Source organism: Thioalbus denitrificans (genome assembly GCF_003337735.1).
Lineage (GTDB): Bacteria > Pseudomonadota > Gammaproteobacteria > DSM-26407 > DSM-26407 > Thioalbus > Thioalbus denitrificans.
Genome location: NZ_QPJY01000004.1, coordinates 1 through 113,451, shown reverse-complemented (window position 1 = coordinate 113,451; position 113,451 = coordinate 1). Strand labels below are relative to the sequence as shown.

The 113,451-nt window shown below is 67.7% G+C and carries 103 protein-coding genes (1 of these 103 only partly in view); 59 read left to right on the top strand and 44 right to left on the bottom strand.

Annotation, left to right across the window (positions count from 1 at the left end):
* On the bottom strand, positions 1-1,588 hold the 5' portion of the coding sequence (gene rne / locus DFQ59_RS10460; protein WP_114279654.1) for a ribonuclease E. It extends 1,340 nt beyond the left edge of the window; 1,588 of the gene's 2,928 nt are visible here — the first part of the coding sequence; the start codon lies at positions 1,586-1,588; its stop codon lies off the left edge, out of view.
* Between the two features lie 562 nt (positions 1,589-2,150).
* Here rne and rluC point away from each other — a divergent pair.
* Genes rluC through DFQ59_RS10445 form a run of 3 tightly spaced genes read left to right on the top strand, consistent with a single transcriptional unit; the run spans position 2,151 to position 4,778 of the window.
* Positions 2,151-3,107: a 23S rRNA pseudouridine(955/2504/2580) synthase RluC gene (gene rluC / locus DFQ59_RS10455; RefSeq protein ID WP_114279653.1), complete on the top strand. Its 957-nt coding sequence runs from the start codon at positions 2,151-2,153 to the stop codon at positions 3,105-3,107.
* Positions 3,104-3,814, top strand: a complete 711-nt coding sequence (locus tag DFQ59_RS10450; RefSeq protein WP_114279652.1) for an HAD-IA family hydrolase — start codon at positions 3,104-3,106, stop codon at positions 3,812-3,814. Before rluC ends, DFQ59_RS10450 begins: the two co-directional genes overlap by 4 nt.
* Entirely contained in the window at positions 3,807-4,778 is a 972-nt protein-coding gene (locus DFQ59_RS10445) for a S49 family peptidase (protein WP_114279651.1), read from the top strand. Before DFQ59_RS10450 ends, DFQ59_RS10445 begins: the two co-directional genes overlap by 8 nt.
* 254 nt (positions 4,779-5,032) lie before the next feature.
* Here DFQ59_RS10445 and DFQ59_RS10440 read toward each other — a convergent pair whose 3' ends face one another.
* Positions 5,033-5,611: a Maf family protein gene (locus tag DFQ59_RS10440; protein ID WP_114279650.1), complete on the bottom strand. Its 579-nt coding sequence runs from the start codon at positions 5,609-5,611 to the stop codon at positions 5,033-5,035.
* Between the two features lie 358 nt (positions 5,612-5,969).
* On the opposite strand from DFQ59_RS10440, the gene mtnA reads away from it, so the two are divergent.
* From mtnA to galU, 15 genes are all read left to right on the top strand, one after another.
* Positions 5,970-7,022 carry an S-methyl-5-thioribose-1-phosphate isomerase gene (mtnA, locus tag DFQ59_RS10435; protein WP_114279649.1) on the top strand — a complete coding sequence of 351 codons (1,053 nt, stop codon included), beginning with the start codon at positions 5,970-5,972 and terminating at the stop codon, positions 7,020-7,022.
* A gap of 93 nt (positions 7,023-7,115) precedes the next feature.
* The gene (gene gyrA, locus DFQ59_RS10430) at positions 7,116-9,737 is read left to right on the top strand and encodes a DNA gyrase subunit A (protein ID WP_114279648.1); all 2,622 of its coding nucleotides are present in this window, start codon (positions 7,116-7,118) and stop codon (positions 9,735-9,737) included.
* A 92-nt stretch (positions 9,738-9,829) separates the two neighbouring features.
* Entirely contained in the window at positions 9,830-10,912 is a 1,083-nt protein-coding gene (gene serC / locus DFQ59_RS10425; protein WP_114279647.1) for a 3-phosphoserine/phosphohydroxythreonine transaminase, read from the top strand.
* A 138-nt stretch (positions 10,913-11,050) separates the two neighbouring features.
* Positions 11,051-12,250 (top strand): phosphoglycerate dehydrogenase, encoded by a 1,200-nt coding sequence (locus tag DFQ59_RS10420; RefSeq protein WP_114279646.1) that lies wholly within the window; start codon positions 11,051-11,053, stop codon positions 12,248-12,250.
* Positions 12,247-13,344, top strand: coding sequence for a prephenate dehydratase (pheA, locus tag DFQ59_RS10415; RefSeq protein WP_114279645.1), 1,098 nt, complete (start codon positions 12,247-12,249; stop codon positions 13,342-13,344). Before DFQ59_RS10420 ends, pheA begins: the two co-directional genes overlap by 4 nt.
* 338 nt (positions 13,345-13,682) lie before the next feature.
* A complete protein-coding gene (gene hisC, locus DFQ59_RS10410) occupies positions 13,683-14,783 on the top strand; it encodes a histidinol-phosphate transaminase (RefSeq protein WP_114279644.1) in 1,101 nt (366 codons plus the stop codon).
* Positions 14,784-15,041: 258 nt separating this feature from the next.
* Complete coding sequence (locus tag DFQ59_RS10405) at positions 15,042-15,914, top strand: prephenate dehydrogenase/arogenate dehydrogenase family protein (RefSeq protein ID WP_114279643.1); 873 nt, start codon at positions 15,042-15,044, stop codon at positions 15,912-15,914.
* The gene (gene aroA / locus DFQ59_RS10400) at positions 15,911-17,239 is read left to right on the top strand and encodes a 3-phosphoshikimate 1-carboxyvinyltransferase (protein WP_114279642.1); all 1,329 of its coding nucleotides are present in this window, start codon (positions 15,911-15,913) and stop codon (positions 17,237-17,239) included. Before DFQ59_RS10405 ends, aroA begins: the two co-directional genes overlap by 4 nt.
* The gene (cmk, locus tag DFQ59_RS10395) at positions 17,236-17,934 is read left to right on the top strand and encodes a (d)CMP kinase (protein ID WP_114279641.1); all 699 of its coding nucleotides are present in this window, start codon (positions 17,236-17,238) and stop codon (positions 17,932-17,934) included. The genes aroA and cmk overlap by 4 nt, the downstream gene beginning before the upstream one ends.
* A gap of 131 nt (positions 17,935-18,065) precedes the next feature.
* A complete protein-coding gene (rpsA, locus tag DFQ59_RS10390; RefSeq protein WP_114279640.1) occupies positions 18,066-19,748 on the top strand; it encodes a 30S ribosomal protein S1 in 1,683 nt (560 codons plus the stop codon).
* A 90-nt stretch (positions 19,749-19,838) separates the two neighbouring features.
* Positions 19,839-20,129, top strand: a complete 291-nt coding sequence (locus DFQ59_RS10385) for an integration host factor subunit beta (RefSeq protein WP_114279639.1) — start codon at positions 19,839-19,841, stop codon at positions 20,127-20,129.
* A gap of 308 nt (positions 20,130-20,437) precedes the next feature.
* Complete coding sequence (lapB, locus tag DFQ59_RS10380; protein WP_114279638.1) at positions 20,438-21,607, top strand: lipopolysaccharide assembly protein LapB; 1,170 nt, start codon at positions 20,438-20,440, stop codon at positions 21,605-21,607.
* A gap of 306 nt (positions 21,608-21,913) precedes the next feature.
* Positions 21,914-22,630: an orotidine-5'-phosphate decarboxylase gene (gene pyrF / locus DFQ59_RS10375; RefSeq protein WP_114279637.1), complete on the top strand. Its 717-nt coding sequence runs from the start codon at positions 21,914-21,916 to the stop codon at positions 22,628-22,630.
* 52 nt (positions 22,631-22,682) lie between these two features.
* A complete protein-coding gene (locus DFQ59_RS10370; RefSeq protein ID WP_114279636.1) occupies positions 22,683-22,985 on the top strand; it encodes a ComEA family DNA-binding protein in 303 nt (100 codons plus the stop codon).
* Between the two features lie 168 nt (positions 22,986-23,153).
* Positions 23,154-24,035, top strand: a complete 882-nt coding sequence (gene galU / locus DFQ59_RS10365) for a UTP--glucose-1-phosphate uridylyltransferase GalU (protein ID WP_114279635.1) — start codon at positions 23,154-23,156, stop codon at positions 24,033-24,035.
* Between the two features lie 106 nt (positions 24,036-24,141).
* On the opposite strand, the gene DFQ59_RS10360 is transcribed toward galU, so the two are convergent.
* Both DFQ59_RS10360 and DFQ59_RS10355 read right to left on the bottom strand, forming a co-directional pair.
* Positions 24,142-27,051, bottom strand: a complete 2,910-nt coding sequence (locus DFQ59_RS10360) for an insulinase family protein (protein ID WP_114279634.1) — start codon at positions 27,049-27,051, stop codon at positions 24,142-24,144.
* Positions 27,052-27,201: 150 nt separating this feature from the next.
* The gene (locus DFQ59_RS10355) at positions 27,202-27,882 is read right to left on the bottom strand and encodes an alpha/beta hydrolase family protein (protein ID WP_245937259.1); all 681 of its coding nucleotides are present in this window, start codon (positions 27,880-27,882) and stop codon (positions 27,202-27,204) included.
* Between the two features lie 263 nt (positions 27,883-28,145).
* On the opposite strand from DFQ59_RS10355, the gene DFQ59_RS10350 reads away from it, so the two are divergent.
* Both DFQ59_RS10350 and DFQ59_RS10345 read left to right on the top strand, forming a co-directional pair.
* On the top strand, positions 28,146-28,727 hold the full coding sequence (locus DFQ59_RS10350) for a thioredoxin family protein (protein WP_114279632.1): 582 nt from the start codon (positions 28,146-28,148) through the stop codon (positions 28,725-28,727).
* Between the two features lie 119 nt (positions 28,728-28,846).
* Positions 28,847-29,200: a gamma-butyrobetaine hydroxylase family protein gene (locus DFQ59_RS10345; RefSeq protein WP_114279631.1), complete on the top strand. Its 354-nt coding sequence runs from the start codon at positions 28,847-28,849 to the stop codon at positions 29,198-29,200.
* 4 nt (positions 29,201-29,204) lie between these two features.
* Here the strand turns inward: DFQ59_RS10345 and corA are convergent, their stop codons facing one another.
* The 20 genes from corA to DFQ59_RS10245 form a co-directional block, all read right to left on the bottom strand.
* Positions 29,205-30,272, bottom strand: a complete 1,068-nt coding sequence (gene corA, locus DFQ59_RS10340; RefSeq protein ID WP_114279630.1) for a magnesium/cobalt transporter CorA — start codon at positions 30,270-30,272, stop codon at positions 29,205-29,207.
* A 40-nt stretch (positions 30,273-30,312) separates the two neighbouring features.
* Positions 30,313-30,876 carry a DedA family protein gene (locus DFQ59_RS20270; protein WP_114279629.1) on the bottom strand — a complete coding sequence of 188 codons (564 nt, stop codon included), beginning with the start codon at positions 30,874-30,876 and terminating at the stop codon, positions 30,313-30,315.
* A gap of 228 nt (positions 30,877-31,104) precedes the next feature.
* Positions 31,105-32,610 (bottom strand): NAD-dependent succinate-semialdehyde dehydrogenase, encoded by a 1,506-nt coding sequence (locus DFQ59_RS10330; protein WP_425451013.1) that lies wholly within the window; start codon positions 32,608-32,610, stop codon positions 31,105-31,107.
* Positions 32,611-32,781: 171 nt separating this feature from the next.
* A complete protein-coding gene (locus tag DFQ59_RS10325) occupies positions 32,782-33,627 on the bottom strand; it encodes a serine hydrolase (RefSeq protein ID WP_170142122.1) in 846 nt (281 codons plus the stop codon).
* A 2-nt stretch (positions 33,628-33,629) separates the two neighbouring features.
* A complete protein-coding gene (locus DFQ59_RS10320) occupies positions 33,630-34,523 on the bottom strand; it encodes an NUDIX hydrolase (protein ID WP_114279627.1) in 894 nt (297 codons plus the stop codon).
* A gap of 362 nt (positions 34,524-34,885) precedes the next feature.
* The gene (locus DFQ59_RS10315) at positions 34,886-36,514 is read right to left on the bottom strand and encodes an ABC transporter ATP-binding protein (protein WP_114279626.1); all 1,629 of its coding nucleotides are present in this window, start codon (positions 36,512-36,514) and stop codon (positions 34,886-34,888) included.
* Between the two features lie 186 nt (positions 36,515-36,700).
* Positions 36,701-37,726, bottom strand: coding sequence for an ABC transporter permease (locus tag DFQ59_RS10310; RefSeq protein ID WP_114279625.1), 1,026 nt, complete (start codon positions 37,724-37,726; stop codon positions 36,701-36,703).
* Between the two features lie 147 nt (positions 37,727-37,873).
* Positions 37,874-38,971 carry a microcin C ABC transporter permease YejB gene (locus DFQ59_RS10305; protein WP_114279624.1) on the bottom strand — a complete coding sequence of 366 codons (1,098 nt, stop codon included), beginning with the start codon at positions 38,969-38,971 and terminating at the stop codon, positions 37,874-37,876.
* Positions 38,972-39,184: 213 nt separating this feature from the next.
* Positions 39,185-41,017, bottom strand: coding sequence for an extracellular solute-binding protein (locus DFQ59_RS10300; protein ID WP_114279623.1), 1,833 nt, complete (start codon positions 41,015-41,017; stop codon positions 39,185-39,187).
* Positions 41,018-41,139: 122 nt separating this feature from the next.
* Complete coding sequence (locus DFQ59_RS10295) at positions 41,140-41,367, bottom strand: hypothetical protein (protein ID WP_114279622.1); 228 nt, start codon at positions 41,365-41,367, stop codon at positions 41,140-41,142.
* A gap of 54 nt (positions 41,368-41,421) precedes the next feature.
* Complete coding sequence (locus DFQ59_RS10290; protein ID WP_114279621.1) at positions 41,422-43,446, bottom strand: sodium-translocating pyrophosphatase; 2,025 nt, start codon at positions 43,444-43,446, stop codon at positions 41,422-41,424.
* 542 nt (positions 43,447-43,988) lie between these two features.
* Positions 43,989-44,186, bottom strand: coding sequence for an acetyltransferase (locus tag DFQ59_RS10285; protein ID WP_114279620.1), 198 nt, complete (start codon positions 44,184-44,186; stop codon positions 43,989-43,991).
* A gap of 30 nt (positions 44,187-44,216) precedes the next feature.
* Positions 44,217-44,915 (bottom strand): type 1 glutamine amidotransferase, encoded by a 699-nt coding sequence (locus DFQ59_RS10280; protein WP_114279619.1) that lies wholly within the window; start codon positions 44,913-44,915, stop codon positions 44,217-44,219.
* A 119-nt stretch (positions 44,916-45,034) separates the two neighbouring features.
* Positions 45,035-45,406 (bottom strand): TusE/DsrC/DsvC family sulfur relay protein, encoded by a 372-nt coding sequence (locus tag DFQ59_RS10275; RefSeq protein WP_211314877.1) that lies wholly within the window; start codon positions 45,404-45,406, stop codon positions 45,035-45,037.
* A gap of 249 nt (positions 45,407-45,655) precedes the next feature.
* Positions 45,656-46,351, bottom strand: coding sequence for a respiratory nitrate reductase subunit gamma (gene narI / locus DFQ59_RS10270; RefSeq protein ID WP_114279618.1), 696 nt, complete (start codon positions 46,349-46,351; stop codon positions 45,656-45,658).
* 11 nt (positions 46,352-46,362) lie between these two features.
* Positions 46,363-46,881 carry a nitrate reductase molybdenum cofactor assembly chaperone gene (gene narJ / locus DFQ59_RS10265; protein ID WP_114279617.1) on the bottom strand — a complete coding sequence of 173 codons (519 nt, stop codon included), beginning with the start codon at positions 46,879-46,881 and terminating at the stop codon, positions 46,363-46,365.
* A 12-nt stretch (positions 46,882-46,893) separates the two neighbouring features.
* Positions 46,894-48,462, bottom strand: coding sequence for a nitrate reductase subunit beta (gene narH / locus DFQ59_RS10260; RefSeq protein ID WP_114279616.1), 1,569 nt, complete (start codon positions 48,460-48,462; stop codon positions 46,894-46,896).
* A gap of 125 nt (positions 48,463-48,587) precedes the next feature.
* Positions 48,588-52,334, bottom strand: a complete 3,747-nt coding sequence (locus tag DFQ59_RS10255) for a nitrate reductase subunit alpha (RefSeq protein WP_114279615.1) — start codon at positions 52,332-52,334, stop codon at positions 48,588-48,590.
* Between the two features lie 99 nt (positions 52,335-52,433).
* A complete protein-coding gene (locus tag DFQ59_RS10250) occupies positions 52,434-54,041 on the bottom strand; it encodes an MFS transporter (protein ID WP_114279614.1) in 1,608 nt (535 codons plus the stop codon).
* Between the two features lie 49 nt (positions 54,042-54,090).
* Positions 54,091-55,353: an MFS transporter gene (locus tag DFQ59_RS10245; protein WP_114279613.1), complete on the bottom strand. Its 1,263-nt coding sequence runs from the start codon at positions 55,351-55,353 to the stop codon at positions 54,091-54,093.
* Positions 55,354-55,645: 292 nt separating this feature from the next.
* On the opposite strand from DFQ59_RS10245, the gene DFQ59_RS10240 reads away from it, so the two are divergent.
* The gene (locus DFQ59_RS10240; RefSeq protein WP_114279612.1) at positions 55,646-57,604 is read left to right on the top strand and encodes an ATP-binding protein; all 1,959 of its coding nucleotides are present in this window, start codon (positions 55,646-55,648) and stop codon (positions 57,602-57,604) included.
* A 12-nt stretch (positions 57,605-57,616) separates the two neighbouring features.
* A complete protein-coding gene (gene narL / locus DFQ59_RS10235; RefSeq protein WP_114279611.1) occupies positions 57,617-58,267 on the top strand; it encodes a two-component system response regulator NarL in 651 nt (216 codons plus the stop codon).
* Between the two features lie 197 nt (positions 58,268-58,464).
* Here narL and DFQ59_RS20530 read toward each other — a convergent pair whose 3' ends face one another.
* The 3 genes from DFQ59_RS20530 to pdhA all read right to left on the bottom strand — a co-directional run bounded on the left by DFQ59_RS20530 (position 58,465) and on the right by pdhA (position 61,875).
* Complete coding sequence (locus DFQ59_RS20530) at positions 58,465-59,619, bottom strand: dihydrolipoamide acetyltransferase family protein (RefSeq protein ID WP_281268247.1); 1,155 nt, start codon at positions 59,617-59,619, stop codon at positions 58,465-58,467.
* Positions 59,620-59,816: 197 nt separating this feature from the next.
* Positions 59,817-60,806 (bottom strand): alpha-ketoacid dehydrogenase subunit beta, encoded by a 990-nt coding sequence (locus tag DFQ59_RS10225; protein WP_114279610.1) that lies wholly within the window; start codon positions 60,804-60,806, stop codon positions 59,817-59,819.
* Positions 60,799-61,875 carry a pyruvate dehydrogenase (acetyl-transferring) E1 component subunit alpha gene (pdhA, locus tag DFQ59_RS10220; protein WP_114279609.1) on the bottom strand — a complete coding sequence of 359 codons (1,077 nt, stop codon included), beginning with the start codon at positions 61,873-61,875 and terminating at the stop codon, positions 60,799-60,801. Before pdhA ends, DFQ59_RS10225 begins: the two co-directional genes overlap by 8 nt.
* A gap of 162 nt (positions 61,876-62,037) precedes the next feature.
* Between pdhA and maiA the strand changes: the two genes are divergently transcribed.
* The 8 genes from maiA (at position 62,038) to DFQ59_RS10180 (ending at position 69,402) form a co-directional block, all read left to right on the top strand.
* Positions 62,038-62,661: a maleylacetoacetate isomerase gene (gene maiA / locus DFQ59_RS20525; RefSeq protein WP_114279608.1), complete on the top strand. Its 624-nt coding sequence runs from the start codon at positions 62,038-62,040 to the stop codon at positions 62,659-62,661.
* A gap of 257 nt (positions 62,662-62,918) precedes the next feature.
* Complete coding sequence (sufB, locus tag DFQ59_RS10210) at positions 62,919-64,367, top strand: Fe-S cluster assembly protein SufB (RefSeq protein WP_114279607.1); 1,449 nt, start codon at positions 62,919-62,921, stop codon at positions 64,365-64,367.
* A 56-nt stretch (positions 64,368-64,423) separates the two neighbouring features.
* Positions 64,424-65,197 carry a Fe-S cluster assembly ATPase SufC gene (gene sufC / locus DFQ59_RS10205; protein WP_114279606.1) on the top strand — a complete coding sequence of 258 codons (774 nt, stop codon included), beginning with the start codon at positions 64,424-64,426 and terminating at the stop codon, positions 65,195-65,197.
* Positions 65,198-65,199: 2 nt separating this feature from the next.
* The gene (sufD, locus tag DFQ59_RS10200) at positions 65,200-66,525 is read left to right on the top strand and encodes a Fe-S cluster assembly protein SufD (protein WP_114279605.1); all 1,326 of its coding nucleotides are present in this window, start codon (positions 65,200-65,202) and stop codon (positions 66,523-66,525) included.
* Between the two features lie 23 nt (positions 66,526-66,548).
* The gene (locus tag DFQ59_RS10195; protein WP_114279775.1) at positions 66,549-67,802 is read left to right on the top strand and encodes a cysteine desulfurase; all 1,254 of its coding nucleotides are present in this window, start codon (positions 66,549-66,551) and stop codon (positions 67,800-67,802) included.
* A gap of 255 nt (positions 67,803-68,057) precedes the next feature.
* Positions 68,058-68,555, top strand: a complete 498-nt coding sequence (gene sufU / locus DFQ59_RS10190) for a Fe-S cluster assembly sulfur transfer protein SufU (protein ID WP_114279604.1) — start codon at positions 68,058-68,060, stop codon at positions 68,553-68,555.
* 63 nt (positions 68,556-68,618) lie between these two features.
* Positions 68,619-68,930, top strand: coding sequence for an SUF system Fe-S cluster assembly protein (locus DFQ59_RS10185; protein ID WP_245937250.1), 312 nt, complete (start codon positions 68,619-68,621; stop codon positions 68,928-68,930).
* A 151-nt stretch (positions 68,931-69,081) separates the two neighbouring features.
* Positions 69,082-69,402, top strand: a complete 321-nt coding sequence (locus tag DFQ59_RS10180; RefSeq protein ID WP_114279603.1) for a non-heme iron oxygenase ferredoxin subunit — start codon at positions 69,082-69,084, stop codon at positions 69,400-69,402.
* 166 nt (positions 69,403-69,568) lie between these two features.
* Here the strand turns inward: DFQ59_RS10180 and DFQ59_RS10175 are convergent, their stop codons facing one another.
* From DFQ59_RS10175 to DFQ59_RS10160, 4 genes are all read right to left on the bottom strand, one after another.
* Positions 69,569-70,684, bottom strand: coding sequence for a PilT/PilU family type 4a pilus ATPase (locus DFQ59_RS10175; protein WP_114279602.1), 1,116 nt, complete (start codon positions 70,682-70,684; stop codon positions 69,569-69,571).
* Positions 70,685-70,799: 115 nt separating this feature from the next.
* Positions 70,800-72,389, bottom strand: a complete 1,590-nt coding sequence (locus DFQ59_RS10170) for a gamma-glutamyltransferase family protein (RefSeq protein WP_245937249.1) — start codon at positions 72,387-72,389, stop codon at positions 70,800-70,802.
* Positions 72,390-72,449: 60 nt separating this feature from the next.
* A complete protein-coding gene (locus tag DFQ59_RS10165; protein ID WP_114279601.1) occupies positions 72,450-73,259 on the bottom strand; it encodes an endonuclease/exonuclease/phosphatase family protein in 810 nt (269 codons plus the stop codon).
* 56 nt (positions 73,260-73,315) lie between these two features.
* Positions 73,316-74,065 (bottom strand): pentapeptide repeat-containing protein, encoded by a 750-nt coding sequence (locus DFQ59_RS10160; protein ID WP_114279600.1) that lies wholly within the window; start codon positions 74,063-74,065, stop codon positions 73,316-73,318.
* Between the two features lie 222 nt (positions 74,066-74,287).
* Between DFQ59_RS10160 and adk the strand changes: the two genes are divergently transcribed.
* From adk to DFQ59_RS10125, 7 genes are all read left to right on the top strand, one after another.
* Positions 74,288-74,941 carry an adenylate kinase gene (gene adk, locus DFQ59_RS10155; RefSeq protein WP_114279599.1) on the top strand — a complete coding sequence of 218 codons (654 nt, stop codon included), beginning with the start codon at positions 74,288-74,290 and terminating at the stop codon, positions 74,939-74,941.
* 195 nt (positions 74,942-75,136) lie between these two features.
* A complete protein-coding gene (gene trxA / locus DFQ59_RS10150) occupies positions 75,137-75,511 on the top strand; it encodes a thioredoxin (protein ID WP_114279598.1) in 375 nt (124 codons plus the stop codon).
* A 10-nt stretch (positions 75,512-75,521) separates the two neighbouring features.
* Positions 75,522-76,634 carry a ferrochelatase gene (hemH, locus tag DFQ59_RS10145; RefSeq protein WP_114279597.1) on the top strand — a complete coding sequence of 371 codons (1,113 nt, stop codon included), beginning with the start codon at positions 75,522-75,524 and terminating at the stop codon, positions 76,632-76,634.
* Between the two features lie 253 nt (positions 76,635-76,887).
* Positions 76,888-77,613 (top strand): ABC transporter ATP-binding protein, encoded by a 726-nt coding sequence (locus DFQ59_RS10140; protein ID WP_114279596.1) that lies wholly within the window; start codon positions 76,888-76,890, stop codon positions 77,611-77,613.
* Positions 77,614-77,826: 213 nt separating this feature from the next.
* Positions 77,827-80,376, top strand: a complete 2,550-nt coding sequence (locus DFQ59_RS10135) for an FtsX-like permease family protein (protein ID WP_114279595.1) — start codon at positions 77,827-77,829, stop codon at positions 80,374-80,376.
* A gap of 163 nt (positions 80,377-80,539) precedes the next feature.
* Positions 80,540-81,661: a lipocalin-like domain-containing protein gene (locus DFQ59_RS10130; protein WP_245937257.1), complete on the top strand. Its 1,122-nt coding sequence runs from the start codon at positions 80,540-80,542 to the stop codon at positions 81,659-81,661.
* 326 nt (positions 81,662-81,987) lie between these two features.
* Positions 81,988-82,797: a carboxypeptidase-like regulatory domain-containing protein gene (locus DFQ59_RS10125; protein WP_147275223.1), complete on the top strand. Its 810-nt coding sequence runs from the start codon at positions 81,988-81,990 to the stop codon at positions 82,795-82,797.
* Positions 82,798-82,891: 94 nt separating this feature from the next.
* On the opposite strand, the gene DFQ59_RS10120 is transcribed toward DFQ59_RS10125, so the two are convergent.
* Positions 82,892-83,629 carry a lytic transglycosylase domain-containing protein gene (locus DFQ59_RS10120; RefSeq protein WP_245937248.1) on the bottom strand — a complete coding sequence of 246 codons (738 nt, stop codon included), beginning with the start codon at positions 83,627-83,629 and terminating at the stop codon, positions 82,892-82,894.
* Between the two features lie 118 nt (positions 83,630-83,747).
* Here DFQ59_RS10120 and DFQ59_RS19835 point away from each other — a divergent pair, with 118 nt between their 5' ends.
* The 15 genes from DFQ59_RS19835 (at position 83,748) to DFQ59_RS10050 (ending at position 95,251) form a co-directional block, all read left to right on the top strand.
* A complete protein-coding gene (locus DFQ59_RS19835; RefSeq protein ID WP_170142121.1) occupies positions 83,748-83,897 on the top strand; it encodes an LbetaH domain-containing protein in 150 nt (49 codons plus the stop codon).
* Positions 83,898-83,995: 98 nt separating this feature from the next.
* On the top strand, positions 83,996-84,262 hold the full coding sequence (locus DFQ59_RS10115) for a TraR/DksA C4-type zinc finger protein (RefSeq protein ID WP_114279592.1): 267 nt from the start codon (positions 83,996-83,998) through the stop codon (positions 84,260-84,262).
* Positions 84,246-85,106 carry a phosphonate ABC transporter ATP-binding protein gene (gene phnC, locus DFQ59_RS10110; RefSeq protein WP_114279591.1) on the top strand — a complete coding sequence of 287 codons (861 nt, stop codon included), beginning with the start codon at positions 84,246-84,248 and terminating at the stop codon, positions 85,104-85,106. Before DFQ59_RS10115 ends, phnC begins: the two co-directional genes overlap by 17 nt.
* 165 nt (positions 85,107-85,271) lie before the next feature.
* Positions 85,272-86,276, top strand: coding sequence for a phosphonate ABC transporter substrate-binding protein (gene phnD, locus DFQ59_RS10105; protein WP_114279590.1), 1,005 nt, complete (start codon positions 85,272-85,274; stop codon positions 86,274-86,276).
* 69 nt (positions 86,277-86,345) lie between these two features.
* Positions 86,346-87,149 (top strand): phosphonate ABC transporter, permease protein PhnE, encoded by an 804-nt coding sequence (phnE, locus tag DFQ59_RS10100; RefSeq protein WP_114279589.1) that lies wholly within the window; start codon positions 86,346-86,348, stop codon positions 87,147-87,149.
* Between the two features lie 41 nt (positions 87,150-87,190).
* Positions 87,191-87,664 carry a phosphonate C-P lyase system protein PhnG gene (phnG, locus tag DFQ59_RS10095; protein WP_114279771.1) on the top strand — a complete coding sequence of 158 codons (474 nt, stop codon included), beginning with the start codon at positions 87,191-87,193 and terminating at the stop codon, positions 87,662-87,664.
* Positions 87,665-87,688: 24 nt separating this feature from the next.
* Positions 87,689-88,294: a phosphonate C-P lyase system protein PhnH gene (gene phnH, locus DFQ59_RS10090; RefSeq protein ID WP_114279588.1), complete on the top strand. Its 606-nt coding sequence runs from the start codon at positions 87,689-87,691 to the stop codon at positions 88,292-88,294.
* 3 nt (positions 88,295-88,297) lie between these two features.
* A complete protein-coding gene (locus tag DFQ59_RS10085; protein WP_114279587.1) occupies positions 88,298-89,389 on the top strand; it encodes a carbon-phosphorus lyase complex subunit in 1,092 nt (363 codons plus the stop codon).
* A 20-nt stretch (positions 89,390-89,409) separates the two neighbouring features.
* A complete protein-coding gene (locus DFQ59_RS10080) occupies positions 89,410-90,294 on the top strand; it encodes an alpha-D-ribose 1-methylphosphonate 5-phosphate C-P-lyase PhnJ (protein ID WP_114279586.1) in 885 nt (294 codons plus the stop codon).
* Between the two features lie 46 nt (positions 90,295-90,340).
* Positions 90,341-91,123, top strand: a complete 783-nt coding sequence (gene phnK, locus DFQ59_RS10075; protein WP_114279770.1) for a phosphonate C-P lyase system protein PhnK — start codon at positions 90,341-90,343, stop codon at positions 91,121-91,123.
* Between the two features lie 10 nt (positions 91,124-91,133).
* Positions 91,134-91,841, top strand: coding sequence for a phosphonate C-P lyase system protein PhnL (phnL, locus tag DFQ59_RS10070; RefSeq protein WP_114279585.1), 708 nt, complete (start codon positions 91,134-91,136; stop codon positions 91,839-91,841).
* Between the two features lie 69 nt (positions 91,842-91,910).
* Positions 91,911-93,056, top strand: a complete 1,146-nt coding sequence (locus DFQ59_RS10065) for an alpha-D-ribose 1-methylphosphonate 5-triphosphate diphosphatase (protein WP_114279584.1) — start codon at positions 91,911-91,913, stop codon at positions 93,054-93,056.
* Positions 93,056-93,784: a DUF1045 domain-containing protein gene (locus DFQ59_RS10060; protein ID WP_114279583.1), complete on the top strand. Its 729-nt coding sequence runs from the start codon at positions 93,056-93,058 to the stop codon at positions 93,782-93,784. The genes DFQ59_RS10065 and DFQ59_RS10060 overlap by 1 nt, the downstream gene beginning before the upstream one ends.
* An 85-nt stretch (positions 93,785-93,869) precedes the next feature.
* Positions 93,870-94,457, top strand: a complete 588-nt coding sequence (gene phnN, locus DFQ59_RS10055) for a phosphonate metabolism protein/1,5-bisphosphokinase (PRPP-forming) PhnN (RefSeq protein WP_114279769.1) — start codon at positions 93,870-93,872, stop codon at positions 94,455-94,457.
* Entirely contained in the window at positions 94,448-95,251 is an 804-nt protein-coding gene (locus tag DFQ59_RS10050) for an MBL fold metallo-hydrolase (RefSeq protein WP_114279582.1), read from the top strand. The genes phnN and DFQ59_RS10050 overlap by 10 nt, the downstream gene beginning before the upstream one ends.
* Here the strand turns inward: DFQ59_RS10050 and DFQ59_RS10045 are convergent.
* The 8 genes from DFQ59_RS10045 to gloB form a co-directional block, all read right to left on the bottom strand.
* Complete coding sequence (locus tag DFQ59_RS10045; RefSeq protein ID WP_114279581.1) at positions 95,211-96,584, bottom strand: ATP-binding protein; 1,374 nt, start codon at positions 96,582-96,584, stop codon at positions 95,211-95,213. The two genes, DFQ59_RS10050 and DFQ59_RS10045, sit on opposite strands and share 41 nt — an antisense overlap.
* Positions 96,575-97,264 carry a response regulator transcription factor gene (locus tag DFQ59_RS10040; RefSeq protein WP_114279580.1) on the bottom strand — a complete coding sequence of 230 codons (690 nt, stop codon included), beginning with the start codon at positions 97,262-97,264 and terminating at the stop codon, positions 96,575-96,577. The genes DFQ59_RS10045 and DFQ59_RS10040 overlap by 10 nt, the downstream gene beginning before the upstream one ends.
* Before the next feature lie 88 nt (positions 97,265-97,352).
* Positions 97,353-97,670, bottom strand: coding sequence for a PepSY domain-containing protein (locus DFQ59_RS10035; RefSeq protein ID WP_114279579.1), 318 nt, complete (start codon positions 97,668-97,670; stop codon positions 97,353-97,355).
* Between the two features lie 29 nt (positions 97,671-97,699).
* The gene (locus DFQ59_RS10030; protein ID WP_114279578.1) at positions 97,700-98,281 is read right to left on the bottom strand and encodes a glycine zipper 2TM domain-containing protein; all 582 of its coding nucleotides are present in this window, start codon (positions 98,279-98,281) and stop codon (positions 97,700-97,702) included.
* Between the two features lie 198 nt (positions 98,282-98,479).
* On the bottom strand, positions 98,480-98,944 hold the full coding sequence (locus DFQ59_RS10025; RefSeq protein ID WP_114279577.1) for a bacteriohemerythrin: 465 nt from the start codon (positions 98,942-98,944) through the stop codon (positions 98,480-98,482).
* A 130-nt stretch (positions 98,945-99,074) separates the two neighbouring features.
* Positions 99,075-101,510 carry an endopeptidase La gene (lon, locus tag DFQ59_RS10020; protein ID WP_114279576.1) on the bottom strand — a complete coding sequence of 812 codons (2,436 nt, stop codon included), beginning with the start codon at positions 101,508-101,510 and terminating at the stop codon, positions 99,075-99,077.
* 165 nt (positions 101,511-101,675) lie between these two features.
* A complete protein-coding gene (locus tag DFQ59_RS10015; protein ID WP_114279575.1) occupies positions 101,676-103,310 on the bottom strand; it encodes a LysM peptidoglycan-binding domain-containing protein in 1,635 nt (544 codons plus the stop codon).
* Between the two features lie 208 nt (positions 103,311-103,518).
* Positions 103,519-104,301 (bottom strand): hydroxyacylglutathione hydrolase, encoded by a 783-nt coding sequence (gene gloB, locus DFQ59_RS10010; protein ID WP_211314875.1) that lies wholly within the window; start codon positions 104,299-104,301, stop codon positions 103,519-103,521.
* 216 nt (positions 104,302-104,517) lie between these two features.
* Between gloB and DFQ59_RS10005 the strand changes: the two genes are divergently transcribed.
* Genes DFQ59_RS10005 through dnaQ form a run of 3 tightly spaced genes read left to right on the top strand, consistent with a single transcriptional unit; the run spans position 104,518 to position 106,401 of the window.
* Positions 104,518-105,249: a class I SAM-dependent methyltransferase gene (locus DFQ59_RS10005; protein ID WP_245937247.1), complete on the top strand. Its 732-nt coding sequence runs from the start codon at positions 104,518-104,520 to the stop codon at positions 105,247-105,249.
* Complete coding sequence (gene rnhA, locus DFQ59_RS10000) at positions 105,233-105,685, top strand: ribonuclease HI (RefSeq protein ID WP_114279572.1); 453 nt, start codon at positions 105,233-105,235, stop codon at positions 105,683-105,685. The genes DFQ59_RS10005 and rnhA overlap by 17 nt, the downstream gene beginning before the upstream one ends.
* The gene (gene dnaQ, locus DFQ59_RS09995; RefSeq protein WP_114279571.1) at positions 105,685-106,401 is read left to right on the top strand and encodes a DNA polymerase III subunit epsilon; all 717 of its coding nucleotides are present in this window, start codon (positions 105,685-105,687) and stop codon (positions 106,399-106,401) included. The genes rnhA and dnaQ overlap by 1 nt, the downstream gene beginning before the upstream one ends.
* Before the next feature lie 175 nt (positions 106,402-106,576).
* Here dnaQ and nhaD read toward each other — a convergent pair whose 3' ends face one another.
* Complete coding sequence (gene nhaD, locus DFQ59_RS09990; protein ID WP_211314874.1) at positions 106,577-108,010, bottom strand: sodium:proton antiporter NhaD; 1,434 nt, start codon at positions 108,008-108,010, stop codon at positions 106,577-106,579.
* A 469-nt stretch (positions 108,011-108,479) separates the two neighbouring features.
* Here nhaD and DFQ59_RS09985 point away from each other — a divergent pair, with 469 nt between their 5' ends.
* Positions 108,480-108,977, top strand: coding sequence for a universal stress protein (locus DFQ59_RS09985; protein WP_114279570.1), 498 nt, complete (start codon positions 108,480-108,482; stop codon positions 108,975-108,977).
* 144 nt (positions 108,978-109,121) lie between these two features.
* Here the strand turns inward: DFQ59_RS09985 and DFQ59_RS09980 are convergent, their stop codons facing one another.
* The 3 genes from DFQ59_RS09980 to DFQ59_RS09970 all read right to left on the bottom strand — a co-directional run bounded on the left by DFQ59_RS09980 (position 109,122) and on the right by DFQ59_RS09970 (position 111,465).
* A complete protein-coding gene (locus DFQ59_RS09980) occupies positions 109,122-109,574 on the bottom strand; it encodes a YcgN family cysteine cluster protein (protein ID WP_114279569.1) in 453 nt (150 codons plus the stop codon).
* Between the two features lie 19 nt (positions 109,575-109,593).
* Positions 109,594-110,214, bottom strand: a complete 621-nt coding sequence (gene lexA / locus DFQ59_RS09975) for a transcriptional repressor LexA (protein ID WP_114279568.1) — start codon at positions 110,212-110,214, stop codon at positions 109,594-109,596.
* A 597-nt stretch (positions 110,215-110,811) separates the two neighbouring features.
* Positions 110,812-111,465, bottom strand: a complete 654-nt coding sequence (locus DFQ59_RS09970) for a phage integrase N-terminal SAM-like domain-containing protein (RefSeq protein WP_114279567.1) — start codon at positions 111,463-111,465, stop codon at positions 110,812-110,814.
* Between the two features lie 447 nt (positions 111,466-111,912).
* Here DFQ59_RS09970 and DFQ59_RS19545 point away from each other — a divergent pair, with 447 nt between their 5' ends.
* The 3 genes from DFQ59_RS19545 to DFQ59_RS19535 all read left to right on the top strand — a co-directional run bounded on the left by DFQ59_RS19545 (position 111,913) and on the right by DFQ59_RS19535 (position 113,297).
* Positions 111,913-112,152, top strand: coding sequence for a hypothetical protein (locus DFQ59_RS19545; RefSeq protein WP_147275222.1), 240 nt, complete (start codon positions 111,913-111,915; stop codon positions 112,150-112,152).
* Between the two features lie 103 nt (positions 112,153-112,255).
* The gene (locus tag DFQ59_RS19540; RefSeq protein WP_147275221.1) at positions 112,256-112,702 is read left to right on the top strand and encodes a hypothetical protein; all 447 of its coding nucleotides are present in this window, start codon (positions 112,256-112,258) and stop codon (positions 112,700-112,702) included.
* A gap of 73 nt (positions 112,703-112,775) precedes the next feature.
* Positions 112,776-113,297, top strand: a complete 522-nt coding sequence (locus DFQ59_RS19535) for a hypothetical protein (RefSeq protein WP_147275220.1) — start codon at positions 112,776-112,778, stop codon at positions 113,295-113,297.
* Positions 113,298-113,451: the final 154 nt, after the last annotated feature.

Sequence of the window (113,451 nt, the reverse complement as noted above, 5' to 3'; positions counted from 1 at the left end):
TCTTCACGGCGGGCTCATCGGCCGTCGCGCGGCTGCCGGCGGCGGCGGGGAGGCTTGGTGCCTCCGGCTCGCTGATCAGGCGGTGGCTCGGGGTGAGCGGTGCCTGGGCCTGGCTGTCGTCCCGGCGGGTACGCTCCAGTTCGAAGTGGGGCGTGTGCATGTGGGGGTTGGGCAGTATCAGGACGCGGATCCCGTTGTGCGCCTCGATCTGGGACACCGCGGCGCGCTTCTCGTTGAGGAGGAAGGTTCCCACCTCCACGGGCACCTGGACCACCACCTGACCGGTGTTGTCCTTCATCGCCTCTTCCTCGACCAGGCGGATGATGGACAGGGAGAGGGATTCGATGCTGCGGATGGTGCCCTGACCCTCGCAGCGGGGACAGACCACGTGGCTGGATTCGCCCAGCGACGGGCGCAGGCGCTGGCGTGACATCTCCAGCAGGCCGAAGCGGGAGATGCGGCCGACCTGCACGCGGGCGCGATCCACCTTCAGCGCATCGCGCAGCCGGTTCTCCACCTCGCGCTGGTTGCGGGCCGGGGTCATGTCGATAAAGTCGATGACCACCAGGCCGCCCACATCGCGCAGGCGCAGCTGGCGGGCGACCTCGTCCGCGGCTTCCAGGTTGGTGTTGAGCGCCGTCTCCTCGATATCGCCACCCTTGGTGGCCTTGGCGGAGTTGATATCGATGGATACCAGCGCCTCGGTGTGATCGATGACGATGGCGCCGCCCGAAGGCAGGCGCACCTCGCGCTGGAATGCCGACTCGATCTGGCTCTCGATCTGGAAGCGGGTGAACAGCGGGGTGGAGTCGGTGTAGCGCTTGACCTTGCTCAGGTTGTGGGGCATCACCTGCTGCATGAACTCCTGCGCCTGCCGGTAGACCCCGTCGTCGTCGATGAGGATCTCGCCGATGTCCTTGCGCAGGTAGTCACGGATGGCCCGGATGATGATGTTGCTTTCCTGGTAGACCAGGAACGGCGCCTTCTTGTCGCTGGCGGCCTGGCTGATGGCCTCCCACAGGTGCAGCAGGTAATCGAGGTCCCACTGCAGCTCCTCGGCGCTCTTGCCCACGCCGGCGGTGCGCAGGATGAGGCCCATGCCCGGAGGAATCTCCAGCGAGCTCATCGCCTCGCGCATCTCGGTGCGGTCCTCGCCCTCGATGCGGCGCGAGATGCCCCCGGCGCGGGGATTGTTGGGCATCAGGACCAGGTAGCGGCCAGCGAGGCTGATGAAGGTGGTGAGGGCCGCACCCTTGGTGCCGCGCTCCTCCTTGTCGATCTGGACCACCAGCTCCTGGCCTTCCTGGAGCACGTCCCGGATGTTGACGCGACCGCCGGATTCCGGGGTCTTGCGGAAGTAGCTGCGTTCCACTTCCTTGAGGGGAAGGAAGCCGTGACGTTCGGCCCCGTAGTCGACAAAGGCCGCCTCGAGGCTGGGCTCGACGCGGGTGATGCGTCCCTTGTAGATGTTGGCTTTTTTCTGCTCCCGGGAGCGGAGTTCGATGTCCAGGTCGTAGAGTTTCTGCCCGTCCACCAGGGCCACGCGCAACTCTTCCTGCTGAGTTGCGTTTATCAGCATTCTTTTCATTGAGTTATCTTTATGTCCGGTTGGCGCTCGACCGCTTGCGGCGGGATCGCCATTGAATGTGACCGCGTGCGGCAGGAATTCCACGGAACGGGTCGCCATCGCAATCCGACGGCAGCCACCACCCGGCGCCAGCCCTTGGGCCCGCCGGGGCGCGTAACAGCGAGCCGCGCAACGTCGGGAGGGGAGGCCGTGTGGTCAGCCGCTTCGCAACGGGAAGAGTGCTTCCGCGCGGCGGTTGTTCCGTTTCGTTCCTGGAGACGCACGCCTCCAAAGTCCGTGCCGGTCCGGTTCGCGTGCGCGCCGGCAACATGGCACAGGCTGCCGCCGACCACAGCCGCCGGCGGCAGGAAAAACCATTTTTGACATCCCGGCCCCTGCCGAATGCACTGCAGGGTTATGGCCCTGAAGGGAGCGGAAACCGCGGATGCACACCACGACTGCTCCGGGGCGGTAAGCCCGGCCTGGAAAGCGCGGATGGCGCATAAGATATCAGGCTTTGTCAAGGCCGTGCAATCTTGGCCGTGTTTAATGCCGGGGAGGGGAGTGCTGGTATCATGGGCGGATGATCCAGGAACGAGATACCAGAGCTCCCGGCGTGGAGTGGGTCGAGGTGGATGAGGGCGCGGAGGGCCAGCGCATCGACAACTTCCTCACCACCCGCCTCAAGGGTGTACCCCGCAGCCATCTCTATCGCCTGCTGCGCAAGGGCGAGGTGCGGGTCAACCGCAAGCGGATTCGACCGGAGTACCGCCTGCAGAGCGGCGATCTGGTCCGCATTCCGCCCGTACGCTCGGCCGCGCCCGCGGCCGCTGTCCGACCGGCGGAGGGAACCGTACAGCGGATCCGGGAGTCGCTTATCTACGAGGATGCCGCCCTGCTGGTGCTGGACAAGCCCTCCGGGCTCGCGGTGCACGGCGGCAGCGGGCTGAGCTTCGGCGCCATCGAGGCGCTGCGGTCCATCTATCCCGAGTACCGTTTCCTCGAACTGGTCCACCGCCTGGATCGGGAGACGTCCGGCTGCCTCATGGTGGCCAAGAAGCGCAGCGCCCTGCGGGCGCTGCACGAGGCGCTGCGCGAGGGGCGGGTGGAGAAAACCTATCTCGCCCTGGTGCGTGGCGCCTGGACGGGCGGGGCGCGGCGGATTGACGCCGCCCTGCGCAAGAATGTGCTGAAGTCGGGTGAGCGGGTGGTGCGGGTCGACGGGGAAGGAAAGTCGTCGGTGAGTCATTTCGAGCCTGTGGCCCGCTACAGCGAGGCGACCCTGGTCAGGGTGCGGCTCGAGACCGGGCGCACCCACCAGATCCGGGTGCACGCGGCCCACCTCGGGCATCCCCTGGCAGGGGACGAGAAATATGGTGACGAGGAATTCAACCGGCGCCTGCGGGAGCTGGGTCTCAAGCGGCTGTTCCTGCATGCCGCGGCGCTGCGGCTGCAGCACCCGCAGACGGGCGAGCCGCTGGAACTCGAGGCGCCGCTGCCGCCGGAACTGGAACGGGTGTTGGAGAAATTGAAGCGATGAATGGTCCCTATCAGTTGCTGGTCTTCGACTGGGACGGAACCCTGATGGATTCCGAGGCCCGCATCGTGGCCTGCATGGAGGCGGCCTTCGCCGACCTGGGGTTGCCCGCGCTGGGCGCCGAGGCGGTGCGCAACGTCATCGGCCTGGGACTGCGCGAGGCCATGGACCGGCTCTATCCCGGCGGCGACGAAGCGCTGCAGCAGCGGCTGGTGGAACGCTACCGGCATCACTACCTGGTGGCCGACACCACCCCCTCGGCGCTCTTCCCGGGAGCGCGGGAGGTGGTGGAGAGGCTGGCCGAGGCGGGCTATTTCCTGGCCGTGGCGACCGGCAAGGGCCGGGGAGGGCTCGACCGGGTGCTGCAGGAAACCGGCCTGGGCCCGTGCTTCCACGTCACCCGCTGCGCCGACGAGACCCGCTCCAAGCCCCATCCGCAGATGCTGCTGGAGATCATGCGGATCACGGGAGTCGATCCCCGGGACACGCTCATGATCGGCGACAGCGAGTACGACATGGAGATGGCGGTCAACGCGGGGGCGGCGTCCCTGGCGGTCAGCTACGGGGTGCACTCCTGCGACCGGCTGCGCCGCCACGCTCCGCTGCACTGCCTGGACTCGATCGGCGAGCTGCCCTCCTGGCTGGAAGGCGCAGGCGTGAAACACTCCACTGGCCCATCCGAGAGAACCGAGGACAGAAGGCATGGCTGACAGGAACTGGTTCCGGCGCAGGGCGGAGGGGCAGGAGAGCCGCGAGGATCTGCTCGAACGGTTGGCCTTCGCCTCCCTGGTGGAGGCGCGGCGGCGCCGGCGCTGGGGCAACTTCTTCAAGCTGCTGGGCTTTCTCTACCTGAGCGTGGTTCTCGTCGCCTGGTGGCCGCGGGACATGGAGGTGCCGACCATGCCCACCGGGCGCTACACGGCGCTGGTGGATGTGCGGGGTCTCATCGCCGAGGAGACCGACGCGAGCGCCGAGCGGGTGATGACCGCCCTGCGCGCCGCCTTCGAGGACAGCCATGCGGCCGGGGTCATCGTGCGCATCAACAGCCCGGGCGGCAGCGCGGTCCAGGCGGGGGAGATCTATGACGGGATCCGCCGCCTGCGGGAGCAGCACCCGGGCAAGAAGCTCTACGCGGTGATTACCGACATGGGCGCCTCCGGCGGCTATTACATCGCCAGTGCGGCCGATGCCATCTACGCCGACAAGGCCAGCCTTGTGGGCTCCATCGGCGTGGTCATGAACAGCTTCGGTTTCGTGGACGCCATGGAAAAGATCGGCGTGGAGCGGCGGCTGTTCACCGCCGGTGAGCACAAGGCCCTGCTGGATCCCTTCACCCCCCTCGATCCCGTCGAGGCGGACCATATCCGGACCATGCTCGAGGAGATCCACGCCCAGTTCATCGACAGCGTGAAGGCGGGGCGCGGCGACCGGCTCAAGGACGACCCGCAGCTGTTCAGCGGCCTGTTCTGGTCCGGCGAGCAGGCCCTGGCCCTGGGGCTGGTGGACGGCCTCGGCAGCGCCGGCTACGTGGCCCGCGAGGTCATCGGCGCGGAGAAGCTGGTGGACTTCACCGTGGAGAAGGATCTCATCGACCAGTTCCTGGAGCGCTTCGGTCTGGTCATGGCCAACCTGCTCTGGAGCCAGGGCGCCCCGGGAGCCCTCCTGGCCCGCTGAGCTTCTCCTCCACGCAGCGACGGGAAAAGAGTAAATATATCCGCAGATTACGCAGATTATTTCTTCCTGACAGGCGGCATCTTGGGGCGCATCACATCGCCCGGAGAGACAGATGACCTCTCGGCGAACAACCCTCCCGTTGCACCGAGTGGGATTTCTGGCAGGGAGCACGGAATCGGCTCCAATAAATCTGCGTAATCTGTGTAATCTGCGGATAAAGTCTTTTACTTTCCAATGTGTCTGCGTGGCGGATTTCAGACCACCTCCACGCCCTCGGCCTCCAGCATCCGCACCAGGCGGATGAGGGGCAGGCCGATGAGGGTGCTGGGGTCGTCCCCCTCCATGCGTTCGAACAGGGCGATGCCGAGGCCTTCCGACTTGAAGCTGCCGGCGCAGTTGTAGGGCTGCTCGCGCTCCAGGTAGTGGGTTATCTGTGCATCGGTCAGGTGGCGGAACACCACCCCGAAGGTCTCCAGGGTGACCTGGGCCCGGTTCGTGCGGGTGTTCAGCAGGCACAGCCCGGTCAGGAAGCCGACGCGCCGGCCCGAGGCCCGGCGCAGCTGTTCGGCCGCCCGCTCGAATCCCCCCGGCTTGCCCAGCACCTCGCCGCCGTTCACCGCCACCTGGTCCGATCCGATGACCAGCGCGTCGGGGAACTGTCCCGCCACCGCGCGGGCCTTGGCCTCGGCCAGGCGCCGGACCAGCGCCTCCGGGCTCTCGCCGCCATGGCGGGTTTCGTCCGCTTCCGGGGCGGCGGTGGTGAACGGCAGGCCGAGCCGTTCCAGCAGTTCGCGCCGATAGGGCGAGGTGGAGGCGAGTACCAGGGGTTGCATGGGTCTTGCTCCGCTATCCGGGTAGGGGGTGGCATGATACCAGCCCCGCCGGGTTCGAGGAAAAGACCTGGCTAACCGCAGATTACGTTGATTTGCGCGGATTATTCGGGTTGTGCACAAGGTCAGGGTGGTGCCTGATTCAGGTTCCCGGGGACTGGGTGTCGCGTGTCTGCGAGCCAGTGCCGCCCTGTGGTTCTGCTGATGCGCGCTTCCGGGGGCAAGGTGAAATCAGCGTCAATCAGCGAAATCTGCGGCTCATGGGATTTTCTGTGGCCGCGGCGAGTTGGTGCGGGTGGGGGGATGTGCGAAAATCACGCGGTTTTGCAGAGGATTCGGCATGAGGGGAGGAACCGGACGGATGCCCGCAGCGGAAAAGTTCCAGGAGACGATCCAGGCGGTACGCTGGACGGACGGGGCGGTGGAGATGCTGGACCAGCGCCTGCTGCCCCACACGGAGGCCTATCTGCACCTGGCCACGGCGGCGGAGGTGGCCGCCGGGATTCGCGACATGGCCGTGCGCGGGGCGCCGGCCATCGGCATCGCGGCGGCCTATGGCGTGGTGCTGGCCGCCCGGGCCCGGTACGCCGAGGACCCCGCCGGCTGGCGGGAGGCGGTGGCGGCGGACCTGGAGGTCCTGGCCGCCGCGCGGCCCACGGCGGTCAACCTGTTCTGGGCGCTGGAGCGCATGGGGCGGTGCCTGGCGGGGCTGGAGGGTGACCCGGTGCCGGCCCTGCTCGACGAGGCGCGGCGCATCCACGAGGAGGACATCGCCGCCAATCACCGCATGGGCGAACTGGGCGCCGCCCTCATCGAGGGCCCCTGCGGGGTCCTGACCCACTGCAACACCGGCTCGCTGGCCACCGGGGGGTTCGGCACCGCACTGGGCGTCATCCGCCAGGGTTTCGCCGAGGGTCGCATCACCGAGGTGTTCGCCGACGAGACCCGGCCTTGGCTGCAGGGGGCGCGGCTCACCGCCTGGGAGCTGGTCCACGACCATATCCCCGCCACCCTGATCGCCGACAGCGCGGCGGCGCTGGTGATGCGTTCCGGCAAGGTGGGCTGGGTGATCGTGGGCTCCGACCGCATCGCCGCCAACGGCGACGTGGCCAACAAGATCGGCACCTACCAGCTGGCGGTGGCGGCCCGCTACCACGGCGTGAAGTTCATGGTGGTGGCCCCCACCTCCACGGTGGACATGGCGGTGCCCGATGGCGCGGCCATACCCATCGAGACGCGCGCCGGGGAGGAGGTGGCCAGTCTCGGCGGCCAGCGGGTGGCCGCGCCTGGCGTGCAGGCCTGGAATCCGGTCTTCGATGTCACCCCCGCCGAGCTGGTGGATGCCATCGTCACCGAGCGGGGCGTGGTGCGCTCCCCCGACCGGGCCGGGATGGCCGCCATGATGGGGGTTTGAAGGCACCCGCCGGCAGCCTTGTGGTATCATTGAACGCTTTATTATGGGGGTGCGGGAACGCCGCGCCCCGGCATGCAAGGGAACACCGTCAGGATGGCTGAAATCGCCCGGGAAGTTCTGCCTGTCAACATCGAGGACGAGCTGAAACAGTCCTACCTCGACTACGCCATGAGCGTTATCGTAGGCCGCGCCCTGCCGGATGTGCGCGACGGCCTCAAGCCCGTGCACCGGCGGGTGCTGTTCGCCATGAGCGAGCTGGGCAACGACTGGAACAAGCCCTACAAGAAGTCGGCCCGCGTGGTGGGTGACGTCATCGGTAAGTACCATCCCCACGGCGACGCCGCGGTCTATGACACCATCGTGCGCATGGCCCAGCCCTTCAGCCTGCGCTACATGCTGGTGGACGGCCAGGGCAACTTCGGCTCGGTTGACGGCGACGCCCCGGCGGCGATGCGTTACACCGAGGTGCGCATGGCGCGCATCGCCCATGAGCTGCTGGCGGATCTCGACAAGGAGACCGTCGACTTCGTCCCCAACTACGACGAGACCGAGAAGGAGCCCTCGGTCTTTCCCACCCGGGTGCCGAACCTGCTGGTCAACGGCGCGGCGGGCATCGCGGTGGGCATGGCCACCAATATCCCGCCCCACAACCTGGGCGAGGTGGTGGACGCCTGCGTGGCGCTCATCGACGACCCGGACCTGACCGTGGACGACCTGATGGGCTACCTGCCGGGGCCCGATTTCCCCACCGGGGCCATCATCAACGGCCGCCGCGGCATCGTCGAGGCCTACCGCACCGGCCGGGGCCGCATCTACGTGCGCGGACGCGCCGCCATCGAGACCGACCCGGGGACCGGCCGCCAGACCATCATCATCACCGAGCTTCCCTACCAGGTGAACAAGGCCCGGCTGATCGAGAAGATCGCCGAACTGGTCAAGGAGAAGAAACTGGAGGGCATCTCGGAGCTGCGCGACGAGTCCGACAAGGACGGTATGCGCGTGGTCATCGAGCTCAAGCGCGGCGAGATGGGAGAGGTGGTGCTCAACAACCTCTTCGCCCATACCCAGCTGCAGACCGTGTTCGGCATCAACATCGTGGCCCTGGCCGACGGCCAGCCGCGGCTGCTCAACCTCAAGGACCTGCTGGAGGCGTTCCTGCGCCACCGCCGCGAGGTGGTGACCCGCCGCACCCTCTACGATCTGCGCAAGGCGCGGGATCGCGCCCACATCCTGGAAGGCCTGGCGGTGGCCCTGGCCAACATCGATCCCATCATCGCCCTGATCAAGGCCGCGCCCAGCCCGGCCGAGGCGAAGACGGGCCTGATGGCGCAGGCCTGGGCGCCGGGTCCGGTGCTGGCCATGCTGGAGCGCAGCGGCGCCGCGGCCTCCCGCCCCGAGGACCTGGCCGCGGAATTCGGTCTGCAGCCGGACGGCTACCGCCTCTCCGAGGCCCAGGCCCAGGCCATCCTGGACCTGCGCCTGCACCGCCTGACCGGGCTGGAGCAGGACAAGATCGTCAACGAGTACAAGGATCTGCTCGACGCCATCCAGGATCTGCTCGGCATCCTGGGCAGCACCGTGCGGCTGCTGGAGGTGATTCGCGGGGAGCTCACCCAGATCCGGGACCAGTACGCCGATACCCGCCGCACCGAGATCCTGGAATCCCAGCTCGACCTCACGCTGGAGGACCTGATCAGCGAGGAGGACGTGGTGGTGACCCTGTCCCACACCGGCTATGCCAAGGCGCAGCCGCTGGCCGACTACCGCGCCCAGCGCCGGGGCGGCCGGGGCAAGAGCGCGACGGCGGTGAAGGACGAGGATTTCGTCGACCGCCTGCTCATCGCCAACACCCACGACACCATCCTCTGCTTCTCCAGCGCGGGGAAGGTCTACTGGCTCAAGGTCTACCAGCTGCCCCAGGCCGGCCGCGGCGCCCGCGGCAAGCCGCTGGTCAACCTGCTGCCCCTCACCGAAGGGGAGCGCATCACCGCCATCCTGCCCGTGCGCGAGTACGAGGAGGGGCTCTGCGTGTTCATGGCCACCGCCGGCGGCACGGTCAAGAAGACCCCGCTGACCGATTTCTCCCGCCCGCGCAGCAGCGGCATCATCGCCCTGGACCTGAACGAGGGCGACGCACTGGTGGGCGTGGACATCACCGACGGCGAGCGCGACGTGATGCTGTTCAGCGACGCCGGCAAGGCGATCCGCTTCTCCGAGCGCGACGTGCGCGCCATGGGGCGGGTCGCCCGCGGCGTGCGCGGCATGCGCCTGCCCCCGGGGGCGCGGATCATCTCCCTCATCATCGCCCAGCCGGGCGGCTGTGTTCTCACCGCCACCGAGAACGGCTACGGCAAGCGCACGGCGGTGGAGGAGTATCCCACCTACGGCCGCGGCGGCCAGGGCGTCATCTCCATCCAGACCAGCGAGCGCAACGGCGCCGTGGTGGGCGCGGTGCAGGTGAACGACGATGACGAGATCATGCTCATCAGCGACCAGGGCACCCTGGTGCGCACGCCGGTGGCCGGGGTCTCCAGGCTGGGCCGCAATACCCAGGGCGTGACCCTCATCCGCCTGGCCGAGGAGGAGAATCTGGTGGGCCTGGAGCGCATCGCCGAGGCGGATATCGGCGATGCCGAGACGTCGGAAGAGGCGGATGCGGAGGATGCCGCGGCGGATACCGGCGCGGGCGGAGAGAGCGGCGCCGGGGACGATTGATCGCGACAGGGTTCATCGGGAGGGCCGGGCTGGAGCCGGCGGCAGTTGGCGGTCGGCACCCCGGCGTTGAGTCAACCACAGGGGAGAAGGCGATGGCACGGGTGTACAACTTCAGCGCGGGTCCGGCGATGCTGCCCGAGGCGGTTCTGGAGCGGGCGCGCACGGAGATGCTCGACTGGCAGGGAAGCGGCATGTCGGTGATGGAGATGAGCCATCGCGGCAAGGAGTTCATGTCCATCGCCACCAGGGCGGAGGCGGATCTGCGCGAGTTGATGGCCATTCCCGCCAACTACAAGGTGCTGTTCCTCCAGGGCGGCGCCTCCAGCCAGTTCGCGATGGTGCCCATGAATCTCCTCGGCGCTGCCGGACGGGCCGATTACGTGAATACGGGAGCCTGGTCGAAGAAGGCCATCGCCGAGGCCAGGCGCTACGGAACGGTCAACATCGCGGCCAGCTCCGAGGCGGAGAAGTTCAACACCGTTCCGGCATTCGACGCCTGGCAGCTGGACTCCGGCGCGGCCTACGTCCACTACACGCCCAACGAGACCATCGGCGGCGTGGAGTTCCACTGGGTGCCCGATACCGGCACGGTGCCGCTGGTGGCGGACATGTCCTCCACCATTCTTTCGCGGCCGGTGGACGTCTCCCGCTACGGCATCATCTATGCCGGGGCGCAGAAGAACATCGGTCCCGCCGGCCTGACGGTGGTCATCGTGCGCGAGGACCTGCTCGCCGAGCCGCTGGCCGGCACGCCCACCATGTTCGACTACCGGACCCATGCCGATAACGAGTCCATGTACAACACCCCGCCCACCTACGGCTGGTACCTCGCGGGGCTGGTGTTCGAGTGGATCAAGGATCTCGGCGGGCTGGAGGCGATGGGCGCCATCAACCAGCGCAAGGCCGGCAAGCTCTATGCCGCCATCGACGGCTCGGACTTCTATGCCAACCCGGTGGACCCGGCCTGCCGTTCGTGGATGAACGTGCCCTTCACCCTGGCCAACCCGGAGCTCGATGCCACCTTCCTCAGCGAAGCCAAGTCCGAGGGGCTGGTCACGCTCAAGGGCCATCGCTCCGTGGGCGGCATGCGCGCCAGCATCTACAACGCCATGCCGGAGGAGGGCGTGGACGCGCTGGTGGCCTTCATGGCCGAGTTCGAGCGCAAGCATGGGTGAAGAGCGTGAATGCGTGAATGCGTGAATGCGTGAATGCGGGGAAGCCTTTGCGCACTCACGCACTGACGCACTCACGAGGTAACACGGGCGCCCCCGCACAGAACGTGGGGCGCTGAATGCACGAAGGGGATATGCGCCGTGTACAAGATACTGACGCTGAACAATATTGCCCTGGCCGGGCTGGAGCGGCTGCCGCGCGACCGCTACGAGGTGGCCTCCGAGTTCCAGCATCCCGACGCCATCCTGGTGCGTTCACACGCCATGCACGGCATGGCGCTCCCGGATACGCTCAAGGCGGTGGGCCGGGCCGGCGCCGGGGTGAACAATATCCCCGTCGCGGAGCTCAGCCAGCGCGGAATCCCCGTCTTCAACGCGCCCGGCGCCAATGCCAACGCCGTCAAGGAGCTGGTGATCGCCGGGATGCTGCTGGGCGCCCGCAACATCGTCCAGTCCTGGGACTTCGCCCGCGGCCTGGAGGGCGACGACGAGACCCTGCACCGGCAGACCGAGGCCGGGAAGAAGAACTTCGCCGGCTTCGAGCTGCCGGGGCGGACCCTGGGCGTGGTGGGGCTGGGCGCCATCGGCGTGAAGGTGGCCAACGCGGCGCTGGCACTGGGCATGAACGTGGTGGGCTTCGACCCCGACATCACGGTGCAGCGGGCCTGGCAGCTCTCCTCCCAGGTCCAGCAGGCCACCAGCGTCGACGACCTGTTCGCCCGCAGCGATTTCATCACCCTGCATGTACCGCTGGTGGAGGGCACCCGCGGCCTCATCAGCGCCCAGCGGCTGCGGCGCATGCGCGAGGAGGTGGTGATCCTCAACTTCTCGCGCCAGGGCATCGTGGACGACGAGGCGATGGTGGAGGCCCTGGACAGCGGGCGGGCCTATGCCTATATCTGCGACTTTCCCACCAACCTGCTCAAGAACCACCCGCGGGTGGTGACCCTGCCGCACCTGGGCGCATCGACCCGGGAGGCGGAGGAGAACTGCGCGGTGATGGTGGTCGACCAGGTGCGCGACTACCTCGAGAACGGCAACATCCACAACTCGGTGAACTTCCCCGAGGTCTCCATGCCCCGCAACGGGGGCGTGCGGCTCGGCATCGCCAACGCCAATACCCCCAACATGGTGGGACAGATTTCCACGGCGCTGGCGGAGGCGGGGCTCAACATCATCGACATGCTGAACAAGTCCCGGGGGGAGGTAGCCTACACCCTGATCGACGTGGACAACGAAGTCTCCGCCGCGGTGCTGGAGCGCATCGGCGCCATCAGCGGGGTGCTCGCGGTCCGCCTCATACCCGGGACCGTTCCCGAGCACGAGTCCGAAGCCAGATGAACGACGAGCAGCAGCAGCTGGAGGACATCCGCCAGCGCATCGATGCGCTGGACCAGGAGCTCCAGACGCTCATCAACGAACGGGCCAGGTGCGCCCAGGCCGTGGCGCACATCAAGGAGCGCTCCGGCACCGGCGGCAAGGTGTTCTTCTACCGGCCCGAGCGCGAGGCCCAGGTGCTGCGCCGGATCCTGGACCGCAACGCCGGTCCGCTCTCGGCGGAGGAGGTGGCGCGGCTGTTCCGCGAGATCATGTCCGCCTGCCTGGCGCTCGAGCAGCCCATGAAGATCGCCTACCTGGGTCCCGAGGGAACCTTCACCCAGGCCGCGGCGCTCAAGCATTTCGGCCACTCCGTCATCAGCGTCCCGCTTGGCGCCATCGACGAGGTGTTCCGCGAGGTGGAATCGGGCAACGCCCACTACGGCGTGGTGCCGGTGGAGAACTCCACCGAGGGCGTGGTGAACCATACCCTCGACACCTTCATGAACTCGCCGCTGCAGATTTGCGGCGAGGTGGAGCAGCGCATCCACCACCACCTCCTCTCCCGGGAGCCGGATATCGATCGCATCCGCCGGGTCTATTCCCACCAGCAGTCCCTCGCCCAGTGCCGCGAGTGGCTCGATGCCCACCTGCCCCGGGTGGAGCGCATCGACGTGAGCAGCAACGCCGAAGCCGCCCGCCGCGCCGCGGTGGAGGAGGGGGGCGTGGCCGCCATTGCCGGCGACCTGGCCGCCGAGCGCTACGAGCTCCCCGCCCTGGTGCGCAATATCGAGGACGAACCGGACAACACCACCCGCTTCCTCATCATCGGCAAGCAGTCGCCCGGACCCAGCGGCAAGGACAAGACCAGCCTGCTCATCTCGGCGCCGAACAAGCCGGGCGCGCTCTACCGGCTGCTGGACCCCCTGTTCCGCCACCAGATCAGCATGACCCGCATCGAGTCGCGGCCCTCGCGCCGGGGCATGTGGGACTACGTCTTCTTCATCGACATCCTGGGGCATGCCGAGGACGCCCAGGTGGCCAAGGCGCTGGGCGAACTGGACGAGGTGTCCACGCTGCTGAAGGTGCTGGGCTCCTATCCGATGGCGGTGATGTGAGTCTGCGTGAGTGCGTGAGTGCGTGAGTGCGTGAATGCGTGAATGCGTGAATGCGTGAATGCGTGAATGCGTGAATGCGTGAATGCGTGAATGCGGGAGTGCGTGAATGCGGGAGTGCGGGAGTGCGGGAGTGCGGGAGTGCGGGAGTGCGGGAGTGCGGGAGTGCGGGAGTGCGGGAGTGCGGGAGCGGTAGCCGGGGGGGATGACGTGAAAGTCTTGATTGATCAGAGACAGGGCGAGTTGCGCAAAGCCGGGGCTTTTTCGCACTAACGCACTAACGCACTAACGCACTAACGCGCTAACGCACCCGATTCCCAACGACCAACGAGATTCCAGTAATGAGCTGCGACTTTCTGGCCCTGGCCGCACCCGGTGTGCGCGGCCTGCATCCCTACCAGCCGGGCAAGCCCATCGAGGAGCTGGAGCGGGAGCTGGGCATCCGCGATATCGTCAAGCTGGCCAGCAACGAGAACCCTCTGGGCGCCGGTCCGCTCGCGCGCGAGGCCGCAAGCCGGGCCCTGGCCGCCGGCCTGCAGTGGTACCCGGACGGCAACGGCTTCACGCTGAAGCAGAAGATCGCCGCCCGGCACGGACTGGAGATGGACCGCATCACCCTGGGCAACGGTTCCAACGACGTGCTGGAACTGCTCGCGCGGGCCTTTCTCACCCCCGAGCACGAATCGGTCTTCTCCGCCCACGCCTTCGCCGTCTATCCCATCGTGACCCAGGCCATCGGCGCGCGCGCGGTGGTGACCCCGGCGCTGGACTGGGGCCATGACCTGGAGGCCATGGCCGCGGCCATCACCCCGGCCACCCGGCTGGTGTTCATCGCCAATCCCAACAACCCCACCGGCACCTGGCTCGGGGCCGATGCCCTGGAACGGTTCGTGGCCGGCGTGCCGGAGCAGGTGATCGTGGTGGTCGACGAGGCCTACACCGAGTACCTGGAGGGCGGGGAGAGCGCCGCGGACTGGGTGGGCCGCTATCCCAACCTGGTGGTGACCCGGACCTTCTCCAAGGCCTACGGCCTGGCGGGCCTGCGGGTGGGTTATGCGCTGTCCCATCCGAAGGTGGCGGATCTTCTCAACCGGGTGCGCCAGCCGTTCAACGTCAACAGCGTGGCGCTGGCCGCCGCGGCGGCGGCCCTGGACGATCGCGAGCACATCGCCCGCAGCGTGGCGCTCAACCGCGACGGCATGGCCTGGCTCGAGGGCGAGTTCCGCCGCCTGGGGCTGGCATGGATTCCCTCGAAGGGCAACTTCATCAGCGTGGACACGGACCGCCCGGCGGGGCCGCTGTTCGAGGCGCTGCTGCGCGAGGGGGTCATCGTCCGGCCGGTGGGCGGCTACGGCATGCCCAACCACCTGCGCGTCACCATCGGCCTGCCGGAGGAGAACCGGCGCTTCATCCGGGCACTGGAAAAGGTGCTCGGCAGCTGATGTGGTGAGCACGAACACTGAAAAGAAGACTTCTTATCCACAGATTACGCAGATTACACAGATTCGATCAGCTGTCTTTAAGCGTCTTGCGTATGCCCGATGGGGGTCGCGAAACAGTGTGTGATTCCGAGGGGGTTCATGTTCGGTCACGGGTGTCCAGGTCAACCTTGGTTTCTGGTGGCCGCACGGGAAACGACGTGAATAAATCTGCGCAATCTGCGCAATCTGCGTAATCTGCGGAGAATAAAAAAGACCCCAATGGATAAACTCTGCATCATCGGCGTGGGTCTCATCGGCGGCTGCCTGGCGCTGGCGCAGCGGCAGGCCGGCTTCCGGGGCGAGATCGTGGGCTGCGACCGGGACGGGTCGGCGCTGGAGGAGGCGCTGGCGCTGGGGATCATCGATCGCGCCGAGGTCGAGCCCGCGCGGGCCGTGGCCGGGGCCGATACGGTGGTGGTGGCGGTGCCGGTGGGGGCCATGGAAGCGGTGTTCGCCGCCATCGCCCCGCACCTCGATCCCGGGGCGGTGATCACCGACGTGGGCAGCACCAAGGCCAGCGTGGTGACGGCGGCCCGGTCGGTGTGGTCCAGCCTCCCGCCCGGCTTCGTTCCCGCCCATCCCATCGCCGGAACCGAGAAGAGCGGGGTGGGGGCGGCATTTCCGACCCTGTTCCGGGGGCGCAAGGTGATCCTGACCCCCCTGCCCGAAACATCGCCGGCGGCGCTGGAACGGGTGCGCACCCTGTGGCGGGACACCGGCGCGGAGGTGGTGGTGATGCCGGTGGCCCATCACGACGAGGTGCTGGCCGCCACCAGCCATCTGCCGCACCTGCTGGCATTCACCCTGGTGGACACCCTGGCGCGCATGGACGACAGCTGGGAGATCTTCCGCTACGCTGCCGGCGGGTTCCGGGATTTCACCCGCATCGCCTCCTCCGACCCGGTGATGTGGCACGACATCTGTTTCGCCAACCGCGAGGCGATCCTCGGCGTGCTGACGCGCCTGGAGGAGGACCTCGATACCCTGCGCGCGGCCATCGATCGCGGCGACGGGGAGTACGTGAAAGCCGTGTTCCAGCGCGCCAAGCGGGCACGGGACCACTTCTCCACCATCTTCATCGAGCAGCCATGACCAATATACCTGCCACGATCCGTGTTCAGCCGGGCGGCGCCCTGACCGGACGGGTCCGCGTCCCCGGCGACAAGTCCATCTCCCACCGGGCCATCATGCTGGGCGCCCTGGCCGAGGGGATCACCACCGTGACCGGATTCCTCGAGGGCGAGGACTGCCTGGCCACCATCGCCGCCTTCCGCGCCATGGGCGTGGAGATCGAGGGGCCCCGGGAGGGGCTGGTGCGCATCCACGGGGTGGGCGTGCACGGCCTCATGCCCCCGCGCGAGCCGCTCGATCTGGGCAATTCAGGCACTTCCATGCGCCTGCTCTGCGGCCTGCTGGCCGGCCAGCCCTTCGACTCCGTCCTGACCGGCGACGCCTCGCTGCGCAAGCGGCCGATGGGTCGGGTGGCCGAGCCGCTGCGGCTGATGGGCGCCACGGTGGAGACCGCCGAGGGCGGCCGCCCGCCGCTGGCCATCCGCGGAACGCGCATGCTCCACGGCATCGACTACCGGCTCCCGGTGGCGAGCGCCCAGGTGAAATCGGCGCTGCTGCTGGCGGGCCTCTACGCCCACGGCTATACCTGCGTCACCGAGCCGGCCCCGACCCGCGATCATACCGAGCGCATGCTCGGCGGGCTGGGCTACAGCGTCGAGCGCGCCGGTCCGCAGGTCTGTCTCCATGGCGGCGGCCACCTGGTGGCGGCCGACATCGAGGTCCCGGCCGACATCTCCTCGGCGGCCTTCTTCCTGGTGGGCGCGAGCATCGCGCCCGGTTCCAACCTGCTGCTCGAGCACGTGGGCATGAACCCGACCCGTACCGGCATCATCCATATCCTGCGGGAGATGGGCGCCGACATCAGCCTCGAGAACGAGCGCGAGGTGGGCGGCGAGCCGGTGGTGGACATCCGCGTCCGCTCCTCGCGCCTGCACGGCATCCATATCCCGCCCGGCCAGGTGCCGCTCGCCATCGACGAGTTCCCGGCGCTGTTCGTGGCCGCCGCCGCCGCCGAGGGGCGGACCGTGCTCACCGGCGCCGAGGAGCTCCGGGTCAAGGAGAGCGACCGCATCCAGGTGATGGCCGACGGCCTGCAGGCGCTCGGCGTCGCCGCCACGCCCACCCCCGACGGAATGATCATCGAGGGCGGTGCCATGGGCGGCGGCGAGGTGGACAGCCACGGCGATCACCGCATCGCCATGGCCTTCGCCATGGCCGGGCTGCATGCCGGCGGGACCATCACCATACGCAACTGCGAGAACGTGGCCACCTCCTTTCCCGGGTTCGTCCGCATCGCCGCCGCCGCGGGGCTGGCGGTCACGGCCGAGGGGGGCGAGGGCGCATGACGGCACCGGTGATCACCATCGACGGGCCCGGCGGCGCCGGCAAGGGCACCATCAGCCAGCTGCTGGCCACCCGGCTGGGCTGGCACTTTCTCGACTCGGGCGCCCTGTACCGGCTGCTGGCGCTGGCCGCCAGGCACCACAGCGTCGCGCTCGACAACGAGGCGGCGCTGGAGGTGCTGGCCGCCCACCTGGACGTCCAGTTCGTGGCCGGCGGACCGGGCGAGCCCCCGCGGGTCATCCTCGAGGGCGAGGACGTGAGCGATCTGATCCGCACCGAAACGGCCGGCAACGACGCCTCCAGGGTGGCGTCCTTGCCGGCCGTTCGCGCCGCCCTGCTCCAGCGCCAGCGGGCTTTCCGCGAGATTCCGGGGCTGGTGGCGGACGGTCGGGACATGGGCACGGTGGTGTTTCCCGATGCCCAGGTGAAGATATTCCTCACCGCCAGTCCCGGGGAACGTGCGCAGAGGCGTTATAACCAGTTGAAGGAAAAAGGAATCGATGCTAATCTTTCCAGCCTTTTAGAGGAGATCGCCGCCCGGGACGCGCGTGACAGCGAGCGCGCCGTGGCGCCATTGCGGCCGGCCCCGGACGCGCTGGTGGTGGATACCACCGGCGTGGGTATCGAACAGGTGCTCGACAGGGTCCTGCTGGCGGTACGCGATGCGGGGCTCGAAGGCGGCGAAGCAGTGCAGTGAGGCGGTCCGGTTCCCGGGTGGGGGCCGGATTTACATCAACCATGCGCGCATGCGCACAACAACGTGAGCGACGGAAGAGCGGGTGTCGGTGAGCCGGAGCACGCGCCATTTTCCGTCAGGGGTTAATTTCAATGTCTGAAAGTTTTGCGGAACTGTTTGAAGAGAGCCTGGCCAAGACCGAGATGAAGCCCGGCACCATCGTGAAGGGCATCGTGGTGGCCATCAACAGCGAGGCCGTCACCGTCAACGCCGGTCTGAAGTCCGAGGGCGTCATTCCCACCGAGCAGTTCTACAACGAGCAGGGCGAGCTTGAAGTCCAGGTGGGTGACGAGGTCGACGTGGCCCTCGAGGCGGTCGAAGACGGCTTCGGCGCCACCCGCCTGTCCCGTGAAAAGGCCAAGCGCCACCACTCCTGGAACGTTCTCGAGAGCGCGTTCGACAAGGAGGAGACCGTCTCCGGTATGCTCACCGGCAAGGTCAAGGGCGGCTTCACGGTCGACGTCTCCGGCATCCGTGCCTTCCTCCCCGGCTCCCTGGTGGACGTCCGCCCCGTGCGCGACGTTGCCTACCTGGAAGGCAAGGATCTCGATTTCAAGGTCATCAAGCTGGACCGCAAGCGCAACAACGTGGTGGTCTCCCGCCGCGCGGTGCTCGAGGCCGAGACCAGCGCCGAGCGCGAGGCGCTGCTCGCCAACCTGCAGGAAGGCGAGGTCATCAAGGGCGTGGTCAAGAACCTCACCGACTACGGCGCGTTCGTGGACCTGGGCGGCATCGACGGCCTGCTGCACATCACCGACATGGCCTGGAAGCGCGTCAAGCATCCGAGCGAAGTGGTGAACGTGGGCGACGAGATCGAAGTCAAGGTGCTGAAGTTCGATCGCGAGCGCAACCGCGTCTCCCTCGGCCTCAAGCAGCTGGGCGAGGATCCGTGGGTGGATATCTCCCGCCGCTACCCCGAGAGCACCCGCCTGTTCGGCAAGGTCACCAACATCACCGATTACGGCTGCTTCGTGGAGATCGAGGAGGGCGTCGAGGGTCTGGTGCACGTCTCCGAGATGGACTGGACCAACAAGAACATCCACCCCTCCAAGGTTGTGCAGGTGGGCGACGAGGTGGAAGTGATGGTCCTCGACATCGACGAGGAGCGCCGCCGCATCTCGCTGGGCCTGAAGCAGTGCCAGGCCAACCCCTGGGAGACCTTCGCCGCCATCCACAACAAGAACGACCGCATCTCCGGCAAGATCAAGTCCATCACCGACTTCGGCATCTTCATCGGTCTGGACGGCGGTATCGACGGCCTGGTGCACCTCTCCGACATCTCCTGGAACATGCCCGGCGAGGAAGCCATCCGCGACTACAAGAAGGGCCAGGAGATCGACACCGTGGTCCTGTCCGTGGACCCGGAGCGCGAGCGCATTTCGCTGGGCATCAAGCAGCTGGAGCAGGATCCCTTCTCCCAGTACCTGGCTGATCACCCCAAGGGCACCTTCGTCAACGGCGTGGTCACCGAGGTGGACAACAAGGGTGCGGTGATTGACCTGGGCGACGGCGTCGAGGGTTATCTGCGCGCCTCCGAGCTCTCCCGCGAGCGCGTGGACGATGCCCGCGCCCTGCTCAAGGTGGGTGACGAGGTGGAGGCCAAGTTCGTCGGTCTCGACCGGAAGAACCGCTCCATTGCCCTGTCCATCAAGGCCAAGGACACCGACGAGGAGGCAGAGGCCCTCAGCGACTACAGCAGCCGCATGAACCAGGCCGCAGCCAACCCGACGCTCGGTGATCTGCTCAAGGAGCAGATGGAAAACAACAAGGACTGAGCCCGGACCGGAGGGGTGACGGACGCGAGCAACCGCGTCCGCCGCCCCGGCCGTTCCAGGTTCCAATTTACTGGTTGCTAGGCGAGCGTGATGACGAAGTCCGAACTGATTGAACGATTGGCACAGAAGCAGGCCCAGCTCTCCTACAAGGACGTGGAGCTGTCGGTGAAGAGTCTCCTCGATCAGATGGCCAACTCGCTGGCCACTGGGGAGCGCATCGAGATCCGCGGATTCGGCAGCTTCTCGCTGCATTACCGTCCGCCCCGTATCGGCCGCAATCCGAAGACCGGCGAGGCGGTGGCTTTGTCCGGGAAGTATGTCCCCCACTTCAAGCCGGGCAAGGAGTTGCGTGAGCGGGTCAACGGAGGATCCGACAGCTGATCCGACCGCGGCTCTCGGTGAGCACAACGGGCGGTATGGACCTTGTGTTCATACCGCCTTTTTTGTCAGCATTGCCGGATGACAGGGCGGCCCGTGCGAGGTGACCGCCGGTCGGGAGCGGCCCGCTTCGCGGTCTCCCGGCCACTGAAGTGATTAGCAGAAGACTGCGCCGCGGTGCCTCGACTGAGGCAACGCGAATGCACCCGGAATCCGGCTGAGCGGCTGCACGCGGTCATGCCGGGTCACAGGTCAGTGAGTTTCCGACTGGCGGATGGATGCCCCCGGTTCCCAGGGGGCCTGGACAGACAATGAACCCACTGTTGTTCCTGCTTCTGCCCCTGGCGGCCGCGGCTGGCTGGTTCGCGGCCGTCCACAGCCTGCGCAGGCGCGTGACCAGACGCCAGCCGGTGGGCTTCTCCTCGGACTATTTCCGCGGTCTGAACTACCTGCTCAACGAACAGCCCGACAAGGCCATCGAGGTGTTCGTGAAGATGCTGGAGGTGGACCCCGACACCGTCGAGATGCACCTGGCGCTCGGCAACCTGTTCCGCCAGCGGGGCGAAGTGGATCGGGCCATCCGCATCCACCAGAACCTGGTCGCGCGCAACAACCTGGACAGCGAGCAGCGCTCGATGGCCCTGCTCGAGCTGGCCCAGGACTACATGCGGGCCGGGCTGCTGGACCGGGCCGAGAGCCTGTTCCTGGAGCTGGTGGAGCTCAACGAGCATCCCGTGGCGGGGCTCCGGCACCTGCTGGTGATCTACCAGCAGGAGAAGGACTGGGAGCGAGCCATCTCCATCGCCCGGCGCCTCGAGAGCGCGACCGGCGAGCCCATGAATGCCGAGATCGCCCAGTTCTACTGCGAACTGGCCGAGTCGGCCTGGAATCGTGCCCGGCGCGGGGAGGCCGGAGAGCTGGCCGAACAGGCGCTCAGGACCGACCCGAAAGGCGTGCGCGGCAGTCTCATCGTGGGCCGCATCGCCGCCGCCGAGGGGCGCTGGCGCGAGGCCATCGAGGCGCTGACCGGGGTCGAGTCCCAGGATCCGGACTTCCTGCCCGAAACGCTGCCCCTGCTCAAGCAGTGCTATGGCCATACCGGCAGCCGCAGCGAGCTCATCGCCTTCCTCCACCACTGCCTCACCTCCCATGGCGGGATCTCGGTGATGCTGTCGCTGGCGGATCTCCTGAGCCAGGAGCACGGCGACGAGGAGGCGGCCGAGTTCATCATCGAGCAGCTGCGCCAGCGTCCCTCCGTGCGGGGCCTCGATCGGCTGATCCAGCTCCACCTCGCCCACACCGAGGGCGCCGCGCAGGAGAGCCTGACCATTCTCAAGGATCTCACCACCAAGCTGCTGGAGAATGAGCCCGTCTACCGCTGCCGCTCCTGCGGCTTCTCCGGCCGCTCCCTGCACTGGCAGTGCCCGAGCTGCAAGCAGTGGAACACCGTCAAGCCCATCCACGGCGTGGTGGGCGAGTAGTACAGTCGGAAAAAAACAATATTCACCACGAAGGCACGAAGGGCACGAAGAAAAGCAAAAGACCTGTTTAACCACAGATTGCGCAGATTTTTTTACGGTTTCGCCTCTGCCGCGGTTCTGCAACCGGTGTCGCCATAGAGTCGGCGAGAGCTGAGCTGGTGCCTGGCCGGGACCACCGGTGCCGCTGCACTCAGAAGCGGCCGGTTGTTGAAAACCAATCTGCGTAATCTGTGTCATCTGTAGAAAAAGTCCTTTCTTCGTGCCCTTCGTGCCTTCGTGGTGAATTCACATCCAACGGAGCCTGGAATGCAGAATACGAACGATCCCCGTGTCATCGTCGCCCTCGACTATCCTTCCGCTGACGCCGCGCTGGCGCTGGTGGAGCGCCTGGACCCGGCGCGCTGCCGGGTGAAGGTGGGCAAGGAGCTGTTCACCCGCGCCGGTCCCGAGCTGGTGCGGCGGCTGGTGGACGGCGGCTTCGACGTGTTCCTGGATCTCAAGTACCACGACATTCCCAACACCGTGGCCGGGGCCTGCGCCGCGGCCGCCGACCTGGGCGTGTGGATGGTGAACGTCCATGCCCTGGGCGGGCGGGCCATGATGGAGGCCGCGCGCGAGGCGCTGGAGGCCGGCGGCCGGCGGCCGCTGCTGATTGCCGTCACCGTCCTCACCAGCCACAGCGAAGCGGACCTCGCCGAGATCGGGCTGGCCGGCTCGCCCATGGAGAACGTCCAGCGTCTTGCGGCGCTGGCCCAGGGCTCGGGACTGGACGGCGTGGTCTGTTCACCGCGCGAGGTGGCCACGCTGCGCGCGGCCCATGGAGAAGGCTTCCGCCTGGTGACGCCCGGAATCCGGCCCAGCGGTGCGGCGCTCGGGGACCAGAAGCGGGTGATGACTCCGGGCGATGCGATCCGGAGCGGTTCCGATTACCTGGTCATCGGCCGGCCGGTTACCGGGGCTGACGACCCGATGGGCGTATTGCTGGCAGTGGAAGCGGAGATCGGCGCTGTGCTCGCCGGGTAGGAAGCCGGTAGCCTGATTCCTGCCTATAGAACGGAAATCCAAGGAGGAAATCATGCTGCAACGGATTGCACTGTTCCTGCTGATGGCGGCGCTGGCGCTGCCGCTCTGCGCGGCGGAACCGGCGGACGCCGGGACCGCCGCGCCGGCATCAGTCACCATGGTGGACATCAACCGCGCCGATGCGGATGCCCTGGCGTCCGGCCTGGTCGGCGTGGGTCCCAGCAAGGCCGAGGCCATCGTGGCCGACCGGCAGGCGAACGGCCCGTTCCAGTCGGTGGACGATCTGGCCCGGGTGCAGGGTATCGGCGTGAAGACCGTGGAACTGAACCGGGAGCGAATCACGCTCACGCCGTAGCGGGGGAGCCGAATCCGCAAACGGAGGCCCGGCATCGCCGGGCCTTTTTCTTTGCCGGAACGGCGAGGGCTGACGCGGGCGGCGCGGCTGATTACACTGTCGGTGGCGGTTCGGCGGAATTTCCGCCCGGCGTGTCAGTTGAATGACTCTGGATTGGGAGGCAAGTGAATGGAAGGCAAGACCCTCAGAAAGGCGGTGTTCCCGGTAGCGGGACTGGGTACCCGGTTCCTGCCCGCGACCAAGGCAAGCCCGAAGGAGATGCTTTCCATCGTCGACAAGCCCCTCATCCAGTACGCGGCCGAGGAGGCGGTGGCCGCCGGTATCGACACCCTCATCTTCGTCATCGGCCGGACCAAGCGCGCCATTGCCGATCACTTCGACAAGGCCTACGAACTGGAGGCGGAACTGGAGGCGCGGGGCAAGGAGAAGGCGCTGGAACTGGCGCGGGTGCTGCCCTCGCACGTGAACTGCGTCTACCTGCGCCAGGCCGAGGCGCTGGGTCTTGGCCACGCGGTCTCCCTGACCGGCCCGGTGGTGGGGGATGAGCCCTTCGCGGTCATCCTGGCCGACGACCTCATCGACGGGGGTGACGAACCCTGCATCTCCCAGATGCGCCGCGTCTACGAGCGCGAGGGTGTCAGCGTGCTGGCGGTGGAGGAGGTGGATCCGGACAAGACCGACCAGTACGGCATCGTCAAGGTCAGCGAGACCGAAGGTCGTTGCAGCCGGGTGGAGAAGATCGTGGAGAAGCCGAAGCCGGACGTGGCGCCTTCCAACCTCGGCGTAGTGGGCCGATACATCCTCACCCCCCGGATCTTCTCCATGCTCAGGCAGACCACGCCCGGAGCCGGCGGCGAGATTCAGCTCACCGACGCCATCAGCATGCTCCTGCAGAAGGAGGCTGTGCTGGCCTACCGGTTCGCGGGCAGGCGCTACGACTGCGGCTCCAAGCTGGGATTCCTGGAGGCGAACGTGGAGTATGCGCTGAAGCACCCGGAGCTGGGCGAGAAGTTCGCCGACTACCTGCGCCACCGGCTGGAGACCGTGTAGCTGCTCCTGCAGACCCCAGGTTGCCGGAGTGAAACGGGACAGGGCGGGTGGCCGACGGGCCACCCGCCCTTTCAATTGCTGCCTGGCGTGATTGCCGGGTCCCGGATCAGAGGCTGGTGACCTCGAGACCAAGGGCCTCGTTGCGGGCCAGCGACTTCGCGTCGGAGACGACCGCCACACTGGCGTTCGAACCGGTGAGGTAACGCTCCGCAACCTGCCGCAGATCGTCGAGTCCCACCTCCAGCACCCGCCGGCGGAAGCGCCGGCGTTGCTCCGCGGTGCGCCCGTGCAGGCGTCCGAAGAAGGCGTTCATCGCTTCCCGGGCCGGGGAGTCGGGCCGGTCGATGCTGCCGACGACGCCCAGCACCGCCTCCTCCAGCAGGCGCGGCTCGATCCGGTTCTCCAGCAGCCACTGGATTCCGCGATCGAAATCCTCCAGGGTTTCCGCCAGGCGGGGATCCCGGTAGGAGAAGAAGCGGAAGGCGGTGGTGTCCGGATCGTAGCTGGCGCCGGCGCCGTAGGCGCCGCCCTGCTCACGGATGGCCCGATGCAGGAAGCCGTTGCGGAGCAGGGGGCCGAGCACGGTCAGCGCGGCCGCGTCGGGATGCTCCGGCGCGACGGTGGGGAAGGCCTTGGCGCAGAAGTTCACCTGGGTATTGGTCGCCCAGCCCTGGCGGATGCTCCGGTTGACCGGTTCCAGGCGCAGCTTGCCGGAAGTGGCGGCCGGGTTTGCCTGCCAGTGCCGTTCCAATCCCTTCACGACGCCCTCGAGGGCGCTTTCCTCGGCCACCACCAGGAACTGGCGCGGGGCGGAGGCGATGGCCTCGCGGATGGCGATGAGCCGCCCGGAAAACGCCTCCAGCGCGGTGGTGTCGTCCAGGCTGTCATCCAGCGCCTTCAGCCGCTTGAGACCCTGCAGACCGCTCCAGCGGTGGCTCAGGGCGCCGCAGGGGGCCAAGCCGGCCGTCGCGGCCATCATGGCCAGACCGTGGCCGTTGTCGGTAATCGAGGATTCCCGGTGGGCGCGGACCTGGGCCACCAGCTCGCGCAGCCGCGACAGCTCGTCGAAGCGGGCCTGGAGGAAGGTCTCGTTGAGGAGAGCGGCGAGGGCATCCCGGTTGCGCTCCAGGGCCTTGCCGGAGAGGGTGAAGACCCCGTAGATGGACTGGGCGTCGTCGATGGCGCCCCGCACCGAGGTGCCCGCGCTGATCCCGCCGGTGACCGCCGACTGCAGCGCCTGGATATCCAGGTAGTCGCGCTCCCCGATGCCCACTTCGGTCAGGAGATCGCAGAACAGGGGCAGCTCGTCCAGCAGCTCGTCGGAGAATTCCGGCAGGTCCACCACCACTCGCTGGTAGACGAGACCGTTGGTACCCTGGGCATAGGCCGCCACCGGCGTGCCGGCGATGGTGGCGTCGGTGCCCTCGGCGATCTTCAGCTCGTCCGGCACGTCCGCCAGGGTCACCTTGGGCAGGATCTCGGGATCGTCGGACTGCTCCTGGCGCGCTTTCAGCTCGCGCGCCTGCTCCACGATCCGCAGCCGGTCGGCTTCGCCGAGCGTCTCCCTGAGTGCGGCCAGGCGCGCCCGCTCCTCGGCCGCGAGGCGATCGGCCAGCTCCGGGTCGGGGGCCATGGCCAGGCGAATCCGGTGGGGATTGTCGAGCAGCAGGCGCCGGGTCAGGTTCCTGATGTAGCCGGGATCCCGGATGGCCTCACGCAGCTCCTTGAGCACCGGGTCGATATCCAGGACCGCCACCGCGTCGCCGCCGTGCAGCACCGCGGGCAGGGCCTTGACCATCAGCTGCAGGCCATAGGGGAAGTGGCCGCCGCCGACCTCGCGCTGGTGCAGTTCCAGCTGGTGCAGCACCGCCTCCACCTGGTCCTGGGGAACTCCGTCGCGGGCCACCCGCTCGAGGGTCTCCAGCACCAGCCGCTCCACCGCCTCCGCCTGTTCCGGATCGGTTCCTTCCAGGCCGCAGGCGAAGATTGTCTCCCGGGTGGAGTCGTCCAGCCCGCAGAGCTCCGAGGGCGCGGTGCCCAGGCCGGTGGTCTCCAGGGCCTGGCGCAGGGGCGAGCCGCTGTGGTCGAGCAGGACGCCCGAGAGCAGGTTGGCCTCCATGACCTCCTTCAGGTCGGCGCTGTGGCCGAGCAGCCAGCCGAGCACCACGTGGGTCTTGCGCCGGGTCTCCGCCCCGCCCTCCAGCGGATAGCGGGTCTCGACCACCTGCGGGGCGTCGTAGCGCCGCTCGTCGGGAATGGCGAGGTCCAGGTCCAGCCGCTGAAAGCGCGACAGGGCCCAGGCTTCGATCCGTTCCTGGTGCTCCTCCACGGGGAAGCTGCCGTAGGTCATGATGACGGCGTTGGAGGGGTGGTAGTGGCGGGCGTGGAAGGCCTTGAGATCGGCGTGGGTGAGCTTCGGAATCTCCGCCGGTTCGCCGCCGCTGTTGTAGTGGTAGGTGGTGGTGGGGAACAGGGCGCTCTGCAGGTCGTCCCACAACCGTCGCACGGGGGAGCTCATGGCCCCCTTCATTTCGTTGTACACCACGCCCTTGTAGACCAGGTCGCTGGAGGGATCGTCGGGAACGGCGAACTCCACCCGGTGGCCCTCCTGGGCGAAGTCCATCGCGTCCAGGGTGGGGAAGAAGGCGGCGTCGAGGTAGACCTCGAGCAGGTTGTAGAAATCCTTGCGGTTCTGGCTGGCGAAGGGATAGGCGGTCCAGTCGCTGGCGGTGAAGGCGTTCATGAAGGTGTTCAGCGACCGGCGGATCATCATGAAGAAGGGATCCCGCACCGGGTACTTGCGGCTGCCGCACAGGCTCGTGTGCTCGAGGATGTGGGCCACTCCGGTCGAGTCCTGGGGCACGGTCAGGAAGGCCACCAGGAAGGCGTTGTTCGGGTCGCCGGAGGCGAGGTGCAGATGACGCGCGCCGGTGGCACGATGCCGGTACTCCTCCACGTCGATATTGAGGGAGGGAAGGTGGGCCGTGCGGATGTGCTCGAATGCCGGGTGTGTCATCGATACCTCGTCGGTGGTTCTGTGCGTCGGGTGTGTACGGGCCTGCCGGTCGGCTCACCTTACAGCAGATGGGGGCGGGGGCCCGGAAAGCAAGTGCTCAGCGTATGGTACGTGCCGCCATGACAGGGTGAAAACCCGATCCCGGTGGGGTCATTGCCGGGCCGCGATCCAGTCGGCGACGACCGCTTCGATTTCAGTCCACACCTCCTGCTCTGTGCGTCCGCTGCGCTGCGGTACCGCGAAGCCGTGATCGCCTTCCTCTATGACATGCAATCGCGCCCGCGGTTCGAGGGCGGCGACGAGCTGCCGCAGGCGGTCGAGGCCACAGAGCCGGTCGCGGCTGCCCTGGACGAACAGCATCGGACAGGGGATGGCCTGGAGATGGGCCGAGCGCTCCCGTTCCGGCCTCCCGGCCGGATGGAGGGGATAGCCTAGCAGCACCAGGCCATCCACCGCCGCGCCCGCGGCGGCGAGATGGGTGGCGATCCGCCCGCCCATGGAGCGTCCGCCGATGAATACCCGCCGCGGCGACAGGGGATCCCGCTCCAGCGCCTCGAGCACGGCCCGCCAGGCGGCCTCCAGCCGCGGCGCCCGATCCGGCGCCCGACGGCCCTGCTCACGGTAGGGAAAATTGAACTTCACCGCCAGCAGTCCCCGCCTGGCCAGTGCTTCATGCAGCGCGCTGAGGAAGGGGGCGTGCATGTCCGTGCCGGCGCCGTGGGCCAGCACCACGGCGTCGCCGCCGCCCGGCCGGTAATCCTCCGGCACCAGCCAGACCGAGGAGACCGCGGTGGCGTCGTCGATGGCAATGGTTCGCTCCAGTCGCTGCATGGCCGCCAAGGTTACACGCCTGCCCGGATGGGGGATAGGCACGGCGATGGGGGGAGGCGCCCGCGCAGGAACGCATGGCCGCCGGGCACACCGGTGGCGCGCCCGGTTGATCGCATCCCTTCCCGGCATCTCCGCGATGGATTCGCAATCCGCCGCCCGGTTGCAGCCGACCCCTGACGCGGCGCTGGTGCCTTGACTCGGGGCGCCGGCGGGGTTACCCATGCAGTCTGAACGTCGAGCCAGACCGCGAGGGAGGAATCCAGATGGCCCTGACCCCGTCCACGATGCTGGAGCTGGGCACCCCGGCTCCCGATTTCAGCCTGCCCGAGCCGCTGACCGGCAAGACGGTCGGACTCCGGGACTTCGCCGGCGCGCCGGCCCTGCTGGTGGTGTTCATGTGCAACCACTGCCCCTACGTGAAGCATGTGCAGCACGAGCTGGCCGCCTTCATCCGGGAGTACCAGGAGCGGGGACTGGCGGCGGTGGGGATCAGTTCCAACGATGTCACCACCCACCCCGACGACGGGCCGGAGTTCATGGCCGAAGAGGCCCGGCGGCAGGAATACACCTTCCCCTACCTCTATGACGGGAGCCAGGCGGTGGCCAAGGCCTACCGGGCCGCCTGCACCCCGGACTTCTTCCTCTTCGACGGCGAGCGGCGGCTGGTCTACCGCGGCCAGTTCGACGGCAGCCGCCCCGGCAACGACATCCCGGTCAGCGGGGAAGCGCTGCGCGCGGCGGTGGAAGCGGTGCTGGCGGGCCGGCCGGTAGCGGCGGAGCAGGTGCCAAGCATCGGCTGCAACATCAAGTGGCAGGCGGGCAACGAACCCGACTACTTCGGATGAATGCGGCGCTGGCGGGGATCCGGTTCGGCAATAACCCCTGAAACCCCGGCGTTGCCGCGGCTGCCGCAGCGGCCTAAGCTGTGCTCCACCGCCGAACGGGACGCGGAACCGAGGCTGCCATGACCGAACAGCATCACATACCCACCGATATCCGGCTGCACCAGCAGCGCCGGGTCCTGGAACTGGCCTATCCGGACGGGGCGGTCTTCGAACTCCCCTGCGAATACCTCCGGGTCCACTCCCCCTCGGTGGAGGTGAGCGGCCTCGGCGAGCTGGTGAGCGGCCGGGAGCGGGTCAACATCACCGACATAATCCCCATCGGCCGCTACGCCATCCGCCTGTTCTTCGACGACGGCCACAAGTCCGGCGTCTACTCCTGGGAGACCCTCCACGACCTCGCGGTCAACCGGGAACGCTACTGGCTGGCGTACCTCGCCCGGCTGGAGGCGGAAGGCGTCACCCGCGAGGCATGAAGGCTCAGAGCCAGCCCTTGCGCCGGAAGTAGACGAACATCCCTCCGGCGATGGCAATCATCAGGACCCACACCAGCAGGTAGCCGTAGGGCCACCCCAGCTCGGGCATGCTCCAGGGCCCGGCGTTGCGGTCGAAGTTCATGCCGTAGACGCCGACGATGAAGGTCAGGGGGATGAACAGGGTGGCGATGATGGTGAGCACCCGCATCACGTCATTGAGCCGGAAGCTGGCGCTGGAGAGGTAGATGTCCAGCATGCTGGCGGTCATGTCCCGGTAGCTCTCCAGCAGGTCCATGATCTGGATGCTGTGGTCGTAGCAGTCCCGCAGGTAGACCCGGGTGCCTTCCTCGAGCAGGGTGCAATCCTCGCGCACCATCATGTTCACCACCTCCCGGTGGGGCCAGACCATGCGCCGGAGCAGGAGCAGCTCGCGCTTGAGGGCCTGGATGCGGCCGAGGGTCTCCCGGGTCGGTGTCTCCAGCACTTCCTCCTCCAGCTCCTCGATGCGCAGGCCCAGGGTTTCCAGGACCGGGAAGCCCTCGTCGATGACCAGGTCCACCAGGGAGTAGAGCAGGTAGTCGGCCCCCCGGCGGCGGATGCGGCCCTGGTTGGCATGCAGGCGCGCGCGGATCGGCTCGAAGGGATCGTCGGGGCCGTCGTTGAAGCTGACGACGTAGCCCTGGCCGAGGAACAGGCTGACCTGTCCGCCGACATCCTGGGCCCCGGCGCCCCGGGGGCGGCTGAGGATCATGAACAGCTGGTTGTCGTAGAGCTCGGCCTTGGGCCGCTGCCCGGTGTTGTGCACGTCCTCCAGCGCCAGGGGATGGAGCCGGAACATCTCCCCCAGCTCACCGAGGACCTCGGGGGCGGCGTGGCCCTGGATGTGAATCCAGGTGACGCTGTCCCGATCCATGAAGGGGCGGCAGTCCTCGGGCCGGGCATCCAGGATCTCGGTGATGTCGGCCGCGTCGTAGTCCACCAGGGTGAAGACCAGCGGCGCCTCGGCGATGGCCGGTCGCAGGGTGCCGGGCAGGGTGCCCGGCGGGTGGTAGCGCTTGGTGAAGTAGCTCAAGAAAGGCCCTCCCTCTCCACTCTCCAGTGTAGCAGCCGCATCAGCGCGGCCGGTGTCGCCGGTGCAGCCGGCTCCCGAGCCAGACCAGGCCGCCGATGACGCCCGTGGCGGCCATCGCCTCCAGCTCGTAGCGGTGGAGATCGCCCAGGATGATCTCCAGCCCATGGCCGAACAGATAGCCCAGGCTGCCGATGACGACCGCCCAGCCCGCTGCGCCGATGGCGTTGAGGAGCAGAAAGCGCAGGCTGGAAATGTCGCTCATGCCGATGATGAACGGGGTGACGGTGCGCAGCCCGTAGAGAAACCGGAAACCGAGGATGACCACGTCCGGATGCCGGCCGAGCAGGGCCTGGACCTGCCCGGCCCGCGCCTGCCAGGCCGGTCGGCGTGCGAGCAGCGCGGGGCCGTGCCGGCGTCCCAGGTGGAAGTAGAGCTGATCGCCGGCCAGGGTGCCGGCAAAGGCCACGGCAATGACGCCGGGCAGTCGGAGGTAGCCGAGCTTGGCGGCCATGCCGCCCAGCACCAGGATGGTCTCGCCTTCGAGGAAGGTGCCGGTCAGGACGGCCAGGTAGCCATAGTTCTGTACCAGCTGCTCCAGCGACATGGCTGCACGGGGCTCCTTCTGCGTTCGGTTTCCGGCATGGTAGCCTGCTCCACGGACGAGCGGTATCCGTGATCCCGCGGAGGGTTACGTGCAGATGGCGCCCGGGGTTCGGGAGGTCGCGGTGGGTGCCGCGCCAGGCGCACGGCCGGAGGCGGGGAGAACTGGGCGGCGGGTCATCGCCACCGGTCATTCCGCGGTCCCGGCTGCGGGCCGGCTGGAGCGCTCCGCTCAGCGATCGATGCCACCCAGGCAGAGGTACTTGATCTCCAGGAACTCGTCGATGCCGTAACGGGAGCCCTCGCGGCCGATGCCCGACTCCTTCATGCCGCCGAAGGGAGCCACCTCGGTGGAGATGATGCCCTCGTTGATGCCCACGATGCCGTATTCGAGCCCCTCGGAAACGCGCCAGATCCGGCCGATGTCGCGGCTGTAGAAGTAGGCGGCCAGGCCGTAGCGGGTGTCGTTGGCCATCCGCAACGCCTCGGCCTCGGTGGAAAAGCGGTAGAGCGGCGCCACCGGGCCGAAGATCTCCTCCCGGGTCATGCGCATCTCGGGCGTTACGTCGCAGACCACCGTGGGCTCGAAGAAGGTGCCGCCGAGAGCGTGGCGGTGGCCGCCGGTGAGTACGCGGGCCCCCTTGTCCACGGCGTCGGCCAGCAGTCCCTCCACCTTCTCCAGCGCCGCGCTGTTGATGAGGGGGCCCTGCTGGCTGCCCGACTCGGTCCCCGGGCCCACCTGCAGTTCCCGCACCGCGGCGGCCAGCTTCTCGGCGAAGGCGTCGTAGATGCCCTCCTGCACCAGCATCCGGTTGGCGCACACGCAGGTCTGGCCGGAGTTGCGGTACTTGGAGGCCAGCGCACCCGCCACGGCGGCGTCCAGGTCGGCGTCGTCGAAGACGATGAAGGGGGCGTTGCCGCCCAGCTCCAGCGACAGCTTCTTCACGGTTCCGGCGCACTGGCGCATCAGCAGCTTTCCCACCTCGGTGGAGCCGGTGAAGGAGAGCTTGCGCACCGCCGGGTTGCCGGTGAGCTCGGCGCCGATGGCCTCGGCGTCGCCGGTGATGACGTTGAACACCCCGGCGGGGATGCCGGCCCGTTCGGCCAGTACCGCCAGGGCCAGTGCCGAGAAGGGCGTGTCCTCGGCGGGCTTGACCACCGCCGTGCAGCCGGCGGCCAGGGCCGGGGCCACCTTGCGGGTGATCATCGCCAGGGGGAAGTTCCAGGGGGTGATGGCCGCCACCACCCCGACCGGCTCCCTGAGCACCAGCAGGCGCTTGTCCGGCGCGTGGGCGGGGATGGTGTCCCCATAGACGCGCTTGCCCTCCTCGGCGAACCACTCCACGAAGGAGGCGCCGTAGGCCACCTCGCCCCGGGCCTCGGCCAGCGGCTTGCCCTGCTCGGTGGTCATCAGCAGCGCCAGGTCCTCCTGGTTGGCCATGATGAGTTCGAACCAGCGCCGCTGCAGGCCGGCGCGGGCCTTGGCGGTCAGCGCCCGCCAGGCGGGCCAGGCGGCCCCGGCGGCGGTCACGGCCCGGCGGGTCTCGGCGGCGCCCATGTCCGGGACCCGGCCGAGCATCGCGCCGTCGGCGGGGTTGGTGACCGGGAAGGTGGCACCGTCGTCGGCGCCGACCCACGCCCCGTCCAGGTAGGCACGGCTGCGGAAAAGGTCGGGATCGCGCAATTCCATGGTCAGCTCCTCGAAGTCATCGTCCAGGACGGACAGTGTCTTTGCCACAGAGGCCACGGGGGCCGCGGGGGTCACCGGGAATTTTCCGTGGAATGGCCCTGCGCGGGTACGGTTCGGGAGGATGTCACCGGCTCCTGGCACAGTGCCATACAGCTGCTTCTCCGCGTTCTCCGTGTCCTCTGTGGCAAGTCAGGTCATGGGTCACTCAAGTCGAAAGACTCAGGTATCCCGGTGGTGCTTCTCCATCCACTTGCGCACGCGGTTGGCGTCCCCCATGGGGCTCAGCTTGCCCCAGGAGTCGAGCAGCACCAGGATGACCGGTTCTCCGGCGATGCGCGCCTGCATGACCAGGCAGCGGCCCGAATCGGAAATGTAGCCGGTCTTGCTCAGGGCGATGTCCCAGCTCTCGTTGCGCAGCAGGCGGTTGGTGTTGCGGAAGCGGATGACCTGCCGGCTCTTGCCCCTGCCCACCGCCACCTCGTGCTCCCAGGTGGTGGTGTACTGGCGGATGAGGGGATAGTCCATGGCCGTGCGGACGAGGTTGGCCAGCTCGCGGGCCGTGGAGACATTGCCGCTGTCCAGGCCGGCGGGATCGGCGAACTTCGTCTGGTTCAGGCCCAGCCCCTGCGCCTTGCGGTTCATCGCCGCCACGAAGGCCGGGGTGCCGCCGGGATAGGTGCGTGCCAGGGCGTTTGCCGCGCGGTTCTCCGAGGCCATGAGCGCCAGCAGCAGGAGAACCCGGCGCGAGACGCTGGTGCCCGGCAGCAGCCGCGAGCTGCTGCCGCGGATGCGGTCGCGGTCAGCGCTGGTGACCACGACGGGCTCCTCCAGCTTGAGCCCGGCGTCGAGGATCACCATGGCGGTCATGAGCTTGGTCAGCGAGGCGATGGGCGTGGGCGTGTCCGCCTCCTTGGCGTAGAGCTCGCGGCCGTCGCTGAGGCCGAGGACCAGTCCCTTGGACGAGCGGAGCCAGGGGGCGTCGGCGGCGCCGGCGGGGGACGCCGCGGCCAGGAGGAGGGCCAGCAGGGGCAGCAGGAACAGGGTGTTGCGGAGAGACGGATTCATGGTCATGGTTCTGGCAGGGAACGATTCTCGTGCAGTGCGGCCAGGTTCAGCGGGCGCCGCAACCCGGTCACCAGTTCGAGGTAGTCCGGATCGTCGGCGCTGATTACACCGTGCCGGATCAGGAAGTCGATGATGACGAGGTTGCAGTTGGGCTTGAATGCGTTGCTGCCCTGGACCATTTCGGCCACCTGCTCAACCGGCCACAGCTCGAAGGACTCCACCTCGCCATCGGTACAGCGGGGAGTGTAACTCTCCGGCAGTTCCAGGTCATAGGTGAACATCACATCCGGCTTCAGCCCGGCGGGGGTTTCCCAGCAGTAGGAGATGGCACCGACCGGACGCGCCCTGGCGGCCAGGGTCGGGGGAATGGCCGCTTCCTCCCAGCACTCCTTGGCCAGGTTGTCGGCCAGGGCGATGCCGTAGGGCAGTCCGCCCGCCACCAGGTTGTCGAGCATCCCCGGGTAGGTGGGCTTGTCAACGGCCCGGCGGGCGACCCACAGCTTGAGTCCCGCGGGTGTGCGGACGAAGCCGTTGAGATGCTGGCCGAAGGATCGCACGCCGTAGGTGGAGGTTGCGGCGCGATCGATGAGCAGGAGTGGACGGAGCCGGTCCCGGGCGGTGACCGGGTAGCGCTCGCCATGCCGGCGCGCGATGGTGCCCCGCTTCACCAGGGTATGGGTGATCCGGTCGAGGACCGCGGTTCTCTGGTCGATGGTGTTGAAACGGTGTGCGAAATCCACGTGACCAGGCCGGATAATGAATACCTCGGGCCATTCGGCGAGGATGTCCCTTACCGCCGGACGGATCCAGCCCACCTGCTGACGATCGATACAGAAGGGGAGGTAATTGCTGAGGTCGAAGGTGTTGCAGGCGCGAATACGATCCAGAAAACTCATGAGCAGTGGGGCCTCGCGGTAAGGCGCCGTGCCGGCGCACTATCCCTGTCGCTGCTCCATCCGTTCAATCCCGGGCCCTGCGTGTCCGCTGCCAGTGGCCGGACATTCTTTCTGTGGCGGGAATCATAGCCGAACCTGACCCCGGCTCCTAGTGTACTGCGCCGCTCTTGGAGGCCCATTCAGCGAGTCGCCGGCCAGCGGCGCGCCCGCAGGGAGCCCCCCGAAAGTGCCATGACGGCGTTGCAGCGCTTGGCAAGGGAACAACCATTGCCTGCGCACTGCGCCTTGTCCTGGCACTTTCGGGGGGCTCTGAAAGTACCTCCAAGAGCGGCGCAGTACACTAGTCCCCACCAGCCCCCCCATCAGGTCGCCACTTCCGGCCCCTCGGTCGCATGCAGGTCGAAGGCCGCGGCGAGCAGGGCGCGGGTGTAGGGCGCTTCGGGGGCGTTGAAGATGCGCCGTGCGGGCCCCTGTTCAACCACTTCTCCGGCCCGCATCACCAGGATTTCGTCACTGAGGGCGCGCACCACCTTGAGATCGTGGCTGATGAAGAGGTAGGCGAGGCGGTGGCGCGCCTGGAGCGTCCGCAGCAGGTCCACGATCTGGGCCTGCACCGAGCGGTCCAGCGCGGAGGTGGGCTCGTCGAGCACCAGCAGTCGGGGTTTCAGCACCATGGCCCGGGCGATGGCGATGCGCTGGCGCTGGCCCCCGGAGAACTCGTGGGGGTAGCGGTGGCGGCTCCCGGGCTCCAGTCCCACCTCCTCCAGGGCCTGGCCGATCAGGCCATCGCGCTCGGCCGCCGTGCCGCCGAGTCCGTGGACCCGCAGGCCCTCCTCGATGATCTGTCCCACCGACATGCGCGGACTCAGGGAGCCGAAGGGATCCTGGAAGACGATCTGCATCTCCCGTCGCAGCGGGCGCAGGGTCCGGCTCTTGAGCCCCTGCAGCTCGCGGCCGTCGAAACGGATGCTGCCGCGGCTCGATTCCAGCCGCAGGAGGGCCAGCCCCAGGGTGGTCTTGCCCGAGCCGCTCTCGCCCACGATGCCCACGGTATGCCCCTCGCGCACGGTCAGCGAGATGCCGTCCACCGCCTTCACGTGGTCCACCGTGCGGCGCAGGAAGCCGCGCTTGATGGGGAACCAGACCTTGATCGCCTCGGCTTCCAGCAGCACGGGGGCGTCGGCCGGCGCCTCCACCGGGTGGCCGCCGGGCTCGGAGGCGAGCAGGCGCCGGGTGTAGGGGTGGGCGGGGGCCGCGAAGACCTGCGCCACCGGTCCGGATTCCACGATCTCCCCGCCCTGCATGACACACACCCGGTCCGCCACCTTGTGCACCACGCCCAGGTCGTGGGTGATGAGCAGCAGCGCCATGCCCAGCCGTTCGCGCAGGTCCTGCAGCAGCTCCAGGATCTGGGCCTGGATGGTCACGTCCAGGGCGGTGGTGGGCTCGTCGGCGATGAGCAGGTCGGGCTCGTTGGCCAGCGCCATGGCAATCATCACCCGCTGGCGCTGGCCGCCGGAGAGCTGGTGCGGATAGGCATTGAGGCGCTTTTCCGCCTCCGGCAGCCCCACCAGCCGCAGCAGGTCCAGGATGCGCTCCCGGGCCTGGGCGGGCCGCAGCCCCTTGTGCAGCTGGAGGGTCTCGCCGATCTGCTTCTCGATGGTGTGCAGCGGGTTCAGCGAGGTCATGGGCTCCTGGAAGATCATGCTGATGCGATCGCCGCGGATGGAGCGCAGGGTCCGCGGCGAGGCCCCCATCAACTCCTGGCCCAGGAAGCGGATGCTGCCGGAGGGGTGGCGGGCGCGGGGGTAGGGCAGCAGCTGCAGCAGGGACAGGGCCGTGACCGACTTGCCCGAGCCGCTTTCGCCCACCAGCGCCAGGGTCTCCCCGCGGCGGATGCCGAAGGAGGCCCCCTTGACCGCCTCCACCGTCCCCCCCGGCGTGTCGAAGCTCGCCGACAGGTCGTCCACCTCCAGCAGCAGCTCAGCCATGGTGCCCCCCGTTCCCGGTGGCGTCGGCATGATTTTCTCTCCACAGACCGCGCGGATTGGAACGGGCTGTGGGCGGATTGCGCCTGACGCCATGGGCGGCGGCGAAGGGATCCACCCGTCCCGTGGCCGCTGCACCAGCGGAAATCGGCGCGATCCGTGTCATCCGTGGATGGGCAGTCAGGGTTTTCATAGCGTGGTCTTGCGCGGATCGAAGGCGTCGCGGGCGGCTTCGCCGACGAAGATGAGCAGGCTCAGCATCAGCGCCAGCACGGTGAACGCGGTGATGCCCAGCCAGGGCGCCTGCAGGTTGGACTTGCCCTGGGCCAGCAACTCGCCCAGCGAGGCCGAGCCGGGGGGCAGACCGAAGCCGAGGAAGTCCAGCGAGGTCAGGGTGGTGATGGAGCCGTTGAGGATGAAGGGCAGGAAGGTGAAGGTGGCCACCATGGCATTGGGCAGGACGTGGCGGAACATGATGGTCAGCTTGTTCACCCCCAGCGCCCGGGCGGCGCGGACGTAGTCGAAGTTGCGCCCGCGCAGGAATTCCGCCCGCACCACTCCCACCAGGGTCATCCACGAGAACAGCAGCATCAGTCCCAGCAGCCACCAGAAGTTGGGCTCCACCACGCTGGCCAGGATGATGAGCAGGTAGAGCACCGGCAGTCCCGACCAGATCTCGATGAAGCGCTGGAACAGGAGATCGGTCCAGCCCCCCAGGTAGCCCTGCACGGCGCCGGCGGCCACGCCGATGACGGAGCTGGCCAGCGTCAGCGCCAGGCCGAACAGCACCGAGATGCGGAAGCCGTAGATGAGCCGCGCCAGCACGTCCCGTCCCTGGTCGTCGGTGCCGAGCCAGTTTTCCGCCGAGGGCGGGGACGGGGCGGGGACGGGGAGATCGTAGTTGATGGTCTGGTAGCTGTAGCGGATGGGCGGCCAGATCATCCAGCCCCTGGCGTCGATCAGGTCCTGCACGTAGGGATCGCGATAGTCCGCCTCGGTGGCGAACTCTCCGCCGAAGGTGATCTCGGCGTACTCCTGCACCACCGGGAAGTACCACCCGCCGTCATAGCGCACCAGCAGCGGCTTGTCGTTGGCGATGAACTCCGCGAATAGGCTCAGGGTGAACAGCAGCAGGAAAATCCACAGCGACCACCAGCCGCGGCGGTTGGCGCGGAAACTGTGGAGCCGGCGCTGGTTGAGGGGGCTCAGGGCCATTTGGAATTCTCCAGCGGCCGGTTGCCGGTCGCCTGCCCGCAGGATGGGAAAAGCACAGCGTGCCCATCGCGCGCAGCAGGATGGGCATGTCGCTCCGCTCCTTTGCCCATCCTGCGCCTCACCGAAGCCTCACCCCTCACATCCACATCACACCTCCCGGCTCTCGAAGTCGATGCGCGGGTCTATCACCACGTACATCAGGTCACCGGCCAGGTTCAGCAGCAGTCCGAGCAGGGTGAAGAAGTAGAGGGTGCCGAACATGACCGGGTAGTCGCGGTTGATGGCCGCCTCGAAGCCCAGCAGCCCCAGCCCGTCGAGGGAGAAGATCACCTCGATCAACAGCGAGCCGGTGAACAGGATGCTCACGAAGGCGCTGGGAAAGCCCGCCACAACGATCAGCATGGCGTTGCGGAAGACGTGGCCGTAGAGCACCCGGCGCTCGTCCAGCCCCTTGGCCTTGGCCGTGACCACGTACTGCTTGTTGATCTCCTCCAGGAAGGAGTTCTTGGTGAGCATGGTGAGTCCGGCGAAGCCGCCGATGGTCATGGCCAGCACCGGCAGGGTGATGTGCCAGAAGTAGTCGGCGATGCGCGCCGGCCAGGCGAGATCCTCCCAGTTCTCGGATACCAGCCCGCGCAGGGGGAACCAGTCCAGGAAGCTGCCGCCGGCGAAGAGCACCACCAGCAGCACGGCGAACAGGAATCCGGGAATGGAGTAGCCCACGATCACCACCGCCGAGGTCCACACGTCGAAGCGGCTGCCGTCGCGCACCGCCTTGGCGATGCCGAGCGGGATGGAGATGAGGTAGACCAGGATCGTGGTCCACAGCCCCAGCGAGATGGAAACGGGCATCTTGTCGATGACGAGATCCACCACCGACTGGTCACGGTAGAAGCTGTCGCCGAAGTCGAAGTGTACGTAGTTGCTGATCATCCCCCAGAAACGCTCCCAGGGCGGCTTGTCGAAGCCGTAGAGCTTCTCGATCTCCTTGATGAGCTCCGGGTCCAGCCCCTGCGCGCCGCGGTACTGGGAGGACTCCCCGGTGCTGGAGATGCGCCCTCCGGTCTCGCCCACGCTGCTGCCGCCCACCCGCGCCGTGGCCTCCACGCCGGTTCCCTTGAGCTCGGCGATGAGCCGTTCAACCGGTCCGCCGGGCGCCGCCTGCACGATGACGAAGTTCAGCACCATGATGCCGAACAGCGTCGGGATGATCAGCAGCAGGCGCCGGAGAATGTAGGCGAGCATGGTTGTTATTTTGAATAGACAGGATTTACAGGATTAACAGGATGTTCAAAGAGGTCCCATTGGAGGATGTCACTGGTTGTGGTGACTCCGCCCCGAATGGTTTTCGACCCGGGGCGGATGGTGACATGTGAAGTGTCATGGGACGTCTCGATAGGGATAGTGCCTCATAATCAAGCAATCCTGTGAATCCTGTAAATCCTGTCTATTAGAAAGTCACTTACCGCGCTTGGCGGTCAGGGCGGCGGCCTTGTCGGGGTCCACCCACCAGAAGCCGAAGCCGAGGTCGTACCTGGGGGTCACCGCGGGGCGGGAGAACTTGTCCCAGTAGGCGACGCGGTAGACGCGGGTGTGCCAGTTGGGGATGACGTAGAAGCCCCACTGCAGGACCCGGTCGAGCGCGCGGGTGCGATCGATGAGCTCCTGCCGGTCCGTGGCGCTGATGACCTTCTCCACCAGTGCGTCGACCACCGGGTCGCAGACGCCGGCGGTGTTGCGGCTGCCCGGGGTCCTGGCGGCCTCGCAGGACCAGAAGTCGCGCTGCTCGTTGCCCGGGGAGAGGGACTGGCCGAAGACATCCACGATCATGTCGAAATCGAAGTCGTTGAGACGGTTCTGGTACTGGGTGGTGTCAACGGTCCGCACCCGTGCCTCGATGCCGAGCCGCTCGAGATTGCGGACGAAGGGCAGCACGACCCGCTCGAAGGCGGGGTTCACGAGCAGGATCTCGAAGCTGAAGGGCCTGCCGGTGGCGCTGTCGACCAGCTGCCGTCCGCGGATCTCCCAGCCGGTTTGCCGGAGCAGTTCCGTGGCCTTGCGCAGGTTGCCGCGGATGTTGCCGCTGCCGTCGCTGGCGGGGGGCTCGTAGGCCGTGGTGAAGACCGCCTCGGGCACCTTGCCGCGGTAGGGCTCCAGCACCTTCAGCTCGCCGGGGGAGGGCAGGCCCCGGGCCGCCAGCTCCGAGTTGGAGAAGTAGCTGCGGGTGCGGGTGTAGGCGCCATAGAAGAGGTTCTTGTTGGTCCACTCGAAATCGAAGGCGTAGGCCAGGGCCTCGCGTACCCGCGGATCGCTGAACAGCTCGCGGCGGGTATTGTAGACGAAGGCCTGCATTCCGGTCGGCTGCTCGTTGGGGATCTCCTCCAGCTTGATGAATCCCTCGTTCACGGGAGGAACATCGTAGGCGGTGGCCCAGTTCTTGGCCGTGTTCTCCAGCCGGAAGTCGTACTCGCCGGCCTTGAAGGCCTCCAGCGCCACGGTGGCGTCGCGGTAGTAGTCGACGCGGATGGTGTCGAAGTTGTCCCGTCCGCGGTTGACCGGCAGGTCCCCGCCCCAGTAGTCCGCCACCCGCCGGTAGGTGATGGAACGCCCCGGGTCCGAGGCGGCCACCTCGTAGGGGCCGCTGCCGAGCGGCGCCTTCAGGGTGGTGGCGGCGAAGTCCTTGCCCTCCCAGTCGGCCCGTGAGAGGACCGGAAGCTGGCCGATGATGAGGGCCAACTCGCGGTTTTCGCCGGCGTCGAAGGTGAACTTCACCTTCCTGTCTCCCACCTTCTCCGCCCTGGCGACGCTGCCGTAGTAGGCGCGGTAGAAGGGGTGCCCCTTCTCCTTCAGGGTGTTGAAGGAGAAGATGACATCCTCGGGCGTGACCGGGGAACCGTCGTGAAAGCGCGCCTCGGGGCGCAGGGTGTAGGCGACCCAGGAGCGATCCTCCGGGATTTCGATGGTCTCCGCCAGCAGTCCGTACTCGGAGAACGCTTCATCGTCGGACCGGATCGTGAGGGTATCGAAGAGTCGGCCCAGGCCGGAGGCGGACACCCCCTTGAGGGTGAAGGGGTTGAGGGTGTCGTAGGTGCCCACGGCCGCAAGGCGCACGTCGCCGCCCTTGGGGGCCTCGGGACGGGCGTAGTCGAAGTGGGTGAAGCCGGGACCGTACTTGAGGTCCCCGTGCATCGCCAGTCCATGGCTGACGGTAGCCCCGATGGCCGGGGCGGCGGTGGTGAGCAGCGCCAGGATGCCGGCGCCCAGTGCGGCGATGGGGTTGAATCGGCCCATACCCTCTCCCGAATGATTGGTTTCGCAGCAGTGTACTGGATCTACTCCAGAGACTGCACGGGCGGGGGATGGTTCACCGGAACGGACGCCCCGCCACCGTCTTCGGTGGCGGGGCGGGGGATTCACTCTTCCTTCAGTTCATCGTGCCAGCCGCGATCGAGGCCGAACTCGAAGCTGTGGATCAGGAGACCTTCAGGGAAGGCCTCGTTCAGCCGGCGCTCGAATTCCGCGTAGACCTTGGTCTTGTGCTGCTGGACGTCGTAGTCCCGGGTGGTGGGGTCCACGCCCTCCACCTCCACTTCCATCTTGAACTCCACCTCGGGGGCGATCTGTACACGTACTTTTGCCATGGGCGTCTCTCCCTCGTTATTTATAAATACCGGTTATGGTTGCGCCATGCTCATTTATAGCAAAGGTACGATCAGCAGCGCCACGATGTTGATGATCTTGATGAGCGGGTTGATGGCGGGGCCCGCGGTGTCCTTGTAGGGGTCGCCCACGGTGTCGCCGGTGACCGCGGCCTTGTGGGCCTCGGAACCCTTGCCGCCGTGGTTGTCGTCCTCGATGTACTTCTTGGCGTTGTCCCAGGCGCCGCCGCCGGTGGTCATGGAGATGGCGACGAACAGGCCGGTGACGATGGAGCCGAGGAGGACGCCGCCCAGCGCCTGGGGGCCCAGCAGCAGGCCCACCAGCAGCGGGACCGCCACCGGCAGCAGGGAAGGAACGATCATCTCGCGGATGGCCGACTTGGTGAGCAGGTCGACGGCGCGTGAGTAGTCGGGTTCGGTGGTGCGCTCCATGATGCCGGGGATGTCCCGGAACTGCCGCCGCACCTCGCGTACCACCGCGCCGGCGGCGCGGCCCACGGACTCCATGGCCATGGCACCGAACAGGTAGGGAATGAGCCCGCCGATGAACAGGCCGATGATCACCTGGTGGTTGGAGAGGTCGAAGGTGGTCGGGGCGCCGGTGTGGACGCTCAGTTCGCGGGTGTAGTCGGCGAACAGCACCAGGGCCGCCAGGCCCGCCGAGCCGATGGCGTAGCCCTTGGTGACCGCCTTGGTGGTGTTGCCCACCGCGTCCAGTGCGTCGGTGGTGGCGCGGATCTCCTTGGGCAGCTCAGCCATCTCCGCGATGCCGCCGGCGTTGTCGGTGATGGGACCGTAGGCGTCGGTTGCCACCACGATGCCGGTCATGGAGAGCATGGCCGTGGCCGCCACCGCGATGCCGTAGAGGCCGGCCAGGGCGTAGGCGCCCCAGATGCCGGCGCAGATGACCAGCAGCGGGCCGGCGGTGGAGCGCATGGACAGCGCCAGTCCGGCGATGATGTTGGTGGCGTGGCCCGTGGTGGAAGCGGCGGCCAGGTGACGCACGGGCGGGAAGCCGGTGGCGGTGTAGTAGTCGGTGATGACCACGATGGCGGCGGTAACGGCCAGGCCCACCAGCGCCGAACCGTAGAGGTCGCCCACGGAGAACCCGGTGGCATCCCCCATCAGCCAGACGGTGACGGGGTAGAAGGCCGCCGCGGCGAGCAGGCCGGCCACGATCAGCCCGCGGTAGAGGGCGCGCATCACCTTGCCGTCGGGTCCGACGGAGACGAAAAACGTGCCGACGATGGAGGCGATGATGGAGACGCCGCCCAGGACCAGCGGGTAGAGGACGGCGTTCGGCCCGGCGTCGGCCATGGACAGCGCGCCCAGCATCATGGTGGCGATGAGGGTGACGGCGTAGGTCTCGAACAGGTCCGCGGCCATGCCGGCGCAGTCGCCCACGTTGTCGCCCACGTTGTCGGCGATGACGGCGGGGTTGCGCGGGTCGTCCTCGGGAATGCCGGCTTCCACCTTGCCCACCAGGTCCGCGCCCACGTCGGCGCCCTTGGTGAAGATGCCGCCGCCGAGGCGGGCGAAGATGGAGATGAGGGAGCCACCGAAGGCCAGCCCGACCAGGGGGGCGAGGCGCACCGTTTCCCCGGCGTCGGTGCCGGCGGCCAGCACACTGTAGTAGCCGCCCACGCCCAGCAGGGCCAGGCCCACCACCAGCAGGCCGGTGACCGCGCCGCCGCGGAAGGCGACCTGGTGGGCCGGGTTGAGCCCCTGCTTGGCCGCTTCGGTGGTGCGCACGTTGGCGCGCACCGACACGTTCATGCCGATGAAACCGGCGGCGCCGGAGAGCACGGCACCGATGGCGAAACCCCAGGCGGTGGGAGCACCCAGCAGCACGTAGAGAACGACGAACAGCAGCAGGCCGACCATGCCGATGGTGGTGTACTGGCGGCGGAGATAGGCGCTGGCACCGACCTCGATGGCATGGGCGATGCGGCGCATGGCCTCATCACCGGCGGGCTGGGCGTTGACCCAGCGTGCGGTAAACACTCCATAGGCCAGTGCCAGGATTGCACATCCAAGCACCAGCGACAGTCCGATGACCATTCGAATCCTCCCCCGAATAATGACCTGGCACCCTGACGTTGCTGAATCAGGGATCTGTTTTGTTCCCGGGAGTCGGCCAGATCATGGACCGTCCTGCGCCAAAACCGGACTGACTCCCAGTCGGTAAAACCATTGGCACCAGGCATCCTAGAGGGCATTTGAACAGCGTTGAAATCAAATATAATGTTTTTCGAAATAAGTATTTTGTATGTTGCAATGCATGAATCAAGAACTATCAGAACCCTAGAATGAAATAACGCCCCGGCCACGGCTCCCGGACATCACTTTTCATGGGGTCCGGCGGGGGGAGTGTTGGAAAGGCGACAAAACAGAAACTGATAATTGTCATTCCGCGGTGTATTCATTACAGGCGGGTGCGCGCGCCGGCTGGATGTCGTCCGGAAGACGCGGATAAATGGGCGGTACCGTTACTGGAAGTTGAATATAACGGGGGGCGGGCCGACACCGGACCCGGGGCGGTTCGAATGACGATAACGGGACCGGGACCTGATCCGGGGCGGATGGTCAATGACCTGGTCTATCTATGTCTGTGGTCGAACGTCCCGGTTCGACACCAACAGTTCGGAGAGATCCACCATGCGGATGGCGCTGATGGCGGCCTCCCAGGCGCCTTCGTGGCACAGCCCCGAGATGGAGGCGTTTTCATAGCCGGCGAGTGCCGCCTCGATGCAGGCGCTGCGCACCCGTTCGGCCAGTCTGCGGTCCGATTCCCGGCTCATGTCGTCTCCTCCGGGCTGTCCCTGGGGGTGTCAGTCGGTGATGGGGCGCAGCCACCGACGGTAGAGGCGATCAGCGGCGGCCTGCTGCCCGGCCACGCGGTTCTCGATAGCCGCGAGCATCTCTCCGGCATCCTGGACCGCGGGCGACGGATCGTCCAGTTCATCGCGGTAGAGCGCGGCCCACTCGCGCACCATCGGGGCGGTCATTTCCACGTGACACTGGAGCGCGAGGGTGTTGCCGATGGCGAAGGCCTGGTTTTCACAGTGCGCGCTGCGCAGCAGGGGCACGGCCCCGGCCGGGAGGGAAAAGGTTTCGCCGTGCCAGTGGAAGGCCGTGAAAGTGGCCGGCAGCCCCTCCAGCCAGGCGTCCGTGTCCGGCAGCCGCTCCACCGGGTGCCAGCCGATCTCCCGCACCGCGTTCGGCCCCACCGCGCCGCCCAGCGCCTTGGCGATCAGCTGGCCACCGAGACAGTGGCCGAGAACCGGAACGTCCGCCTCCGACGCCCGGCGGATCAGGGCCAGCTCGGCGCCGATCCAGGGCAGGGGATCGTTGACGCTCATGGGCCCGCCCATGAACACCAGCCCGGAGACGTCCGACAATGCGCCGGGAATGGCCTCGCCCGCGTCCACGGCCACCAGTTCCCAGGGGATTCCGGCCCGGTCGAGAAAGGTCGCGAGGTAGCCGGGACCCTCGCAGGCCACGTGGCGGAATATGCGTATCGGTTTCATGCGGTTGAGGATAAGGGTTAATGGACAAAGGTCAAAGGTCAAGGGTTTATCTTTAACCTTTTTCCCTTATCCATTGTCCCTTGTCCCTTATCCCTTTTCCATTGTCCATCGTGCCCCCGTCAGTGCTCGCCCTTGGTGCGGCGGATTCCGGCCAGGCGGTTGCCCTGCTTCTGCGGGCCGCCCCGGGGGAAGAGATCGTGCAGGTAGTGGTTGTTGCCGCGCCCGGGACCCCAAGCCTTGCGGAAATGCTGGATCATGTGGCGCACCTGGGCCTGGATGTGGTTCCGTTCATGGTAGTCGCGGATGAAGCGGATCACCTCCCAGTGCTCGTCGGTGAGCTCCAGGCCCTCCTCCTCGGCGAGGGCGACGGCGAAGGCCTCGGACCATTCGTCGAGATCCTGCAGGTAGCCTTCGGAATCGGTCTCCACGGGACGCCCGTCCACATTGATGGTCTTGATCCGGTGGGCATAGGGATTGGTCTGCATCGTCATGGTCGTGCTCTCCTTGTCCGTCTGCCGGGACGGGAATCCGCGCGCCGCAGGAGCGCCTTCTCCGTCCCCTGGCGACGGATATTAGTCCCGGAACATGAAAAGAAGTATATCCAATACAGGTTAAACGGCGCGGGTGACTACCACGAAAGGGGTAGCGGCGGGTCTGTCCTGCCTGTGCGGCGGGAGGTCAGGTGCGGGAAACCGACCTGAGCGCCCCGGCAGTGATTACCGCCGGGGCGCCGGATGGCATCAGCGTGCCGGCACCTGCTTGCGCCGTACGATCTGGTAGGCCCGCCCCAGGTAGCCCAGCGGCACGCTCCAGACATGGACCAGCCGGGTGAAAGGGAAGATGAGGAACACGGTCATGCCGAAGAAGAGGTGGATTCTGAAAATCAGGTCCACGCCCCGCAGCAGGTCCGGGTTGGCGTTCAGGGTGAACACGCTCTGGGCCCATTCGGCGAGCGCGACCATCACCGAAGCATCGCCATTGGCCGCATGGTGCAGGGAGAAGGGGATGGTCGAGAGCCCCAGCAGCAGGGTGACCAGGATCCAGCCAAGCACGAATATGTCGCGCCGGCGGGAGACGTGGCGCACCCGCGGATTGGTGAGCCGGCGCAGCCACAGCAGCACCCCCCCGATGAGGCACAGGGTACCGAAGACGCTGCCGGCGGTGATGGCCACGTACTGGTGCAGCATGTCGGATACGCCCAGGGCCAGGAACAGGCCGTGGGGGGTCAGCAGGCCCACCAGGTGACCGAGGAAGATGGCGATGATGCCCACGTGGAACAGGTTGCTCGCCAGGCGCATGTTGCGGTTGGAAAGGATCTGGCTCGAGTCGCTTTTCCAGGTGTACTGTTCGCGGTCGAAGCGAATCCAGTTGCCCAGCAGGAAGATGGTTCCCGCCAGGTAGGGGTAGGCCCCGTACAGGAAGTCGTGCAGGTTCATGGGGTATCTCCTCAGGCGGCGGTGCGGGCCAGGTGGCCGTGTTTCTCGATGACGCGCAGGACCGGGGCATAGGGGCTGCCGGCGCGCTCCAGGTTGGCGGCCAGGACCCGGATCACCTTGGCCGCGTCGCCCAGGAAGACCCGGGCGGCGAACGGCTCCAGGGTGGAGCAGTACTCCAGCACCAGGGGCAGGTAGTCGGGCAGTTCGCCGGCCACCGCCTCCAGCCCCGCGCCCTTGTAGTGCTCGGAGAGATCCACCAGCGCCGGGCCGCGGCCACGGTCGTCACCGAACAGGTGATGGGTCAGGTGCAGGCTGTGCTCCGGGGTCATGTCGAAGGTCTGCACGTAGTGTCCCTGGAGGGCCAGCAGCGGCTGCGAGCTCATCCAGGCCACCAGCTCGGAAACCGCGGCGCGGTCCTCTGCGGCGATATCGGGCTCGTCGTGGAGCCACTCCTGCAACGCGCCGAGATGGCCATGGAGGAGCTCGTCGGGATAGTCCAGCAGGCGGGCAATGACGGTATAGAGTTGCATGATCTCTCCTCCTCAGGCCTTCTCGGTTTCCTTGCTCGGCGGCGGCACGAAGGTGATGGGCACCTCCGAGCGGGTGCGGCGGGTGGGGAAGAGGCTGAAGCCCTCGCCCGCATCGATGCCGTAGGCGCTGCTGTTGCCGGGCCCGAACCCCATCTGGCCCTGGAAGGCGTAGGGATCCTCCTGGCGCATCTCCTCGTGAGAGGTGGGAATGACAAAGCGATCCTCATAGTTGGCGATGGCCAGGTAGCGGTACATCTCCTCGGCCTCCGCCTCGGTCAGCCCCACCCGTTCCAGCACCGCGGCGTTGCCGGAGCCCTCCACCCGCTTCGAACGCTGGTGGCTGCGCATGGCGATGAGCCGGTTGAGCGCGCTGATGATGGGGGCGGTGTCGCCGGCGGTGAGCAGGTTGGCCAGGTAGCGGGCGGGGAAGCGCAGCGCATCGGCGGTGGGGATGACGCCGTCCTCGCCGGTGGGCAGATTGCCCTGGTCCAGCTGGCTCTGCACGGGCGAGAGAGGCGGCACGTACCACATCATGGGCAGGGTGCGGAACTCCGGGTGGATGGGGAAGGCGATCTTCCACTCCATGGCCATCTTCCACACCGGGGAGTTCTGGGCCGCGGTAATCCAGCTCTCGGGAATGCCGTCGCGGCGCGCCTGCTCGATGATCTCCGGATCGTTGGGATCGCAGAATACCCCCTGGTGGGCCTCGTAGAGCCCCTTGGGATTTTCCGTGGCCGCGGCGGTGCCGATCCTGTCGGCGTCATAGAGGATGACGCCCATGTAGCGGATGCGCCCCACGCAGGACTCGGCGCAGGCGGTGGGCAGGCCCGACTCGATGCGCGGGTAGCAGAGGATGCACTTCTCCGACTTGCCCGACTCCCAGTTGTAGTAGACCTTCTTGTAGGGGCAGCCGCTGATGCACATGCGCCAGCCGCGGCACTTGTCCTGGTCCACCAGCACCACGCCGTCCTCCTCGCGCTTGTAGATGGAGCCGGCGGGGCAGGCGGCCACGCAGGCCGGGTTGAGGCAGTGGTTGCACAGCCGCGGCAGGTACATGTGGAAGGTGTTCTCGAACTGGCCGTACATCTGCTTCTCGATGTCGGCGAAGTTCGGATCGCGGGCGCGCTCGGCGAACTCGCCGGCGAGGTCATCCTCCCAGTTGGGGCCCCACTGGATCTTCTCCATCCGCGAGCCGTCGATCTGGGAGCGGGGCCGGGCGGTGGGCGTCGCCTCGGACAGCGGCGCGTTCTGCAGGTGGGCGTAGTCGTAGTCGAAGGGCGCGTAGTAGTCGTCGATCTCCGGCATGTCGGGGTTGGCGAAGATGTTGAGCAGCTTGGAGGCGCGACCGCCCGCCTTGAGCTCCAGCTCGCCGTTCTTCAGTTTCCAGCCGCCCCGCCACTTGTCCTGGTTCTCCCACTGCTTGGGATAGCCGATGCCGGGCTTGCTCTCCACGTTGTTGAACCAGGCGTACTCCACGCCCTTGCGGTTGGTCCAGATGTTCTTGCAGGTCACCGAGCAGGTGTGGCAACCGATACACTTGTCCAGGTTGAGGACCATCGCGATCTGTGCACGGATCTTCATGAAAATCTCCTCACGGAAAATCTCACCACAAAGTCACGAAGGACACGAAGAAAGCGTGAAGGCTGAGAACGAAACAAGAAGCAGTTCTTCGTGCTCTTCGTGCCTTCGTGGTGAATGATCTTTTGTCAGTTGTTCACACCGACCGGGTTGAGCTGTGCCTCGCGCTCGGGTGTGAGCGGGCGCTCCAGCCAGTCCACGTCGCGGTCCTCGATCTTGTGGATCACCACGTACTCGTCGCGCTGGGATCCCACGGTGCCGTAGTAGTTGAAGCCGTAGGAGAGCTGCGCGTAGCCGCCGATCATGTGGGTGGGCTTGACCACCACGCGGGTCACCGAGTTGAGGATGCCGCCGCGCTTGCCGGTGGTGTTGGAGCCCGGCACGTTCACGTTCTTCTCCTGGGCGTGGTACATGATGGCCATGCCCCGTGGCACCCGCTGGGAGACCACCACCCGGGCCACCGTGGCACCGTTGGCGTTCACCGCCTCCACCCAGTCGTTGTCCCTGAGGCCGATGCTCTTCGCGTCGTCCTCGGCCACCCACATGTAGGGGCCGCCGCGGAACAGGGTGAGCATGCGCAGGTTGTCCTGGTAGGTTGAGTGGATGCCCCACTTGGAGTGGGGGGTGATCCAGTTGAGCACCAGGTGCGGCTTGGCGCGCACCGCGTCGGGCACCGTCTCGTGGGCCTTCAGGTCCACCGGCGGGCGGTAGGCGCAGAAGCCCTCGCCGAAGTCGAGCATCCACTCGTGGTCCTGGTAGAACTGGGCCCGCCCGGTGAGGGTGCGGAACGGGATGTGCTCGTGGATGTTGGTCCAGCCGGCGTTGTAGCTCACCTCCTCGGACTCGATCCCGGACCAGGTGGGCGCGGTGATGATCTTGCGCGGCTGGGCCTGGATGTCGCGGTAGAGAATCTTCTCGTCCCGGCGCGGGTCGCACAGGTGGTTGTGGTCGATGCCGGTCTTCTTCCCCAGCGCCTTCCACGACTTGTGGGCCACCTCGCCGTTGGTCTCCGGGGCCATCAGCAGGACCGTGTCGCAAACCGCGATATCGTCCTCCAGCTGCGGCATGCCCTTGGAGACGCCGTCCTCCTGGATGGTGCGGTTGTGGTGCTTCAGGTGCTCGTACTCGTCCTGGGTATCCCAGTCGATGCCCTTGACGTTGTTGCCGAGCTTGGTCATCAGCGGGCCCAGCGAGGTGAACTTCTTGTAGGTGTTAGCGTAGTCGCGCTCCACCACCTTCAGCAGCGGCAGGCTCTTGCCGGGCACCGGCTCGCACTCGCCGCGCTTCCAGTCCTGCACGCCGAAGGGCTGGGCCAGCTCCATGGGGGTGTCATGGAGCATGGGCAGGGCCACCAGGTCCTTGCGGGTGCCCAGGTGCTTGCCGGCCAGCTCCGAGAACTCCCTGGCGATGGTCTTGAAGATCTGCCAGTCGGTCTTCGACTCCCAGGCCGGGTCCACCGCCTCGGAGAGGGGGTGCACGAAGGGGTGCATGTCGGTGGTGTTGAGGTCCGCCTTTTCGTACCAGGTGGCCGTGGGCAGGATGATGTCGGAGTAGGCACCGGTGGAGTTGAGGCGGAAGTTGATGTCCACCATCAGGTCGAGCTTGGCGATGGGCGCCTTCTCGTGCCACTTGATCTCCTTCGTCTCCGCGCCCTCGACGCCCTCGGACATGACGCCGTTCTGGGCGCCGAGCAGGTGCTTCAGGAAGTACTCGTGGCCCTTGGCCGAGCAGCCGATGAGGTTGGCGCGCCAGACGAAGAGGTTGCGCGGCCAGCTCTCCGGGGCGTCCACGTCCTCCGCGGCGAAGCGGAGGTCACCGGACTTGAGTTGCTCCACCACGTATTTCCCCACCCCCGCCTCGTCGGCCGCGCCCGCGGCCTCGGCATCGTTGACGATGTCGAGGGGGTTGCGGTTGAAGTGGGGCGCCGAGGGGAGCCAGCCGAGGCGCTGGGCCACCACGTTGTAGTCGGCCAGGGTGTAGCCGCGGTATTTCCCCTTGGCGGTGGGGGCGAGGAGCGAATCGGCGCTCACCCGCTCGTAGCGCCACTGGTCGGTGTGGAAGTACCAGAAGCTGGTGGAGTTCATCTGCCGCGGCGGCCGGTGCCAGTCGAGGCCGAAGGCCACCGGCGCCCAGCCCGCCTGCGGGCGCAGCTTCTCCTGTCCCACGTAGTGGGCCCAGCCGCCGCCCGACTGCCCCACGCACCCGCACATGTGCAGCAGGTTCATGATGGCGCGGTAGTTCATGTCATTGTGGTACCAGTGGTTGATGGCGGCACCGAGGATGACCATGGACTTGCCGCGGGTCTTGGCGGCGTTGTCGGCGAACTCCCGCCCGGTGCGGATGAGGTCGGCGCGCTTCACGCCGGTCACCTTCTCCGCCCAGGCGGGGGTGTAGGCCACCTCGTCGTCGTAGGAGGCGGCCACGTTGCCGCCGCCGAGTCCGCGGTCGAGCCCGTACTGGGCCAGCTGCAGGTCGAACACCGAGGTGACCAGGACCTCCTCGCCGGAGGCGAGGGTGAGCCGGCGCACCGGCACATTGCGCTCCAGCACCCGCTCCTCGCCCGGGTTGAAGTGGGGGAAGGCCACGGGAACCACCTCGTCGCGGCTGTCGATGCAGGTGATCTCCGCCTCGATGTCGCTGGCGTCGGCGGCGTTCTTCGGCAGCAGGTTCCACTTGCCGTTCTCGCCCCAGCGGAAGCCCATGGAGCCGTTGGGGACCACGAAGGCGCCGCTCCCGGCGTCGAAAACGATGGTCTTCCACTCGGGATTGTTCGTCTCCCCCAGGCCGCCGTCGAAGTCGGAGGCGCGCAGGTAGCGGTCGCTGACGTAGCTGTCCCCCTGCCGGCGCAGCAGCACCTGCATGGGGAAGTCGGTGTACTTGCGGGCATATTCCTGGAAGTAGGGATCCTGCCGTTCCAGGTAGAACTCCTTCAGCGCCACGTGGCCCATGGCCAGGAAGGCGGCGGCGTCGGTGCCCTGGCGCACGGGCATCCAGAGATCGGCGAACTTCACGTACTCGGCGTAGTCCGGCGCCATGGAGACCACCTTGGTGCCGTTGTAGCGGGCCTCGATGGCGAAGTGGGCGTCGGGAGTGCGGGTCATGGGCAGGTTGGCGCCGCAGACGATGAGGTAGCTCGAGTTGTACCAGTCGGCAGCCTCGGGCACGTCGGTCTGCTCGCCCCAGACCTGGGGGGACGCGGGCGGCAGATCGCAGTACCAGTCGTAGAAGCTGCCGCAGGAACCGCCGATGAGCGACAGGTAGCGGGATCCGGCCGCGTAGCTGATCATGGACATGGCCGGAATGGGGGAGAAGCCGTAGATGCGGTCCGGCCCCCATTTCCTGGCCGTGTGCACGTTGGCCGCGGCGATCATCTCCACCACCTCTTCCCAGCGGCCGCGGACGAACCCGCCCAGGCCCCGCACGTTCGTGTAGCGCCGGCGCTTTTCCGGGTCGGCCTGGATGGCGGCCCAGGCCTCCACCGGGTCCTTGCCGGAAGCGCGCTCGGCGCGGTAGAGCTCCAGCAGCCGACCGCGCACCAGCGGGTGCTTGATGCGGTGGGGGCTGTAGAGATACCAGGAGAAGCTGGCTCCGCGCTGGCAGCCCCGGGGCTCGTGGTTGGGCATGTCGGGGCGGGTGCGCGGGTAGTCGGTCTGCTGCATCTCGAAGGCCACCAGGCCGTTCTTGACGTGGATCTTCCAGCTGCAGCCGCCGGTGCAGTTCACCCCGTGGGTGGAACGCACCACCTTGTCGAAGCGCCAGCGGTTGCGGTAGGCGTCCTCCCACTGGCGGTCCTCGCGGGTGACGATGCCGTGCCCACCGGAGAAGGTTTCCTCGATGCGCTTGAAGAATTTAAGCCGGTCCAGAAAGTGACTCATGTCTGACTCCTATCGGGTGAGGAGAGAGGAGCGAGGTGCGAAATGGAGGCTTCCAGCGCCTGACCACTCACCCCTCGCACACCTCGCGCCTCACGCACATCACGGGTTCTTGTGTTCCGCCTTGGGGCCCAGGTAGTACCACCAGTTGAGCAGCAGGCAGATGAAGTAGAAGATCGCGAAGCCGTAGAGGGCGTACTCCGGGGTGGTGGCCTTGATCTGCTCGCCGAACACCTGCGGGATGATGAACGCGCCGTAGGCGGCGATGGCCGAGGTCCAGCCCAGGGCCGGGCCCGCCTGCTCCTTCGGGAACACCATGGCGATGGTGCGGAAGGTGGAGCCGTTGCCGATGCCGCTGGCGGCGAACAGCACCAGGAACAGCAGGAAGAAGGGCAGGAAGTACTCCTCCGGGGTGGCCGAGCGGTAGGCGGCGGCCATGAAGTAGGCCACGCCCAGGGCGCTGACGATCATGGCGATGGTGATGAACTGGGTGACCTTGGCGCCGCCCAGCTTGTCGGCGATCCAGCCGCCCACGGGGCGGATGAGGGCGCCGATGAAGGGGCCCATCCAGGCGTACATCAGCGCGCTGGGACCGTTGGGATTCACCGTGTCATGGGTCATCAGGCCGTCGGCGCCGGGAATGTGGCTGTAGCCAAAGATGACCTTGATGGCGAGCGCGAAGGCGGCGGAATAGCCGATGAAGCTGCCGAAGGTCATGGTGTAGATGACGCTCATCACCCAGGTGTGCTTGTTGCCGAAGATGCGGAACTGGCGCTGGAGGTTGGGCTTGATGTCGCCGGGGATCTGCTTGAGCAGGAATACCGTGGCGGCGATGATGCCCGCCAGCACGAACCACTTGGTCCAGCCGGGCAGGCCGATCCCGGTGGGGGCCGGGAGGATCAGGTACAGGCCGGCGGCCGCGGTGATGAAGCCGATGAGTAGCATCCCGGTGATCTTGGAGAATGCGCCTACCGGGGAACCCGGATGGGGCGAGACCTCCTCGGTGCGGATGTTGTTCATGCCGAACCAGCCGGCGAAGGCCAGCGGCACCAGCAGCAGCAGCCAGACGAAGCCGGCATTCTGGATCCAGGTCTCGGAGCCGGCGGGAATCTTGCCGATGAGGGTTCCCGAGGTGTTCTGCAGGATCATCGGCTCACCGCCGAACAGGCCGAAGGTCATCACCAGGGGCACCAGGATCTGCATGGTGGTCACCCCGGCGTTGCCGAGCCCGGCGTTGAGGCCGAGCGCCAGGCCCTGCATCCGCTTCGGGTAGAAGAAGCTGATGTTGGACATGCTGGAGGCGAAGTTGCCGCCGCCGAAGCCCGACAGGAAGGCCAGTGCCTGGAACACCCACAGCGGACTGTTCTGGTCCTGCAGCGCCAGGCCGGTGCCGATGGCGGGAATCATCAGCAGGGCGGTGGTGAAGAAGATGGTGTTGCGTCCCCCGGCGATGCGGATGAAGAAGCTCGAGGGGATGCGCAGCGTCGCGCCGGTAAGCCCGGCGATGGCCGAGAGGGTGAACAGCTCCGCGGGCTGGAACGGGAAGCCGAGGTTCAGCATCTGCACCGTGATGATGCCCCAGTAGAGCCACACCGCGAAGCCGCAGAGCAGGCTCGGGATGGAGATCCAGAGGTTGCGGTTGGCAATCTTCTTGCCGGTGGAGTCCCAGAAGCGCTGGTCCTCCACGTCCCAGGTCTTTATGTCTGACATGATCTTTTCCTCGAGTTGCTGGAACCGACGTTCCGTGCGATGGGCGCGCTCACTCCAGCACGTCCACCAGGTCCTGGTGACGCATCAGGCGGTCCTTCTCCCGTTCGCCGGAGAAGTGCATCCAGATGAGGGAGACGAGGGTGATGCCGAACAGCAGCATGAAGGCGGTGCTGTTCACCCCGGTGACATCCAGCAGCACGCCGAACAGGATGGGCAGCAGGAACCCGCCCATGCCGCCCGCCAGCCCCACGATGCCGGAGATGACGCCTATGTTCTTCGGGTACTCGTCGGAGAGGTACTTGAACACCGAGGCCTTGCCGAAGCCCCAGGCGATGCCCACCACGAACAGGAACACGGTGAAGCCCCACTCGGGCAGGTGCAGTCCGAGCCGTACCGTGCCGCCGTCCACGGTCGCGATGGCCAGCTCGGTGTTCGGGTAGGACATGAAGAACAGCGAGCCGAGCGATGCCCACATGACCCACCAGGTGACCGTGTGGGCGCCGAAGCGGTCCGACAGCCAGCCGCCGAGGGCGCGGATTACACCCGAGGGCAGCACGAAGATGGCGGCCATCAGCGCCGCATGGGTGAGATCGTGGCCGTACTCGGAGACGTAGTACTTGGTCATCCACAGGGAGAGGCCGACGAAGCCGCCGAACACCAGGGAGTAGTACTGGCAGTACTTCCAGACGTGCGGGTCCTTGAGGGCGCGCAGCTGGTCACGGATGGTGATGTGGGCCTCCACCCGGTGGTCGGGATCGGAGTGGGTGAACATCCAGAACACGACGGCCACCACGATCATCACCCCGGCGTAGGTCTTGGGCACCGCCGTCCAGCCCCAGGCGGCGACGATGCTCGGGGCGACGAACTTGGTGAGCGCGGCGCCGGCATTGCCGGCCCCGAAAATGCCCATGGCGAAGCCCTGGGTCTTCTTCTCGAACCAGCGGGCGGTGTAGGCGATGCCCACGGAGAAGGAGGCTCCGGCGGCACCGACGAACAGGCCCAGCACCAGGAACTGCCAGAATTCGGTGGCCCCGCCGATGAGCCACAGCGGCGGTATCACCGCCAGCAGCAGGCCGAACAGGACCGGCCGGCCACCGAACCGGTCGGTCATCATGCCGAGGGGCAGACGCAGCAGGGAGCCGGTCAGGATGGGAGTGGCCACCAGCAGGCCGAACTGGGTCTCGTTGAGAACCAGCGTCTCCTTGATGGGGATGCCGATGATGGAGAACATGACCCACACCGCGAAGCAGGCGGTGAAGGCCAGCGTGTTCATGGTGAGGACCGAGAGCTGTTTTGCGCGTTGGCTCGGCATGGCCGTTCCCTCCGTCAAGACACCGTCGTGCCGTTGAATCTCCGCTGCCCGATGGGGTTTTTCAGCGTTGCGGCCGAGTCTAGGCACGCCTCCAGGCGGGTCTCAATGGGGGGAGAAAGCGACTGTTTTCATCGGAATACCACCAAATGAGTAACTGGGGTACATGTAATAACAATATGAAAAACATCAGAAAAACAGGCGTCCAGGGGTGGGGCGGCGGAATGGGTCAAGCACGCTGGGGAATTGTGGGTATTCCCTAATAACAGCGCGGGTGGCGGGTTATCATCAGTCCATGGCGAAAATCTTCGAACGCTCCCTGCTGCTGCGCCTGGGGCTGGCCATGGCCACCATCACGGCGCTCGCCTTCCTGGGCATGCTGAGCTCGGTCTTCATTGCCGAGACCACCCAGGGCGTGGCCTCGGCGGTGAACCAGGCCGGCTCCCTGCGCATGCAGTCCTACCGCATCGCCACGGACCTTGTGTATGCGGGTGACATGGATCCGGAGGCCTACTGGCGGACCACCGAGGCCCTGGTGCGGGAGTTCGAATCCCGGCTCGACAGCCCGCGCCTGGTAAGCGTGATTCCCGACGATCCCGAACATAAGCTCAACGCCGCCTACCGGCTGGTGAGCCGGAAGTGGGAGCGGCTGATCAAACCCATCCTCAATGTCTATGTCGGCGTGGTCGCCCCCACCCCGCACCCGGGGTGGGCGGAAGGTCTGCACGGCGATATCAGTGCCGAGCTGGCCGACGCCACCCGCGGCAATATCCGGGCCCGCTATCTCAACCTTGTGGATGGCTTCGTCGCGGAGATCGACCGGCTGGTCGGCCTGCTCGAGGAGGACGCGGAAAACAAGATCCAGCGGCTGCGGCTGTTCCAGGTGGTGTCGCTGTTCCTCACGGTGGTGGTGGTGGTGGTCACCATGTACCTGATGCACACCGACGTGCTGCTGCCGCTGCGGGATCTGCTCGCCTGCGCCGAGCAGCTGCGGCGGGGTGACCTCAGCGCGCGGACCCGCTACGAGAGCGCCGACGAGCTGGGCCGGCTCGGCCGCGCCTTCAACGTCATGGCGCAGGACCTGTCGCGGATGTACGCGGGACTGGAGGAGCTGGTTCGGCGCAAGACCCGGGACCTGGAACGCAGCAACCGCTCCCTGGAACTGCTCTACATCACCAGCAAGCGCCTGGGTGAGCCGCCGCTGACCGAGGCCAGCTTCCGGGCGGTCCTGGAGGACCTGGAGACCCTGGCGGAGGTGGGGCCGGGGAGCATCTGCCTCCGCGACCACGCCGACGACAGCCGGGCGTTCAGGCTGACCACGACCCGTGCGGATGGGGCCGATGCGCTCTGCACCTGGCCCGACTGCGCCCTCTGCCTGGGCGACGGCACCACCCACACGGTGGACGTGCCGGGCGCTGACGGGCGGCGCCAGCGGCTGCTGTCGCTGCCCATCGGCGACCAGGAGCAGCGCTACGGCGCGCTGCTGGTGGAGCTGCCGGCCGGCGATGATCTCCAACCCTGGCAGAAGCGGCTCCTGACGACCGTGGCCGGACACATCGGCGCCGCCCTCACCACCCGCCAGCGGCTGCACGAAAGCCGGCGCCTGGCCCTCTACGAGGAGCGCGGCGTGATTGCCCGCGAGCTCCACGACTCCCTGGCCCAGTCCCTGTCCTACCTGAAGATCCAGGTCAGCCGGCTCGACATGGCCCTGCGCCAGCAGGACGACGGGGCAGTGGCCCGGGAGGTGGTCACCGAGCTGCGGGAGGGGGTGAGCAGCGCCTATCGGCAGCTGCGGGAGCTGCTCACCACCTTCCGCCTCAAGATGGACGGGCGCGGGCTCAGCCAGGCGCTGGAGGAGACCGTGGCGGAGTTCGGCGGGCGGGGAGCGGTCGCCATCGAGCTGGAGAACCGGCTGCAGGGGGTTCAGCTCTCGCCGAACGAGGAGATCCACGTCCTGCAGCTGGTGCGCGAAGCGCTTTCCAACGTCTCCCGCCATGCCGAGGCGACCCGGGCGCGGGTCAGCCTGGAGGCCGATGCCGGCGGCCGAATCACGGTGGTGGTGGAGGACAACGGCCGCGGCATTCCCCCCCGGCCGCAGCGTCGCCATCACTACGGCCTTGCTATCATGGAAGAGCGCGCCCGCAGTCTCGGGGGGGAGATCCGGATGCTTCCAGCGCCCGGGGGCGGTACCCGGGTGGAGCTCGTATTCAAGCCGGGCCGGGACATGGACCGGTTCCACAACCTGCACACCTGAGAGCGAGTCAACATGTCCGAAACGGAAACCACCAGCGTACTCGTGATTGACGATCACCCCCTGTTCCGCAAGGGGGTGGCCGATCTGATCGCCATGGATCCCGGCCTGCGCCTGGTGGGCGAGGCCCCGGACGGCGAGTCGGGCGTGAAGCTCGCACAGGCGCTGTCGCCGGACCTGGTGCTGCTCGATCTGAACATGAAGGGCATGGATGGCCTGCAGACCCTGAAGGTGCTGAAGAGCGGCGAGCTCGACGCCCGGGTGATCATGCTCACCGTCTCCGACAGCGAAGACGACGTGGTGGGCGCCCTGCGCGCAGGCGCCGACGGCTACCTGCTCAAGGACATGGAGCCGGAGGAGATCCTGGCGCAGCTGGAGGAGGCGCGGCAGGGGCGGGTGGTCATCAGTGATCGGCTCACCGAGCTCCTGGCCCGGGCCCTGCGCGAGGAGACCCGGCCCCGCAGCGTGGCGGAATCGGGGCTCACCGAGCGCGAGTCGGAGATCCTGAAGCTGCTGGCCCGCGGCTACAGCAACAAGGTCATCGCCCGCGAGCTGGACATCGCCGAGGGCACCATAAAGGTGCACGTCAAGCACATCCTCAAGAAGCTCAAGCTGCGCTCCCGCGTCGAGGCCGCCGTCTGGGCGGTGGAGCAGGGCCACCGCTGAAAGGATCGTTTTATTATCCGCAGATTACGCCGATTACGCAGATAAACAGGTATTGCAATCCCGTTGCGATGTGAGCGGGTGAGGCGTTCAAGCCGATGCGGCGGGTGTCTGCATGGACAGCCGTCACCTGACCGAATGGCGGGTTTATCTGCGTAATCTGCGGACAAACCGTCTTTTCGGTTTCAGACCGCAGCCCCTTACGCCGGCTTTTCGAGATCCTCCAGGACTGCGCCGAGGAAGCGGGCGGCTTCGCCGCCGGTGACGGCGCGGTGATCGAAGGTGAGCGACAGGGGCAGGATGCGGTGCACGGCGGGGGCCCCGTCGACGGCCACGACGGCATCATGGGCCTTGCCGGCGCCGAGGATGGCCACGGTGGGCGGCAGCACCACCGGGGTGGCGTAGCGGCCGGCGAAGGTGCCGAAGTTGGACAGCAGGATGGTATGGCCGCGCAGCTCCGCGGGCGGGATGCTGCGGGAGCGGACATCGGCCTTGATCCGATCCAGTGCCGCGCGGAGGTCATCCGGCGGGCGTCCGGCCACATCGCGCAGGATGGGCACGAACAGGCCGTCGGTGGTGTCCACGGCGATACCCACGTGGATGGGTTTCAGCACCCGGCGTCCCACCGCGTGGGCGTCGTACCAGGCATTGAGGGCCGGTTCCCGGGCGCAACCGGCCACCAGGGCGCGGATCAGCCGCAGGGTCACATCCGCATCGGATGCCCAGGCCTGGATGTCCGCATCATCGTGGATCGAGACGCCCACCACCTCCGCGTGGGCGCGGCTCAGGTTCACGGCCATGGCCCGGCGCACGCCGCGCAGGGGCTCGATGGGGCCCACCTCGGCCAGGATGCGGGCGACCCGCTGCACGTCCGCCGCGGTAACGAGCCCGTCCGGGCCGCTCGGGGTGACGATGGCGAGATCCACCTCCAGCCGCTGGGCCAGGGCACGCACGGCAGGGGTGGCCTTCGCGCCCAGGGACTGCTGCTGCCGGGCCGGCGCAGCGTGTTCGCGCCGCGTCTCCGCAGCCGGCTTCTCCGCGCTCTCACCGGCGCCCTTCACCTCGCCCACCACCGTTCCGGTATCCGGCCGCCGTGAACCCTCGACGTCGAACTCCACCAGCGGGTCGCCGGTGTGGACCATCTCGCCGGGCTCGCCGAACAGGCGGGCAATGGACCCGGCGCGCGGCGAGGGGATATCCACGATGGCCTTCGCCGTCTCCACCGACACCAGCGGCTGGTCCTGCACCACGCTGTCGCCCACGGCCACGTGCCACTCCCGGATCTCCGCCTCCGGCAGCCCCTCGCCCAGGTCGGGCAGGTAGAACAGGTTCCCGTTCATCACCAGGCGCTCCATTTTTTGGTTATCCGCAGATTACGCAGATTACGCAGATATGTTGTTCCGGCTAGACGCGGCAGACGACAAACGGGCGGATAGCCTGCTGTCCGGCTGTGCTCTGGAGTGGCTGTGAAGCTGGTCTGTGCTACAGAGCATGCAGCCTCCCGGAACGAATCTGCGTCATCTGCGTAATCTGCGGATAACAAAACAAAACTTCATGCGTACTCCATGACCCCGCGCACTGCGGCGAGGATGCGCGCCTCGTCCGGGAGGTAGAGGTGCTCGAGGCGGTAGAGGGGCATGATGGTGTCGTAGCCGGTCACGCGCACCACCGGGGCGAGCAGGGTGGTGAGGCCGCGCTCCGCCAGTACCGCGGCGATCTCGGCGCCGACGCCGCCGCTGCGGGCCGCCTCGTGGACGATGACGCAGCGGCCCGTGCGGGCCACCGAGGCCAGGATGGTCTCCGTGTCCAGGGGCTTGACCGTGGCCACGTCGATGACCTCCGCCTCCACGCCCTCGCCCGCCAGGGTGTCGGCGGCGGCCAGGGTCTCCCGCACCAGCGCGCCCCAGGTCACCAGGGTCACGTCACCGCCCTCCCGCAGCACGAAGCAGGCATCGAGCGGCAGGGCCTGGCCGTCGTCCGCCACCGGCTCCTTCACCGCGCGGTAGATGCGCTTGGGCTCCAGGAACACCACCGGGTCGGGGTCGCGGATGGCGGCCAGCAGCAGGCCGTAGGCGCGGGCCGGGGAGGAGGGGATGACCACCCGCAGGCCCGGGATGTGGGCGAACAGGGCCTCGGTGCTCTCGGAGTGGTGCTCCGGGGCATGGATGCCGCCGCCGAAGGGGGCGCGCAGCACCATGGGACAGGTCAGGCGGCCGCGGGTGCGGTTGCGCAGCCGCGCGGCGTGGTTGAGCATCTGGTCCAGGGTGGAGTGGATGAAGCCCATGAACTGGATCTCGGCCACCGGGCGGAAGCCCTGGGCCGCGAGCCCCACCGACATGCCGGCGATGAGCGTCTCGGCCAGCGGCGTGTCGAGAACCCGGGCTTCGCCGAAGCGCTGCTGCAGGCCGGCGGTGGCGCGGAACACCCCGCCGTTGACGCCCACGTCCTCTCCCAGCACCACCACCGAGGGATCCCGCTCCAGCTCCCGGGCGAGCGCCAGGTTGACCGCCTCCACCAGGGTGATGCCGCCGTTCTCACTCATCGCCGCCGCCTCCCCGGACCAGCGACTCGCGCTGTTCGCGCAGCGCCGCGGGCAGCTCGGCGTAGAGATAGTCGAACAGGGACGCCGGTTCCTGCGGCGGCAGGCTCTCGTATTCGGCGACGGCCGCCTCCACCGCCCGGGAGCACTCGTCGAGCAGCGCCTCCTCCTCGGCCTTGCGCCATACCCCAGCGGCCACCAGGTGGTTGCGCAGGCGGACGACGGGGTCCTCCGCCCAGTGGCCGCTCACCTCCTCGGCGGGCCGGTAGCGGCTGGCGTCATCGGCGGTGGTGTGGTCGCAGAGGCGATAGGTCAGCGCCTCCACCAGGGTGGGGCCGCCGCCCTCCCGGGCCCGTCCGATGGCCTCGTCCAGCACCGCGCGCAGGGCCACCGCGTCGTTGCCGTCCACCTGTTCGCCGCTGAACCCCGCGGCGACGGCCTTCTGGGCGATGGTCTCCGCGGCGCTCTGGCGCGAGCGGGGCACGGAGATGGCCCACTGGTTGTTGTTCACCAGGAACACCAGCGGCAGCCTCCACACCCCGGCGGCATTGAGCGATTCGTAGAAATCGCCCTTGGAGGTGGCGCCGTCGCCGCAGACCGAAACCGCGACCCGCGGCTCGCCCCGCAGCCGGAAGGCCAGGGCCACGCCCACCGCGTGGCAGCTCTGGCTGGCCACCGGGACACTGATGGGGAAATCCTCCCGCGGGCCGGTGAAGCAGCTGCCCCGCTCGTCGCCGCCCCAGTAGAGGAGCAGTTCGCTCATCTTCACCCCCCGCGCAATCTGGGCGCCGGTCTCGCGGTAGGAGGGCACCAGCACATCCTCCGGGGCCATCGCCTCGCCGAGGGCGGCGCCGATGGCCTCCTGACCGAGGGTGGAGGCATAGGTGCCCAGGCGCCCGGTGCGCTGCAGGGCCACGGCGCGGGTATCGAACACCCGGGTCAGGACCATCGCACGGTAGAGGGCGACCAGGCATTCCGTATCACGGGCGAAGTCGGGCAACTCGGCCACGGCCTTCCCGGAAGGATCCAGGAAGCGGGTGTAGTCCATGGTGAAGCGGGCGACGATAGTCATTCCCGGGCACTCCCTGTGTCACACGCAGTATTGGACGGTCGCGGTGCGGCCAAAGTTTCCACTCCGTCACGCCATGGGGCGCCGGAACGTGATATTGATTCCGAACGTCATGGGTTCCACATTAAGGTTAGAATGGAATCGGCAAACTCCAAGGAGCGCTGCATGGATCTCTACAGCCACCGCGACAGCCTGGCCGCCTCCCGCGTACGCATCGCCTTCCGCCTCAAGGGCATCCCCTTCCAGGCCCACGACCTGCAGACGCTGCGCGAGGAGTGGGGGGAGACCCGGATGCTCGCCGCCGGCCTGAGCCTCGACGCCCCCGGCCCCCTGGTGGTGATGGACGGGCAGCGGGTGATGACCCAGTCACTGGCGGCCATCGAGTACCTGGACGATCTCTACCCCGATCCGCCCCTGATGCCTGCCGATGCCCGCGGCCGGGCCCGGGTGCGCTCCCTGGCGCAGCTGGTGGCCTGCGACACCCAGCCGCTGGAGGAACCCCGGGTGCAGGGGTTCCTGGCCGGGGAGCTGGGTCTCGACGCGGCGGCCAGGCAGCGTTGGCGCGAATACTGGCTGCAGCGCGGACTCATGCCGCTCGAGCACATGCTGAGGGACAACCCGGTCACCGGCCTCTACTGCCACGGTGACAGTCCCACCCTGGCCGACATCTGCCTGGTTCCGCTCCTGCGCATGGCCCTGGCGGCGGGTCTGGATCCGGGCCGCTATCCCACCGTGGCGCGTATCCACGCCCACTGCATCGGCCAGCCCGCCTTCGCCGCGGACGACTGACCGCAGGCTCCCCCGGGGCGCGGCAGGATGCCCGTCCGGCCGCTCCGTCCGGGGCGTCTCGCCCGCCGCTCCAAAAGCCCACTTCCCGAGGGGTTGAAAAGTCCGACGGAAACAGTCAGGATTTGCTGCAACCAAACCCGAGCAAATTAGTCGGAATAAGGGCGGACGCCCACGGTTTCCGCGCCCTGCCGGTGAGCGCCGGGATGTGCCGCAGCGGTGCCCGGCATGCCGGGTGAAGACCCACGACGGAGGTTCGAATGAGCACTGCCAACCACGAGATCGACGCCCTCATCCAGCAGAAATACAAGCACGGCTTCGTGACCGAGTTGGAGTCCGAGTCGCTTCCTCCGGGGCTGAACGAGGATGTCATCCGCGCCATCTCGGCCAAGAAGGGCGAGCCGGAGTGGATGCTCGAGTGGCGGCTCGAGGCCTACCGCCACTGGCTGGAGATGCCCGCACCGGAGTGGGCCCATGTCCACTATCCGCGCATCGATTACCAGGACATCGTCTACTACGCGGCGCCGAAGTCGAAGAAGGACGCGCCCAAGAGCCTCGACGAGGTGGACCCGAAGCTGCTGGAGACCTACGAGAAGCTGGGCATCCCCCTGGAGGAGCGCGCGGCGCTGGCCGGCGTCGCGGTGGACGCGGTGTTCGACAGCGTGTCGGTCGCCACCACCTTCAAGGACAAGCTCGGCAAGCTCGGAATCATCTTCTGCTCCTTCTCCGAGGCGGTGCGCGAGCACCCCGAGCTGGTGCGCAAATACCTGGGTTCGGTGGTGCCGCAGCGGGACAACTTCTTCGCCGCCCTGAATTCCGCGGTATTTTCCGACGGCTCCTTCGTCTACGTGCCCAAGGGGGTGCGCTGCCCCATGGAGCTGTCCACCTATTTCCGCATCAACGCCAAGTCCACCGGACAGTTCGAACGCACCCTCATCGTCGCGGACGAGGGCAGCTACGTCAGCTACCTGGAGGGGTGCACCGCTCCCATGCGGGACGAGAACCAGCTGCATGCCGCGGTGGTGGAGCTGGTGGCGCTGGACGATGCCGAGATCAAGTACTCCACGGTGCAGAACTGGTACCCGGGCGACGAGGAGGGGCGCGGCGGCATCTACAACTTCGTCACCAAGCGCGGCGAGTGCCGCGGGCGCAACGCGAAGATCTCCTGGACCCAGGTGGAGACCGGATCGGCCATCACCTGGAAGTATCCCAGCTGCATCCTCACCGGGGACAACTCGGTGGGCGAGTTCTACTCCGTGGCGCTGACCAACAACCGCCAGCAGGCCGATACCGGGACCAAGATGGTGCATATCGGCAGGAACACCCGCAGCACCATCATCTCCAAGGGCATCTCCGCGGGACGGGGCCAGAACGCCTACCGCGGCCTGGTGAAGGTGACCAGGTCCGCCGAAGGGGCGCGCAACTACACCCAGTGCGACTCGCTGCTGATGGGCGACAAGTGCGGCGCCCATACCTTCCCCTACATCGAGGTGAAGAATCCCTCCGCCCAGGTGGAGCACGAGGCCACCACCTCCAAGATCAGCGAAGACCAGCTGTTCTACTGCCTGCAGCGGGGCATCTCCACCGAGGAGGCCGTGACCATGATCGTCAACGGCTTCTGCAAGGAGGTGCTCAAGGAGCTGCCCATGGAGTTCGCCGTGGAGGCCCAGAAGCTGCTGGGCGTGAGCCTGGAAGGGGCCGTGGGCTGACCCGCCCGCGCACGCATTAACGCACTCACGAACTCACGCACTCACGAGGTTTTACCATGCTTACCATCAAGAACCTGACCGCCAGCATCAACGACAAGCCGATCCTGCGCGGCATCGACCTCGAGGTGAAGCCCGGCGAGGTGCACGCCATCATGGGGCCCAACGGCTCCGGCAAGAGCACGCTCGCCAATGTCCTGGCCGGCCGCGAGGATTATGCCGTCACCGGGGGCGAAGTCTCCTGGCAGGGCCGGGATCTGCTGGCGCTGGCCCCCGAGGAGCGGGCCCGGGAAGGCATTTTCCTGGCCTTCCAGTACCCGGTGGAGATTCCCGGGGTCAGCAACGTCAACCTGCTCAAGGCCGCCCTCAATGCGAAGCTCAAGCACCTCGGGCGGGAAGAGCTCGACGCCTACGACTTTCTCGCCCTGGTGAAGGAGAGGATGAAGCTGGTGCAGATGCGCGAGGACTTCCTCTACCGGGCCGTTAACGAGGGGTTCTCCGGCGGCGAGAAGAAGCGCAACGAGATCCTGCAGATGGCGGTGCTGGAGCCGCTGCTCGGCATCCTCGACGAGACCGACTCGGGGCTCGACATCGACGCCCTGAAGATTGTCGCCGACGGCGTCAACACCCTGCGCGCACCGGATCGCTCCTTCATCGTGGTGACCCACTACCAGCGGCTGCTGGACTACATCGTGCCCGACCATGTCCACGTCCTGGCCCATGGCCGCATCGTGAAGTCCGGGGGCAAGGAGCTGGCACTGGACCTCGAGGAGCGCGGCTACGGCTGGATTGCCGAGCTCGAGCGCAGCACCGGCGACGACGCGAGGGCATGACCATGACCGCCACCAGCAAAGCCGCAATCCACTACCTGGAGCAGTTCCGCGAACGGCAGCCGGAGCTGTCCGGCCAGGGCCTGGTTTGGCTGGACGGTCTGCGCCGCAACGCGCTGGAACACCTGGCCGCGACCGGTTTCCCAACGCTTCGCGACGAGGCGTGGAAATACACCAATGTCTCCAGCATCACCGGGCAGGTGTTCACGCCGGCCGCGCCGGGGACGGCGGTTCCCGATCGCGCCCAGATCGAGTCGCTGCTGCAGCTGCGACTGGACGGTCCGCGCCTGGTCTTCGTGAACGGCCACTACCGGCCGGAGCTCTCCAACCTGCCGGGACTCGGCGCAAGCGTGCGGGTGCGTCCCCTGGCCGCGGTGCTGGCGGAGCAGGGCGAGTCCCTGCGTCCGCACCTCGCCTGGCTGCCCGAGGACGGCAGCGGCTTCACGGCCCTGAACACCGCCTTCATGTCCGACGGCGCCTGCATCGAGCTGGCCCCCGGGGCCCGGATCGAGGAGCCGCTGCACCTCGTCTTCGTGGGCGGAGAAGGCGCGCTGGCATCGCCGCGCAACCTGGTCATCGCCGGGGCGGAAAGCTCAGCCACGGTGGTGGAGGAGTACGTGGGCCCGGAGGGCAGCCGCTACCTCACCAACACCCATACCCGGATCAGCCTGGCGGAGAAGGCGCAGCTGGTGCACTACCGCCTCAACCGCGAAAGTCTGCGCGCCTTCCACGTGGGCGAGCTGCGCATCCGCCAGGCGGCGGGCAGCCGGCTCGTCTCCACCGCCGTGGCGCTGGGCGGGCTCATCTCCCGCGCCGAGGTCCGGGTCGATTTCAGCGGCGAGGGCGCCGAGACCCGCCTCAACGGCCTCTACGTCGCCAGCGGCCGGCAGCACACGGATCACCACCTGCACATCGACCACCGCCTCCCCGGCTGTACCAGTGAGCAGTTCTTCAAGGGGGTGCTCGACGGCGCCGCCCGCGGGGTGTTCAGCGGCCGGGTGGTGGTGCATCCCGATGCCCAGCACACCGATGCCCGGCAGTCGAACAAGAGCCTGCTGCTCTCCCGCAACGCCGAGATGGACGCACGTCCGCAGCTGGAGATCTACGCCGACGACGTGAAGTGCGCCCACGGCGCCACCGTGGGGCAGCTCGATCGCGACGCGCTGTTCTACCTGCGCGCCCGCGGCGTGGGCGAGGCCGAGGCTCGGCGCCTGCTCATCCACGCCTTCGTGGGCGACGTGCTGGCGCGGGTCCCGCTGGTGCCCCTGCGCCAGGCGCTGGAGCGGCTGCTGTGGTCGCGGCTGGACCGGCAGGAGGCGGCAGGGGCATGAATGCCGCCGGTGGACAGTCGGGCATGACGGCCGTCACGACCGGCGCAATGACCCTGCCCCTGGACGTGGAACCGATCCGGGCGCAGTTCCCGGTGCTGCACCAGGAGGTCAACGGGCAGCCGCTGGCCTACCTGGACAACGCGGCGACGACACAGAAGCCCCGCGCGGTCATCGACGCCGTGTCCGGCTTCTACGAGCGCGATTGCGCCAACGTCCACCGCGGGGTCCACGCCCTGAGTGCGCGGGCGACGGAGGCCTACGAGGCCGCGCGGGGTTCGGTTCAGCGCCGTCTCAACGCCCGTCGGCCCGGGGAGATAGTCTTCGTCCGCGGCGCCACCGAGGCCATCAACCTGGTGGCCTGGAGTTTTCTCCGCCCGCGCCTGCAGGCCGGTGACGAGATCCTGGTCACCGAGATGGAGCACCATGCCAACATCGTGCCCTGGCAGCTGCTGTGCCAGCAGATCGGGGCGCAGCTGCGGGTGGTGCCGGTGACCGACAGCGGTGAACTGCGGCTCGAGGCGCTCGACGGACTGCTGGGCGATCGGACCCGGCTGCTGGCGCTGACCCATGTATCCAATGCGCTCGGCACCATCAACCCGGTGGCGGAGATCGTGGCCCGGGCCCATGCGCGCGGCGTGCCCGTGCTGGTGGACGGCGCCCAGGCGCTGCCCCATGTGGCGATGGATGTGCAGGCCCTGGACGTGGATTTCTACGTTTTCTCCGGCCACAAGACCTATGGGCCCTCGGGCATCGGGGCGCTGTACGGAAAGCATGAGCATCTCCAGGCGATGCCGCCCTGGCAGGGTGGCGGCGAGATGATCCTGTCGGTGACCTTCGACCGGACCACCTTCGCCGCGCCGCCCCTGCGCTTCGAGGCCGGCACCCCCGACATGGAGGGTGCGATTGGGCTCGCCGCCGCGCTGGAGTGGCTGGAGTCCGTGGGGCTGGAGCGGGCCGCGGCTCATGAACGGGAGCTGCTGGATCATGCCACCCGGGCCCTGCGGTCGGTGCCCGGCGTGCGCATCATCGGCACGGCCGCGGAGAAGGCCGCCATCATCTCCTTCACGATGGAGGGCGCCCATCCCCACGATATCGGCACCATCCTCGATCACGAGGGTATCGCCGTGCGCACCGGTCACCACTGTGCCCAGCCGCTCATGCGCCGCTTCGGTGTGCCCGCCACCGCGCGTGCCTCCTTCGCGCTCTACAACACCCACGCGGAGGTGGAGCGCCTGGTGGAGGGGCTGCACCAGGTGCGCCGGGTGCTGGGCCGTTGACGCGGTTCGCCACGGAAACCTGAATTTTGAATAGACAGGATTTACAGGATTGACAGGATGTTACGGATGGGACGCTGCATGGCAATTGGCGTGTGTTGATCAATGCATACGACTCTGTGCAGCTAGAAAGAACTTGAATCGGCGTAATCGGCGTAATCGGCGGATTAATCTTCTCGGAATCCAGTTAATCCTGTGAATCCTGTCTATGAACAAGCGGTACACAGCGGCAGTACGGAATCAGGAGGTGTAGCAGTCATGTCGGATCTGAGGGCGTTGTACGAGGAGGTCATCCTCGAGCACAACCGCAAGCCGCGCAACTACATGAAGCGCCCGGAAGGCGCCAACCGCAGCGCCTATGGCTTCAACCCCATCTGCGGCGACGAGTTCACCATCCACATGACCGTGGAGGACGGGGTGGTGAAGGATGTGGGTTTCGAGGGCGCCGGCTGCGCCATCTCCACCGCCTCGGCATCCATGATGACCCAGGCGGTGATGGGCAAGACCGAGGCCGAGGCCGAGGCCCTGTTCGAGGCCGTGCGCGACCTGCTCACCCACGATCATCCCGATCCCGCCACCGCGGGCAGGGTGGGCAAGCTGCAGGTGCTGACGGGGGTGCGCGAGTTCCCCATGCGGGTCAAGTGCGCGACCCTGGCCTGGCACACCATGCATGCGGCCATGCACGGCGTCGACGGGACGGTCAACACCGAGGAGCCGGAGGAGCACCACCAGTGCGCCATCGGCGGCGGCCATTGATCGGACACGACCCGGGGGTCAAGGGCAGTGCTAGGCTGGTTGAAGAGAAAACCGGAGGAGAAGGTGGATATAGAGACGCTGTACAGTCAGGTGGAGGAGCGGCTGCGCACCATCTACGATCCGGAGATACCCGTCAACATCTATGACCTGGGGCTCATCTACCGGCTGGATATCGATCCCAGCGGCGTGGTCTCCATCGACATGACCCTGACGGCCCCCGGTTGTCCCGTGGCCCAGACCTTTCCCGGCAAGGTGGCCGAAGAGGTGCGCCAGGTGGAGGGAGTGAAGGACTGTGTACTCGAACTGGTCTGGGATCCGCCCTGGGACCGCAACCGCCTGAGCGAGGCCGCGCGCCTGCAGCTGGGGCTGCTTTAATTCGGGGACAGTTTACTTATTTCCCGGGCACCGCGGTTGCTGAGCGAGCATGCTCCTCCCGGAAATAAGTAAACTGTCCCCGAATTAAAGCGGGGAACAGGGAACAGGGCACTCGGCCAACCGGCAACTGAAAACTGAAAACTGAAAAACCATGTCCGACTGGATTAACGTCGCGCCGGCCGATGACATCGCGCCGGGGCAATACCGCACCGTGAATATCGATGGCGCCGAGATCGCGGTCTACAACCTCGACGGGGGGTTCTACGCCATCGAGGATGTCTGCACCCACGACGGCGGCTGCCTCGCCGGCGGCGACCTGGAAGGCGATGAGATCGTCTGTCCCCGTCACGCGGCGAAGTTCAACATCAAGACCGGGGAGGTGACCGCGCCGCCCGCCTACGAACCCGTCAGCACCTTCCCCGTCCAGGTGACGGACGGCATGGTCCAGGTCCGCGACGACCGCTGGGACTGACTGATCATCCACAGATTACGCAGATTACGCCGATTGGAATCTACCCGGGGTCCTGATAACGCGGAAATCATCCGGGGTGATCAGTAGCTGCCTGCACTGGCCCGGCCAGCCACGGGAAATCTGCGCAATCTGCGTAATCTGCGGATAAGAAAGACCGTGTCCGGAATCAGAGCCGGAACCGGTAGCGGCCCGATTCGTCCGGTTCCTCCTCCACCCCGCCGCTCTCGCCGCCCATGCGCATCTTGAGGGCCAGGTCGTTGCGGGAGTCGGCGTTCTTGAGCGCCTCCTCGCGGGTGATGAGGTTCTTCTCCCACAGGCTGTAGAGGGCCTGGTCGAAGGTCTGCATGCCGATGATGGTGTTCTCGGCGATGGTGTAGGGAATCTGGTCCACTTCGGCTTTCTGGATGCGGTCGGCGATATCCGGCGCGCCCAGCATCACTTCCACCGCGGGGACGCGCATCTCGTCCACGCCGGTCACCAGCCGCTGGGCGATGACCGCCCGCATCTGCAGCGACAGGTCGTGGAGCAGCTGGCTGTGCACCTGCAGCGGGAAGAAGTTGATGATGCGCTCGAGGGTCTGCTTGGCGTTGTTGGCGTGCAGGGTCGAGAGCACCAGGTGGCCGGTCTCGGCGTAGCTCATGGCGTACTGCATCGTCTCCATGTCGCGGATCTCGCCGATCAGGATGATGTTCGGCGCCTCGCGCATGGCGTTCTTGAGGGCGTGGCCGTAGGTGAGGGTGTCCACCCCCACCTCGCGCTGGTCGATCACGCACTTCTTGTGGTCATGCACGAACTCGATGGGGTCCTCGATGGTGAGGATGTGCCCCGACTTGTTCTGGTTGCGGTAGTCGATCATGGAGGCCAGGGTGGTGGACTTGCCCGAGCCGGTGGGTCCAACAACCAGGACCAGCCCGGTCTTCTCCATGATCAGATCCTTGAGGATCATGGGCAGGCGCAGGCTTTCCAGGGAGGGGATGACCGACTTGATCTGGCGCAGCACCATGCCCACCTCGCCCCGCTGCCGGAAGACGTTGGCGCGGAATCGCCCCACGCCCGGGAGCGCGATGGCGAAGTTGCACTCCATGGTCTCCTCGAACTCGTCGATCTGTTTCCGGTTCATTACCCCGTAGGCGATATCCTTGACCTTCCCGGGGGGAAGCGGGGTCTTGCCTACCGGCAGGGTCTCGCCCTCGATGTTGAGGTGGGGGACGGTACCGGTGCTGAAGAACAGGTCGGAGGCGTTCTTCTCCACCATCAGCTTGAGCAGGGGCGTGATGTCCATAGGCGCGGGTTCCGTGCATGGCCAGTGGGTTATGATGCCTTCAGCATAGACGCTCAGGGCGCGGCAGGGTAGCGGACCGGCCCCCGAGTGTGAACCCTTTCGCAGGCTCCCCGCTTCAGGCGACCCGAGCCACCCCCCCGCGCCGCGGATCGCCGGCGCCGGAGAGGCGTCCGCTGCCGGTGTCGCGGAGCACCGAGTGGGCACCGCCGAAGAACAGGTTGCGGCCCTGCCAGACCTCGCACTGACCGGCCAGACCGCGCAGCAGCTCCACCTGATCAGGCGCGAAACCGCCCTCCACGCTGAGCCGTTCGCCCTCCAGGTGCAGCCTGGGCGCGTGCACCGCGCCGCGCAGGTCCATGCCGGAGTCGGCCAGGTTCATGACCACCTGCAGCAGGGCGCTGCGGATGCGGTTGGAGCCACCCGAGCCCAGCGCCACGTGGCGGCCGTCCGGCAGCAGCAGCAGGCTCGGGGCCATCATGGAGGACATCCGGGTGCCGGGCTGCCAGCAGTGGAAGCCGTGGGGATTGAGGTCCTCCTCGCCGAGCATGTTGTTGAGCATGATGCCGGTCCCCGGCAGGACATAGCCGCAGCCCTCGCCGTTGGAGACGGTCATGGCGGCCATGTTGTCCCCGGCATCGATGACGCTGATGTGGGTTGTGCCGCGGCGTGCGGCGGGATGCCCCAGCACCCGTTCCCGGTAGTGTCTCAGGCAGCCCGGGTCGAGGAGGCTCGCGGCATCCAGGTGGGCGGTGGGCCGATCGGCGTGGTGGCGTACCCGGGCCTCGTTGGTCAGCGCCATGACCCGGACCAGTCCCTCCAGGTGGGCGTCGGTGCCGAAATCCAGCGTCCCGCGCGGCAGCGCTTCCAGGAGTTTCAGGGCGAAAGCCACCAGCAGGCCGCCGGAGGAGGGGGGCGGGTTGGTGTAGAGCCGGCTGCCGCGGTAGTCCACCCGCAGCGCACGGCGCTTGATGACCCGGTAGTCGCGCAGATCCGCGTCCACCAGGTGTCCCCCGCCCTCGGTGCTGTCGCGTATCAGCCGCCGTCCCATCTCGCCCCGGTAGAACAGCCGTTCCCCCTCGCGGGCAAGTGCCTCCAGCGCATCGGCCAGCTCCGGCTGGCGCAGCAGCTCCCGGTGGCCCACCAGCCGTGCCGGATCACGGCGGCTGCCATAGACCGCCAGCGCGCCGGGGGTGCTGCGGAAGATGATGCCGACGATATCGAAGATATAGGACTGGAAGGCATTCAGGCGCAGCCCTTCGCGCGCGAGCGCCACGGCCGGCGCCACCAGGTCGGTCATGGGCAGGCGGCCGAGCTCGCGGTGGACCCGGAACAGCCCCTTGACGGCGCCGGGTACCGCCATCGAGCCCATGCCGATGTGGAACTCCTGCTGGGCGGTGCCGAAATCGGCCACGATGGGGTGGAAATCGAGTTCCCGGGGCTGGCGCCGGTGGGCGGGAGTCTGGGTGAAGAAATCGTAGAGGAGCGGCGTCTTCCCCTGCGGGCGGGCCATGAGAAATCCGCCGCCGCCGAGGGACGCCAGCACCGGCTCGGCCACGCAGGCGGCCAGGAAGGCGGCCAGGCAGGCGTCGAAGGCGTTGCCACCCGCCTCCAGGACTTCCACCGCCGCGGCGGCGGTGCGTGGATGCCCGGCGGCCACCACGCCGCGCTGGGGCGCCCGCAGCGGGCGCCGTCCTGCTCTTCTCACCGGTCTACCCCCGACCGTGTTGTGTCATGAGTAGAGGATAGCGCGCCGGGACGCCCCTGATTAGCCCCCGGACGCCGGGGGGATTATCCCGGCGAGCACGCCGAAGTGATCGCTGGGCCAGGTGCCGTGGGGATCGGGGTGGTTCAGCACCACGCGCACGGCGCCGAAGCACGGTGCGGCCGCCTCCGGGCGGAAGAGGGCGTGGATGTGGTCCAGGGTCGCGGGCCGCTCCAGCGGCGCCGTGAGGGGATTGGCGGGGTCGAAGGTCGCCGCTGGCGTGGCGCCCGAGGCGTCCCAGCAGGAACGGGCCCTCCAGCCGTGGACGCCGTCCCCGAGGGCGCGCAGCTCGGGGCTGTCCGGCGCCGCGTTGATATCGCCCGCCAGCAGCCGCAGCCGCGCGGGTGCGCCCCACAGGGGGGCGGCAAGCACCGCCTCCAGCTGCTTCCGGCGCGTCCCGCCCGCGCCGGGCAGCCAGCTCAGATGCAGGCAGGCCGCGGTGATCGGGCCGCCGGGACGTTCCAGGCGCGCCAGGAGGGCGCGCCGCTCGCCGTCCCCGGCCAGCGAGGGCAGGGTCAGATCGGACTGTTCCAGGATGGGCCAGCGGGAGAGCAGGGCAAGCCCAGCCCAGCAGTCGAGCTGTCGATCGCCCACCCGGCGCACCTTCCGGCGCATGGGGAGGAGCGCATGGTGGAAGCCCAGGCGGGCGGCGAGCGCCGCGGCGGTATCGAGCCCCGCGGCCGGCGCCAGCAGGCACTCCTGCAGGGCCACCACGTCGGGGGCGAGTTGCGCCAGTCCCGTTCCCATGGCCTCCAGCCGCGCGGGGTAGTCGCCCTCGCCCTTCCAGGTGTTCAGGGTGACGATGCGCAGCATGGAGCCTTCGCGGGGGTTCCGAGCGGGACGGCGTCAGTGCGTCATGGCCGCCGGCCTCAGCGGCACTCGCCGACGGAGCCGGGGCGGCAGCGGCGGCGGTCGGTCCAGCTGGCGTTCCCGAGCTGGGCTCCCTCGAGCCGGATCCCGGTGATATCGGCGCCGCTGAGGTCCGCCTTCTCGAGATTCGCTTCACTCAGGTCGGTGTCGTAGAGCGAAGCGCCCACCAGCCGCGCCTTCACGAGTGTCGCGCCCGTGAGCCGGGCCGATTCCAGCGAGGCCCCCTCGAGGTTGGCCTGGGTGAGGTCGGCGCCGGCCAGGTCGGCGCCATCCAGCCGGGTCCGTTCCAGGTTGGCCCCGGTAAAGTCGGCACCGATCCCGGTCATGCCGCTCAGATCCGCATCGTAGAGGCGGGCGCCGGTCAGCCGGGCACCGCTGAGATCCGCCTGGTAGAGGCGGGCGCGTTCCAGCCGCGCGCCGTTGAGCCGGGCGTCGTTCAGGGCCACCGAGCCCAGGTTGGCCCCCACCAGCGTCGTGCGGCGCAGGCGGGCCCCGTTCATGCGGGCCTCGGTGAGGTCCGCGAAGCTGAGGTCGGCACCGTCCAGGTTGGCACCGTCCAGGTTGGCCCGGGTCAGATTGGTCCGCACCAGGACCGCGTTGCTGAGATCCTGGCCCTGCAGATCCGCGCCCACCTTGTCGCAGCGGGACCAGTTCACCTGGGGGCCCGGCGGATCGTCGCAACCGGCGTGGACGGGCGGGGCCAGGCACAGCATTGCCAGCAGCAGGAAAGTCTTGCGGTTGATTTCCATGGGTGTCCCGAATTCGTTCGCGGATTCAATCTACCATTCGACATCATAAGTGATTGCGCGTTGCAGCATTAACTGCGCTTGAGTGGCCGAGTGAGGCGCGTGTGCGCATAATAGCCCGCTCGTGACGTTGGAATTAACCCCGTCAGGCACTGCGGGGGGCTTTTTGACACGAATTCGAAAACCAGACGCTGGCACACAGCACGAATGAGAGGAGGGAAACCGATGCGCGTGATTCTGCTCGGAGGTCCGGGCGCAGGCAAGGGTACTCAGGCCAACTACATCAAGGAGCGGTACGGTATTCCGCAGATCTCCACCGGCGACATGCTGCGTGCGGCGGTGAAGGCGGGAACCCCGCTCGGTATCGAGGCGAAGAAGGTGATGGATGCCGGGGGCCTGGTCTCCGACGACATCATCATGGGCCTGATCAAGGAGCGCCTGCAGCAGCCCGACTGCGCCAAGGGTTACCTGTTCGACGGGTTTCCGCGCACCATCCCCCAGGCCGACGCGCTGCGGGAACAGGGTGTCGGCGTCGACGCCGTGGTGGAGATCGATGTCCCGGACGAGGAGATCATCCGCCGCATGAGCGGGCGCCGCGTCCACCTGGCCTCCGGCCGCACCTACCACGTGGTCTTCAATCCGCCGAAGGAAGAGGGCAAGGACGATGCCACCGGCGAGCCGCTGATCCAGCGCGACGACGACAAGGAGGAGACGGTGAAGGCGCGCCTGAAGGTCTACCATGACCAGACCGAGCCGCTCATCGACTACTACACCCGCTTCGCCGACAGCGGCGAGCAGGGTGCTCCCAAGTACATCAGGGTCAACGGCATCGGCAAGGTGGACGAGATCCGGGACCAGATCTTCGCCGCTCTCGGCTGAGACGCCCCCGGTATCACGAAGGGCCCGCGCTCCCCGGAGGGAAACGCGGGCCCTTTCCGTTTCCGGGCCAGTAACCGCGCGCTCAGCGCGGTTCTTTTTCACCCGCCGCTTGGGCTATCCTAGCGCCAATTCAATCCAATCCAATCCCTTCACTTCCGTCCACGGTACTGCCGGGGCACCTGCCGGAGCATTTCAATGAGCACTGTCGAGCTGAACAAGGACAACTTCGTCGAGGTCATCGAGAACAACGACATCGTGATGGTGGACTTCTGGGCCCCCTGGTGTGGCCCGTGCCAGTCCTTCGCGCCGGTCTACGATGAAATTTCCGAGCAGCACGAGGATGTCGTGTTCGCCAAGGTGAACACCGAAGACCAGATGGAGCTGGCCTCCCACTTCCAGATCCGCTCCATTCCCACCCTGATGGTGTTCCGCGAAAAGGTCATCCTCTTCTCCCAGCCGGGCGCACTGCCGGGCTCGGCGCTGGAACAGCTCATCGGTCAGATCCGCGAGGTCGACATGGCCGAGGTGCACCGCCAGATCGCCGAGGAGCAGGGCGGCGCCCAGGCCTGAGAACCCACCCATGAGCGCTGGTGTCCGCGACCCGGGGTACCGCCATGGGCGGTTGCCGGCCACGGGGGTGCTGCTGGTCAACCTGGGCACCCCCGATGCCCCCACCGCCGCGGCGGTGCGGCGCTACCTGGCCGAGTTTCTCTGGGACCGACGGGTGGTGGAGCTGGCGCGGCCGCTGTGGTGGCTGATCCTCCACGGCGTCATTCTGCGTGTGCGCCCGGCGCGGGTGGCGCGCAACTACGCCGCGGTGTGGACCGACGACGGGTCTCCGCTGCTGTCCATTTCCCGCCAGCAGGCGGCGCTGCTGCAGGAGCGCCTGGCGCAGCGTTGCCCGGGCCCCGTCAAGGTGGCGCTGGGCATGCGCTACGGCAATCCCTCCATTCCCGCGGCCCTGGATGAGTTGCGCGCGGCGGGGGTGGAGCGGCTGCTGGTGCTGCCCCTCTATCCCCAGTACTCGGCCACCACCACCGCCACCACCGTGGATCGGATCGCGGAGGTGATGCGGAATTGGCGCTGGCTGCCGGAGCTTCGCTTCATCACCCACTACCATGACGACCCGGCCTATATCGAGGCGCTGGCGGCGTCCCTCCGCGCCGCCTGGGAGCAGCGCACCCCGGGCGAACGGCTGCTGTTCTCCTTCCACGGCATTCCCGAGCGCTACCACCGCCGCGGGGATCCCTATCCCTGCCAGTGCCGCAAGAGCGCGCGGCTGGTGGCCGAGCGCCTGGGGCTGCCGGACGACGCCTGGGCCGTGGCGTTCCAGTCCCGGTTCGGCCGCGATCCCTGGGTCAAGCCCTACACCGACGCCACCCTGCGGGAGTGGGCCCGGGCGGGTGTGAAGCGGGTGGATGTGGTGAGCCCCGGCTTCGCCGCCGACTGCCTGGAGACCCTGGAGGAGCTGGCGGTGGAGAACCGCGACCTGTTCCTCGGCGCCGGGGGGGAGGAGTACAGCTACATCCGCGCCCTCAACGACGATCCCCTCCACATCGATCTCCTGGAAAGCCTGGTTCTGCGCCACGCCTCCGGCTGGCCCGAAACCGCGCCCGCCTGGGACGCCGCCACGGCCGACGCCGAGTGCGACGCCAGCCGCGAACGGGCCCTGGCGGCCGGCGCGCCGGATTGATTTCTTGAATAGACAGGATTGACAGGATTAACGGGATTTTAAATACAGAAGTTTTATCCGCAGATTACGCAGATTAACCACCCTCCTCGGAGGCAGCGATACCCAGCCGATGAGACGGGTGAAAGCCAGTACTGCGTCGCGCTGCATCCGATAAGCGGATCGCGCATCGTTGATCGCTGAAACCTGACGCTGTCTTGTTTCTTGGAAAATCCTGTCAATCCTGTAAATCCTGCCTATTACTGCCATTACTGCCATGCAAACCCCTCAGACGTCTCCCCAGGCCGTGACCGTTCCCGTGGTGGAGATCGCCGGGCTGGCGAAGCATTACCGCGAGGGGGAGCGGGAGCGGGTGGTGTTCGCGGGGCTCGATTTCCGCATGGGGGCGGGGGCGGTGGTGGCGCTGCTCGGGCGCAGCGGCTCGGGCAAGTCCACGCTGCTGAACCTCGTGGCCGGGATCGACCCGCCGGATGCCGGGACGGTGCGGGTGCTGGGCGCCGACATCACCGCCATGAGGGAGCACGACCGGACCCTGTTCCGCCGCAGCCACGTGGGCTTCGTGTTCCAGTTCTTCAACCTGGTGCCCACCCTGACCGTGCTGGAGAACCTGCTGCTGCCGCTGGAGCTGCAGGGGCGGCGTGACGGCCGCGGCGAGGCCATCGCCCTCGATCTGCTGGCGCAGGTGGGGCTGAAGGATCGCGCCGGGAGCTTCCCCGAACGGCTCTCCGGCGGCGAGCAGCAGCGGGTGGCCATCGCCCGGGCCCTGGTCCACGACCCGGAGCTGGTGCTGGCCGACGAACCCACCGGCAACCTGGACGAGGAGACCGGCGCGGCCGTGCTGGAGCTCCTCGATCGCCTCACCCGCCGCCGCGGCAAGACCCTGCTGGTGGTCACCCATAGCCCCGAAGTCGCCGCCATCGCCGACGCCGTCTACACCCTCCACGACGGGCGCCTGATCCGGCAAACGAACGAAACTAACTGAATAGACAGGATTTACAGGATTCACGGGATTAAGCTGTTCAGGTTATCGGTTTTCTTGGTCGTTGATGCGCGCTCTTGCTTCAACACGGTCTCATGGGCTGGTTATCGGCACGGCCAGACCAGTACTCAATCGGCGTAATCCGTGTAATCTGCGGATAAGGCTTCTCTTTTTAAAATCCTGTTAATCCTGTCAATCCTGTCCATTAAACAAAAAATGATCCCGGTTCTCTGGCGTGCGAGCCTGCGGTTTCTCTGGCGTCATCCCTGGCAGACGGGGCTCACGGTGCTGGGCATCGCGCTGGGGGTGGCGGTGGTGGTGGCCATCGACCTGGCCAACGACAGCGCCCGGCGCGGCTTCTCGCTGGCCGCGGAGCAGACCGCGGGCCGGGCAACGCACCAGGTCATCGGCGGACCGCGCGGGCTGGACGAGTCGGTCTACCGGGCGCTGCGAATGGCGCCCGGGGATATCCTCATGGCGCCGGTCATCGACGACTACGTGGCGCCGAGTGCCGATCCGGAACGCTCCCTGCGGCTGCTCGGGGTGGATCCCTTCGCCGAGGCCCGGGTGCGCGGCTACGTGCGGGTGGGCGGCGGCGGCACACCGGTGACGCGCCTGCTCGCGGTGCCGGGTGCCGTGCTGATGGCCGCGGAGACGGCCGACTCGCTGGGGATTGCCCCCGGGGAGCAACTGGAGGTGCTGGCCCGGGGCCGGACCGCGACCCTGACCCTGGCCGGGTATCTCGAGACCACGGATCCAGCGCTGCGGCGCCTGGTGCGCGGGCTGGTGCTGACGGACATCGCCTCGGCCCAGGAGATCCTGGGCGAGCAGGGCCGGATCAGCCACGTTGACCTGGTGCTGCCGACGGGCGCGGCGGGCGGCGCGGCGCTGGAACGGCTGCGCGCGCTGCTCCCCGCCGGTGCCGCTATCCTGCCGGCCGAGCAGCGCAGCGCCGCGCTGGGGCGGATGACCGAGGCATTCCACCTGAACCTTTCCGCCATGAGCCTGCTCGCCCTGCTCGTGGGCACCTTCCTCATCTACAACACCACCACCTTCTCCGTGGTCCGCCGGCGCCCCCTGCTGGGCAGCCTGCGCACCCTCGGCGTGACGCGGCGGCAGATCTTCCGCCTGGTGCTCGCGGAAGCGGCCGTCACCGGGCTGGTGGGGGCGCTGCTGGGGCTCGGGCTCGGGCTCGGGCTGGCGGAGCTGCTGCTGCGGCTGGTGACCCGCACCATCAACGACATCTACTTCGTGCTCACGGTCAGGGAGCTGTCGATCACCGCCTCCGGCCTCGCCAAGGGCCTGCTGCTGGGCGTGTCGGCCGCGCTGCTGGCGGCACTGCCCCCCGCGCTGGAGGCGGCGCTGACACCGCCGCGCGCCATCCTCAACCGCGTGGTGCTGGAGGCCCGCCTGCACCGCGGGGTGCGCTGGTCCGCCGCCGCCGGCGCCGGGCTCGCCCTCGTCGGGGCGGTGGCCGTGCTCGTGCCCGGCCACAGCCTGGCGCTCGGCTACGTGGCCCTGGTGGCGCTGGTGCTGGCCTGCGCGCTGCTCACCCCGAAGCTGACCCTGCTGCTGGTGGCCGCCTTCAGGCCGCTCCTGGCATTCCTGCTGGGTGCGCTCGGCAACATGGCCGCGCGGGGCATCACCGCCCACCTCAGCCGCACGGGCGTCGCCGCCGCCGCCCTGATGGTGGCCGTCGCGGCGACCGTGGGCGTGGGCACGATGGTGGCCAGCTTCCGCGACACGGTGGTGCACTGGCTGGACGAGTCCCTGCGCGCCGATGTCTACGTGGCGCCGGCACGGACCGCCGGCGGCGGGGCCTGGCCCGACCTCGGCCGCGGATTCATGGAACGGGTGGCCGGACTGGAGGGGGTGGCGGAGGTGGCCTCCTACCGGCGCGTCGTCGTGGAGTCCGCCACCGGCCCCACCCAGATCGTCGCCGCCGCCCTGCCGGAGTCGGAGCGGGAACGCTTCCGCTTCCGGTCCGGCGCGCCGGACGCCGCCTGGACGGCCTTCCGCGCCGGCAGCGCGGTCCTGATCTCCGAGCCCTACGCCTTTCGCCACGGACTCGCGGTGGGTGACACCCTCGAACTGCGGGGTTCGGCGGGCCCGGTCCGGTTGCCGGTGGCGGGCGTGTTCTACGACTACCGCTCGGACCAGGGGGTGGTGTACCTCGATGCCGCCCTCTACCGCCGCCTGTGGAACGACGAGGCCGTCTCCTCCCTCGGCGTCCACGCCCGGCCCGACGTGGACATCGAACAACTCATGGCCCGCATCCGCGTGCTGCCCGCCGACGGCCTCGCCCTCGCGGTCCGCGCCAACCGCGAGCTCTTCAACGCCTCGGTGGAGGTGTTCGACCGCACCTTCACCATCACCACCGTGCTGCGGCTGCTGGCGGTGGTGGTGGCCTTCGTGGGCGTGCTGAGCGCGCTGCTGGCGCTGCACCTGGAGCGGGCCCGGGAGATGGCGGTGCTGCGGGTCAACGGCCTGACCCCGCGCCAGGTGTGGCTGCTGGTCACGGCCCAGACCGGCCTGATGGGGCTGACGGCGGGGCTGCTGGCGGTGCCGGCGGGACTGCTCATGGCCCGTGTCCTCACCCACGTCATCAACTACCGCGCCTTCGGCTGGACCCTGCAGTGGACCACCGATCCGGCCATCCTCGGCCAGGCCGTGCTGCTGGCCCTGTCCGCGGGCCTCCTCGCCGGCGTCTACCCCGCCTGGCTCATGGCCCGCACCCCCCCGGCCCTCGCCCTGCGCGGTGAGTGACGGATTTTTGAAAACACTTGTTGAACCGCGGATTCGCGCTGATTTTCGTTGATTCAATGCCAGTCAGCGTTAATCTGCGGTTTATCCGGAAACGGAACGGTTCCCTCGCAGTGGTGGAACGTCGAGAGGTCGAACGGTAGTGGAAACGGGTCCCTTGAGTCTTGTGCGGCGGCTGACCCATCTCCTTTTCGCCGCGGTGCTGGCGTTCGCGCCCGCCCTCCGGGCGCAGGAGGGGGGCGGCTTCCGGCTGGGGGAACTGCTGGGGGGGGACGGGGCGGGGTTCGCCCGGGCGCTGGAGCCCCGGCCCTTCAGGTTTCCCGCCGATCACGGTCCGCACCCCGACTACCGCAGCGAGTGGTGGTACTTCACCGGCAACCTGCAGACCGCGGACGGACGCCACTTCGGCTACCAGCTGACCTTCTTCCGCTTCGCCCTGCGCCCGGATCCCCCGGCCCGGGATACGGCCTGGGCCACCAACCAGGTCTACATGAGCCATTTCACCCTCACCGACACGGAGGGCGGGGGCTTCCATGCCTTCGAGCGCATGAGCCGGGACAGCCTGGAACTGGCCGGCGCCCAGTCGCGGCCCTTCGCCGTGTGGCTGCGGGACTGGCGGGTGGATGGGCAGGGGGCGGAGCTGTTCCCCCTGCGCATCAGCGTGGCCGAGGCGGGGATCGCCCTGGATCTCACCCTGGAGGGCGGCAAGCCCTGGGTGCTGCAGGGCGACCGGGGGCTGAGCCGGAAGAGCGCCGCGGCGGGCAATGCCTCCTACTACTACTCCGGAACCCGCATCGCCAGCCAGGGCGTGGTCCGCCTCGCCGGCGTCGAGTATCCCGTGAGCGGCAGCAGCTGGTTCGACCGGGAGTGGAGCACCAGCGCCCTCGGGGCGGGCCAGGTGGGCTGGGACTGGTTCGCCCTGCAGCTGGAGGATGGCAGCGACCTGATGTACTACCGCCTGCGCCGCGCCGACGGTTCCACCGATCCCCACAGCGCCGGGGTCCTGGTGGACAGCGAGGGGCGCAGCACCCGCCTGGCGCACGACGCGGTCAGGCTGGAGGCGGGGAGGGAGTGGACCAGCCCCGCCACCGGCGCGGTCTACCCGGTCGGCTGGAGGCTGTCCGTGCCGACCCTGGATCTGACCCTCGAGATCGTACCCCGTCTCCCGGACCAGGAGCTCGACCTCTCGGTGCGCTACTGGGAGGGCGCGGTGAGCGTCGGGGGCGAGCGGGATGGCCGCGCCCTGGGCGGGGTGGGCTACGTGGAGCTGACCGGCTACGGCGGCTGATCCGGGGCCGGGGCCTTTGCCTTAAAGAACCTGCGGGATTAATGTTACGGGCTGGTGTCGGTGAGTGGGGCCTGTTCCCCGCCAGCGTCACCGTGACCAGCGGGCAGAGGACAGGGACGCGGGTGCAGGGACAGTCCGAACAGCCACTCCGAATCGACATGGGCGCCGGAATCCCGTCCGCCCTCCTGTCCGCCCGCATGGCATCTCCGGCAGCGGGTCCTCCCCTATACCAGAAAATCGTGTGCGGCTCGGTACACGAAACCCAGCGGCGGACCCCGGCGGTGCCATTTCAAGTGCACCAGGCATCTTCAATTCAGGGGAGTGTAATGAACAACCGGATAGGACGATGGATTGGCGTGGTCGCCTGCATGGCGGCCGGGATGGGGGCGGCGCAGGCGCGGGATCTGCCCGATCCGGCACTGACGCCGGGGGAGACCCGCGCGGTCAGCGCACAGGCGCTGTGCGCGCCGGGCGGCGTACCGGAACCCGCGCCGCGGGATGTCCAGGAGATCTTCGATATCTACGTGGCCTATGGCCTGGAGGGACCCCGGGACGGTTATTGCGCCGCCGCCGGGGGCTGCGAGCTCGATCATCTCGTCAGCCTGGGGCTGGGGGGTGCGGACAGCGCCGCCAACCTGTGGCCCCAGCCCCTGGGCGGCGAGTGGAGCGTGCACCGCAAGGACCGCCTGGAGGCAGTGCTGCGGGAGCGGGTCTGCCGCGGCGATCTGACTCTGGCCGAGGCGCAGGCGGCCCTGCGCGGCGACTGGCGGGAGGCCTGGCGCATCTACGTGACCAGCGCCGCCGCCCCCGAGCCCGCAGCCGTGGCCGGTGTGGAGTACCGCAGCGGGGGCATCGGCACGGGCGAGCGCGAGGCGCTGCGGGCGGTGGAGGATCGCTACCGGCTCAAGCTCGGGTTCGCGGAACGGGGCCGCGGCAGCTACGTGGCGGATGTCAGGGTCCAGGTGCGGGATGCCGCCGGCGGGCTGATCCTCGACGTGGTGGCGGAGGGGCCCTGGTTCCTCGCCGCGCTGGAGCCGGGCGTCTACCGGTTGACGGTCACCTACGGCGATCAGTCCCAGACCCGGACCGTGGATCTGACCCGCTCCACGGGCTGGAACTGGTTCTACTGGGGCTGACGCGGCCCCGTGGGCCCGGATGGACGCGTCCGGCTGAAAACGGAAGGGCGGCCCCCGGGCCGCCCTTCCTGTTGTTGCGGGTGGGGAACCGGCGTTACCGGCTCCACTCGATCACCGCCACCGGGCGGCGTTTTCCGCCTGGCGGTTCCTGGGCGGTCGCCGCGGTGTCGGCGGCCGGTGCCGGCTTGGCCGATGCCGTGCCCTGCTCGCCGCTGAACTGGGCGTAGTAGGCCTTCACCCGGCGCACATACTCCTGGGTCTCGGCATAGGGGGGAATCGTGTTGCCGTACTTCTGCACCGCGCCCTCACCGGCATTGTAGGCGGCGATGGCCAGGGTCGTATCGTTGTCGAACATCTCCAGCAGGTCGCGCAGGTAGCGGGTGCCGCCGCGCACGTTCTGCTCCGGGTCGGTGCGATCGGTCACGCCGTAGCGCTTCGCGGTCTCGGGCATCAGCTGCATCAGCCCCACCGCGCCGGCACGGGAGACGGCATCGGGGCGGTAGGCGGACTCGGCGCTGACGACCGCGTGGACCAGGGCTTCCGGCAGCCCCTGCTCGCGGGCCGCCGAGGCGATGGTGTCAGTGAACTGCTTGCGGCCGCTCTTCAGCGCGGCGGTGCTGGTCCTGGGCAGGGCCCAGCCCTTCCAGGTCTTCACCAGCTTCATCCAGGCCGGCTGGTGGCGCGTATCGGTATAGGTGACGCGGCCGTCGGGGTCGACGAACTTGTAGACCTCGGCGCTGGCCGCCGCGGGCAGCAGCAGGGCGAGCAGGACCAGGGACAGCGCTCCCGCGTCCCGGACTGTCCGAACGGTTATCCCTCTTCCATCAGCCACTTGCTGTACTCCCTCCCGTCCTCCACATCATAGACGCGGTGCCGCGCCCCGGGCAAACACCGCTGCGCGAACCCCTTCACAGTTCCCGCCTGTCATCGGCCCTTCACACGCCCGCGCCATGCTGCGGCAGCGCTTCGACCGGGCGGTCATCGACGGCCTGCTCGACCTGGCGTGGTGGGAGTGGGACCACGAGCGGCTGCGCCGGGCATTGCCCGATTTCCGCCGCCTCGATGCCGGGGATTTCCTGCGCAAGTACGCGGGGCGCTGAGAGCGGCCCTTCATCCAATGTTCATCCGGCCTTCAATCCGCTGTCACAGAGCATTGCCAGACTCTGCGGCTATCACACAGGGCCGGGAGGATGAGGCGATGGATATCGCGGACTACGCGGCGGAGGTGCAGGACGCGTTCCTGGAGGCCGCCATCAGCGCAGTGGTGATCCGGGGCCGGGAGGCCGCGGACCCCGCCCGGGCCTCGGCCCGGTTCTGCATGCAGTGTGGCGAACCGATTCCACGGCCACGCCGTGCAGCCCTGCCGGGCTGCCGCCTGTGCCTGGAGTGTGCCGAGGCCAATGAGATGGCGGCCCGAACCTACCGATATCCGCAGCTGGAGCAAAGGGATGAGTTCGACAGTTGATATCTACGACCTGAACCGTACCTTCGGGGCCGGCAAGGCGCTGGACGGTGTTCACCTCAGGGTGAACCGCGGCGAGATGGTGGCGCTCATCGGCGCTTCCGGCTCCGGCAAGTCCACCCTGCTGCGCCACATCGCCGGCCTGACCGTGGGTGATCGCGGCGTCGACAGCGGCCGCATCGAGGTGCAGGGGCGGCTTATCCAGTCCGGGGGGCGGCTCGCCCGCGACGTGCGCCTGAGCCGCACCCGCATCGGATTCATCTTCCAGCAGTTCAACCTGGTGGGACGGCTGACGGTGCTGCAGAACGTGCTGGTGGGCCTGCTCGGGCGGATTCCCGAATGGCGCGGATCCACCGGCCGGTTCACCCGCAAGGAGCGGGAGCTCGCCCTGGCGGCACTGCGGCGGGTCGGTCTCGCCGACCGGGCCCTGCAGCGTGCCTCGACCCTCTCCGGCGGCCAGCAGCAGCGGGTCGCCATCGCCCGCGCCATGGCCCAGCAGGCGGAGTTGATTCTCGCCGACGAGCCCATCGCCTCCCTGGACCCCGAGTCCTCGCGCCGGGTGATGGAATCGCTCTCCACCCTCAATCGCGAGGATCGGCGGACGGTCATCGTCTCCCTGCACCAGGTGGACTTCGCGGTGCGCTACTGCCCGCGCACGGTGGCGCTCAAGGACGGGCGCATCCACTTCGACGGACCGACCCGGGAGCTCAGCGCCGGTTACCTGCGCGAGCTCTACGGCGCCCGCGATGCCATGGAACTGGGTCTGGACAGCCTCCGGGACAGCCCCGTGGGAGGGCCGGGCGCGGGCGGCGAACGCGAGCGGGCCGCGTGCGCCGCGACGGCGTAAGCCCGACCTGCCGCAGCCATTCCGTGACCTGCAGGAGGATCCGGCGTCGCCGCCCGGTCCGGCCCCCCGCGTCGTGAACAGGGCCGTGCGGGAGCGGCGGAGCGCTGCCGTCCCGCCGATACACAACACCACGAACTCATATTCAACCGAGGGAGAAAAGAGACCATGAAACGCAGAACCTTCCTGATGGCCGCCACCCTGACCGCCGGCCTCATCGCCAGCGGCGCCACCCTGGCCGAGGAGCTGCAGACACTGCGCTTCGGCATCATCTCCACCGAATCCACCCAGAACCTCCGGTCGGTTTGGGATCCCTTCCTCGCCGACATGGAGAAGAAGCTCGGCATGCCGGTCAAGGCCTACTTCGCCCCGGACTACGCCGGCATCATCGAGGGAATGCGCTTCGACAAGGTGGACGTGGCCTGGTACGGCAACAAGTCGGCCATGGAGGCCGTCGATCGCGCCGGGGCGGAGATCTTCGCCCAGACCGTGGACGTGAACGGCAACCCGGGCTACTGGTCCGTGCTCATCACCCAGAAGGACAACGACAGGCTGAACTCGGTGGACGATGTGCTGAACAACGCCGCCGATCTGAGCTTCGGCAACGGCGACCCCAACTCCACCTCCGGCTACCTGGTGCCCGGCTACTACGTCTTCGCCGTCAATGGCGTCGAGGCCAAGAAGGCCTTCAGGCGCGTGGTCAACGCCAACCACGAAACCAACGCCCTGGCGGTGGCCAACGGGCAGGTGGACGTGGCCACCAACAATACCGAGAACCTGGCGCGCATGGAGCTCAACTTCCCCGAGAAGTACAAGAACGTGAAGGTCATCTGGAAGTCGCCCCTGATTCCCTCCGACCCCATCGCCTGGCGCAAGAACCTCTCCGACGGCGACAAGCGCAGGATCCGCGACTTCTTCATGCACTACGGCGTCGAGGGCGGGGACAAGGCGCGGGAGCTGAAGGTGCTGGCCGATCTGCAGTGGGCGCCGTTCCGGGCCTCCAGCGACGATCAGCTGCTGCCCATCCGCCAGCTGGCGCTGTTCAAGGACCGGGTCAAGGTGGAGAACGACGAGCGTCTCTCCGAGTCCGACAAGGCGGAGAAGCTGAAGAGCATCGACGCCGAGCTGGCCCGTCTGCAGCAGCGGCTGGCGGCGCTCGAGTCCGGGCAGTGACGGATTGCGCGGCGCCCCGCGCGGTCGACGCGGGGCGCCGCGCCCCATTCCGAGGTGGAGTGACCGACGATGCAGGAAACCGCTTCGACTCCGGGCGCCATGCCGTTGGCCGGGGAACCGCGCTGGAACCTGATCACGCTGCTGGGCTGGGGCGCGTTCCTGGCCCTGCTGGGCTGGTCCTGGCGGGGGGCGGAAATGGATCCCGGGGCCCTGGTGCGGGACAGCGGGAACATGTGGGAGTTCACGCGGGACTTCTTCCCGCCCGACTTCCACGACTGGCCGCTCTATCTCGAGGAGATGCTGGTCACCATCCAGATCGCCGTCTGGGGCACGGTGCTGGCAGTCCTGTGCGCCATCCCGTTCGGGATCCTCTCCTCGGAGAACCTGGTGCCCTGGTGGGTCTACCAGCCCGTGCGGCGGCTGATGGACGCCTTCCGGGCCATCAACGAAATGGTTTTCGCCATGCTGTTCGTGGTGGCGGTGGGCCTCGGCCCCTTCGCCGGGGTGATGGCCCTGTTCGTCCATACCACCGGCATCCTGGCCAAGCTCTTCTCCGAGGCGGTGGAGGCCATCGAGCCCGGCCCGGTGGAAGGAGTGCGCGCCACGGGCGCCAGCGCCCTGCAGGACATTCTCTACGGCGTCATTCCCCAGGTCCTGCCGCTGTGGATCTCCTACACCCTCTACCGGTTCGAGTCCAACGTCCGTTCGGCCACGGTGGTGGGCATGGTGGGCGCCGGCGGCATCGGGGTGGTGCTGTGGGAGTACATCCGCGGCTTCTACTTCGCCGAGACCGCCGCGGTGATGATCATCATCGTCGTCACCGTGAGCCTGCTGGACCTGCTGTCGCAGTGGGTGCGGAAGCGGTTCATCTGAAATCGACACGCAAGGGAGCCTGGAACTGAAGGATGACGGAGATGCATGCAGCACAGGATGAACCCCGCTCCATCGACCAGCAGCGCCGCCGGCGCTGGATGGGGCTGTTCGCCCGGGCGCCGCTGCCGCTGCTGGAGCGGATGTGGAACGGCCTGGGGGACAAGCCCGCCTATGACTATCTGCGCCGGCCGGAGGCGGGGCTGGCCATGGTCCGGGGCCGGGTGTGCGGCAGCGGCGGTCCCTTCAACCTGGGCGAGATCACGCTCAGCCGCTGCGTGGTCCGCCTCGACGACGGCACTGTCGGCTACGGCTACACGAGCGATCGCAACCCCCGTCATGCCGAGCTGGCGGCGCTGTTCGACGCCCTGCTGCAGCAGCCCGGGAGGCGCAACCGGCTGGAGTCGGTGCTGGTGACCCCGGTGGCCAGGGAGCTGAACGAGCAGCGCCGGCGCCGCGCTGCCCGCGCCGGGGCGACCCGGGTGGAGTTCTTCACCCTGGTGCGCGGTGATGACTGAGGGCGACGACCGAGGATGCCAACCATGAACGAACGGCTCGATACCGCCGCGATACTCCCGGGTCTGCAGGATCCGGTCCTGGACGCCCAGCGCATCTTCCGCAGCGTCCTGGCCGCCATCTCGCGCCCGGGGACGGTACAGGCACTGGAGAGCGTACCCACGCCGGTGCCGCTGAACCCGGCCAGCATGGCCGTGTGCCTGGCGCTGCTCGACTACGACACGCCGCTGTGGCTCGACCCGGCCGCATGCGCGGGCCGGGGTGTTCGCGAGCACCTGCGCTTTCACTGCGGCTGCCCGCTGGTGGAGCAGCCGGCCCGCGCCGCCTTCGCGCTGGTGACGGACTCCTCCGCCCTGCCGGAGCTGGAGGCGTTCGCCCGCGGCAGCGACGAGTACCCGGAACGCTCAACCACGCTCATCGTGCAGGTGAGCGGACTGGAATCCGGGGGCGGGTGGCGCCTGCGGGGGCCTGGCATCCCGGCCACGGCGCACCTCGGCGTGCAGGGTCTGGCGGAGTCGTTTCCCGCCCAGTGGCGGACCAACCACGCCCTCCACCCCCGCGGCGTCGATCTGCTGCTCACCTGCGGCAACCGCATCGCGGCCCTGCCGCGCTCGGTGGAACTGGAGGCCTGAGCCATGTACGTCGCAGTGAAGGGGGGCGAGCAGGCCATCGAGAACTCCCAGCGCTGGCTGGCGGAGGAGCGGCGCGGGAACAGCTGCGAGGCGGAGCTGAGCCTGGCGCAGATCGCCGACCAGCTCGGGCTGGCGGTGGACCGGGTCATGGCCGAGGGCTCGCTCTACAACCGGGAGCTCGCCGCCCTGGCCATCAAGCAGGCCCGCGGCGACCTGGTGGAAGCAGCCTTCCTCCTGCGCGCCTACCGCACCACGCTGCCGCGGCTGGGAACCTGCGAACCGCTCGACACGGCCGCCATGCACATCGATCGGCGCATCTCCGCCGCCTACAAGGACCTGCCGGGCGGGCAGGTGCTCGGGCCGACCTATGACTACACCCACCGCCTGCTCGACTTCTCCCTCGCCGCCACCGAGTGGGGCGAGCCGGTCGCGGCTCCCGAGGCCGAACCGCCGCAGGGGCCCATGCCGAGGGTGCTCGACCTGCTCGACCGGGAGGGCCTCGTGGAGCGCGGTGACGCTCCGGCAGGGGAGGAATCGATACCCGACCTCACCCGCGAGCCTCTCGATCTGCCGGCCTCCCGGGCGGCGCGGCTGCAGAACCTGGCCCGTGCCGACGAAGGTTTCCTGCTGGCGCTGGGCTATTCCACCCAGCGCGGTTACGGCAACAACCACCCCTTCGCCGGGGAGATCCGGGTCGGCGAGCTGGAGCTGGAGCTGGTGCCAGAGGATCTGGGCTTCCCCGTCGTCGTCGGCACCCTCACCGTGACCGAGTGCGAGATGATCAACCAGTTCAGGGGCAGCGCCACCGAACCGCCCCGGTTCACCCGCGGCTACGGCCTCGCCTTCGGTCACAGCGAGCGCAAGGCCATGTCCATGGCGCTGGTGGACCGGGCCCTGCGCGCCGGCGAGCTGGACGAGGCGGTGAGTTCGCCGGCGCAGGACGAGGAGTTCGTGCTCATGCACAGCGACAACGTGGAGGCATCGGGCTTCGTGCAGCACCTCAAGCTGCCCCACTACGTGGACTTCCAATCGGAGCTGGAGCTGATCCGTCGCCTGCGGACGGACTGGGATACACGGCGGGAAGCGGGGGAGTGAAAATGGAGGGAGTGGAGAGAATGACCGCCGGAGCGCCGCTGGAAGGCTACAACTTCGCCTACCTGGACGAGCAGACCAAGCGCATGATCCGCCGCGCCATCCTCAAGGCGGTGGCCATCCCGGGGCACCAGGTGCCTTTCGGCGGGCGGGAGATGCCGCTGCCCTACGGCTGGGGCACCGGGGGTATCCAGGTGACCGCCAGCCTCATCGGCCCCGATGACGTGCTGAAGGTGATCGACCAGGGGTCCGACGACACCACCAACGCGGTGAACATCCGCCGCTTCCTCGCCCGCACCACCGGGGTGGACACCACCGAGCGGACGGCCGAGGCGACGCTGATCCAGACCCGGCACCGCATTCCCGAGCGGCCGCTGCGGGAAGACCAGATCCTCGTCTACCAGGTGCCCATTCCCGAGCCTCTGCGCTTCATGGAGCCGCGGGAGCTGGAGACGCGGCGCATGCACGCCCTGGCCGACTACGGGGTGATGCACGTGAAGCTCTACGAGGACATCGCCCGCTTCGGCCGCATCAGCACCGCCTACAACTACCCGGTGCTGGTGAATGGCCGCTACGTGATGGCCCCCTCGCCGATCCCGAAGTTCGACAATCCGAAAATGGATCGCATGCCGGCGCTGCAGCTCTTCGGCGCCGGGCGCGAGAAGCGCATCTACGCGGTGCCGCCCTACACCGGGGTGAAGAGCCTGGACTTCGAGGATCACCCCTTCGAGGTGCAGCGCTGGGAGGCCTGCTGCGCACTGTGCGGCGCCGGGGACAGCTTCCTCGACGAGGTGGTGGTGGACGATCGCGGCGGGCGGCTGTTCGTCTGCTCCGACAGCGACCACTGCCGCGAGCGACGCGATGCCGGCCACAGGGGGCCGGAGCCCGAGGCGGTGGGTCAAGCGTAGGAAATTCAATAGACAGGGTCTCAGGGAAAGGGCGGAAACGCTGATGATGAACGAGACGGAACAGCCGCTGCTGCGGGCGGTGGGGGTGAGCCACTGGTACGGCGGCACGCTCGGCTGCCGGGACGTGGACTTCGAGCTCCATCCCGGCGAGGTGCTGGGAATCGTGGGGGAATCGGGCTCGGGCAAGTCGACCCTGCTCGCCTGCCTCTCGGCACGACTGCAACCCACGGCGGGGCAGGTCCTCTACCGCACCCGCCACCAGGGCATGGTGGACATCTATGGACTCTCCGAGGCGGAGCGGCGGCTGCTGATGCGCACCGACTGGGGGATCGTGCACCAGAACCCCCGCGACGGCCTGCGCCTGGCGGTGAGCGCCGGGGGCAACGTGGGCGAGCGGCTGATGGCGGTCGGCGCCCGCCACTACGGACGCATCCGCGAGACCGCCCACGCCTGGCTGGAGCGGGTGGAGATCGATGCCGGGCGCATCGACGATCGCCCCGACACCTTCTCCGGCGGCATGCAGCAGCGGCTGCAGATCGCCCGCAACCTGGTCACCCAGCCGCGGCTGGTCTTCATGGACGAGCCCACCGGCGGCCTGGACGTCTCGGTGCAGGCGCGCCTGCTGGACCTGCTGCGCGGCCTGGTCGCCGACCTGGGCCTGGCGGCGGTGGTGGTGACCCACGACCTGGCGGTGACGCGCCTGCTCGCCCACCGGCTGATGGTGATGCGCAGGGGCGAGGTGGTGGAGAGCGGGCTGACCGACCAGGTGCTGGACGATCCCCAGCATCCCTACACCCAGCTGCTGGTCTCCTCCGTACTGCAGCCCTGAGGACCTGTCGATGAACGACGTGATGATCCGCGTGGAGAACCTGGGCAAGACCTTCACGCTGCACAACCAGGGCGGGGTCTCCATGGAGGTGCTCCGCGGCGTGGAATTCGAGGTCCGCGCGGGGGAGTGCCTGGTGCTCAACGGTCCCTCCGGCGCCGGCAAGAGCACCCTGCTGCGCTCCCTCTACGCCAATTACCGGCTGCAGCGGGGGCGGGTCTGGATCCGGCACCGCGGGGCGCTGCTCGACCTGGCCGGCGCCGAGCCGCGCAAGGTGATCGAGGTGCGTCGCGAGACGATCGGCTACGTGAGCCAGTTCCTGCGCGCGGTACCGCGGGTGCCGGCCCTGGACGTGGTCGCCGAGCCCCTGCGCCTGCAGGGGGAGACGGCAGCCGTCGCGCGGCGCAAGGCCGCGACGCTGCTGGAGCGGCTGAACATCTCCCCGCGGCTGATGGAGCTGGCGCCGAGCACCTTCTCCGGCGGCGAGCAGCAGCGGGTGAACATCGCCCGCGGTTTCCTGCCCGGCTACCCGGTGCTGCTGCTCGACGAGCCCACCGCCTCTCTCGACGCGGCCAACCGCGCCGTGGTGATCGGGCTCATCGAGGAGGCCAGGGCGAACGGCGCGGCGGTGGTGGGCATCTTCCACGATGCCGAGGTCCGCGACGCCGTTGCCGGCACCGTGCTCGACATGGTGGGGGCGGCGACTGAATCGGCCGCCTGACCGGGGTGCCCACGGCAATCCCCGCCCCGAACGGCCCGGCCGGGAATTCGAAGGAATGGAGCCTGTCAGATGAGCCAGAACCTGTTGCTGACCAATGCCCGGGTGGTGACCGCCACGGAGGTCTTTCTCGGCACCGTCCAGGTGACCGGCGGCGTTATCCGCGCCGTGGATACCGGTGTCACCAGCGCCGCCGGGGCCACCGACCTGGAGGGTGACTACCTGCTGCCTGGGCTGGTGGAACTGCACACCGACAACCTGGAGAAGCACTTCACCCCCCGTCCGGGCGTGCGCTGGCCCTCGCTGCCGGCGGTGGTGGCCCACGACGCCCAGGTGGTGGCGGCGGGTATCACCACCGTGTTCGATGCCCTGGCGCTCGGTGACGTGAAGGACGGCAGCGCCCGCATGGAGAACCTGGACGACATGGCCACCGCCGTCACCCTCGCCCAGGCGGAACACGCCACCCGCGCCGAGCACTTCCTGCACCTGCGTTGCGAGCTGGGCCACCCGGACCTGACCCGGCTGTTCCACAATTTCGACGGCAACGGGCTGGTGCGCCTGGTCTCGGTGATGGACCATGCGCCGGGGCAGCGCCAGTTCGTGAACCTGGACAAGTACCGGGAGTACTATCAGGGCAAGTACCGCCTCAGCGATGCCGAGATGGAGGCCTTCATGGAGCGCCAGATCCGCTCCAGCCATGAACACAGCGACAGCAACCGCGCGCATATCGTGGCCCGCTGCCACGAGCGCGGACTGCCGCTCGCCAGCCACGACGACGCCGAGCCGGCCCACGTGGAGGAGGCCCGGGCGCTGGGCATGACCATCGCCGAGTTTCCCACCACCCTGGAGGCGGCCCGCGCCGCCCGCGGCCACGGCCTGCAGGTGCTCATGGGCGCGCCGAACCTGGTTCGCGGCGGCTCCCACTCGGGCAACGTCTCGGCCCGGGCCCTGGCCGAGGCGGACCTGCTGGACATCGTCTCCTCGGACTACTTCCCGAGCAGCCTGCTCCAGGCGGCCTTCACCCTGGAGGAGAGCGTGGCGTCCATCACCCTGCCGGGGGCGGTGGCCCGGGTGAGCCGGAATCCGGCCCGCGCGGCCCGTCTCGAGGACCGCGGCAGCATCGAGCCGGGCCTGCGCGGAGACCTGGTGCGGGTGCACGAGTACCATCGGTTTCCCCTGGTGCGCGATGTCTGGCGCGCCGGAATGCGCGTCTACTGATGGACGGCGCCCAGGCGCGCTACGCGATCTACTATGCCCCGGAGCCGGATTCGCCCCTGTGGCGCTTCGGCTGCCGATGGCTCGGCCGCGACCCGGAGCACGGTGCCGACTACCCACCCGAACCGCTGCCGGGATTCGACGCGGCCTGGCTGGCCGCCATCACCGCCAGCCCGCGCCGGTACGGATTCCACGCCACGCTCAAACCACCCTTCGCCTTGCGGCAGGGGGTGACCCCAGGGCAACTCACTGCCGCCGTGGCACGCTTCTGCGCCGCGAAGCCGGCGGTCGTCGCGCCCCCCCTCGGCCTCGAGGCGCTGGACGGGTTCCTGGCCCTGCGTCCTGCCGCGGCCTGCCCGGCGCTCGATGCGCTCGCCGCCGCCTGCGTACGGGAGCTGGATGCCTTCCGGGCCCCGGCACCGGAGGCGGAGCTCGCCCGGCGCCGCCGGGCCGGCCTCACCCCGTGCCAGGAGCGGCTGCTGGGGAGCTGGGGCTATCCTTACGTGATGGAGGAGTTCCGCTTCCACCTGACCCTGACCGGCCGCCTCGACGAAGCCTCGCGGGAACAGTTGCGGCTCGCCCTGGCGCCGGTGGTGACACCCCTGTGCCGGGCGCCGCTGGCCGTCACCGGCCTGGCGCTCTACCGGCAGCCGGATCGCGGCTCACCCTTCCAACTGCTGGAGAGATTCCCGCTGGCCCCGGAGCCAGCCGCGGCGGCCCGGGTCAAGTAACCCGCCGGTCATTCCACTGTCACCTTGCCCCGGCACACTCGCTGCGAAATGAACCCCGGGTCTGGTATTTCGACTGAGCATGGACATGTCCAACGCACGCAGGGTCAGGCAAGGCGGACGCCTCTTCTACCTGATGGGCGCCTCCGGCGCCGGCAAGGACAGCCTCATGGCCTATGCCCGGCAGCGGCTCGAGGGGCGGGACCGGATTCACTTCGCCCGGCGCCATATCACCCGGCCCGCCGGTTCCGGGGGGGAGGACCACGTGGCGGTCAGCGCCGCGGAATTCGAACGCTGCCTGCAGGAGGGCCTGTTCGCCATGCACTGGGACAGCCATGGCCTGCGCTATGGCGTGGGACGGGAGATAGCGACCTGGCTGGCGGCCGGTCACGACGTGGTGGTGAACGGTTCCCGCGCCTACCTCCCCGAAGCCCGGCGCCTGTTTCCGGAATTGGTGGGTGTCCTGGTCACGGCCACCGAGGCGGTGCGCCGGGAGCGCCTCCGGTCCCGGGGGCGGGAGGATGCCGCCGCGGTGGACCGCCGCATCGCCCGCGGGGCCGAACTGCAGGGACAGCAGCTCGACCGGGTGCTGGTGATTGCCAACGAGGGGCCTCTGGAGGAGGCCGGCGAGCGGCTGGTGGCCCTGCTGCTCGGGGAGGAAGGCGCGTGCGACTGAGTTTCCTGTCCACCGGCACGGAGGCCGGCGTCCCGGTCTACGGTTGTGACTGCCCGGCCTGTAGCCGCGCCCGTTTCGACCGTTCGGCCCGGCGCCGGCCGGGCGGCTGCCTGCAGGTGGAGGCGGGGCCGGCCCGCCTGCTTGTCGGCGGCTGTCCGGGATTGCCGGGCGAGCGCCGGGTGCCGGACGGGCGGCTGGACGCCATCCTGCTTCCGGACTGGCGGCCCGGGCGCCTCTCCGGCCTCCATGCCCTGCGCTGGGGCGTGGGTGCGCCGATACCCCTGTTCGGCCCGGCACCGCCCGCGGACCTGGACCTGGTCCGCGAACCGGGCCTGTTGCGGCCCCTGACCCTCGAACCCCTCCAGCCCCTGCGCCTGGGCCCGATCGGCATCCTTGCGCTGCCTTTGACGGGGAGCCCGGAGTACGGCTACGCCCTGGAGCACGGGGAGTCCCGGATCGTCTGGCTTCCCGGGGCGCCGCGCCTGGCCGGCCCGGCCCTGCAGGCGCTGTCACGCTGGGTCCCGGATCTGCTCATCACCGGCGCCGACTGGGAGGAGGGTGTCCCGGCCGCGGCGGACGGCGGGCCCTGGTCCCGGCTGTCGGCACTGCGGGTTGCGCTGGGCGCCCGCCGGACGCTGATTACCCACGTCAGCCACCAACTCGATCGCTGGCGGATGGGGCGGATGGACGGGATCCCGGCGGACGTCGAGTTCGTTCGCGACGGTCAGCGGGAGTCGTCGGAAGCCCTCGATCTCACTCCGGTTGCGGGCGTGGAGCGGGAAAACGCAGTCTGACCCGGGCCCCGCCGAGGGGGCTGCGGTCGATGGCGAGCGTGGCGCCGTAGGCCTCGGCCAGGTCCGCCACCACCGCCAGGCCGATGCCGTGGCCGGGGATGCGGGTGTCGGCGCGGCCGCCCCGGGCGAGCACCCGCTGATGATCCTCCGCGGCGATACCCGGGCCGTCGTCCTCCACCGTCAGCTCCAGCCCGGCCGTTGTGTCCGGGCCGCCCGCGGGCTGCGCGACCGCGCTGAGCCGGACCTGTTCCCGCCCCCACTTGCAGGCGTTGTCGAGCAGGTTGCCGAGCAGCTCCATCAGGTCGCCCTCGGCGCCGCGGAACTCCGCCCCGGGTGAGAGTTCGAGCTCGAAGCGGAGCGCCTTGTCGGCGTGGACCTTCTCCAGTGTCGCCACCAGCCGGCGGGCGACGGCGGCGACCGCGACCGGACGCGCGAACACGGGGACGGCGGGCAGGGTGGCGCGCTGCAGCTGGTGCTGCACGGTGGCGTCCATGCGCTGCACCTGCTCCTCCAGCGTGGCCTTCGCCGCCGCGTCGACCCCGCCGGAGGCGAGGCCGCGCAGGACGGCCAGGGGCGTCTTCAGGCTGTGGGCCAGGTCCGCCAGGGCCTTGCGGTGGCGCTCCAGGCGCCGGCGCTCGCTGTTGAGCAGGGTGTTGATGCTGCGGGTGAGTCCCCGCAGCTCGCGGGGATAGTCGCTGCCGAGCGCCGGGCGCTCGCCCGCCTCCATCTCCTCCAGCTCGCGCACGGCGCGGCGCAGCGGCGCCAGGCCCCAGCGCAGGATGGTGCCCTGCACGGCGAGCAGCACCAGCGCCGAGGCACCCAGCCAGCCCCACAGGCTGCGGCGGAATCCGCGCAGCTGCTGCTCCACCACCTCGCTGCCCTCGGCCACGCTGACGGTGAAGCGGTGGGGCGTGGCGCCCACCTCCCAGCTGACCCCGAAGCTCAGGGTGTTGAAGGTGCGGCCCTGAGCCAGGTCCAGGGCGGTGCGGCGCCACTCCCCGGGCTCCAGGTCGGCGGGGAACACGGCCGGCAGGCCGAGCAGTGAGCGGGAACGCCAGGCAATCGCGCCGTTGGCGCCGCGGATGGCGCCGTAGAGCCCGGAGCCGGGCTGGGAGAAGCGCGGCTCCGGCAGCTCCGCCGGCAATTCCAGGCCGTCGGCGCCGAACTCGGTGGCGGCGAGCAGGCCGAACACCTGGGCGCGGAGCCGCTCCACCAGCGCCTCCTCGGTGCTGGCCCGGAAGGCCCGGTCCAGCGCGGCGCCGGTCAGGCCCAGGAAGGCGGCCAGGACCAGGGTCGCTGTGAGCAGCAGGCGGGCGTGCAGGCTCAGCCGCATGAACCGTCGCCGGCCAGGTTGAAGCGGTAGCCCTCGCCGCGGCGGGTCTCGATGGGCTGGAGCCGGCCGTCCGGGTCGAGCTTGCGCCGCAGCCGGCGCACGAACACCTCGATGACGTTGCTGTCGCGGTCGGACTCCTCCTCGTAGAGGTGCTCGGTCAGCTCGGTCTTGGAGATTACCCGGCCGCTGTTGAGGGCCAGGTACTCCAGCACCCGGTACTCGTAGGCGGTCAGCTCCACCGGCGTCTCGCCCAGGGTGACGCTGTGGGTGCGGGTGTCGATGGCGAGGGGGCCCCATTCCAGGCGCGGCGAGGCCACGCCGGCGGCGCGGCGCAGCAGCGCCCGGATGCGGGCCAGCAGCTCCTCCACGTGGAAGGGTTTGACCAGGTAGTCGTCGGCGCCCGCCTCGAGCCCCTCCACCTTGTCCTCCCAGCGGCCGCGGGCGGTGAGGATGAGGACGGGGAAGGTTCGCCCGGCCGCCCGGGCGCGACGGATGATCTCGTCGCCGGGAAGCCCCGGCAGGCCGAGATCGATGACCGCCAGGTCGATGGGGAATTCGGTGGCCTGCCACAGCCCCTCGTCGCCGTCGGCGGCGGTCTCCACCGCGTAGCCCTCGGCCCGCAGCCGGGCGGCGAGCTGTTCGCGCAGCTGCGCTTCGTCTTCCACCACGAGGATGCGCATGGATGTACTCCGCGGGTCAGGGTTCGGGGCGGGATCGTTGCGGTGCGCTCGCGGCGCCGGGCGGGGTCCGGAGCATGGGCGCCGCCGTTCAGGGCATGCCCGCGCCGGTGTCCCGGTCCACCTGGTAGAGCCGGACCCGGCCGCCGGGGAGCAGCACCTTGATGCGATGGCTGCCGTTGCGGGTATCGGCGCTCAGCACGCGGCCGCCGGTCGCGCGCTGGACCGCCGCGACCGCCTCGCCCAGGGACACGCCGCCGCGCCGCGTCTCCTGGCGTTCGAACCGGTCGCGGCTGTTCTGCGGGCCGTCCCCGCCGCGTCCCGGCTGCGCCAGGGCGGCGAGCGGCGACGCCAGCAGCACGGCCAGCAGAAGCAGGTGCAGGAGGATGTCCGGGCGGCGTCTCGGCATGTCCGTCTCCTGTTCGGCGGGGTTCCGGTCTATCCCTCGGGCTCCACGTTCACGCGCACGCGCAGCTGGCGCCCCGGGTCGTAGGGCAGGGTGGTCACGAACTCCCGGCCCTCGTAGCGGTAGTATACCCGGTAGCCGTCGATGCGCTCCTCGTCCCGGTAGTCGGTGACCCATTCGCAGCGCTCCTCCACCGCGGGATAGGCGTAACCGGCGTCCCGGCGCTGGCTGAGCTCGGCCCCGACCACGGCGCCGGCGATGGTGCCGGCCACGGTCATGGCGTCACGGCCGCTGCCGGAACCGAAGCGGTTGCCGACCACGCCGCCCACCACGCCGCCGATGAGGGTGCCGGCCAGGTTCTCCCCCCCCAGGTAGCTGCTGCTCCGGACCGGCTCCTCCCAGCACTGGCGCCGGTGTTCCGGGACGCTCACCCGCTGGTAGAGCGGCTCGACCCGGGTGACCTTGGCGGTGTCGCTGAAGCTGCTGTCGAGGCCGTAGGAGCCCTCGCTGTAGCTGCCGTAGCGGGGGGCATCGAAACGGGCATCGGCGCTGGCGCAGCCGGCCAGGGCCAGGCCCAGCGCGCCCGCGATCAGAGTGGTTCCGTTGACTCGCATGGCTGTCTGCTCTCCTGTTGCCGCGGGGCGGAATCGCCCCGACTTGCGAGCAGGATAGGGCGCGGGTCCTGAACGGCGGCTGAACGCGGCGGCGGCGGTGGGGGCGGGCAGGGAAGGGGGGCGGATGCGCGGGCATCCCCGCTACGGCCGGGCGCGGACCGTGGCGGGGATGCCGTGTGCCGCAGTCAGCGGCCGGGGTCAGTGGGTGAGGGAACCCCAGAGCTTGCCCACCCAGGATTTCTTCTGCCAGGAGGCCTTGACGCCCTTGCTGAGGAAGTAGGGGCTGTACTCCTTGTCGGACTCGAGGATGTGCTTGGTGAGCCAGACCTTGAGGAAATGCAGCAGCTCGAAGCTGATGGAGTGGGTCCCGGTGTCGAGCTTCTGCTTCAGGTCCGTCATCTGCTGGATGAGGTCCTCGTGCTCGCGCTTGTGGGCCTCGTAGTCGGGGTACTCGAGCACCCGCATGAGGCTCTCCTCCACGGCGAAATGGATGCGGGTGTAGTCCGCCAGCTCGTCGAGGATCTTGCGCGTGGCCTCCGAACCGTGACGCTTGTGGATGGCTTCGTGCAGCTGGTTCAGGAGGTCCACCAGCATCTTGTGCTGCTCGTCGATCTCCTGGATGCCGACGCTCAGCTCCTCGCTCCACTCTACCAGTTTGCTCATGTCCGCTCGCTCCTCTGCCGGCTCCGGGGGCATGGAGGGACCCCGGGCACCTGGATGGTCCGGCTGATTATGGATCCGCTCCGGCGATCGGAAGCATGACGTTTGTCATGATTTCGGTGATTGGGCGTGGTCATTCCGGGGTGTTTGCGAACACGATGCGGTAGACGTCACGGTAGTGGCGGGCGAAATGCACGGTCAGCCCGGCCCGGATGTGGTCCGGCAGCTCCTCGAAGTCGCCGCGGTTCGCCTCGGGGAGGATCAGCTCGGGGATGCGCGAGCGCCGCGCGGCGATGACCTTCTCGCGGATGCCGCCCACCGGCAGGACCTGGCCGGTGAGGGTGAGCTCGCCGGTCATGGCCAGGGGCCGGGCCAGGCGCTCCTTGCGCGCCAGCGACAGCAGCGCGGTGGCCATGGTGACGCCGGCGCTGGGGCCGTCCTTCGGGGTGGCCCCCTCGGGGACGTGCAGGTGGACGAACGCCTCGTCGAAAAAGGTCTGCTCGGCGCGGTAGGTCTTCAGGTGGGAGCTGATGTAGCTGTAGGCGATCTCGGCCGATTCGCGCATCACGTCGCCGAGCTTGCCGGTGAGCTTGAAGCCGCGGTTCTTGGTGTGGACCCGGGTGGCCTCGATGGACAGCGTCGCGCCGCCCATCGCCGTCCATGCCAGCCCGGTGACCACGCCCAGGCCGCTGAGCGGCTTTTCACGCTGGAAGTGGGCCTTGCCGAGCAGCCGCTCGATGTCGCGGGTGCCGATTCGCACGGGAGTCTCGGCGCCGCCGAGGATATCCACCGCACACTTGCGCACGATGCGCCCGAGCTGCTTCTCCAGGTTGCGCACGCCGGCCTCGCGGGCGTAGCCCTCGATGATCTGGCGCAGGGCGGCCTCGGTGATGCGGATCTGCCCGCGCCGCAGTCCGGCGCGCTCCACCTGGCGCGGCCACAGGTGATGCCTGGCGATGGCCACCTTCTCCGTGGTGATGTAGCCCGAGAGCCGGATCACCTCCATGCGGTCCAGCAGCGGCTGGGGGATGGTGTCGAGCTGATTGGCGGTGCAGATGAACAGCACCTTGGAGAGATCGAAGCGCAGGTCCAGGTAGTGGTCGAGGAAGTCGCTGTTCTGCTCGGGGTCCAGGACCTCCAGCAGGGCCGAGGCGGGATCGCCCTGGTAGGAGGCGCCGATCTTGTCGATCTCGTCCAGCATGATCACCGGGTTGGCGGTGCCCGCCTCGCGGATGGCCTGGATGAACTTGCCGGGCATGGCGCCGATATAGGTGCGGCGGTGGCCCTTGATCTCGGCCTCGTCGCGCATCCCGCCCAGGGAGAAGCGGTAGAAGCGCCGGCCCAGGGCGTCAGCGATGGAGTGGCCGATGGAGGTCTTGCCCACCCCGGGCGGCCCCACCAGGAGGATGATGGAGCCGGAGACCTCCCCGCGCAGGGCCCCCACGGCGAGGAACTCGAGGATTCGCTTCTTCACATCGTCGAGGCCGTCATGGTCGCGGTCCAGGACCCTGCGCCCGTGGTCCAGGTCCAGGTTGTCCTCCGAGTAGCGGCCCCAGGGCAGGCTGGTGATGGTCTCCAGGTAGTTGCGCGTGACCCCGTACTCCGGCGAGCCGGTCTCGAGGATGGAGAGCTTTTCCAGCTCCTCGTCCACCTTGCCCCGGGCCGGGTCGGGAATCCGCAGCGACTCCAGCCGCTCGCGGAAGCGCTCCAGGTCGGCGGTCTTGTCGTCCTTGGCGATGCCGAGCTCCTTCTGGATGGCCTTGAGCTGCTCGCGCAGGAAGAACTGGCGCTGCTGCTCGCTCATGCGCTCCTCCACCTGCTGGCGGATCCGGGTCTGGAGCCTGGCCACCTCCAGCTCCTTCTTGATCAGCACCAGCACCTTCTCCATGCGCCGGCGCAGGTTCACCGCCTCGAGCACCTCCTGCAGCTCCTCCTTCGACGCCGTGGTCAGGCTGGCGGCGAAGTCGGTCAGGGGGGAGGGGTCCTGGGGGCCGAAGCGGGTGAGGAAGAACTTCAGCTCCTCGCTGTAGAGGGGGTTGAGGGGAACCAGCTCCTTGAGGGTGTTGATGATGGCGATGGCGTAGGCGCGCAGCTCGTCGGCGTTCTCCTCGTGGCGCTGTTCATGGGGATACTCCACCCGCACCCGGTAGGGCGGGGTGCGGGTCAGCCACTTGACGATGCGGAACCGCTGCAGTCCCTCGGCGATGAACTGGATCTTGCCCGAGGCGCGCATGGGGTGATGGATGCGCACCACGGTGCCCATCCGGGCGAAGTCATCGGGTGCCGCCTCCTCCGGCGGTGCGTCGGTGCGGGATGCGACCAGGCCCAGCAGGTGGCGCGGCTCCTCGCCCACCTCCTCGATGGTCTCCAGCCAGGGTTCCTCGCTCAGCAGCACCGGGACCGTCTGGGGCGGAAAGAAGGGGCGGTCGTGGACGGGAATCAGGTGGATCTCGGCCGGCAGGAGTTCGGAGGCGACGGCCAGCTCCGACCCCCTGGCAGGGTTTTGATCCTCGTCCATCCCGTCGCTGTCGATGATCTCGATGGCTTCCGGCTGTTCCTTCTCAGGCATCCTGATCCCCTCGTGGCAGGCAGTGGTTCCCTCGTCCCGGCGGTGCGGGTCACAGGGAGTAGGGTGGGGGCGGAATGGCGGAATTCAACGACAGCCAAGGGTAGGCCAAGGCGGGGGAATCCGGACAGTCGCCTCCCCGGTGGTGCACGACCCGGGGCGGAGGGATCAGATGTTGCCGGACAGCTCGGCCACGTTCAGGTAGACCTGCAGGCGCTGCCCCGGGCGCAGCTGCTGGCCGGTGGCGAGGTCGTTCCAGTCACGCAGGTCGGCCACGCTGACGCGGAAACGCTTCGAGATGGCCCACAGGGAGTCTCCCGAACGCACCGTGTAGCGGATGCTCTGGGTGGTCGAGGCGGGCGCGGCGGGAGCGGCCGCCTGGGCATTGCCGGGCCACAGGGTCAGCTTCTGGCCGCGCCGCAGGGTGTCGTTGAGGGCGATGCGGTTCCAGTCGGCGATCTGGCGGGTGGTGACGCCGTGCTGGCGGGCGATGTCCCACAGGGTGTCCCCGGCCTGCACCGTATGCACCACCTTGCGGCCACCCTTCGGCGCGGAAGCGGCTGTTCCCGTACCGCCGGCGCCCGCCGCCGCCACCCGGACTCCCGCCCCGGAACCGACGGGTATCAGCAGTTCCTGCCCCACCCGGATGCGGGTGCTCTTCAGCTTGTTGCTGTCCATCAGCATGGCCACGGAGGTGCCGTGGGCCTGGGCGATGGTGCCGAGGGTGTCGCCGCGACTGACCCGGTAGCGGTTCCAGCGCATGCGCTCGTCGGCGGGCACCTGGGCCAGCTTCTCGTTGAACAGGTCGAGCTTCTCCACCGGCAGCATCAGGTAGTGGGGCCCCTGGGGCGCGGTGGCCCAGCGGTTGAAGCCGGGGTTGTAGCGGTAGAGGTCGTCCAGGCTGATGCCGGCGAGATCCGCCGCCAGCCCGAGATCGATCTGGCCGTCCAGGTCGACCCGCGCCAGGTAGGGCTCATTGGTGATGGGCACGAGGTCCACCCCGTAGGCGCCGGGATCGGAGACGATGGCGGAGATGGCCAGCAGCCGGGGGACGTAGCTGCGGGTCTCGCGCGGCAGGTCCAGGGACCAGAAGTCGGTGGGGCGTCCGGCATTGCGGTTCTTCTCGATGGCGCGGCTTACCGTGCCGGAACCGGAGTTGTACGCCGCCAGCGCCAGCAGCCAGTCGCCGTCGAACTGATCCCGCAGGAGCTCCAGGTAGTCCAGCGCCGCCTGGGTGGAGGCGTAGACGTCGCGCCGGCCGTCATACCACCAGTTCTGCTCCAGCCCGAAGCGGCGCCCGGTGTCGGGGATGAACTGCCACAGCCCCGCCGCCCGTCCGGGCGAGTAGGCGTTGGGTTGGAAGGCGCTTTCGACCACGGGCAGCAGGGCCAGCTCCAGCGGCGCGCCGCGCTGCTCGATCGACTCCACGATGTAGTGCAGGTAGGGCTCGGCCCGCGCGCCCACCCGCGCCAGGTAGTTCGGGTGGCGGGTGTACATGTCCAGCTCGGCCGCCACCCGGGGGCGGTTGACCTCGTGATCGAGCCGGAAGCTGGCGCGGATGCGCTCCCACAGATCGTCGGAGACCGGGGTTTCGTCGAGGTTGGACGCCGGGGCCTGGAGCCGCTCCCGCAGCAGGGCGGCGAACGAGCTGCCCGGATCCTCGATGCCGGAGTCGGAGAGACTGTTGACGGCAGAATTGGCGCTGGCGCCGGATTTCAGGGGCTGGACGCCGCAGGCGCTCAGGGTCAGAAGAGAGACGAGGGCGAGCCCGACGCCGGTCGTGGTCTTGCGTGTCAAGTCCATGCCCCCCAGGCTCAAAAACCACCGGCGATGGTACGGACATAAACGGGGTGGATCAAGACATAAATCGAACCATGTTCTCAGTCATTGCATTACATAGCTTATGCAACAAGATGAAATACAGAAGAAAATGATTACATGACAAATGTTAAAAAATGTTTCTGCGCGAAGCCTGCATCCGGGCGGATGGGGGGAGGGCGTGCCCCCGCCCTCAGTCGAGCGTGTCCTTCCAGTGGCGGACGGTGGCGAAAACCTCGACGGGATCCTTCAGCGCCTGACCGGCAAAGTTCGATGCCGCCGCCACGACGACGGGATCTTCGCTGCGCAGGAAGGGGTTGGTGTCCAGCTCCTCCGCCAGGGTGGAGGGCACGGTGGGCTCGCCGCGGGCGCGCGAGGCCTCGGCGGCCGCGCGGCGCGCCTTCAGCGCGGCGCTGTCCGGTTCCACCACCCGCGCGAAGCCGAGATTGGCCAGGGTGTATTCGTGGGCGCAGTAGACCAGGGTTGCGGCGGGCAGGGCGGCGATGCGCGAGAGGGAGCGGTGCATCTGCTCCGGGGTGCCCTCGAACAGGCGCCCGCAGCCGCCGGTGAACAGCGTGTCGCCGCAGAACAGCATGCCGTCGCCGTGGTAGACCACATGGGTGAGCGTGTGGCCGGGCGTCTCCATCACCTCCAGGGTCAGCTCCAGATCCGGGAGCTCGACCCGGTCGCCGTCCCGGACCACGTGGGTGACGGCGGGAATGCGACGGTCCTCCGGCGCATAGACCGGGATGTCGTAGTGGGCCAGGAGATCACGGACGCCGCCCGTGTGATCGCCGTGATGATGGGTGATGAGGATGGCCGCCGGCTCCAGTCCGGTGCGCCCGAGCGTCTCCAGGACCGGCTCCGCATCGCCGGGGTCGACGATGGCGACGCGGCGGCGCGGCGGATACTGGATCAGCCAGATGTAGTTGTCGTCGAAGGCGGGGACCGCCATGACAGGGTGTGTTGTATTCATCTATTCAATGCCTTAGTGGGCATATCTCGAAACGGTAAAAGAACGCCGGCGCGACCGTGGCGCATGGGCCATGCTCGCAAGGCCCGGGTCCGGGGTCAACCACTTACGGTACCCGGGCGTCCCCTGCGTACGAGCCGGTTCCGCTCGGCGGGGCGGGTGCGTAATATCGGCTGCATGAGTTCATCGCCGCCACCGCTCGCACCACCGCTATCCAGCATGAGGGGCTGGTACGCCACGCCGCTGGGCCGGGCCCTGCTGCAGGCGGAGGGGGAGTTGCTGGGGGGCGTGCTGCCCGGCCTGTTCGGCTATCACCTGGTGGCCGTGGGCTGCGAGCACTCCGCCGCGGCACTGGCCGCGAGCCCCATCCGGCACCGTATTCTACTGTGCCGGGTGCCGCCCGCGACGGTGCCGGGATTGTGCGCGGAGCCGGATGCGCTGCCGCTGGCATCGGCCAGCGTGGACGTGATGGTCTTGCAGCATATCCTCGAGTTCGAGCGCCGGCCCCACGAGGTGATCCGCGAGGCCCTGAGGGTCCTGATCCCTGAGGGGCGGCTGGTGCTCACCGGCTTCAATCCCTGGAGCTTCTGGGGATTGCGCCGGCTGTTGAGCCGCCGCAGTGAAACGGTGCCCTGGAGCGGGCAGTTCCTCAGCCTGAACCGGATACGGGACTGGCTGACGCTGCTGGGGTTCGAGATCGAGAGCGCCCATCACTTCTTCTTCCGGCCGCCGCTGCAGCACCGTGGTATGATGGCGCGCCTCGGATTCCTGGAGGGGGGCGGCCGGCGCTGGTGGCCGGCGCTGGGCGGGGTCTACCTGGTGACGGCGCGCAAGCGGGTCATCCCGCTCACACCCATCAAGCCGCGCTGGCGCCCGCGCCGCAGCGTGCTTCCCGCCGGGCTGGCTGAACCCACCGCGAGGAGCCTGCATAGACGTGGCCAAAACGGTTGAAATCTTCACCGACGGCGCCTGCCGGGGCAATCCCGGCCCGGGCGGCTGGGGCGCGCTGCTGCGCTATGACGGCCACGAGCGCGAGCTCTGGGGCGGCGAGGCGCAGACCACCAACAACCGCATGGAGCTGATGGCCGCCATCGTCGCCCTGGAAACCCTTACCCGGCCCTGCGAGGTGGATATCACCACCGACTCGGAGTACGTGCGCAAGGGTATCACCGAGTGGCTGAAGAACTGGAAGCTGCGCGGCTGGAAGACCAGCGCGAAGACGCCGGTCAAGAACGCCGAGCTGTGGCAGCGGCTCGACGCCGCCGCCGCCCGCCATCACCTGCGCTGGCACTGGGTCAAGGGCCACAGCGGGCATCCCGAGAACGAGCGCGCCGACGCACTGGCCAACCGGGGCATCGACGAGCTGAAGTCGCGGAGGGCCGGCTGATGCGGCAGGTGGTGCTGGATACGGAAACCACCGGCCTCGAGCCGGAGCAGGGTCACCGCATCATCGAGATCGGCTGCGTCGAACTCGACAACCGGCGCCTGACCGGCCGGCGCTTCCACCAGTACCTGCAGCCCGATCGGGACATCGACGAGGGCGCGGTGGAGGTGCACGGCATCACCAACGAGTTCCTCGCCGACAAGCCGCGCTTCAACGATGTGGTCGGGGACTTCCTGGCCTTCATCGAGGGCGCCGAGCTCATCATCCACAACGCCCCCTTCGACGTGGGCTTCATCGACAACGAGCTGCGCCTCATCGGCGAGCGGCGCAATGTCGGCGAGCTGTGTGTCGTGGTGGACACGCTGGTGATGGCGCGGCAGATGCACCCGGGGCAGAAGAACAGCCTGGATGCCCTGTGCAGGCGCTACGACGTGGACAACTCCCACCGCGACCTGCACGGGGCGCTGCTCGACGCCGAGATTCTCGCCGACGTCTACCTGGCCATGACCGGCGGCCAGGGCGCCCTCTCCCTGGGGGGGCTCTCCAGCGCCGCCAACAACTACCAGGTCATCAGCAACAGCCTCCTGCCCGCCGACCGGCCGCCCCTGCGGGTGCTGCGCGCCAGCCCCGCCGAACGGCAGGCCCACGCCGACACCCTGGCGCGGGTGGACAAGGCCAGCGGCGGCCAGTGCCTGTGGCGGGAGCTGGAGGGCGACTAGCGCCCGCGCCCGTCCTGCCTGCCCATCCTCTTCGCGTTTTCTGCGCGGATTCTCTCCAGACGGTCCTCCGGACGATTTTCATCACGCAACGACGCAGCAGCTGTGCTGGCTGCGGGTTGACGTGCGGAGGGTTCCGGCCGGGCGCGGGTGACTCACCCGCGCCCGGCGCACCGGATCAGAAGTGGGCCGCGTTCAGCCACATGTGGGTGAGGATGCTGGCGGCATAGCCGAGGGCGATGGCCGGCGTCCACTTCAGGTGGCTGAAGAAGGTGTAGCGTCCCCGGGCCTGGCCCATGAGGGCCACGCCGGCGGCCGAACCGATGGAGAGCAGGCTGCCGCCCACCCCGGCGGTGAGCGTCACCAGCAGCCACTGGCCGTGGCTCATGTCCGGATTCATGGTCAGCACGGCGAACATGATCGGGATGTTGTCCACGATGGCCGACAGGATGCCCACGCTCACGTTGGCGAGGGTTGCGCCCCAGTCGCTGTACATCACCTGGGAGGCCAGCTCCAGGTAGCCGATGAAGCCGAGGCCGCCCACGCAGACCACCACGCCATAGAAGAACAGCAGCGTGTCCCACTCGGCCCGCGCGATCTTGTTGAAGATGTCGAAGGGCACCACGTCGCCGATCATCTTGTCCGCCACTTCGAGGTTGTAGGGATGCGCCGACGGTACCCGGCCATGGGTCTTGCGCAGGTAGAAGCCGAACAGCTGCAGGTAGGACAGGCCGGTCATCATGCCCAGCACCGGGGGCAGGTGGAAGAAGTTGTGGAAGCTCACCGCGGTGACGATGGTGGCGGCGAACAGGGCGACGATGCGCCGGGCGCCGCGGCGCATGGGAATCCGCTCATCGCTGGGAGCGGGGGAGATGTCGGGGATGGCGAAGTGCATCAGTGCCGCGGGCACCGCGAAGTTCACCACCGAGGGGAGGAACAGGGCGAAGAAATCCCAGAAATCCACGATGCCCTTCTGCCAGACCATCAGGGTCGTGATGTCGCCGAAGGGGCTGAAGGCGCCGCCGGCGTTGGCGGCCACGACGATGTTGATGCAGCCCAGCGCCACGAAGCGGGGGCTGTCGGCGCCCACCGCGAGCAGGACGGCGCACATGAGCAGGGCGGTGGTGAGGTTGTCGGCGACCGGCGAGATGAAGAAGGCCAGGATGCCGGTAATCCAGAACAGCTGCCGGTAGTTGAATCCCTTGCGAATCAGCCAGGCCCGCAGGGCGTCGAACACCAGCCGCTCCTCCATGGCGTTGATGTAGGTCATCGCCGAGAGCAGGAACAGGAACAGCTCGGCATACTCGAGGATGTTGTGCCGCACCGCCATGGCGACCTCCTCGCTCTGGCCGCCGTGGACGGAGTAGTACCAGGCGATGGAGAGCCAGATGAGGCCGGCGGCCAGGATGACCGGCTTGGACTTGCGCAGGTGGGTGAACTCCTCGGCCATCACCAGCGCATAGGCCAGGACGAAGATCACCAGGGCGAATATGCCCACCTCGCTTCGGGTGAGATCGAGGGGCTCGGCGTTGCCCGTGGCGGCCCACGCGGCCGCCGGCGCAAACAGGCTGAGGATGAGCCCCAGCAGTGGAGCGACTACCGCACTGTTCAATGTGTGGACTCCTTCTCGAGCAGGACGGGAAGCGGCGGCCGCACCCGTGGCGGGTCTTTGCCGAGCGGCTTCCGTTGTCTAACTGGTTGTTTTTGTGGTATCTATTGCGGCGCAACGCTGCATTCTAGCGTAATCCCGCGTGCCAATGCCATGCTCTTTCGAAGCGGGTGGGGGTCGCCCCGGCGCACAAGAGGGGGGAGTGAAATACTCCCTTAATAAATCCCGGGGTTTTATTGATCCAGGTCAATGTGGGATGGGGAACATTCCCGGAAGATTGACTACGGTAATTCTTCCGCAGGGTCATATCTCCTGTCTTAACCCCGCTCTCCAGCGGGGTTTTTTTTTGTCCCTCCCGAGCGCAGGATCCGGGCGTACCGCCTTCATGTCGGCTCCGGAACCGTGCGGCTGTTGTCCGCCGATAAGTTCCGCTTATACTGCATAAAATCGATGCCGGACGGAGAACAGGACCATGCTGCCCCAGATCAAGACCATCCTCTACGCTACCGATGTGGGTCCCGTGGGCCCCCATGTCTTCCGCTACGCCATGGCCATGGCGGAGCGTCACGACGCCACCATCGTGGCGGTCAGTGTCCTCGAGCCGCTGGGCACCTTCGGCCAGTCGCTGGTGGACAGCTACGTCTCCAAGACCACCCTGGACAAGCTGCGCGCCGAGGGCCTGGAGAAGCTCAAGGCCGAGCTGCGCGAGCGGCTGCAGGAGTTCTGCGCCACGGAGTTCGACGAGGCGGCGGTGTGCATGTCCCGGGTCGGCGAAGTCCTGGTGCGCTCAGGGCAGCCGGCCGAGGCGATCATCAAGGAGGCGAAGCGGGTCAACGCCGACGTGATCGTCATGGGCTCCCACGGCCACTCCGCCTTCGGCGAGATGCTCCTCGGCTCCGTGGCCCACAAGGTGACCCAGCGCTCCCCGGTCCCGGTGCTGCTGGTGCCGGTGCGCGAGGACGAGGGCTGAGGCGCCGGGGCTTCCCGCTCTCTTGTAACAAAGACAAAACGCCAAGACGCCAAGACGCGAAGAACACCAAGGGAATGAGTAAGAGAGAAACTCCCGGGTGGGAGTTGGCTGCCCATCCGGATCCCGACGGGGTTTGACCCGCCGCTACCAGACCCAGCTCACCAGGTGGTGTTCCGGGTCGTCCGCCTCGGTCTCGGAGATCACCCGGCCGCGCACCGAGATGCGGGCGCGGTGGACGCTGCCCGGGCTGCCGCTCACCAGCGGGTGCCAGGAGAGCAGGCGCTTGCCCTCCGCCAGGCGGCGGTAGGCGCAGGTCGCGGGCAGCCAGCCCGCCAGCTTCGGCAGGGACTCGGGGGTGATCTTCAGGCAGCCGGGGATCCGCGCCTGCCGGTGGGCGTAGTCCCGGCAGCGGCAGGTGTCGGTGTCCAGCAATTCGCAGGCGATGTTGGTGTAGTAGATCTCGCCGCTGTCCTCGTCCTCCAGCTTCATCAGGCAGCAGCGCCCGCAGCCGTCGCAGAGCGACTCCCACTCCGCCTCGCTCAGCTCCCCGAGGGGGCGGTCCTCCCAGAAGCGATCCGGTTTCCAGTCGTCGGCCATGGCGGGGCGGCAGTACGGCTCAGTGGCGGTAGTCGCGCAGCAAACCCACCAGCACCCCCTGGATCGCGACCCGATCCGGGGCGTAGCGCAGGGGCTCCATGGCGGCGTTGGCGGGGTGGAGCGCCACCTCGCCGGGGCGCTGCTCGATGCGCTTCAGGGTGGCCTCGCTGCCGTCCACCAGCGCCACCACCACCTCGCCGTTGCGGGCCGTCTCCCGCTGCTCCACCACGATCCGGTCCCCGTCCAGGATGCCGTCCTCGATCATCGAGTCGCCGCGCACGTTGAGCACGTAGGCCGCCCCCCGCGGGCAGAGGGCGTCTGGCACCGGCACCGACTCCGGCGTCTCCAGCGCCTCGATGGGCCGGCCCGCCGCGATGGTCCCGAACAGGGGCAGGCTGCGGGCGGTCGACACCTCCGCCACCGGTGCCAGCCGCACGCCGCGGTGGCGCCGCTCCATGGGCTCCACCAGCCCCGCGTCCACCAGCGCCTGGATGTGCTTGTGCAGCGACCCCCGCGACTTCAAACCGAGGTCGGCGCAGATCTCGTCCAGCGTGGGCGCCTGGTCGGTCTCCCGCGCCCGGTCCAGGAGGTAGTCGTGGATGGCCTGCTGGCGGCGGGTGAGTGACGGGCTGTCGGGCATGGCCGGTATCTCCATGGGCAGAGAACGTTTGGAGAACAGTATGGGGGAAGGGCGGGGAAAATGCCAGTTGGGTGAGGGGTGAGGGGTGAGGGGGTTTTCCACCGGCGGGGTTTCAACTGGATGCCTGCGCTGGTGGACGATGCCGACAGGGCGGCGCCGGATGGAGAGACGGGATGGAACACCCGAGGACTCTCACCTCACCCCTCACTCTTCACGCCTCACGGTCATACAGGTGCGGATTCATCTGCACACAGGGTCATCCACTGCCTCCGGCCATGCAGGTTCGGATTTGTCCGCTCTGATTCAGTCGCGGTAATTTGGGCACCCCGGATAACCGGGGGGCAGAGCAGACCAATCTCCCAGTGCCCGTCGTTCGAAAATGGTCCCGGATCTTTGCGCCCGCACCGGAATGGCGCTATTTTTCGTCCATGGTCGAGGGAGAGGACCGCCATGCCGCAGCCAGCAAGGATGCCGGAATACCCACAATATCGCAGCGGGCCAGTGAGTGCCGCAGATCGTGTCTCAATCCGGCATGACGGCAGGGCGCCCCCCGGCGGGCACACCCTGCCGCGTTGGGGCCGCCAGATAGGTGTGCCCCTACCTCACCGATGCATCCCCACCGCGCTCCGTCATTCCCGGGGTCCGATTCAATGCAGCCCCCAGCGGGCTCAGTACCGCCCGTCCGCCTCTCTGCAGAACGTGGGTGTGGATCCGGGTGGTGCGCACGTCCATGTGGCCAAGCTGCTCCTGCGCCGTATGGATATCTGCCCCGCGTTCCAACAGATGGGTGGCGAAGGAGTGCCTGAACGTGAGGCAGGTGGTGGGTTTCCGGATGCCGGCCCTGCACACCGCGGCCCTGACGGCCTTCTGTACCGCGCTTTCGTGGAGAAAACGGAGCGTCCGCGAAACCTCCTCACGCGAGAGCACCATGGGTATACGGGATTTTCGCCTGGCCCTGACCACAGTGCCGATGTCGCCAAGGGGCCGATTGAGTACATGCCGGTAAAGGAAGACCAGTGCATTCAGCGCCTGGTTCTGTGTGCTCGGCGAGACGCCCCGGTCGACGGCGAGATGGGTGAGGAACGCGGCCACATGGGCTTCTCCCATCCGTTCCGGATGGGTCTTTTCGTGAAACAGAATAAAACGCTTGACCCAGTGTATGTAGGTCTGCTCGGTCCTGTAGCTGCAGTGTCTGACGCGAAGCGCACCGCGCACACGCACGAGAAAAGGGGAGGGCTTTCGACGTTCCATGTCGCGTTCTCCATTTGTTCTTGCTTGCGGGGGGAAGCATGGGCAACCCACAACAGGCGGTCAAGTCACGGTCGTTGATATACGGCCGATGGCCATGTATTAACGCGTATGAAATCAGCAGGCGGAGATGCCGAGGTCCGTCTAACGCGTTGAGTGCAATAGAATACTTAAGTAATGAAAAAGGAATGCATGTCACCAACTGTGGAACTATACGGCAACTTTCCATTTATTGGTGATAGGTGGAAAGCTTCCATTGATTTGAACTGTTAAGCATTGGTCAACGCTTGAACAATAGTCGCGATGTAAGGCATCTAAGAAAACATCTAGCCAACTTGTTAAGTCGGCCGGGAGTTATTCATGCCTAACAAGCCCATCAAGCCGACGCTCACTACGCTGCGCTTCGTTCGCGCGGCTTATGTGCAGCGTTAGATTGCTTAGCACAGCGCGATGTTCAAGAAGTTCACATTTGAAAAGAAGCTGGGGGTAGATTCGCGGGAACCTAAGTGGCGCGGGCTCAAGATCGTTACGGTTTCAGGGTTGCTGGCGTTTCTTGGTGGTGCTTTCGCAGCTGTTGGCTTCGGTGGGTTGGGTTATTGGCTTGTGTTGCTTGGTGTCGCGGGTGTAGGTATCGGTATGATTATGCATTTCTTCGCATTGGTAACGGAAATACTGCAAAGGAAGCGATGAAAAACCAATCTAACAAGCCAGTAAACCGCCGGAAATCTCTGCGGCGCTTCGCGGCTACTTTCGGGGCGGCGCCGGTTACCAGCAACGTTAGGGCTATGAAGAAATGAAGTTCCTCACTCTTTTCTCACTTGTTTTGTTATCTGGTTGTGCGCCATGGCCAACTACGTCACAACCAGAGGTCAATCTGAAGGTTGTGGATGAAAATGGGGTTCCTATAAAAGGCGCAACAATCAAATTTGTAAACTACAAAATCGCCATGAAGCCTGAAGTAGAATTCAAGAAAATGCTTACTGATAACGCCGGGAATGCGTATCTAAGTAAAAAAAGCTATACACAAATGGTGATTTTGGCCGCAGACGGTGGTCACTCATACGACTGGTGTTATTGCATAGAGAAGAATGGCTATGCGCCAGTGGCAAGAAACAATCTAAATGCGGCTTATTTTGGCATTGGTGCTGTGGTTGAAAAGTTGTCAAACAGTACGCAACCAGAATCTTGTCAGTGGCAGGAGTATCCTCATGGATTTAATGTTGTGGCAATTAAGCCCTAACCAGGCGCTCCATTTGACGCTCAATACGCTGCGCTTCATTCGCGCAAATGAGCTTGGTCGTTAGCCATAAAAAATGAAAACACATATATACGCATCTTTATATGCGGCACTTTTTACATCGTTGGCGGCTGCCGAGAACGCCCAAGACCTCGTCAAATTGACTTTTGACGATACAACTATCTGCGTTCCACATGAATACGTGCCGGGCCTTAGTGCCTTCGGTCAGTACCTAAAGGACAACGTAAAAGGCCTTGATGAATCAGGGCAAAGCCAAACAATCAGGCTTCCTGCCAAGCTGATAATGGCTGGAGTAGAGGGCTACGAATTTAGCCATATCAATAAATATAAAGTTGATCTTGAACACGAAATAAGCGGTATAGCCAATGGCTGGTCTGAGGTAACCGGAAATCCAGAAATTAATATGCCGTGTAATGATGAGTATGATCTAGGGTATTGCTACCAAAGGGTTGTGTACAAAAGTATTTTCTTTCAGTACACGCTGGATACTGTAGAGGCGAGGAATAAAGAAAAAGTTCAAAAGTATCTCTATTCGTTGTTTGAGAAATGGGAGTCTAGTTGTGCCAAAAATGGCTAACATGGCGCTTGTTCGGAAGCAAACTACGCTGCGCTTCGTTTGCGCCGCACAGCTTAAACGTTAGGGCTACACAAAATGAGAGCAATGCTAATAGCAATACTATTACTTCCAGTTCATGTATTGGCTGAGGAAGATTGTGGAAAAATCAATAGCT

Coding starts and splice junctions, on each gene's coding strand:
- trxA (WP_114279598.1), top strand. CDS start 75,137: ATGAGCACTGTCGAGCTGAACAAGGACAACTTCGTCGAGGTCATCGAG.
- hisC (WP_114279644.1), top strand. CDS start 13,683: ATGAGCTGCGACTTTCTGGCCCTGGCCGCACCCGGTGTGCGCGGCCTG.
- DFQ59_RS10060 (WP_114279583.1), top strand. CDS start 93,056: ATGGACGGCGCCCAGGCGCGCTACGCGATCTACTATGCCCCGGAGCCG.
- pheA (WP_114279645.1), top strand. CDS start 12,247: ATGAACGACGAGCAGCAGCAGCTGGAGGACATCCGCCAGCGCATCGAT.
- narH (WP_114279616.1), bottom strand. CDS start 48,462: ATGAAGATCCGTGCACAGATCGCGATGGTCCTCAACCTGGACAAGTGT.
- DFQ59_RS10350 (WP_114279632.1), top strand. CDS start 28,146: ATGGCCCTGACCCCGTCCACGATGCTGGAGCTGGGCACCCCGGCTCCC.
- hemH (WP_114279597.1), top strand. CDS start 75,522: ATGAGCGCTGGTGTCCGCGACCCGGGGTACCGCCATGGGCGGTTGCCG.
- DFQ59_RS10280 (WP_114279619.1), bottom strand. CDS start 44,915: ATGAAACCGATACGCATATTCCGCCACGTGGCCTGCGAGGGTCCCGGC.
- DFQ59_RS10165 (WP_114279601.1), bottom strand. CDS start 73,259: ATGCTGCGCATCGTCACCCTGAACACCTGGAAGGGCGAGGGCGACTAC.
- DFQ59_RS10310 (WP_114279625.1), bottom strand. CDS start 37,726: ATGGCCCTGAGCCCCCTCAACCAGCGCCGGCTCCACAGTTTCCGCGCC.
- DFQ59_RS10035 (WP_114279579.1), bottom strand. CDS start 97,670: ATGCCGAGACGCCGCCCGGACATCCTCCTGCACCTGCTTCTGCTGGCC.
- DFQ59_RS10080 (WP_114279586.1), top strand. CDS start 89,410: ATGACCGCCGGAGCGCCGCTGGAAGGCTACAACTTCGCCTACCTGGAC.
- serC (WP_114279647.1), top strand. CDS start 9,830: ATGGCACGGGTGTACAACTTCAGCGCGGGTCCGGCGATGCTGCCCGAG.
- narJ (WP_114279617.1), bottom strand. CDS start 46,881: ATGCAACTCTATACCGTCATTGCCCGCCTGCTGGACTATCCCGACGAG.
- DFQ59_RS10445 (WP_114279651.1), top strand. CDS start 3,807: ATGGCTGACAGGAACTGGTTCCGGCGCAGGGCGGAGGGGCAGGAGAGC.
- galU (WP_114279635.1), top strand. CDS start 23,154: ATGGAAGGCAAGACCCTCAGAAAGGCGGTGTTCCCGGTAGCGGGACTG.
- DFQ59_RS10315 (WP_114279626.1), bottom strand. CDS start 36,514: ATGGCTGAGCTGCTGCTGGAGGTGGACGACCTGTCGGCGAGCTTCGAC.
- DFQ59_RS10125 (WP_147275223.1), top strand. CDS start 81,988: ATGAACAACCGGATAGGACGATGGATTGGCGTGGTCGCCTGCATGGCG.
- DFQ59_RS10240 (WP_114279612.1), top strand. CDS start 55,646: ATGGCGAAAATCTTCGAACGCTCCCTGCTGCTGCGCCTGGGGCTGGCC.
- DFQ59_RS10195 (WP_114279775.1), top strand. CDS start 66,549: ATGACGGCCGTCACGACCGGCGCAATGACCCTGCCCCTGGACGTGGAA.
- phnN (WP_114279769.1), top strand. CDS start 93,870: ATGTCCAACGCACGCAGGGTCAGGCAAGGCGGACGCCTCTTCTACCTG.
- DFQ59_RS10275 (WP_211314877.1), bottom strand. CDS start 45,406: ATGACGATGCAGACCAATCCCTATGCCCACCGGATCAAGACCATCAAT.
- DFQ59_RS10005 (WP_245937247.1), top strand. CDS start 104,518: ATGAGGGGCTGGTACGCCACGCCGCTGGGCCGGGCCCTGCTGCAGGCG.
- phnL (WP_114279585.1), top strand. CDS start 91,134: ATGAACGACGTGATGATCCGCGTGGAGAACCTGGGCAAGACCTTCACG.
- DFQ59_RS10135 (WP_114279595.1), top strand. CDS start 77,827: ATGATCCCGGTTCTCTGGCGTGCGAGCCTGCGGTTTCTCTGGCGTCAT.
- DFQ59_RS09970 (WP_114279567.1), bottom strand. CDS start 111,465: ATGGAACGTCGAAAGCCCTCCCCTTTTCTCGTGCGTGTGCGCGGTGCG.
- DFQ59_RS10040 (WP_114279580.1), bottom strand. CDS start 97,264: ATGCGCATCCTCGTGGTGGAAGACGAAGCGCAGCTGCGCGAACAGCTC.
- DFQ59_RS10360 (WP_114279634.1), bottom strand. CDS start 27,051: ATGACACACCCGGCATTCGAGCACATCCGCACGGCCCACCTTCCCTCC.
- sufD (WP_114279605.1), top strand. CDS start 65,200: ATGACCGCCACCAGCAAAGCCGCAATCCACTACCTGGAGCAGTTCCGC.
- DFQ59_RS10370 (WP_114279636.1), top strand. CDS start 22,683: ATGCTGCAACGGATTGCACTGTTCCTGCTGATGGCGGCGCTGGCGCTG.
- DFQ59_RS10085 (WP_114279587.1), top strand. CDS start 88,298: ATGTACGTCGCAGTGAAGGGGGGCGAGCAGGCCATCGAGAACTCCCAG.
- phnG (WP_114279771.1), top strand. CDS start 87,191: ATGCATGCAGCACAGGATGAACCCCGCTCCATCGACCAGCAGCGCCGC.
- DFQ59_RS10345 (WP_114279631.1), top strand. CDS start 28,847: ATGACCGAACAGCATCACATACCCACCGATATCCGGCTGCACCAGCAG.
- DFQ59_RS10140 (WP_114279596.1), top strand. CDS start 76,888: ATGCAAACCCCTCAGACGTCTCCCCAGGCCGTGACCGTTCCCGTGGTG.
- dnaQ (WP_114279571.1), top strand. CDS start 105,685: ATGCGGCAGGTGGTGCTGGATACGGAAACCACCGGCCTCGAGCCGGAG.
- DFQ59_RS10160 (WP_114279600.1), bottom strand. CDS start 74,065: ATGGAAATCAACCGCAAGACTTTCCTGCTGCTGGCAATGCTGTGCCTG.
- lexA (WP_114279568.1), bottom strand. CDS start 110,214: ATGCCCGACAGCCCGTCACTCACCCGCCGCCAGCAGGCCATCCACGAC.
- maiA (WP_114279608.1), top strand. CDS start 62,038: ATGGATCTCTACAGCCACCGCGACAGCCTGGCCGCCTCCCGCGTACGC.
- sufB (WP_114279607.1), top strand. CDS start 62,919: ATGAGCACTGCCAACCACGAGATCGACGCCCTCATCCAGCAGAAATAC.
- DFQ59_RS10025 (WP_114279577.1), bottom strand. CDS start 98,944: ATGAGCAAACTGGTAGAGTGGAGCGAGGAGCTGAGCGTCGGCATCCAG.
- DFQ59_RS10255 (WP_114279615.1), bottom strand. CDS start 52,334: ATGAGTCACTTTCTGGACCGGCTTAAATTCTTCAAGCGCATCGAGGAA.
- mtnA (WP_114279649.1), top strand. CDS start 5,970: ATGCCCGCAGCGGAAAAGTTCCAGGAGACGATCCAGGCGGTACGCTGG.
- narI (WP_114279618.1), bottom strand. CDS start 46,351: ATGAACCTGCACGACTTCCTGTACGGGGCCTACCCCTACCTGGCGGGA.
- DFQ59_RS10405 (WP_114279643.1), top strand. CDS start 15,042: ATGGATAAACTCTGCATCATCGGCGTGGGTCTCATCGGCGGCTGCCTG.
- rpsA (WP_114279640.1), top strand. CDS start 18,066: ATGTCTGAAAGTTTTGCGGAACTGTTTGAAGAGAGCCTGGCCAAGACC.
- DFQ59_RS09985 (WP_114279570.1), top strand. CDS start 108,480: ATGCTGCCCCAGATCAAGACCATCCTCTACGCTACCGATGTGGGTCCC.
- lon (WP_114279576.1), bottom strand. CDS start 101,510: ATGCCTGAGAAGGAACAGCCGGAAGCCATCGAGATCATCGACAGCGAC.
- DFQ59_RS20530 (WP_281268247.1), bottom strand. CDS start 59,619: ATGGAGCGCCTGGTGATGAACGGGAACCTGTTCTACCTGCCCGACCTG.
- pdhA (WP_114279609.1), bottom strand. CDS start 61,875: ATGACTATCGTCGCCCGCTTCACCATGGACTACACCCGCTTCCTGGAT.
- DFQ59_RS10030 (WP_114279578.1), bottom strand. CDS start 98,281: ATGCGAGTCAACGGAACCACTCTGATCGCGGGCGCGCTGGGCCTGGCC.
- gloB (WP_211314875.1), bottom strand. CDS start 104,301: ATGAATACAACACACCCTGTCATGGCGGTCCCCGCCTTCGACGACAAC.
- narL (WP_114279611.1), top strand. CDS start 57,617: ATGTCCGAAACGGAAACCACCAGCGTACTCGTGATTGACGATCACCCC.
- DFQ59_RS10285 (WP_114279620.1), bottom strand. CDS start 44,186: ATGAGCCGGGAATCGGACCGCAGACTGGCCGAACGGGTGCGCAGCGCC.
- sufC (WP_114279606.1), top strand. CDS start 64,424: ATGCTTACCATCAAGAACCTGACCGCCAGCATCAACGACAAGCCGATC.
- DFQ59_RS10440 (WP_114279650.1), bottom strand. CDS start 5,611: ATGCAACCCCTGGTACTCGCCTCCACCTCGCCCTATCGGCGCGAACTG.
- DFQ59_RS10300 (WP_114279623.1), bottom strand. CDS start 41,017: ATGGGCCGATTCAACCCCATCGCCGCACTGGGCGCCGGCATCCTGGCG.
- DFQ59_RS10295 (WP_114279622.1), bottom strand. CDS start 41,367: ATGGCAAAAGTACGTGTACAGATCGCCCCCGAGGTGGAGTTCAAGATG.
- DFQ59_RS10320 (WP_114279627.1), bottom strand. CDS start 34,523: ATGAGTTTTCTGGATCGTATTCGCGCCTGCAACACCTTCGACCTCAGC.
- lapB (WP_114279638.1), top strand. CDS start 20,438: ATGAACCCACTGTTGTTCCTGCTTCTGCCCCTGGCGGCCGCGGCTGGC.
- DFQ59_RS10115 (WP_114279592.1), top strand. CDS start 83,996: ATGGATATCGCGGACTACGCGGCGGAGGTGCAGGACGCGTTCCTGGAG.
- aroA (WP_114279642.1), top strand. CDS start 15,911: ATGACCAATATACCTGCCACGATCCGTGTTCAGCCGGGCGGCGCCCTG.
- DFQ59_RS19835 (WP_170142121.1), top strand. CDS start 83,748: ATGCTGCGGCAGCGCTTCGACCGGGCGGTCATCGACGGCCTGCTCGAC.
- DFQ59_RS20270 (WP_114279629.1), bottom strand. CDS start 30,876: ATGTCGCTGGAGCAGCTGGTACAGAACTATGGCTACCTGGCCGTCCTG.
- phnD (WP_114279590.1), top strand. CDS start 85,272: ATGAAACGCAGAACCTTCCTGATGGCCGCCACCCTGACCGCCGGCCTC.
- rluC (WP_114279653.1), top strand. CDS start 2,151: ATGATCCAGGAACGAGATACCAGAGCTCCCGGCGTGGAGTGGGTCGAG.
- DFQ59_RS10015 (WP_114279575.1), bottom strand. CDS start 103,310: ATGGACTTGACACGCAAGACCACGACCGGCGTCGGGCTCGCCCTCGTC.
- sufU (WP_114279604.1), top strand. CDS start 68,058: ATGTCGGATCTGAGGGCGTTGTACGAGGAGGTCATCCTCGAGCACAAC.
- phnE (WP_114279589.1), top strand. CDS start 86,346: ATGCAGGAAACCGCTTCGACTCCGGGCGCCATGCCGTTGGCCGGGGAA.
- gyrA (WP_114279648.1), top strand. CDS start 7,116: ATGGCTGAAATCGCCCGGGAAGTTCTGCCTGTCAACATCGAGGACGAG.
- DFQ59_RS10355 (WP_245937259.1), bottom strand. CDS start 27,882: ATGCAGCGACTGGAGCGAACCATTGCCATCGACGACGCCACCGCGGTC.
- DFQ59_RS10225 (WP_114279610.1), bottom strand. CDS start 60,806: ATGAGTGAGAACGGCGGCATCACCCTGGTGGAGGCGGTCAACCTGGCG.
- adk (WP_114279599.1), top strand. CDS start 74,288: ATGCGCGTGATTCTGCTCGGAGGTCCGGGCGCAGGCAAGGGTACTCAG.
- DFQ59_RS10175 (WP_114279602.1), bottom strand. CDS start 70,684: ATGGACATCACGCCCCTGCTCAAGCTGATGGTGGAGAAGAACGCCTCC.
- DFQ59_RS10245 (WP_114279613.1), bottom strand. CDS start 55,353: ATGCCGAGCCAACGCGCAAAACAGCTCTCGGTCCTCACCATGAACACG.
- DFQ59_RS10325 (WP_170142122.1), bottom strand. CDS start 33,627: ATGAATCCGTCTCTCCGCAACACCCTGTTCCTGCTGCCCCTGCTGGCC.
- DFQ59_RS10250 (WP_114279614.1), bottom strand. CDS start 54,041: ATGTCAGACATAAAGACCTGGGACGTGGAGGACCAGCGCTTCTGGGAC.
- DFQ59_RS10305 (WP_114279624.1), bottom strand. CDS start 38,971: ATGCTCGCCTACATTCTCCGGCGCCTGCTGCTGATCATCCCGACGCTG.
- pyrF (WP_114279637.1), top strand. CDS start 21,914: ATGCAGAATACGAACGATCCCCGTGTCATCGTCGCCCTCGACTATCCT.
- DFQ59_RS10065 (WP_114279584.1), top strand. CDS start 91,911: ATGAGCCAGAACCTGTTGCTGACCAATGCCCGGGTGGTGACCGCCACG.
- DFQ59_RS10450 (WP_114279652.1), top strand. CDS start 3,104: ATGAATGGTCCCTATCAGTTGCTGGTCTTCGACTGGGACGGAACCCTG.
- DFQ59_RS10290 (WP_114279621.1), bottom strand. CDS start 43,446: ATGGTCATCGGACTGTCGCTGGTGCTTGGATGTGCAATCCTGGCACTG.
- DFQ59_RS09980 (WP_114279569.1), bottom strand. CDS start 109,574: ATGGCCGACGACTGGAAACCGGATCGCTTCTGGGAGGACCGCCCCCTC.
- DFQ59_RS10180 (WP_114279603.1), top strand. CDS start 69,082: ATGTCCGACTGGATTAACGTCGCGCCGGCCGATGACATCGCGCCGGGG.
- DFQ59_RS10045 (WP_114279581.1), bottom strand. CDS start 96,584: ATGCGGCTGAGCCTGCACGCCCGCCTGCTGCTCACAGCGACCCTGGTC.
- DFQ59_RS10385 (WP_114279639.1), top strand. CDS start 19,839: ATGACGAAGTCCGAACTGATTGAACGATTGGCACAGAAGCAGGCCCAG.
- cmk (WP_114279641.1), top strand. CDS start 17,236: ATGACGGCACCGGTGATCACCATCGACGGGCCCGGCGGCGCCGGCAAG.
- DFQ59_RS19540 (WP_147275221.1), top strand. CDS start 112,256: ATGAAGTTCCTCACTCTTTTCTCACTTGTTTTGTTATCTGGTTGTGCG.
- DFQ59_RS19535 (WP_147275220.1), top strand. CDS start 112,776: ATGAAAACACATATATACGCATCTTTATATGCGGCACTTTTTACATCG.
- phnC (WP_114279591.1), top strand. CDS start 84,246: ATGAGTTCGACAGTTGATATCTACGACCTGAACCGTACCTTCGGGGCC.
- phnH (WP_114279588.1), top strand. CDS start 87,689: ATGAACGAACGGCTCGATACCGCCGCGATACTCCCGGGTCTGCAGGAT.
- phnK (WP_114279770.1), top strand. CDS start 90,341: ATGAACGAGACGGAACAGCCGCTGCTGCGGGCGGTGGGGGTGAGCCAC.
- DFQ59_RS19545 (WP_147275222.1), top strand. CDS start 111,913: ATGTTCAAGAAGTTCACATTTGAAAAGAAGCTGGGGGTAGATTCGCGG.